The 110,172-nt window shown below is 69.9% G+C and carries 113 protein-coding genes and 3 tRNA genes (2 of these 116 running past the window's edge); 45 read left to right on the plus strand and 71 right to left on the minus strand.

The window, feature by feature from the left end; all coding sequences use genetic code 11:
- The 4 genes from AB0B61_RS06285 to AB0B61_RS06300 form a co-directional block, all read right to left on the minus strand.
- A protein-coding gene (locus AB0B61_RS06285) for a DUF2461 domain-containing protein (protein WP_358428794.1) crosses the window boundary here: on the minus strand, positions 1 to 20 show its 5' end (the start). Its footprint begins 631 nt before the window's first position; only the first 20 of its 651 coding nucleotides appear in the window; the start codon lies at positions 18 to 20; the stop codon falls past the left edge of the window.
- 47 nt (positions 21 to 67) lie between these two features.
- Positions 68 to 796 (minus strand): polysaccharide deacetylase family protein, encoded by a 729-nt coding sequence (locus tag AB0B61_RS06290; protein ID WP_358428797.1) that lies wholly within the window; start codon positions 794 to 796, stop codon positions 68 to 70.
- Between the two features lie 90 nt (positions 797 to 886).
- The gene (locus AB0B61_RS06295) at positions 887 to 1,192 is read right to left on the minus strand and encodes a hypothetical protein (RefSeq protein WP_358428800.1); all 306 of its coding nucleotides are present in this window, start codon (positions 1,190 to 1,192) and stop codon (positions 887 to 889) included.
- 120 nt (positions 1,193 to 1,312) lie between these two features.
- Complete coding sequence (locus tag AB0B61_RS06300) at positions 1,313 to 1,888, minus strand: XRE family transcriptional regulator (RefSeq protein ID WP_358428803.1); 576 nt, start codon at positions 1,886 to 1,888, stop codon at positions 1,313 to 1,315.
- Positions 1,889 to 1,977: 89 nt separating this feature from the next.
- On the opposite strand from AB0B61_RS06300, the gene AB0B61_RS06305 reads away from it, so the two are divergent.
- Entirely contained in the window at positions 1,978 to 2,811 is an 834-nt protein-coding gene (locus AB0B61_RS06305; protein ID WP_358428806.1) for an EamA family transporter, read from the plus strand.
- A 180-nt stretch (positions 2,812 to 2,991) separates the two neighbouring features.
- On the plus strand, positions 2,992 to 3,936 hold the full coding sequence (locus AB0B61_RS06310; protein ID WP_358428808.1) for a sensor histidine kinase: 945 nt from the start codon (positions 2,992 to 2,994) through the stop codon (positions 3,934 to 3,936).
- Positions 3,937 to 3,964: 28 nt separating this feature from the next.
- Here AB0B61_RS06310 and AB0B61_RS06315 read toward each other — a convergent pair whose 3' ends face one another.
- Positions 3,965 to 4,549 (minus strand): sigma-70 family RNA polymerase sigma factor, encoded by a 585-nt coding sequence (locus tag AB0B61_RS06315; RefSeq protein WP_225291958.1) that lies wholly within the window; start codon positions 4,547 to 4,549, stop codon positions 3,965 to 3,967.
- 243 nt (positions 4,550 to 4,792) lie between these two features.
- On the opposite strand from AB0B61_RS06315, the gene AB0B61_RS06320 reads away from it, so the two are divergent.
- On the plus strand, positions 4,793 to 5,869 hold the full coding sequence (locus tag AB0B61_RS06320; protein ID WP_358428811.1) for a PLP-dependent cysteine synthase family protein: 1,077 nt from the start codon (positions 4,793 to 4,795) through the stop codon (positions 5,867 to 5,869).
- A gap of 15 nt (positions 5,870 to 5,884) precedes the next feature.
- On the opposite strand, the gene AB0B61_RS06325 is transcribed toward AB0B61_RS06320, so the two are convergent.
- On the minus strand, positions 5,885 to 6,853 hold the full coding sequence (locus AB0B61_RS06325) for an iron-siderophore ABC transporter substrate-binding protein (RefSeq protein ID WP_358428814.1): 969 nt from the start codon (positions 6,851 to 6,853) through the stop codon (positions 5,885 to 5,887).
- 279 nt (positions 6,854 to 7,132) lie between these two features.
- On the opposite strand from AB0B61_RS06325, the gene AB0B61_RS06330 reads away from it, so the two are divergent.
- The 3 genes from AB0B61_RS06330 (at position 7,133) to AB0B61_RS06340 (ending at position 10,063) form a co-directional block, all read left to right on the plus strand.
- Entirely contained in the window at positions 7,133 to 8,167 is a 1,035-nt protein-coding gene (locus AB0B61_RS06330; protein WP_358428817.1) for an iron ABC transporter permease, read from the plus strand.
- Positions 8,168 to 8,240: 73 nt separating this feature from the next.
- Positions 8,241 to 9,284 carry an iron chelate uptake ABC transporter family permease subunit gene (locus AB0B61_RS06335; protein ID WP_358429329.1) on the plus strand — a complete coding sequence of 348 codons (1,044 nt, stop codon included), beginning with the start codon at positions 8,241 to 8,243 and terminating at the stop codon, positions 9,282 to 9,284.
- Positions 9,281 to 10,063: an ABC transporter ATP-binding protein gene (locus AB0B61_RS06340; RefSeq protein WP_358428820.1), complete on the plus strand. Its 783-nt coding sequence runs from the start codon at positions 9,281 to 9,283 to the stop codon at positions 10,061 to 10,063. The genes AB0B61_RS06335 and AB0B61_RS06340 overlap by 4 nt, the downstream gene beginning before the upstream one ends.
- 46 nt (positions 10,064 to 10,109) lie before the next feature.
- On the opposite strand, the gene ftsY is transcribed toward AB0B61_RS06340, so the two are convergent.
- The 12 genes from ftsY to AB0B61_RS06400 all read right to left on the minus strand — a co-directional run bounded on the left by ftsY (position 10,110) and on the right by AB0B61_RS06400 (position 23,867).
- The gene (ftsY, locus tag AB0B61_RS06345; RefSeq protein WP_358428823.1) at positions 10,110 to 11,297 is read right to left on the minus strand and encodes a signal recognition particle-docking protein FtsY; all 1,188 of its coding nucleotides are present in this window, start codon (positions 11,295 to 11,297) and stop codon (positions 10,110 to 10,112) included.
- A gap of 121 nt (positions 11,298 to 11,418) precedes the next feature.
- Positions 11,419 to 15,102 (minus strand): chromosome segregation protein SMC, encoded by a 3,684-nt coding sequence (gene smc / locus AB0B61_RS06350; protein WP_358429331.1) that lies wholly within the window; start codon positions 15,100 to 15,102, stop codon positions 11,419 to 11,421.
- Positions 15,103 to 15,285: 183 nt separating this feature from the next.
- Positions 15,286 to 15,480 (minus strand): hypothetical protein, encoded by a 195-nt coding sequence (locus AB0B61_RS06355; RefSeq protein WP_090938435.1) that lies wholly within the window; start codon positions 15,478 to 15,480, stop codon positions 15,286 to 15,288.
- 191 nt (positions 15,481 to 15,671) lie between these two features.
- Complete coding sequence (locus AB0B61_RS06360) at positions 15,672 to 15,941, minus strand: acylphosphatase (RefSeq protein WP_358428826.1); 270 nt, start codon at positions 15,939 to 15,941, stop codon at positions 15,672 to 15,674.
- 84 nt (positions 15,942 to 16,025) lie between these two features.
- Positions 16,026 to 16,871, minus strand: a complete 846-nt coding sequence (gene mutM, locus AB0B61_RS06365; protein WP_358428829.1) for a bifunctional DNA-formamidopyrimidine glycosylase/DNA-(apurinic or apyrimidinic site) lyase — start codon at positions 16,869 to 16,871, stop codon at positions 16,026 to 16,028.
- Positions 16,872 to 17,591, minus strand: coding sequence for a ribonuclease III (rnc, locus tag AB0B61_RS06370; RefSeq protein ID WP_358429333.1), 720 nt, complete (start codon positions 17,589 to 17,591; stop codon positions 16,872 to 16,874). It lies immediately after the preceding gene.
- 239 nt (positions 17,592 to 17,830) lie between these two features.
- Complete coding sequence (rpmF, locus tag AB0B61_RS06375; protein ID WP_033409409.1) at positions 17,831 to 18,010, minus strand: 50S ribosomal protein L32; 180 nt, start codon at positions 18,008 to 18,010, stop codon at positions 17,831 to 17,833.
- 1 nt (position 18,011) lies between these two features.
- On the minus strand, positions 18,012 to 18,563 hold the full coding sequence (locus tag AB0B61_RS06380; protein ID WP_358428832.1) for a YceD family protein: 552 nt from the start codon (positions 18,561 to 18,563) through the stop codon (positions 18,012 to 18,014).
- A gap of 69 nt (positions 18,564 to 18,632) precedes the next feature.
- Positions 18,633 to 19,109: a pantetheine-phosphate adenylyltransferase gene (gene coaD / locus AB0B61_RS06385; protein WP_219530151.1), complete on the minus strand. Its 477-nt coding sequence runs from the start codon at positions 19,107 to 19,109 to the stop codon at positions 18,633 to 18,635.
- Between the two features lie 15 nt (positions 19,110 to 19,124).
- Positions 19,125 to 19,691, minus strand: a complete 567-nt coding sequence (gene rsmD, locus AB0B61_RS06390; RefSeq protein WP_358428835.1) for a 16S rRNA (guanine(966)-N(2))-methyltransferase RsmD — start codon at positions 19,689 to 19,691, stop codon at positions 19,125 to 19,127.
- A gap of 419 nt (positions 19,692 to 20,110) precedes the next feature.
- Positions 20,111 to 22,288 carry an ATP-dependent DNA helicase RecG gene (gene recG / locus AB0B61_RS06395; RefSeq protein WP_358428838.1) on the minus strand — a complete coding sequence of 726 codons (2,178 nt, stop codon included), beginning with the start codon at positions 22,286 to 22,288 and terminating at the stop codon, positions 20,111 to 20,113.
- A gap of 34 nt (positions 22,289 to 22,322) precedes the next feature.
- The gene (locus AB0B61_RS06400; RefSeq protein ID WP_358428841.1) at positions 22,323 to 23,867 is read right to left on the minus strand and encodes a DAK2 domain-containing protein; all 1,545 of its coding nucleotides are present in this window, start codon (positions 23,865 to 23,867) and stop codon (positions 22,323 to 22,325) included.
- 201 nt (positions 23,868 to 24,068) lie between these two features.
- On the opposite strand from AB0B61_RS06400, the gene rpmB reads away from it, so the two are divergent.
- The gene (rpmB, locus tag AB0B61_RS06405; RefSeq protein WP_049556934.1) at positions 24,069 to 24,254 is read left to right on the plus strand and encodes a 50S ribosomal protein L28; all 186 of its coding nucleotides are present in this window, start codon (positions 24,069 to 24,071) and stop codon (positions 24,252 to 24,254) included.
- A 93-nt stretch (positions 24,255 to 24,347) separates the two neighbouring features.
- Here rpmB and thiD read toward each other — a convergent pair whose 3' ends face one another.
- The 3 genes from thiD to AB0B61_RS06420 form a co-directional block, all read right to left on the minus strand.
- On the minus strand, positions 24,348 to 25,142 hold the full coding sequence (gene thiD / locus AB0B61_RS06410) for a bifunctional hydroxymethylpyrimidine kinase/phosphomethylpyrimidine kinase (protein ID WP_358428844.1): 795 nt from the start codon (positions 25,140 to 25,142) through the stop codon (positions 24,348 to 24,350).
- A gap of 35 nt (positions 25,143 to 25,177) precedes the next feature.
- On the minus strand, positions 25,178 to 27,106 hold the full coding sequence (locus AB0B61_RS06415; protein ID WP_358428847.1) for a hypothetical protein: 1,929 nt from the start codon (positions 27,104 to 27,106) through the stop codon (positions 25,178 to 25,180).
- Between the two features lie 127 nt (positions 27,107 to 27,233).
- Complete coding sequence (locus AB0B61_RS06420; RefSeq protein WP_358428850.1) at positions 27,234 to 28,280, minus strand: thiamine-phosphate kinase; 1,047 nt, start codon at positions 28,278 to 28,280, stop codon at positions 27,234 to 27,236.
- Between the two features lie 47 nt (positions 28,281 to 28,327).
- On the opposite strand from AB0B61_RS06420, the gene AB0B61_RS06425 reads away from it, so the two are divergent.
- Positions 28,328 to 28,561, plus strand: a complete 234-nt coding sequence (locus AB0B61_RS06425) for an Lrp/AsnC ligand binding domain-containing protein (RefSeq protein ID WP_225291979.1) — start codon at positions 28,328 to 28,330, stop codon at positions 28,559 to 28,561.
- Positions 28,562 to 28,575: 14 nt separating this feature from the next.
- Positions 28,576 to 29,016, plus strand: coding sequence for a DUF3515 domain-containing protein (locus AB0B61_RS06430; protein WP_358428853.1), 441 nt, complete (start codon positions 28,576 to 28,578; stop codon positions 29,014 to 29,016).
- 24 nt (positions 29,017 to 29,040) lie between these two features.
- On the opposite strand, the gene AB0B61_RS06435 is transcribed toward AB0B61_RS06430, so the two are convergent.
- From AB0B61_RS06435 to AB0B61_RS06445, 3 genes are all read right to left on the minus strand, one after another.
- Positions 29,041 to 30,135, minus strand: a complete 1,095-nt coding sequence (locus AB0B61_RS06435; protein ID WP_358428856.1) for a D-alanine--D-alanine ligase family protein — start codon at positions 30,133 to 30,135, stop codon at positions 29,041 to 29,043.
- A 103-nt stretch (positions 30,136 to 30,238) separates the two neighbouring features.
- The gene (locus tag AB0B61_RS06440; protein ID WP_358428859.1) at positions 30,239 to 31,249 is read right to left on the minus strand and encodes an NAD(P)H-dependent glycerol-3-phosphate dehydrogenase; all 1,011 of its coding nucleotides are present in this window, start codon (positions 31,247 to 31,249) and stop codon (positions 30,239 to 30,241) included.
- 4 nt (positions 31,250 to 31,253) lie between these two features.
- The gene (locus AB0B61_RS06445) at positions 31,254 to 31,964 is read right to left on the minus strand and encodes a lysophospholipid acyltransferase family protein (protein ID WP_358428862.1); all 711 of its coding nucleotides are present in this window, start codon (positions 31,962 to 31,964) and stop codon (positions 31,254 to 31,256) included.
- A gap of 74 nt (positions 31,965 to 32,038) precedes the next feature.
- Between AB0B61_RS06445 and cofC the strand changes: the two genes are divergently transcribed.
- Both cofC and AB0B61_RS06455 read left to right on the plus strand, forming a co-directional pair.
- The gene (cofC, locus tag AB0B61_RS06450; protein ID WP_358428865.1) at positions 32,039 to 32,674 is read left to right on the plus strand and encodes a 2-phospho-L-lactate guanylyltransferase; all 636 of its coding nucleotides are present in this window, start codon (positions 32,039 to 32,041) and stop codon (positions 32,672 to 32,674) included.
- A gap of 75 nt (positions 32,675 to 32,749) precedes the next feature.
- A complete protein-coding gene (locus AB0B61_RS06455) occupies positions 32,750 to 32,950 on the plus strand; it encodes a hypothetical protein (protein WP_357643721.1) in 201 nt (66 codons plus the stop codon).
- Between the two features lie 75 nt (positions 32,951 to 33,025).
- On the opposite strand, the gene AB0B61_RS06460 is transcribed toward AB0B61_RS06455, so the two are convergent.
- The 4 genes from AB0B61_RS06460 to leuC form a co-directional block, all read right to left on the minus strand.
- Positions 33,026 to 33,325, minus strand: coding sequence for an HU family DNA-binding protein (locus tag AB0B61_RS06460; RefSeq protein WP_357643719.1), 300 nt, complete (start codon positions 33,323 to 33,325; stop codon positions 33,026 to 33,028).
- A 98-nt stretch (positions 33,326 to 33,423) separates the two neighbouring features.
- Entirely contained in the window at positions 33,424 to 33,663 is a 240-nt protein-coding gene (locus AB0B61_RS06465; RefSeq protein ID WP_358428868.1) for a hypothetical protein, read from the minus strand.
- Positions 33,642 to 34,229 (minus strand): 3-isopropylmalate dehydratase small subunit, encoded by a 588-nt coding sequence (leuD, locus tag AB0B61_RS06470; RefSeq protein WP_358428871.1) that lies wholly within the window; start codon positions 34,227 to 34,229, stop codon positions 33,642 to 33,644. The genes AB0B61_RS06465 and leuD overlap by 22 nt, the downstream gene beginning before the upstream one ends.
- A gap of 12 nt (positions 34,230 to 34,241) precedes the next feature.
- Positions 34,242 to 35,630, minus strand: a complete 1,389-nt coding sequence (gene leuC, locus AB0B61_RS06475) for a 3-isopropylmalate dehydratase large subunit (protein ID WP_225291989.1) — start codon at positions 35,628 to 35,630, stop codon at positions 34,242 to 34,244.
- Between the two features lie 97 nt (positions 35,631 to 35,727).
- Here leuC and AB0B61_RS06480 point away from each other — a divergent pair, with 97 nt between their 5' ends.
- Entirely contained in the window at positions 35,728 to 36,444 is a 717-nt protein-coding gene (locus AB0B61_RS06480; protein WP_225291990.1) for an IclR family transcriptional regulator, read from the plus strand.
- 58 nt (positions 36,445 to 36,502) lie between these two features.
- Positions 36,503 to 38,221, plus strand: a complete 1,719-nt coding sequence (locus tag AB0B61_RS06485) for a hypothetical protein (RefSeq protein ID WP_358428874.1) — start codon at positions 36,503 to 36,505, stop codon at positions 38,219 to 38,221.
- A gap of 116 nt (positions 38,222 to 38,337) precedes the next feature.
- Here AB0B61_RS06485 and AB0B61_RS06490 read toward each other — a convergent pair.
- From AB0B61_RS06490 to AB0B61_RS06505, 4 genes are all read right to left on the minus strand, one after another.
- Positions 38,338 to 38,410, minus strand: a tRNA-Glu gene (locus tag AB0B61_RS06490).
- Positions 38,411 to 38,428: 18 nt separating this feature from the next.
- Positions 38,429 to 38,504: transfer RNA gene (locus AB0B61_RS06495), tRNA-Glu, on the minus strand.
- Between the two features lie 79 nt (positions 38,505 to 38,583).
- Entirely contained in the window at positions 38,584 to 39,162 is a 579-nt protein-coding gene (locus AB0B61_RS06500; protein ID WP_358428877.1) for a hypothetical protein, read from the minus strand.
- Positions 39,163 to 39,202: 40 nt separating this feature from the next.
- Positions 39,203 to 39,274, minus strand: a tRNA-Gln gene (locus AB0B61_RS06505).
- A 164-nt stretch (positions 39,275 to 39,438) separates the two neighbouring features.
- On the opposite strand from AB0B61_RS06505, the gene AB0B61_RS06510 reads away from it, so the two are divergent.
- A complete protein-coding gene (locus AB0B61_RS06510; protein WP_358428880.1) occupies positions 39,439 to 41,406 on the plus strand; it encodes a M3 family metallopeptidase in 1,968 nt (655 codons plus the stop codon).
- Between the two features lie 134 nt (positions 41,407 to 41,540).
- Here the strand turns inward: AB0B61_RS06510 and gltX are convergent, their stop codons facing one another.
- Together gltX and AB0B61_RS06520 are read right to left on the minus strand one after the other, a co-directional pair.
- On the minus strand, positions 41,541 to 42,914 hold the full coding sequence (gene gltX / locus AB0B61_RS06515) for a glutamate--tRNA ligase (protein ID WP_358428883.1): 1,374 nt from the start codon (positions 42,912 to 42,914) through the stop codon (positions 41,541 to 41,543).
- On the minus strand, positions 42,907 to 43,683 hold the full coding sequence (locus AB0B61_RS06520; protein WP_358428886.1) for a fumarylacetoacetate hydrolase family protein: 777 nt from the start codon (positions 43,681 to 43,683) through the stop codon (positions 42,907 to 42,909). The genes gltX and AB0B61_RS06520 overlap by 8 nt, the downstream gene beginning before the upstream one ends.
- Positions 43,684 to 43,881: 198 nt before the next feature.
- On the opposite strand from AB0B61_RS06520, the gene AB0B61_RS06525 reads away from it, so the two are divergent.
- The 6 genes from AB0B61_RS06525 to AB0B61_RS06550 are packed head-to-tail and all read left to right on the plus strand — an operon-like array spanning position 43,882 to position 46,708.
- The gene (locus AB0B61_RS06525) at positions 43,882 to 44,349 is read left to right on the plus strand and encodes an Asp23/Gls24 family envelope stress response protein (protein WP_358429335.1); all 468 of its coding nucleotides are present in this window, start codon (positions 43,882 to 43,884) and stop codon (positions 44,347 to 44,349) included.
- A complete protein-coding gene (locus AB0B61_RS06530; protein ID WP_358428889.1) occupies positions 44,346 to 44,729 on the plus strand; it encodes a hypothetical protein in 384 nt (127 codons plus the stop codon). Before AB0B61_RS06525 ends, AB0B61_RS06530 begins: the two co-directional genes overlap by 4 nt.
- Positions 44,726 to 44,911, plus strand: a complete 186-nt coding sequence (locus AB0B61_RS06535) for a hypothetical protein (protein WP_358428892.1) — start codon at positions 44,726 to 44,728, stop codon at positions 44,909 to 44,911. The genes AB0B61_RS06530 and AB0B61_RS06535 overlap by 4 nt, the downstream gene beginning before the upstream one ends.
- Entirely contained in the window at positions 44,908 to 45,456 is a 549-nt protein-coding gene (locus AB0B61_RS06540) for an Asp23/Gls24 family envelope stress response protein (protein ID WP_358428895.1), read from the plus strand. Before AB0B61_RS06535 ends, AB0B61_RS06540 begins: the two co-directional genes overlap by 4 nt.
- The gene (locus AB0B61_RS06545; protein WP_358428898.1) at positions 45,453 to 46,130 is read left to right on the plus strand and encodes a DUF6286 domain-containing protein; all 678 of its coding nucleotides are present in this window, start codon (positions 45,453 to 45,455) and stop codon (positions 46,128 to 46,130) included. The genes AB0B61_RS06540 and AB0B61_RS06545 overlap by 4 nt, the downstream gene beginning before the upstream one ends.
- Positions 46,127 to 46,708, plus strand: coding sequence for an alkaline shock response membrane anchor protein AmaP (locus AB0B61_RS06550; protein ID WP_358428901.1), 582 nt, complete (start codon positions 46,127 to 46,129; stop codon positions 46,706 to 46,708). The genes AB0B61_RS06545 and AB0B61_RS06550 overlap by 4 nt, the downstream gene beginning before the upstream one ends.
- Positions 46,709 to 46,714: 6 nt before the next feature.
- On the opposite strand, the gene AB0B61_RS06555 is transcribed toward AB0B61_RS06550, so the two are convergent.
- A complete protein-coding gene (locus tag AB0B61_RS06555) occupies positions 46,715 to 47,314 on the minus strand; it encodes an HD domain-containing protein (protein WP_358428904.1) in 600 nt (199 codons plus the stop codon).
- 139 nt (positions 47,315 to 47,453) lie between these two features.
- Between AB0B61_RS06555 and AB0B61_RS06560 the strand changes: the two genes are divergently transcribed.
- Entirely contained in the window at positions 47,454 to 49,085 is a 1,632-nt protein-coding gene (locus AB0B61_RS06560) for a heparinase II/III family protein (protein ID WP_358428907.1), read from the plus strand.
- Between the two features lie 10 nt (positions 49,086 to 49,095).
- Here the strand turns inward: AB0B61_RS06560 and cimA are convergent, their stop codons facing one another.
- The 3 genes from cimA to AB0B61_RS06575 form a co-directional block, all read right to left on the minus strand.
- A complete protein-coding gene (cimA, locus tag AB0B61_RS06565; RefSeq protein WP_358428909.1) occupies positions 49,096 to 50,673 on the minus strand; it encodes a citramalate synthase in 1,578 nt (525 codons plus the stop codon).
- A gap of 179 nt (positions 50,674 to 50,852) precedes the next feature.
- Positions 50,853 to 51,503 (minus strand): thioredoxin domain-containing protein, encoded by a 651-nt coding sequence (locus AB0B61_RS06570; RefSeq protein WP_358428912.1) that lies wholly within the window; start codon positions 51,501 to 51,503, stop codon positions 50,853 to 50,855.
- A 62-nt stretch (positions 51,504 to 51,565) separates the two neighbouring features.
- Complete coding sequence (locus AB0B61_RS06575; protein ID WP_358428913.1) at positions 51,566 to 52,213, minus strand: TetR/AcrR family transcriptional regulator; 648 nt, start codon at positions 52,211 to 52,213, stop codon at positions 51,566 to 51,568.
- A gap of 210 nt (positions 52,214 to 52,423) precedes the next feature.
- Here AB0B61_RS06575 and AB0B61_RS06580 point away from each other — a divergent pair, with 210 nt between their 5' ends.
- Positions 52,424 to 53,068, plus strand: a complete 645-nt coding sequence (locus AB0B61_RS06580; RefSeq protein WP_358428915.1) for an O-methyltransferase — start codon at positions 52,424 to 52,426, stop codon at positions 53,066 to 53,068.
- 121 nt (positions 53,069 to 53,189) lie between these two features.
- On the opposite strand, the gene AB0B61_RS06585 is transcribed toward AB0B61_RS06580, so the two are convergent.
- From AB0B61_RS06585 to AB0B61_RS06600, 4 genes are read right to left on the minus strand one after another with little or no spacing between them, the layout of a single operon-like run.
- Complete coding sequence (locus AB0B61_RS06585) at positions 53,190 to 53,795, minus strand: response regulator transcription factor (protein ID WP_358428917.1); 606 nt, start codon at positions 53,793 to 53,795, stop codon at positions 53,190 to 53,192.
- Positions 53,792 to 54,946, minus strand: coding sequence for a histidine kinase (locus AB0B61_RS06590; protein ID WP_358428919.1), 1,155 nt, complete (start codon positions 54,944 to 54,946; stop codon positions 53,792 to 53,794). The genes AB0B61_RS06585 and AB0B61_RS06590 overlap by 4 nt, the downstream gene beginning before the upstream one ends.
- On the minus strand, positions 54,943 to 56,151 hold the full coding sequence (locus AB0B61_RS06595; protein WP_358428921.1) for a hypothetical protein: 1,209 nt from the start codon (positions 56,149 to 56,151) through the stop codon (positions 54,943 to 54,945). The genes AB0B61_RS06590 and AB0B61_RS06595 overlap by 4 nt, the downstream gene beginning before the upstream one ends.
- Before the next feature lie 28 nt (positions 56,152 to 56,179).
- The gene (locus AB0B61_RS06600) at positions 56,180 to 56,671 is read right to left on the minus strand and encodes an SRPBCC domain-containing protein (RefSeq protein WP_358428923.1); all 492 of its coding nucleotides are present in this window, start codon (positions 56,669 to 56,671) and stop codon (positions 56,180 to 56,182) included.
- 231 nt (positions 56,672 to 56,902) lie between these two features.
- Between AB0B61_RS06600 and soxR the strand changes: the two genes are divergently transcribed.
- The 3 genes from soxR (at position 56,903) to AB0B61_RS06615 (ending at position 58,320) form a co-directional block, all read left to right on the plus strand.
- Positions 56,903 to 57,352: a redox-sensitive transcriptional activator SoxR gene (gene soxR, locus AB0B61_RS06605; RefSeq protein ID WP_357950325.1), complete on the plus strand. Its 450-nt coding sequence runs from the start codon at positions 56,903 to 56,905 to the stop codon at positions 57,350 to 57,352.
- 85 nt (positions 57,353 to 57,437) lie between these two features.
- Positions 57,438 to 57,950, plus strand: a complete 513-nt coding sequence (locus AB0B61_RS06610) for an SDR family NAD(P)-dependent oxidoreductase (protein ID WP_358428925.1) — start codon at positions 57,438 to 57,440, stop codon at positions 57,948 to 57,950.
- Positions 57,951 to 57,984: 34 nt separating this feature from the next.
- The gene (locus AB0B61_RS06615) at positions 57,985 to 58,320 is read left to right on the plus strand and encodes a hypothetical protein (protein WP_358429360.1); all 336 of its coding nucleotides are present in this window, start codon (positions 57,985 to 57,987) and stop codon (positions 58,318 to 58,320) included.
- Here the strand turns inward: AB0B61_RS06615 and AB0B61_RS06620 are convergent.
- Positions 58,301 to 58,666, minus strand: coding sequence for a VOC family protein (locus AB0B61_RS06620; protein ID WP_358428927.1), 366 nt, complete (start codon positions 58,664 to 58,666; stop codon positions 58,301 to 58,303). The genes AB0B61_RS06615 and AB0B61_RS06620 overlap by 20 nt on opposite strands.
- Positions 58,667 to 58,808: 142 nt before the next feature.
- Between AB0B61_RS06620 and AB0B61_RS06625 the strand changes: the two genes are divergently transcribed.
- On the plus strand, positions 58,809 to 59,276 hold the full coding sequence (locus AB0B61_RS06625; RefSeq protein WP_358428929.1) for a cupin domain-containing protein: 468 nt from the start codon (positions 58,809 to 58,811) through the stop codon (positions 59,274 to 59,276).
- 269 nt (positions 59,277 to 59,545) lie between these two features.
- On the opposite strand, the gene AB0B61_RS06630 is transcribed toward AB0B61_RS06625, so the two are convergent.
- Entirely contained in the window at positions 59,546 to 60,247 is a 702-nt protein-coding gene (locus AB0B61_RS06630; RefSeq protein ID WP_358428931.1) for a 2-phosphosulfolactate phosphatase, read from the minus strand.
- A 252-nt stretch (positions 60,248 to 60,499) separates the two neighbouring features.
- Between AB0B61_RS06630 and AB0B61_RS06635 the strand changes: the two genes are divergently transcribed.
- The gene (locus tag AB0B61_RS06635; protein WP_358428933.1) at positions 60,500 to 60,733 is read left to right on the plus strand and encodes a hypothetical protein; all 234 of its coding nucleotides are present in this window, start codon (positions 60,500 to 60,502) and stop codon (positions 60,731 to 60,733) included.
- 1 nt (position 60,734) lies between these two features.
- Here the strand turns inward: AB0B61_RS06635 and AB0B61_RS06640 are convergent, their stop codons facing one another.
- The 3 genes from AB0B61_RS06640 to AB0B61_RS06650 form a co-directional block, all read right to left on the minus strand.
- Positions 60,735 to 60,881, minus strand: coding sequence for a ferredoxin (locus AB0B61_RS06640; RefSeq protein ID WP_358428935.1), 147 nt, complete (start codon positions 60,879 to 60,881; stop codon positions 60,735 to 60,737).
- 6 nt (positions 60,882 to 60,887) lie between these two features.
- Positions 60,888 to 61,835, minus strand: a complete 948-nt coding sequence (locus AB0B61_RS06645) for a cytochrome P450 (RefSeq protein ID WP_358428937.1) — start codon at positions 61,833 to 61,835, stop codon at positions 60,888 to 60,890.
- Positions 61,836 to 61,997: 162 nt separating this feature from the next.
- Positions 61,998 to 62,966, minus strand: coding sequence for a 2-dehydropantoate 2-reductase N-terminal domain-containing protein (locus tag AB0B61_RS06650; protein ID WP_358428939.1), 969 nt, complete (start codon positions 62,964 to 62,966; stop codon positions 61,998 to 62,000).
- A gap of 91 nt (positions 62,967 to 63,057) precedes the next feature.
- On the opposite strand from AB0B61_RS06650, the gene AB0B61_RS06655 reads away from it, so the two are divergent.
- The gene (locus AB0B61_RS06655) at positions 63,058 to 63,627 is read left to right on the plus strand and encodes a TetR/AcrR family transcriptional regulator (RefSeq protein WP_358428941.1); all 570 of its coding nucleotides are present in this window, start codon (positions 63,058 to 63,060) and stop codon (positions 63,625 to 63,627) included.
- A 474-nt stretch (positions 63,628 to 64,101) separates the two neighbouring features.
- On the opposite strand, the gene AB0B61_RS06660 is transcribed toward AB0B61_RS06655, so the two are convergent.
- The 3 genes from AB0B61_RS06660 to AB0B61_RS06670 form a co-directional block, all read right to left on the minus strand.
- Positions 64,102 to 65,199: a branched-chain amino acid aminotransferase gene (locus tag AB0B61_RS06660; RefSeq protein ID WP_358428943.1), complete on the minus strand. Its 1,098-nt coding sequence runs from the start codon at positions 65,197 to 65,199 to the stop codon at positions 64,102 to 64,104.
- A 215-nt stretch (positions 65,200 to 65,414) separates the two neighbouring features.
- Positions 65,415 to 66,461, minus strand: a complete 1,047-nt coding sequence (locus tag AB0B61_RS06665) for a 3-isopropylmalate dehydrogenase (protein ID WP_358428945.1) — start codon at positions 66,459 to 66,461, stop codon at positions 65,415 to 65,417.
- Positions 66,462 to 66,525: 64 nt separating this feature from the next.
- Positions 66,526 to 67,701, minus strand: coding sequence for an ROK family transcriptional regulator (locus AB0B61_RS06670; RefSeq protein ID WP_358428947.1), 1,176 nt, complete (start codon positions 67,699 to 67,701; stop codon positions 66,526 to 66,528).
- A 99-nt stretch (positions 67,702 to 67,800) separates the two neighbouring features.
- On the opposite strand from AB0B61_RS06670, the gene AB0B61_RS06675 reads away from it, so the two are divergent.
- The 5 genes from AB0B61_RS06675 to AB0B61_RS06695 are packed head-to-tail and all read left to right on the plus strand — an operon-like array spanning position 67,801 to position 72,506.
- Positions 67,801 to 68,895, plus strand: a complete 1,095-nt coding sequence (locus AB0B61_RS06675; protein WP_358428948.1) for a sugar ABC transporter substrate-binding protein — start codon at positions 67,801 to 67,803, stop codon at positions 68,893 to 68,895.
- Positions 68,895 to 69,614, plus strand: coding sequence for an ATP-binding cassette domain-containing protein (locus tag AB0B61_RS06680; RefSeq protein ID WP_225292028.1), 720 nt, complete (start codon positions 68,895 to 68,897; stop codon positions 69,612 to 69,614). The genes AB0B61_RS06675 and AB0B61_RS06680 overlap by 1 nt, the downstream gene beginning before the upstream one ends.
- Positions 69,611 to 70,795, plus strand: coding sequence for a sugar ABC transporter permease (locus tag AB0B61_RS06685; protein WP_358428950.1), 1,185 nt, complete (start codon positions 69,611 to 69,613; stop codon positions 70,793 to 70,795). Before AB0B61_RS06680 ends, AB0B61_RS06685 begins: the two co-directional genes overlap by 4 nt.
- Positions 70,792 to 71,667: an ROK family protein gene (locus AB0B61_RS06690; protein ID WP_358428952.1), complete on the plus strand. Its 876-nt coding sequence runs from the start codon at positions 70,792 to 70,794 to the stop codon at positions 71,665 to 71,667. The genes AB0B61_RS06685 and AB0B61_RS06690 overlap by 4 nt, the downstream gene beginning before the upstream one ends.
- 29 nt (positions 71,668 to 71,696) lie before the next feature.
- Positions 71,697 to 72,506 carry a class I SAM-dependent methyltransferase gene (locus tag AB0B61_RS06695; protein WP_358428954.1) on the plus strand — a complete coding sequence of 270 codons (810 nt, stop codon included), beginning with the start codon at positions 71,697 to 71,699 and terminating at the stop codon, positions 72,504 to 72,506.
- 500 nt (positions 72,507 to 73,006) lie between these two features.
- Here the strand turns inward: AB0B61_RS06695 and serA are convergent, their stop codons facing one another.
- Complete coding sequence (gene serA / locus AB0B61_RS06700) at positions 73,007 to 74,596, minus strand: phosphoglycerate dehydrogenase (RefSeq protein ID WP_358428956.1); 1,590 nt, start codon at positions 74,594 to 74,596, stop codon at positions 73,007 to 73,009.
- 239 nt (positions 74,597 to 74,835) lie between these two features.
- On the opposite strand from serA, the gene AB0B61_RS06705 reads away from it, so the two are divergent.
- Entirely contained in the window at positions 74,836 to 75,690 is an 855-nt protein-coding gene (locus tag AB0B61_RS06705; protein WP_358428958.1) for a hypothetical protein, read from the plus strand.
- A 118-nt stretch (positions 75,691 to 75,808) separates the two neighbouring features.
- Here AB0B61_RS06705 and AB0B61_RS06710 read toward each other — a convergent pair whose 3' ends face one another.
- From AB0B61_RS06710 to AB0B61_RS06720, 3 genes are read right to left on the minus strand one after another with little or no spacing between them, the layout of a single operon-like run.
- Positions 75,809 to 78,367, minus strand: a complete 2,559-nt coding sequence (locus tag AB0B61_RS06710) for an FtsX-like permease family protein (protein ID WP_358428960.1) — start codon at positions 78,365 to 78,367, stop codon at positions 75,809 to 75,811.
- Positions 78,364 to 79,044 (minus strand): ABC transporter ATP-binding protein, encoded by a 681-nt coding sequence (locus AB0B61_RS06715; protein ID WP_358428962.1) that lies wholly within the window; start codon positions 79,042 to 79,044, stop codon positions 78,364 to 78,366. Before AB0B61_RS06715 ends, AB0B61_RS06710 begins: the two co-directional genes overlap by 4 nt.
- Positions 79,041 to 79,553 (minus strand): PadR family transcriptional regulator, encoded by a 513-nt coding sequence (locus tag AB0B61_RS06720; RefSeq protein WP_358428964.1) that lies wholly within the window; start codon positions 79,551 to 79,553, stop codon positions 79,041 to 79,043. Before AB0B61_RS06720 ends, AB0B61_RS06715 begins: the two co-directional genes overlap by 4 nt.
- 88 nt (positions 79,554 to 79,641) lie before the next feature.
- Between AB0B61_RS06720 and AB0B61_RS06725 the strand changes: the two genes are divergently transcribed.
- The 3 genes from AB0B61_RS06725 (at position 79,642) to AB0B61_RS06735 (ending at position 82,953) form a co-directional block, all read left to right on the plus strand.
- Positions 79,642 to 80,190 (plus strand): DUF1707 and FHA domain-containing protein, encoded by a 549-nt coding sequence (locus AB0B61_RS06725; RefSeq protein ID WP_358428966.1) that lies wholly within the window; start codon positions 79,642 to 79,644, stop codon positions 80,188 to 80,190.
- Positions 80,191 to 80,333: 143 nt separating this feature from the next.
- Entirely contained in the window at positions 80,334 to 81,878 is a 1,545-nt protein-coding gene (gene dacB, locus AB0B61_RS06730; RefSeq protein ID WP_358428968.1) for a D-alanyl-D-alanine carboxypeptidase/D-alanyl-D-alanine-endopeptidase, read from the plus strand.
- A 295-nt stretch (positions 81,879 to 82,173) separates the two neighbouring features.
- Positions 82,174 to 82,953 (plus strand): CAP domain-containing protein, encoded by a 780-nt coding sequence (locus AB0B61_RS06735; protein WP_358428970.1) that lies wholly within the window; start codon positions 82,174 to 82,176, stop codon positions 82,951 to 82,953.
- Between the two features lie 426 nt (positions 82,954 to 83,379).
- Here AB0B61_RS06735 and AB0B61_RS06740 read toward each other — a convergent pair whose 3' ends face one another.
- Genes AB0B61_RS06740 through AB0B61_RS06755 form a run of 4 tightly spaced genes read right to left on the minus strand, consistent with a single transcriptional unit; the run spans position 83,380 to position 86,703 of the window.
- A complete protein-coding gene (locus AB0B61_RS06740; protein WP_358428972.1) occupies positions 83,380 to 84,159 on the minus strand; it encodes an ABC transporter permease subunit in 780 nt (259 codons plus the stop codon).
- The gene (locus AB0B61_RS06745; protein WP_358428974.1) at positions 84,159 to 84,914 is read right to left on the minus strand and encodes an ABC transporter permease subunit; all 756 of its coding nucleotides are present in this window, start codon (positions 84,912 to 84,914) and stop codon (positions 84,159 to 84,161) included. Before AB0B61_RS06745 ends, AB0B61_RS06740 begins: the two co-directional genes overlap by 1 nt.
- A complete protein-coding gene (locus tag AB0B61_RS06750; RefSeq protein ID WP_357950235.1) occupies positions 84,911 to 85,663 on the minus strand; it encodes an ABC transporter ATP-binding protein in 753 nt (250 codons plus the stop codon). Before AB0B61_RS06750 ends, AB0B61_RS06745 begins: the two co-directional genes overlap by 4 nt.
- Positions 85,660 to 86,703, minus strand: a complete 1,044-nt coding sequence (locus tag AB0B61_RS06755) for an ABC transporter substrate-binding protein (protein WP_358428976.1) — start codon at positions 86,701 to 86,703, stop codon at positions 85,660 to 85,662. The genes AB0B61_RS06750 and AB0B61_RS06755 overlap by 4 nt, the downstream gene beginning before the upstream one ends.
- Positions 86,704 to 86,921: 218 nt before the next feature.
- On the opposite strand from AB0B61_RS06755, the gene AB0B61_RS06760 reads away from it, so the two are divergent.
- Positions 86,922 to 88,103, plus strand: a complete 1,182-nt coding sequence (locus AB0B61_RS06760; RefSeq protein WP_358428978.1) for an amidohydrolase family protein — start codon at positions 86,922 to 86,924, stop codon at positions 88,101 to 88,103.
- Between the two features lie 27 nt (positions 88,104 to 88,130).
- Here the strand turns inward: AB0B61_RS06760 and AB0B61_RS06765 are convergent, their stop codons facing one another.
- Positions 88,131 to 89,264, minus strand: a complete 1,134-nt coding sequence (locus tag AB0B61_RS06765; protein WP_358428980.1) for a helix-turn-helix domain-containing protein — start codon at positions 89,262 to 89,264, stop codon at positions 88,131 to 88,133.
- Positions 89,265 to 89,352: 88 nt separating this feature from the next.
- Here AB0B61_RS06765 and AB0B61_RS06770 point away from each other — a divergent pair, with 88 nt between their 5' ends.
- Both AB0B61_RS06770 and AB0B61_RS06775 read left to right on the plus strand, forming a co-directional pair.
- Positions 89,353 to 90,291 (plus strand): adenosine deaminase, encoded by a 939-nt coding sequence (locus AB0B61_RS06770; protein ID WP_358428982.1) that lies wholly within the window; start codon positions 89,353 to 89,355, stop codon positions 90,289 to 90,291.
- Positions 90,292 to 90,407: 116 nt separating this feature from the next.
- The gene (locus AB0B61_RS06775) at positions 90,408 to 90,998 is read left to right on the plus strand and encodes a class I SAM-dependent methyltransferase (protein ID WP_358428984.1); all 591 of its coding nucleotides are present in this window, start codon (positions 90,408 to 90,410) and stop codon (positions 90,996 to 90,998) included.
- Positions 90,999 to 91,003: 5 nt separating this feature from the next.
- Here AB0B61_RS06775 and AB0B61_RS06780 read toward each other — a convergent pair whose 3' ends face one another.
- Positions 91,004 to 91,609: a peroxiredoxin-like family protein gene (locus AB0B61_RS06780; RefSeq protein ID WP_358428986.1), complete on the minus strand. Its 606-nt coding sequence runs from the start codon at positions 91,607 to 91,609 to the stop codon at positions 91,004 to 91,006.
- Between the two features lie 68 nt (positions 91,610 to 91,677).
- Between AB0B61_RS06780 and AB0B61_RS06785 the strand changes: the two genes are divergently transcribed.
- Positions 91,678 to 92,301: a TetR/AcrR family transcriptional regulator C-terminal domain-containing protein gene (locus AB0B61_RS06785; protein ID WP_358428987.1), complete on the plus strand. Its 624-nt coding sequence runs from the start codon at positions 91,678 to 91,680 to the stop codon at positions 92,299 to 92,301.
- Positions 92,302 to 92,321: 20 nt separating this feature from the next.
- On the opposite strand, the gene AB0B61_RS06790 is transcribed toward AB0B61_RS06785, so the two are convergent.
- The 8 genes from AB0B61_RS06790 to AB0B61_RS06825 form a co-directional block, all read right to left on the minus strand.
- Entirely contained in the window at positions 92,322 to 93,509 is a 1,188-nt protein-coding gene (locus AB0B61_RS06790; protein ID WP_358428989.1) for a low temperature requirement protein A, read from the minus strand.
- A gap of 107 nt (positions 93,510 to 93,616) precedes the next feature.
- Positions 93,617 to 93,829, minus strand: a complete 213-nt coding sequence (locus AB0B61_RS06795; protein WP_357643600.1) for a hypothetical protein — start codon at positions 93,827 to 93,829, stop codon at positions 93,617 to 93,619.
- A 181-nt stretch (positions 93,830 to 94,010) separates the two neighbouring features.
- The gene (locus tag AB0B61_RS06800) at positions 94,011 to 94,247 is read right to left on the minus strand and encodes a hypothetical protein (RefSeq protein WP_358428991.1); all 237 of its coding nucleotides are present in this window, start codon (positions 94,245 to 94,247) and stop codon (positions 94,011 to 94,013) included.
- 666 nt (positions 94,248 to 94,913) lie between these two features.
- Positions 94,914 to 95,897 (minus strand): ketol-acid reductoisomerase, encoded by a 984-nt coding sequence (gene ilvC, locus AB0B61_RS06805; protein WP_357950756.1) that lies wholly within the window; start codon positions 95,895 to 95,897, stop codon positions 94,914 to 94,916.
- Between the two features lie 22 nt (positions 95,898 to 95,919).
- A complete protein-coding gene (ilvN, locus tag AB0B61_RS06810) occupies positions 95,920 to 96,444 on the minus strand; it encodes an acetolactate synthase small subunit (RefSeq protein ID WP_358428993.1) in 525 nt (174 codons plus the stop codon).
- A complete protein-coding gene (locus AB0B61_RS06815; RefSeq protein WP_358428995.1) occupies positions 96,441 to 98,177 on the minus strand; it encodes an acetolactate synthase large subunit in 1,737 nt (578 codons plus the stop codon). Before AB0B61_RS06815 ends, ilvN begins: the two co-directional genes overlap by 4 nt.
- Positions 98,178 to 98,379: 202 nt before the next feature.
- Positions 98,380 to 101,013, minus strand: coding sequence for a GGDEF domain-containing protein (locus AB0B61_RS06820; protein ID WP_358428997.1), 2,634 nt, complete (start codon positions 101,011 to 101,013; stop codon positions 98,380 to 98,382).
- Positions 101,014 to 101,250: 237 nt separating this feature from the next.
- On the minus strand, positions 101,251 to 102,159 hold the full coding sequence (locus tag AB0B61_RS06825; RefSeq protein ID WP_358428999.1) for a 2-hydroxyacid dehydrogenase: 909 nt from the start codon (positions 102,157 to 102,159) through the stop codon (positions 101,251 to 101,253).
- Between the two features lie 38 nt (positions 102,160 to 102,197).
- Here AB0B61_RS06825 and AB0B61_RS06830 point away from each other — a divergent pair, with 38 nt between their 5' ends.
- The gene (locus AB0B61_RS06830; protein WP_358429337.1) at positions 102,198 to 103,250 is read left to right on the plus strand and encodes a PQQ-dependent sugar dehydrogenase; all 1,053 of its coding nucleotides are present in this window, start codon (positions 102,198 to 102,200) and stop codon (positions 103,248 to 103,250) included.
- Between the two features lie 123 nt (positions 103,251 to 103,373).
- Here AB0B61_RS06830 and AB0B61_RS06835 read toward each other — a convergent pair whose 3' ends face one another.
- The 3 genes from AB0B61_RS06835 to AB0B61_RS06845 all read right to left on the minus strand — a co-directional run bounded on the left by AB0B61_RS06835 (position 103,374) and on the right by AB0B61_RS06845 (position 107,719).
- Positions 103,374 to 105,167, minus strand: coding sequence for a VanW family protein (locus tag AB0B61_RS06835; RefSeq protein ID WP_358429001.1), 1,794 nt, complete (start codon positions 105,165 to 105,167; stop codon positions 103,374 to 103,376).
- A 318-nt stretch (positions 105,168 to 105,485) separates the two neighbouring features.
- The gene (locus tag AB0B61_RS06840) at positions 105,486 to 106,148 is read right to left on the minus strand and encodes a response regulator (protein ID WP_358178501.1); all 663 of its coding nucleotides are present in this window, start codon (positions 106,146 to 106,148) and stop codon (positions 105,486 to 105,488) included.
- Positions 106,145 to 107,719 carry a sensor histidine kinase gene (locus AB0B61_RS06845; RefSeq protein ID WP_358429003.1) on the minus strand — a complete coding sequence of 525 codons (1,575 nt, stop codon included), beginning with the start codon at positions 107,717 to 107,719 and terminating at the stop codon, positions 106,145 to 106,147. Before AB0B61_RS06845 ends, AB0B61_RS06840 begins: the two co-directional genes overlap by 4 nt.
- Positions 107,720 to 107,876: 157 nt before the next feature.
- Here AB0B61_RS06845 and AB0B61_RS06850 point away from each other — a divergent pair, with 157 nt between their 5' ends.
- The 3 genes in view from AB0B61_RS06850 to AB0B61_RS06860 are tightly spaced (each overlapping or abutting the next) and all read left to right on the plus strand, a layout consistent with a single transcriptional unit that may run on beyond the window.
- Positions 107,877 to 108,851 carry a tripartite tricarboxylate transporter substrate binding protein gene (locus AB0B61_RS06850; protein ID WP_358429005.1) on the plus strand — a complete coding sequence of 325 codons (975 nt, stop codon included), beginning with the start codon at positions 107,877 to 107,879 and terminating at the stop codon, positions 108,849 to 108,851.
- Positions 108,851 to 109,363, plus strand: a complete 513-nt coding sequence (locus AB0B61_RS06855) for a tripartite tricarboxylate transporter TctB family protein (protein WP_358429007.1) — start codon at positions 108,851 to 108,853, stop codon at positions 109,361 to 109,363. Before AB0B61_RS06850 ends, AB0B61_RS06855 begins: the two co-directional genes overlap by 1 nt.
- Positions 109,364 to 110,172 carry the 5' portion of a tripartite tricarboxylate transporter permease gene (locus tag AB0B61_RS06860; protein ID WP_358429009.1) on the plus strand. Its footprint extends 718 nt past the window's final position, so the window shows 809 of its 1,527 coding nt (coding positions 1-809); the start codon lies at positions 109,364 to 109,366; its stop codon lies beyond the right edge, outside the window.

The following is a 110,172-nucleotide window of genomic DNA, read 5'->3' on the forward strand; positions in this document are numbered from 1 at the left end:
GGGAAACCGGTGAAACCCATGGGTCAAGAGTGCCACGGCCGGCCGACGGTTTGACGCGCCGCACGGCTCATCGGGCGTTGTACATCCGGGCCGTGTACATCCGGCCCGGCGCCGGCGTCCTGCCGTACAGCTCCGAGATGGTCACCGGCGTGCAGCCCTTCTTCGCCAGCAGGTCGAGCAGGGCGGGGACCGCCTGGATGGTGCTGCGGTGGATGTCGTGCATCAGCACGATCGACCCCACCGCCGCCCTGCCCGCGCGCCTGGCCACCAGGGCGGGCACCCGGTCCTGCCAGTCCAGGGTGTCGACGCTCCACAGGATCTGCGCCAGCCCCAGTCGCCGCGCCTCGGCGGCCACCCGGCGGCTCGTCGCCCCGTACGGCGGGCGCATCACCCGCATCCGGACCCCGCTCACCCGCTCCACCACGTCGTTCGTGTGCTTCAGCTGGAAGCGCAGCCCTTGGTCCGTCAATCCGGTGAGCGGCGGATGGTTCCACGTGTGGTTGCCGAGTTCGTGCCCCTCGGCCACGATGCGGCGTACGAGCTGGGCGCCCCCGTGCGCGGCGACCATCTGCCCGACGACGAAGAACGTGGCCCTGACCTTCCGGGCGCTCAGCAGGTCCAGCAGCCTGCCGGTGTAGTCGCCGGGCCCGTCGTCGAAGGTGAGCGCGACGCACTTCAGGCGCCTGCAGTTGATCCTGCGGGCCGTGGGCCAGCCGGGCTGCATGGCCTCGAGCCGCCTGGCCAGCTTTTTCGGGTCGAGGGGCGCCTGTGGGCGGGTCAGCTGGGGTTGGATCATCGGCCGGGGCCCGCATCCCGCCACCGCGACCAGCAATGCCAGAGATACCGCCCAGCCCCGCATGGCGCCCTCCGAGAGCGTCTGCGGGGTTTACGGATATTCCTGTACCGGGTTACCCCGCAACTCCTTGGCCAGGTCCTCCCACCAGAGTGGGATATCGGCCTGCAGTTCGGTGTATCGACGCGCCACTCGTATGGCACATCCAACCGGATCCGTACCCAAATGCCGACGTTTCACGGGCCCTTCCTGCCAGCGGTAAAACCCGTCCCTGTAGTGCACGACCAGGCCGATCCATACCGAGACGGTGGCGTCGTCGCCCACCTCGTAGGCGCTGGTGACACCGAGACCGTGCAGCTCCGCGTAGAGCTTCTCCGTCGCCGTGCGCCCTTCGGTCACGCGCCACCCCCAGCTGACGTTTCGTCGCACACACCGGGATGTACCCACCATCCGGCATCAGCCGTCAAGGACATGCTGTAATCATGAAACTCCAGAAGGTGATCAGGAGGCTGTTCGACGTTATTGGTCAGGCGCCTCTCTGGGCTCGGCGACCACCATCACCAGCCGGAGCTCCTCGGATCCCTGGTTGGCGTAGCGATGGGGCCTGTCGGCGGTGAAGAGCACGGCGGAGTCGGCCTTGACCACGTAGCTCCTGCCGTACACCGTGAGCGTCAGTTCGCCCGCCAGCACCGTCAGCATCTCGCGGGTGCCCGGCGGGTGGGCGTCGCCGTCGTGGTGCCGGCCGGGCGCCAGCCGCCAGTCCCACAGCTCCAGGATCATCGGGGTATCAGCCCCGACCAGCAGCTTCGCCTGCACCTCGCCCTGGTCGAAGGTGACCACGTCGGCCTTCTCGACGATCCGCACCACCGGCACGTCGGAGACCTCCACCAGCCTGGCCACGGTCACGCCCAGCGCGGAGGCGATCCGGGTGAGCGTGGAGACGCTGGGGTTCGTCCGGGCCTGCTCGACCTGGACCAGCATGCCTCTGCTCACTCCCGACCTGGCGGCCAGCGCGTCGAGCGTGAGCCCGCGGTGCGCGCGCTGGGCGCGCACATTGTTGGCGATGGCCTGTGTGATCGTCTCCGGATCCTCCATGCAGTGCAGTGTAGTGAAGGCGATTTGCAGTGTGTTGTACTCTAATGTGTTGTACTAGCAGTGCATTCTGATGAACTGGACGGTGGAGCATGCTCGCGGTGATCCTCGCGACGGCCTGCGCGGTGGTCTACGGCACGGCCGACTTCTTCGGCGGCCTGGCCACCCGCCGATCGCAGGTGTTCCCGGTCGTGGCGCTGTCGCAGCTCGCCGGCCTGGCCCTGATCCTCGTGCTGCTGCCCCTGCTCCCCGGCGTGTTCAGCGATGGGGCGCTGCTCTGGGGGCTGGGCGCGGGCGTGGCGGGCGCCGCCGGCCTGATGCTCTTCTACCGGGCACTCGCCACCGGCGTCATGTCGGTGGTGGCGCCCACGACCGCGGTCACGTCGGCCGGGCTCCCCGTCGTGTACGGCCTGGCGACCGGCGAGCGCCCCGAGCCCGTGGCGCTGGTCGGGGTGGTGCTGGCCCTCGGCTCCGTACTCCTGGTCAGCCAGGACCGCTCCGCCGACAAGAGCGGCTCGATCGGCTCGGTGCTCATCGCCCTGGCCGCGGGCGCCGCGTTCGGCGGCTTCTTCATCCTGCTCGCCCTGGCTCCCGACGACGGCGGTCTGTGGCCCCTGGTGGGGGCCAGACTGTCCTCGGTGGCGCTGGTGGTGGTCCTCGCGGTGGCGACGCGGCGCTCGCTGAGGCCGGCCGGTGGGTCGCTGCACATCATCGTCGCGGCGGGCGTGCTCGACATGCTGGCCAACGTCCTGTACCTGGAGGCCAAGCAGCAGGGCCTGCTGAGCCTGGTGGCGGTGCTGGTGTCCCTCTATCCGGCGAGCACGCTGCTGCTGGCCCGGCGGGTGCTGGGCGAGCGGCTGCACGCGATCCAGGTGGCGGGCGTGGCGTGCGCGCTCGGCGCGGTGGCGCTCATCGCGGTCGCCTGACACGGCGCTTCGCATAGGGCCTCCGCGGTCGCTTCGCAGGGGGCTCCCGCGGTCGCCTGACGCGGCTCGCGGGAAGTCTCCGCGCGACAGTTGCGGTCGCTTGGCGCGTCGATTCGGCCGTCCGGCGCGGCGCTATCCTCAGCCGTTGCGCAGATTGCAAGCGCTTGCTACGTTTCGGCCGTGCGCCCTGATCGGGCTCGTCCAGACCACGAGTCGTTCAAGCACGTTGCGGTGTCGTACGACTCGAATGACGCCTTCCTGCGGCTGATCGTGCCTCGCGTGCGCGCGGCGCTCGCCCACGACAGGCGGGTCATCGTGGCGACCTCGGCGGACAAGCTCCGGCTGCTCGAGGAGGCGCTGGGGGACGAAGCCCGGCAGATCGACCGCAGGGACTCCCGCACCTGGTACCTCCACCCGCCCAGGACGCTGGCCGCCTACCACGAGTACACCCGGGGGCGGCGCGCACTCGTCGTCGGCGAGATCCCCTGGCCCGCGCGCGGCGAGCGCGAGACCCGCGAGTGGATCCGGTACGAGTCGGTGCTGAACGCCGCCCTGGAGGACAGCGGAGCCGTCGCGCTGTGCCTCTACAACCCGCGAACCGTCCCGGCGGCGGTGCTGGAGCATCAGCCGGTGATCCATCCCCTACTGCTGGATGCCACCGGGGAGGTGGCCAGCACAGGCTTCGTCCGGCCGCACGAGCTGGTGCTGAACGGCGACCTGGAGCCGCTGCCCGCACCGAGCGGACGGGTGGCGACGGTCAGGTTCACCGCGCGGGAGATCAAGGGGCTCAGGCACACGGTCCGCGACTACGCCAGCGCCGCGGGGATGGACGTGAACCTCATCGGCTCCCTGGTCCTCAGCGTCTCCGAGATCGCCGCGAACAGCGTCGAGCACGGCGCCGGCCACGGCATGATCAAGATGTGGGTGAGCGGAAGGGAGATGGTCTGCGAGATCGCCGACCCAGGCGGCGCGCTCGACGACCCTTTACCGGGCTATATACCACCCGAGCCCGAATCCTCGAGAGGATACGGGCTCTGGATCAGCCGACAGCTCTGCGACTTCGTCGACCTGCGCGCCGAGAACGGAACACTCCGCGTACGGCTCCATATGGGGTTGGACGGCTAGGCGCGGCTCTGGGTGTGGGGTTGGGTGACTATGCGGCGCTCTGGGCCGGCACGCGTAGGGCGCCCTCTTCGCGGGCGTAGCCCTCCAGCATGCCGCGCAGCTGGCGGCGGCCCCGGTGCAGCCGGGACATGACCGTGCCGATCGGCGTGCCCATGCGCTCGGCGATCTCCTTGTAGGCGAACCCCTCGACGTCGGCCAGGTAGACGGCGACGCGGAAGTCCTCCGGCAGGGAGCGCAGCGCGTTCATCACGACGTTGTCGGGCAGCCGTTCGATCGCCTCGGTCTCGGCCGACTTCAGGCCGGTCGAGCTGTGCGACTCGGCGGCGTGCAGCTGCCAGTCCTCGATCTCCTCGGCGGCGGCCAGCTTGGGCGAGCGCTGCTTCTTGCGGTAGTCGTTGATGAAGTTGTTGGTGAGGATCCGGTGCAGCCAGGCCTTGAGGTTGGTGCCCTCACGGAACTGGTGGTACGAGGTATATGCCTTGGCCACGGTCTCCTGGACCAGGTCCTCTGCGTCGGCGGAGTTGCGGGTCAGGCGCATGGCGGAGGCGAACAGCTGCGACGTCACGGGTACGACGTCGCGCTCGAACCAGTCTTGTCGCTGTTCATCGGTCATGGTGATCAAATCATTCCCCCTTGCGCTATCCCCCATCTCGGCCAAGCCGCTGGCCTCGGTACCAGTTTCGCAATCGGCACGTAAGGGCCGCGTTAACGGTTCCGCCAGGTCAGAGAGGTTAAAGGTCCACCTGCTCGCGGCGTGCGTCATCACGTCCACGGCGGGACCAGTCTCATTAGCATAACACTATACCCCCAATTTCGCACTTAATGTGGCTAGAGTCACATGGGATAGCGTATAGACATGGATTTCGTGGATCGGCATGACATAGAGGCGCGACTGTGGGTGACGGAGGCGATTCGTAAGGTAGAAGCCGACGCCAACCGGAGCTGTGATACGCACCTCCATGTCTTTCCGCTTCCCCCGCGCTGGGGGGTAAACCTCTACTTGAAAGACGAATCAGTACACCCCACTGGTTCACTCAAACATCGACTTGCTCGATCTCTCTTCCTGTACGGCCTGGCCAACGGCTGGATCGGGCCCGCCACGACGGTCGTGGAGGCGTCGAGCGGCTCGACGGCGGTGAGCGAGGCATATTTCGCCCGGCTCCTCGGCCTGGCCTTCATCGCGGTGATGCCCGCGTCCACGTCACCGGAGAAGATCGCGCTGATCGAGTTCTACGGCGGCAAGTGTCACCTGGTCGACGATCCCGGCACCATCTATGACGAGTCTCACCGCCTGGCGGCCGAGACGAACGGCCACTTCATGGACCAGTTCACCTACGCCGAGCGGGCCACGGACTGGCGCGGCAACAACAACATCGCCGAGTCGATCTACGCGCAGATGTCCATGGAGCCCCACCCGGAGCCCACCTGGATCGTGGTGGGCGCGGGCACGGGCGGCACCTCCTCGACGATCGGCCGCTACATCCGTTACCGCCGCCACCCCACGCGCCTCGCGGTGGCCGACCCGGAGGGCTCCGCCTTCTATCCGAGCTGGGTGTCGGGCGACACGTCCGTCACCGCCCGGGGCTCCCGCATCGAGGGTATCGGCCGGCCGAGGGTGGAGCCCTCGTTCCAGCCGATGGTCATCGACCGCATGATCACCGTTCCGGACGCCCGGTCGATCGCCGCGATGCACTGGGTCCACGAGGTGACGGGCCGCGACGTGGGCGGCTCCACCGGCACGAACGTGGCCGCCTGCGTGGACCTGATCCGCGAGATGCGCCGTACCGGCGCCCAGGGCAGCATCGTCACCCTGATCTGCGACGGGGGCGAGCGCTATCGGGGCACCTACTGCGACCAGGACTGGCTCGCCGCCCAGGGCCTGGACCTGGCACCCCACCTGGCGGACCTGCGTACGTTCCTGTCGGCGAGCTGACCTGATGGTGGCCGGTCAGGACGTGGTCGTCCTGGCCGGATCCACGGCGAAGAGCTTCGCCACGTCATCGAGGATGGCATGGGCACCCTGGATGCCGACCGCGCTCATCCAGGTCAGATCGCTGACCTCATGCTTCTCACCCTTGAGCTTCCCCCACAGCGGGTTGCCCACGAACTTCTCCTTGGGCCCATCAGACGACGGGTCCGGATATGTCGCGACGAAGAGGTGGTCTGCGTCCAGGTCCCCGATGCGCTCCTGGCTCACGTCCACCACGATCGCGTCCTGCTTGGTGGGCTGGCCCTCCGGGCGGGGGAAGCCGATGTCCTTCATCACGACCCCCGAGTAGGAGTTCTCGACGTACAGCCGTGTCGTCGGCTCCCCGGCGAACCTGACGATGGAGATGGTCGGCAGCTTCCCGTCCTTCTCCTTGATCGCGGTGCCGATCTTCGCGGCCCGCTCCTCGTACGCCTTGATCGTCGTGTCGGCGAGCTGCTCCTGACCCAGGGCCTGCCCCATGAGCCGGATGTTGTCCTTCCAGATGGCGCCGGTGGTCACGCTGAAGACGGTCGGGGCGATCTTGGACAGCTTGTCGTAGAGAGCCTCGTGGCGGACCTTGGCCGAGACGATCAGGTCGGGCTTGAGCGCCATGATCTTCTCCAGACTGGGCTGCTCCAGGGTGCCGACCGGAATGGCCTCCTTGCCGTACTCGGCGGCGACGGAGCCCAGGTAGTCAGGTAGCTTCGTGTCGATGGACCGGTAGGTGGTGTAGCCGACCACCGGCGTCCGCAGCGTCAGCACCGCGTCCACGAAGCTCTGATCCAGGGCCACCACACGCTTGGGCCGCGCCGGGATCTTGGTCTCGCCCATCGCGTGCCTGACGGTACGGAACGGCTCCGCCGCCTTCTGCGCGGCCGGGGCCGAAGAACCACAGGCGGTGAGCACCGCCACGAGTACGGCCCCCACCAGAGCGCGCAACGGTCTCATCTGATCCCTTTCCCAGCAAATATTAGGCAACCCTAATTAAGGTTAGCCCTGCCTAACCTGACATACTTCACCAAGGTCAGGCAAATGTGCGAGGAAGACGACGGCATCGGGCGACCGAGCCCGCCGCACGGAGTGCGGCAAATTAGCAGGCGAGGGAGCGCCGTCGTCTGGAGGAGGAGCGCCGGGAGCGAAGCGACCAGAGGGACGGGGGAAGACGGCGGCGTGAGGCGACCGAGCCCGCCGAACGGAGTGAGGCAAATTAGCAGGGAGGAAACCAGAGTGACCGTTACGGCTGTGGCGCCGCGCCCGCACGGCGTTCAGCAGCGGCGGCTCACCGTTCTCCTGGTCCTGCTCGGGGCCGTCGTGGTCGGCGTGGTGCTGAGCATCACGATCGGCGCCAAGTCCGTGCCTCCGGCCGACGCCTGGCACGCGCTCACCGCCCCGACCGGCACCGAGAACGACATCGTCATCCGCTCGCTGCGCCTCCCCAGGACCGTGCTCGGCGTACTGGCCGGGTTAGCGCTGGGCGTCGCGGGCGCGCTCATGCAGGGCCACACCCGCAACCCGCTCGCCGACCCGGGGCTGCTCGGCGTGACGCAGGGGGCGGCGTTCGCGATGGTCGCCTCGATCATCCTGCTGGGCGCCTCCAGCCTGCTCGCCTACATCTGGTTCGGCCTGGCCGGCGCGCTGATCGCCAGCGTCGGCGTGTTCGCGCTCGGCATGGTCGGCGGGCGCGGCGGCCCGACGCCGGTCACGCTCGCCTTGGCGGGCACCGCCGTGAGCGCCTTCCTGTACGCGCTGACCTCGGCCATCGTGCTCCTGGACGAGCAGGCGATGGACGTGTTCAGGTTCTGGCAGGCCGGCTCCATCGCCGCCCGGGGCTCGGAGGTGATCTGGCAGGTGCTGCCGTTCATCCTGGTCGGCCTGGTGCTGGCGATGGTCAACGCCCCCGGGCTGAACGCGCTGGCCCTCGGCGAGGACGTCGCCCGCGGCCTCGGCCAGAACATCGCCCTCACCCGCACTGTCGGCGTCGCCGCCGTCACCCTGCTCACCGGCGCCTCGGTGGCCGCCTGCGGGTCGCTGGCGTTCGTCGGGCTGATCGTGCCGCACCTGGTCCGCCCGCTGTCCGGCACCGATCATAGGTGGCTGCTGCCGTACTCCGGACTGGTGGGCGCCGCGCTGCTGCTGCTCGCCGACGTGATCGGCCGCGTCGTCGCCCCGCCGGGCGAGCTGGAGGTCGGCGTGGTGCTCGCGCTGCTCGGCGCCCCCTTCTTCGTCATCCTGGTCCGCCGCAGGAAGCCGGTGCGACTGTGACGACGACTCTCCCGCCCAGGAAGACCGGTGCGGCTGTGACGATGATTCCCCTCAGCAGGCCGGTGTGGCCGTGATGACGACGATCCCGCTGCGGGTGGCGGGCCTGTCCTGGCGGGTACGGCCGCGCGGCGTCGCCGTGACGCTCGGCGGTCTGGCGCTCCTCGGCCTGCTCATGGCCCTGAACATGCGCATCGGCGACATCCCGATGAGCCTGTCCCAGGTGCTGGGCGGCACGTTCGACGTCAACAGCGCCGAGCACTTCGTGATCATGGAGCTCCGCCTGCCGCGCGCCCTGACCGGCGCCCTGGTGGGTGCGGCGCTGGCGCTGTCCGGCGCGATCATCCAGTCCATCGCGCGCAACCCGCTGGCCAGCCCCGAGATCCTCGGCGTCACCACCGGCGCCTCCGTCACGGTCGTGGCGGGGGTGGTGGCCAGCGGCAGCGCGTACGGCGGGGTCAGCGGGCTGCTCTCGACCCTCGGCATCCCCCTGCTGGCCCTGCTCGGCGGCCTGACGGGAGCCGTGATCGTGTACGCGCTGGCCTGGCGGCGCGGGCTCGACGGCTACCGGCTGGTCCTGGTCGGCATCGGCGTGGCCGCGGTGTTCACCAACGTCAAGTACTGGCTGCTGACCGTCGGCGACGTGAACGACACCGGCAGAGCCATGGTCTGGATCAGCGGCTCACTCAACGGCCGGGGCTGGGAGCACGTGCTGCCCGTGGCGCTCGCGCTGGCCGTACTCGTGCCGCTGACCCTGCTCGGCACCCGCTCACTCGACGCGCTGCGCTTCGGCGACGACACGGTCACCGCGCTCGGCCTGCGGATGAACCCGGCGCGCGCGCTGATGATCCTCGCCGCGGTGCTCCTCGCCGCCGTCGCCACGGCCTCGGCGGGCCCGATCGCGTTCGTCGCGCTGGCCGCGCCGCAGGTCGCGCTCCGGCTGACCCGCTACGGCCAGCCGCCGTTGTTGTCGTCGGCGGTGGTCGGCGCCGTGCTGACCGCCGCGGCCGACCTGATCGCGCGTACCGTCTTCTCCCCGATCGAACTGCCCGTCGGCGTCGTGACCGCGGTCCTCGGCGCCCCGTACCTGATCCACTTGATCTGGAAGGCGCGCAAATGAGGCTCCAGGCCGTCGACGTCAAGCTCGGGTACGGCGACCGCACCATCGTCGATGGGCTCGACCTCGGCATCGAGGCGGGCACGGTCACCACGATCATCGGCCCCAACGGCTGCGGCAAATCCACGCTGCTGCGCGCGCTCGGCCGGCTGCTCCGGCCGCAGGGCGGCGAGGTACTGCTCGACGGCAAGCGCATCGACCGGACCCCCACCCGCGAGGTGGCCAAGATCCTCGGCGTACTGCCGCAGGCGCCCACCGCGCCGGAAGGGCTGACGGTCGCCGACCTGGTCGCCAGGGGCAGGCACCCGCACCAGACCTGGTACCGGCAGTGGTCGTCGGACGACGAGTCGGCCGTGGACGAGGCGCTGGCCATGACCGGCCTGGCGGACCTCGCCGAACGCCCCCTGGACGAGCTCTCGGGCGGGCAGCGTCAGCGCGCCTGGATCTCCATGGCGCTGGCCCAGGGCACCGACCTGCTGCTGCTCGACGAGCCGACCACGTTCCTGGACCTGGCGCACCAGGTGGAGGTCCTGGAGCTGGTACGACACCTGCACGGGGCGGCGGGCCGGACCATCGTCATGGTCCTGCACGACCTCAACCTGGCGGCCCGCTACACCGACCGGCTGGTGGCCATGCGGGGTGGCCGAGTGGTGGCCGCGGGCGACCCGCACGAGGTACTGACGGAGGACCTGCTGCGGGAGGTGTTCGAACTGGACGCCAAGATCATCGCCGACCCGGTGGCGGGCACGCCACTCGTCATCCCCATCGGCACACACCGCTGACGGCCCGGCGACGGTTCAGCCGAGCGCGCCCAGCCCCATTTCCGATCTACTTGGAATTCTCATCGCCGAGAATGGCGTCCACGAACACCTCGGGATCAAAGGGCGCCAGGTCGTCGGGACCCTCGCCGAGCCCCGCCAGCTTGACCGGAACCCCCAGCTCTCGCTGGACCGAGATGACGATGCCGCCCTTGGCCGTGCCGTCGAGCTTGGTCAGCGCGATGCCGGTGATGTTGACGACCTCGGCGAACACCTGAGCCTGCCGCATCCCGTTCTGGCCGGTGGTGGCGTCGAGGACGAGGAGCACCTCGTCGACGGTGGCCTTCTTCTCGATGACCCGCTTGACCTTGCCCAGCTCGTCCATGAGGCCGGTCTTGGTGTGCAGGCGGCCGGCGGTGTCGACGATGACGACGTCGACCTTCTCCTCGATGCCCTTGGCCGTGGCGTCGAAGGCGACAGAGGCGGGATCGCCGCCCTCGGGCCCGCGTACGACGTCGGCGCCGACCCGGTCGCCCCACGTCTGGAGCTGGTCGGCGGCGGCGGCCCGGAAGGTGTCCGCCGCGCCGAGCACGACCTTCTTGCCGTCGCCGATCAGCGCGCGAGCCAGTTTGCCCGTGGTGGTGGTCTTGCCGGTGCCGTTGACGCCGACGACGAGCACGACGGCGGGCCGCTCGCCGTGCTTCTGGACGTGCAGCGTACGGTCCAGCTCGGGGTTGATCTGGGCGAGCAACTGCTCACGGAGCAGCTTGCGCACCTCCTCGGGGGTGCGGCTGCCGAGCACCTTGACCTTCGTGCGCAGCTCCTCGACCATGGCGCGCGTCGGCGCCACGCCGACGTCGGCGGTGATCAGGCTCTCCTCGATCTCGTCCCAGACCTCGTCGTCGAGGCGGTCGCGGGACAGCAGCTCCAGCAGACCGCGCCCGAGCGTGCTCTGCGAGCGGGCCAGCCGCGAGCGCAGCCGCACCATCCGGCCGGCGGACGGCGGCGGCACCTCGATCTCGGGCGTGACGACGGTGGGTTGCGCGGGCGGCGGGAGCGTGGTGGTCGCCCCTCCCCCCTCACCCTCCTCCGTGCCGGGCGCCGGCCGCTGCTCGGGGAGCGTGGGCGCCTGGGGCGTCTTGGGCGGTTCGACCGGCGGTGCGCCCTTGCCACCGGGCCTGAAGAGCAGGAAAAGACCGCCGGCCGCCAACAGGGCGACGACGACCACGATCACGATGACGCCGAGGTAACCATCCACAACAGGTCAGTTTTCCAGATGGACCGGCATGCTGCTCACCCGCGCCACGCGGACCGGACCGATCAGGACCAGACGATCAACACCGGACCATCAGGACCGAACGCCCGGGACCGGGACGATGTCAGGCGGACTCGCGCTCCCGGAGCCGCTGGCTGACCACCTGGGTGACGCCGTCGCCGCGCATCGACACGCCGTAGAGGGCGTCGGCGATCTCCATCGTCCGCTTGTTGTGGGTGATGACGATCAGCTGGGAGCTCTGCCGCAGCTCCTCGAAGAGCCGTAGCAGGCGCTGCGTGTTGGTGTCGTCGAGGGCCGCCTCCACCTCGTCCATCACGTAGAACGGGGAGGGCCGCGCCTTGAAGATGGAGATCAGGAACGCCACCGCGGTCAGCGACCGCTCCCCGCCCGACAGCAGCGACAGCCGCTTGACCTTCTTGCCGGGCGGCCGGGCCTCGACCTCGATGCCGGTGGTCAGCATGTCGCCGGGCTCGGTCAGCACCAGGCGGCCGTCGCCCCCGGGGAACACCCTGGTGAAGATCTGCTCGAACTCCCGCGCCACGTCCTCGTAGGCGGAGGAGAACATCTGCTCCACCCGGTCGTCGACCTCCTTGACCACCAGCAGCAGGTCGCGCCGGGTCTTCTTGAGGTCTTCGAGCTGCGAGTTGAGGAAGGCGTGCCGCTCCTCCAGCGCCGCGAACTCCTCCAGGGCGAGCGGGTTGACCTTGCCGAGCTGGTTCATCTGCTTCTCGGCGATCTTGGCCCGCTTCTCCTGCTCCTCGCGTACGTAGGGGACGGGCGGGTCGCCGGGGACCGGGGCCTCCGGGCCGTACTCGGAGATCAGGGACTCGGGCTCGACGCCGAACTCCTCCAGGGCGCGCTGCTGGAGCTGTTCGAGGCGGAGCCGCTGCTCGGTGCGGGCGACCGCGCTGCCGTGGACCCGGTTGACCAGCTTGTCGAGCTCCTGGCCCAGCTCGCGTACGTGCAGGCGGACCTGCTTGAGCTCGGCGTCGATCGCGACGCGGGCCAGGTCGGCCTCGTCGCGTTCGCGGGCGGCGAGCTGGATGGACGTCCCCAGGACCTTGAGCACCTGCTTGGCGCCATTGCTCACGGCCTCGGCCACCGCGGCCTGCCGCCGGCGCCTGGCCCGCTGGGCGGCTGCCTCGGCGCGTTCGTGGCGTTCGCGCTGGGCCGCCCTGATCAGGCCGTCGGCCCGGCCCTCGATGCCCTTGACCCGCTCCTCCGCGGTGCGGACCTGCAGGCGGGTCTCCATCTCGCGCTGCCTGGCGACCTGGCAGGTGCCGGCCAGCTCGTCGCGCAGGTCGGTGGTCGGCTCGGTCTCCAGCTCCTGCGCGTATTCGGCCTCGGCCAGCCGGATCTCCAGCTCGGCCAGCTCCTCCAGCCCTTCGGCGCGGGACTCCTCAGCCGTCGTGACGCTCTTGGCGAGGCGCTGGGCCTCGGCGCGCGCGGCGTCGGCGGCGGCTTCGAGCTGGGCCAGCCGCTTGGCCGCCGCGGCGTTGCGCTGGTCGGCCTCCCGCTGCCTGGCTCTGACCTGGTCGAGCGCGCCCTGGGCGGCGTTGACCCCGGCCTGTGCGGTGCCCGCGGCGGTCTGCGCCTCGTTGACCTGGCTCTGGGCCGACTCCAGGGCCAGCTGCGCGGCCTGCTCGGCTTCCGCGGCCTCCTCTTGGGCGGCGGCGGTCTCCTCGGCCCTGCCCTCGGCCTCCTCCAGGTCCGCGACGGCGTCGTCGAGCGCCGCGCGTACCTGCAGCACGGAGGTGCCGCCCTCGGAGCCGCCGCTGGCCAGATGGGCGCCGACGAGGTCGCCGCCTCTGGTCACGGCCCGCAGCCCGGGATGGCGGTCCACGATCGCGCGGGCGGCGTCGAGGTCGTCCACGACGACGACGTCGGCCAGCACGTGGTCGAGGGCGGCCCTGAGGTGTCCGGGCACCGTCACCAGCGCGGCGACCCAACGACTCCCCTCGGGCGCGGCCGGGCGCGCCTGATCAGCGGCCCGGCCGCCGGAGCCCGCCACCAGGAGGGTCGCCTGGCCCGCCTCCTTGACGCGGAGCAGTTCGAGGGCGCCGATCGCGGTGTCCACCGTCTTGACGGCGATGGCGTCGGCGATCGGTCCGAGCACGGCCGCGACCGCCGGCTCGGCGCCCGGGGTGACCTGCATCGACGCCGCCAGCGGACCGAGCACGCCGGCCAGGTCGGTTTCAAGGAGGGCCGCGCCGCCGTCGCCCTTGGCCAGGCCGAGCTCCAGGGCCTCGCAGCGGGCCCGGAGGGCGGCCACGGAGCGCTGGGCCTCCTGGTCGGTGGCGCGGGCCGTGGCGATGCCCGATCTGGCGGACTGAAGAGCCGCTCGCGGCGCGTCGAGCGCGGACTTGGCCTGCTCGACCGCGGCGCGCGCCTCGTCGGCCGCCGCCTTGGCCTCGTCGACCAGCGACTGCGCGGTGACCAGCTCCGCGGCCAGCGCCGGGTCGACGGCGGGCTCCTCCAGCCGCCGCGCCTCCAGGTCCTCACGGGCCTGGCGCTCACGTCCGGCGGCCTCGGTCACGGCGCGGGTGAGGCGGCCGATCTCGTCTTCGGCGGCACGGGCCCTGCTGCGTACGGAATCGACCTGGCCGCGCAGTTTGGCCAGGCCCTCGCGCCGGTCGGCGGCGGCCCGTGAGGCCATCGCGAGCCGCTGCTCCTCGGCGCTCAGCTCGGCCTCGGACTCGGCGCGTCGCTGGACCGCCTCTTCCAGCAGGTCCTGGGCGCGCTCCAGCTCCGCGCGGAGGATCAGCTCGTGCTCGCGTACCTCGGCCGCCTCGCGTTCGAGCTCCTCCGGGTCGCGCCCGCGCCGCTCGATGGCGGCCGCGTCGAGCGCGTGCCGGTGCCGTTCGGCGGCCAGTTGTTCGAGGCCGGTGATGCGTTCGCGCAGGGAGGAGAGCCGGAAGTAGGTCTCCTGGGCGGCGCTCAGCCGGGGCTGGGCCTCGGCCTCGGCGCTCTCCAGAGCGGCCTCCCGCTGCTGGCCCTCGGCCAGCTCGGACTCCACCCTGGTGCGCCGGCCCAGGATCGCCGCCTCGTCGGCGGCCTCGCGCTCCAGCGTCTCGCGCAGGACGCACACGTCGTCGGCCAGCAGGCGCAGCCGCGCGTCGCGCAGGTCCGCCTGGATGACGGCGGCCTTGCGGGCGATCTCCGCCTGGCGGCCGAGCGGCTTGAGCTGGCGGCGCAGCTCGGTGGCGAGGTCCTGGACGCGGGTGAGGTTGGCCTGCATGGCGTCGAGCTTGCGAAGCGCCTTCTCCTTGCGCTTGCGGTGCTTGAGGACGCCCGCGGCCTCTTCGATGAACGCGCGCCGGTCTTCGGGGCCCGCGTGGAGCACGGCGTCGAGTTGGCCCTGGCCGACGATGACGTGCATCTCACGGCCGATGCCCGAGTCGGACAGCAGCTCCTGGATGTCGAGCAGGCGGCAGGTGTCGCCGTTGATGGCGTATTCGCTCTGGCCCGACCTGAACATCAGGCGGCTGATCGTGACCTCGGTGTAGTCGATCGACAGCGCGCCGTCGGAGTTGTCGATGGTCAGCGTCACCTCGGCCCGGCCGAGGGGCGGCCGGGAGGAGGTGCCGGCGAAGATGACGTCCTCCATCTTGCCGCCGCGCAGCGACTTGGCGCTGTGCTCGCCCATGACCCAGGCCAGGGCGTCGACGACATTGGACTTGCCGGAACCGTTGGGGCCCACCACGCAGGTGATGCCGGGCTCGAAGCGCAGGGCGGTCGCGGAGGCGAACGACTTGAAGCCGCGCAGGGTGAGGGTCTTCAGGTGCAAGACCACGCCCCCTTCTCCCAGAACCGACTTCGAAAAGCCTACTGGTCTTCACTGCCCCATGAGGGCTAGTGCAGTCGAGGCCGCGCCGGGCTGGTAAAGGAGGCACAAAACTCTAGGGAATAAGCAAATAACAAGGGACGCCTCTTCGAGACGTCCCTGGGGTGTCGTGCGCTCCGGACACTCTTAGGTGAGTGCCGGCTCGCGCTCTTGCATACGGCTGAGCGCCTCGTCGCGGGTTTGCGCCGCAAGAGCGTCATTCGTGGCCTGGAGTCGGATGAGTTCTGCCTCCAAATCCCGGATCCGCTGTTGCAGACGGCGCATCTCCGAGACCATTCGAGGGTCAGGACCGCCGACGTGGCCGAGTAGAGCCTTCGCCATGGTAAAGGGTCCTCCACGCTGAGTGACCAGACTGGTTCGCGCACTTCTTATTCCGCGGGAGGGGTGCGCGTGGTACCTAACAAGAGTCGCACCGGCAGTGTGGGCGGTCAAGTCGAACAAACCGCAGAGACCTACCCCCGGGCACTCCCGACATACAACTATACCCTATTTGAGCTGTTTAACGAAACCCCTCACCTCTCCGCAAACCCTCCCAAACTACCTCGGGCTTCGCTCCATCGTTCCACCACTCCATCGACTCTGCCCGGCGTGTCGCAACCTCTGAGCAGCTCCAGCAGCTTGACGCAGGACTCTTGTGTGCCTTCCGCCACTATCTCCACCCGGCCGTCGGCCGCGTTCCGCGCCCAGCCCGTGAGTCCGAGCTCCAGAGCCCGTGCGCGCGTCCACCACCGGAAGCCCACACCCTGCACTCGCCCCCGCACCCACACTGTCAACCGCACCATGGGATCCCCCTTTTTCCTTTACGCAAGCCGAACACCGATCACCCCAAGGGCCTCCGGTCCAAGACGATCACGCGGAGGGCTCGCTCAGCGAGGCTTGCGCTGGCAGGTCGGGCAGCTGTAGGACGAGCGGTTCATGAACGGGTCGCGCCTGATCGGGGTGCCGCAGCGGGAGCAGGGCTGGTCGCGCCGGCCGTAGACCTCCAGGGAGCGCTCGAAGTAGCCGCTCTCCCCGTTGACGTTGACGTACAGGCTGTCGAAGGACGTCCCGCCCTGGAGGAGGGCGGCGCCCATGACCTGGCGGACCGCGGCCAGGAGCTCGGCGATCTTGGGGCGGGTGAGGGTCTGGGTGGGCCGGGCCCAGTGGAGTTTCGCCAGCCAGAGCGCCTCGTCGGCGTAGATGTTGCCGACCCCGCTGATCAAGGACTGGTCGAGCAGGGCCCGTTTGATCTCGGTCTTCTTCTTGCGCAGGTTCGTGGCGAAGGCGGCCTCGTCGAACGCCTTCTCGAACGGGTCGGGGGCTATGTGCGCGATCGGCGCGGGGATGCCCCCGACCAGGGGAGTGAGCATGACGTGGCCGAAGGTTCGCTGGTCCACGAAGCGGAGGTCGGAGCCGCCGTCGGCGAAGCTGAGGCGTACGCGTAGATGCTTCTCCAGCGGCGAGTCGGGCGGCACGATGAGCAGCTGGCCGCTCATGCCCAGGTGAGCCAGGAGCGCCTCGTCGTCGCCCGAGAGCGGCAGCCACAGGTATTTGCCACGGCGCTCCGCGGAGAGCACCGTACGGCCTCTCAGGCGCGCGCAGAACTCCTCGACGCCCGGCACGTGCCGCCTGGTGGCGCGGGGATGGAGCACCTCGGCTGAGGCGATCTCCCGGCCGGTGACCCATTCGGCGAGGCCGCGGCGGACGACCTCGACCTCCGGCAGCTCTGGCACCTAGCCCGCCGGCTGGCTCTCGCGCTGCTCGCGGCGGGCCCTGATGCGGGTCCACGCCGCCTCGGCCGCCTGCTGCTCGGCTTCCTTCTTGCTGCGTCCGGTGCCCGAGCCGTAGGACTCGCCGCCCACCCGCACTTCGGCGGTGAACGACTTGGCGTGGTCGGGGCCGCTCTCCTCGACGTGGTATTCGGGCACGCCGAGCGCCTCTGAGGCGGTGAGCTCCTGCAGCGAGGTCTTCCAGTCGAGACCGGCGCCCAGCGAGGCCGAGCGGACGATCAGCGGGTCGAACAGCAGATGCACGACCCGGAACGCCTCGTCGAGGCCCTTGTCGACGTAGACGGCGCCGATCAGCGCCTCCAGCGTGTCGGCCAGGATCGAGGACTTGTCGCGGCCGCCGGTGCCCTCTTCGCCCCTGCCGAGCCGCAGGAACCGGCCCAGGCCGAGCGTGCGGGCCACATCGGCCAGGGCACGCATGTTGACCACCGCGGCCCGCAGCTTGGCCAGCTGGCCTTCGGGCAGGTCGGGGTGGTTGCGGTAGAGGGTGTCGGTCACGACGAGGCCGAGCACCGAGTCGCCGAGGAACTCCAGGCGCTCGTTGGTGGGCAGGCCACCGTTCTCGTACGCGTAGGAGCGGTGGGTCAGCGCCCGCTCCAGGATGTCGGAACCGAGGCCGACCAGCAGCACCCGCTCCAGCTCTTCTCGGGCGACCTCGACGGCCACCGGCTTAGGACCTGCGCCCACGTGATTCCTCCTCGGACATCTTCACATGGCGCGACGGCTGCGGAAGATGCCCGAAAACGTGGTGGGCGTCGGGGGGACCAAACCCCGGCGTCCACCACGGCCGCGGGCGAACCGCCACCGCACGCGTCAGACGGTAACGCCGACCGGGGCACAATGGCACCCGGTCGGCAGTGCGTCAACCCTTCGAGCGGTCATGGTCCGCTCACCAGGAGGTGCGATCAGGCGGACGGCTCGATCACCTGGCGGCGGTTGTAGGTGCCGCAGGTGGGGCACGCGATGTGCGGCTGCTTCGGCGAACGGCACTGCGGGCAGCTCACCAGGGCGACAGCAGTCGTCTTCCACTGGGAGCGACGGGCGCGGGTGTTGCTCCGCGACATCTTTCGCTTCGGGACGGCCACGTCACTTCTCCTGATCGTTATCGTTCTCGGTAACCAGACCTTGCAACGACGCCCAGCGAGCGTCGATCTTCTCGTGCCGGTGATCGTCGCCGGCCTCGGCCAGCTTGACCCCGCATTCCGTGCAGAGACCCGCGCAGTCTTCACCGCAGACGGGGCTCAGCGGCAGTGCGAGCACCGCCGCGTCGCGGAACGTCGGCTCGAGGTCGAGCAGCTCACCGTCGAGCAGTGAATCCTCCTCCGAGGCGTCCTCGTCGGAGTAGAAGAACAGCTCCTGCAGGTCGACCTCGATCTCCGAGGTGACCGGGTCGAGACACCGCGCGCACTCCCCGGCGAGCGGGGCGCGCGCCACGCCCGAGACGAGCACGCCTTCCATCACTGCTTCGAGCCGGAGATCCAGCTCGACATCGGCGTCCTTGGGGACACCGATCATGTCGACGCCGAGATTCACCGGTGCCGGGAGGGACAGGGTCATCCGCTTCATCGAGCCCGGTCGCCTACCCAGGTCGTGAGTGGAGATCACCCAAGGGGAGCGGGGGTCGAGGTGCTGAGTCATCTGCTCTCGCTAGGCATGGCGAAATGTCGCCGTCGTACAAGGCCGAAACAAAAGGATAGCAGGTCGGTGTCAGCTCCTGAGCCGCTCGATGAGGAGCTCGTGCACCAGGTCAGGCACCAGTCCGGACACGTCACCACCGTATCGGGCGATCTCCTTGACCCGGCTGGAGGACAGGAAGGAGTACTCGGGGTTGGTCGGCATGAACAGCGTCTCGACCCCGGACAACCGATAGTTCAGCTGTGCCATCTGCAGCTCGTAGTCGAAGTCGCTGACCACCCTGATCCCCTTGACGATGGCGGGGATGTCGTTCTGCTTGCAGAAGTCTACGAGCAGGCCATGGAATTTCTGCACCTTGACGTTCGCGTACTCCTTGGTCACGGTGTGCAGGACCTCGATCCGCTCGTCGACCGTGAACAGGCCGCTCTTCTCGAGGTTGATGAGCACTGCCACGGTCACCTCGTCGTACAGCCGGGCAGCCCGGCCGATGATGTCGAGGTGGCCGTTGGTGATGGGGTCGAACGACCCCGGGCAGACAACGCGGCGCAAAACGCCTCCCCAGGTCTACGGGTTCCCGGCGGCGCGACCGTACCAAACGGATGCTTCGCCGTAGCGACGGACCCTCTCCTCTGCGTAGCCTTCGGGCCACACCAGGGCTTTTCCCCTGCTTTCCCGCTCGAACGCCACCAAAGCCCCATCGGTCAGCCAGCCGTTGTCACGCAGCGACTCCAGTACGCGCGTGACCTCGTCGTCGGTGACGGCATAGGGCGGATCCGCGAAAACTATGTCGTATCCCCCATCCTCGGGCTTCGCCAGGAACCGCTCGACCTTGTCGGCCACCACCCGCGCCCCGTCGAGCGCCAGCGTCTCGACGTTCGCCTTGATCGTGCGGACGGCCCTCGGGTCGGACTCGACGAGCACGGCGTGGGCCGCCCCCCGGGACAGCGCCTCCAGCCCGACGGCCCCCGAGCCCGCGTACAGATCGATCACCCGGGCGCCCGCCAGCCCGTGCAGCGAGTCGAGGGTCAAGAAGATCCCTTCTCGCGCCCTGTCACTGGTCGGTCTCGTCCCGCGCCCCGGCGGCACGGCCAGCCGCCTGCCACCCGCGCTCCCCGCGATGATCCGAGTCATGAGGGCCATTGTCCCGCATGTCGGCGCAGGTCAAGAGTGGACAAGTGTCAGCCTCGAGTAAGCAAGGGTGATTCCCATCGCGGTGAGCGTCTCGCATGATGGGTCCTGCGGCCTTCAAGGTGACCCAGTTGGAGGCCGACCGGCGTGATCGTGAGCCCTTCCGCACGCCGGTTCCCTCGGCACCTGACCCGAGGGTGGGCCCAGCCGGGGACGGCATTCGGGGGGAGGCCGTCCCCGCGGCTGGGAACCATATCAAGATCAAGGGCTTTTTCTTTTTTACGGCACGGCCGGGTTGGCCGCCACCCGCCATACGTGGCTGAGGGCCTCCAGGAAAACGGCCGCTGAACCCGCACAGGGCCGGGCGCCGTTACGTGCGATCCTTACTCAGATTCCGTGGCCTACCTGCGGCGCCGTACGCGTCAGGTCTTTTCCAGATAATCCGCTTTTTCGTCCGCCAGCAGGCGGTCTATCTCCGCGCGCAAAGCGTCGTGGGACTTCAGGTCCGGGTCGGCGGTCAGCAGGGCCGCGGCCTCGTCTCTGGCCGCCTCTATGACGTCCTCGTCGCGGAGGAGCTGGAGCAGCTTCAAGGACGAGCGCTTGCCCGACTGAGCCGCGCCCAGGACGTCGCCTTCGCGGCGTTGTTCGAGGTCCACGCGGGACAGCTCGAAGCCGTCGAGGGTCGCCGCCACGGCCGACAGACGGGCTCGGGCGGGGGTGCCCTCGGGGAAGTCCGAGATCAGCAGGCAGAGGCCGGGCAGTCCGCCCCGGCCGACCCGGCCGCGCAGCTGGTGGAGCTGGGAGACGCCGAAGCGGTCGGCGTCCATGATGATCATGACGGACGAGTTGGGCACGTCGACGCCGACCTCGATGACCGTGGTGGCGACGAGGACGTCGAGCTCGCCACGGGTGAACGCGCGCATGATCGCGTCCTTCTCCTCCGGCGGGAGCTTGCCGTGCAGGACGCCCAGCCGCAGGTCGCGGAAGGGGCCGCCGGACAGCAGCTCGGCCACGTCGAGGACGGCCAGCGGCGGGCGCCGCTCCTCGTCGGACGGCGGCGCCTGCAGATCCCCCTCGTCGCCCTCCAGGTCGCCGATGCGCGGGCAGACGATGTAGGCCTGCCTGCCGAGGGCCACCTCCTCGCGGACCCGCTCCCAGGTGCGCTCCAGGAAGTGCGGCTTCTCGGCGGCGGGCACGACATGGGTGGTGATCGGCGCGCGGCCCGAGGGGAGCTGCGACAGCGTCGAGACCTCCAGGTCGCCGAACACCGTCATGGCGACCGTACGCGGGATCGGGGTGGCGGTCATGACCAGCACGTGCGGACGGCCGCCGCCGGCCTTCTCGCGCAGCGCGTCACGCTGCTCCACGCCGAACCGGTGCTGCTCGTCGACCACGACCAGCCCCAGGTCGGCGAACTGGACGTGCTCCTGGAGCAGGGCGTGCGTGCCCACGACGATGCCCGCGGTGCCGGAGGCGGCGTCGAGCAGCGCGGACCTGCGCCCGGCGGCGTTCATGGAGCCGGTGAGCAGGGTGACGGCCGTGCCGCCGAACATGCCGCCCTGCGCGAGGTCGCCCAGCATGCCGCTGATCGAGCGGTGATGCTGCTGGGCCAGCACCTCGGTGGGCGCCAGCAGCACGGCCTGGCCGCCCGCGTCGACCACCTGCAGCATCGCGCGCAGGGCCACCACGGTCTTGCCCGCGCCCACCTCGCCCTGCAGCAGCCGGTGCATGGGGTGCTCGAGCGCCAGGTCCGCCGCGATCTCCTCGCCGACCAGCGCCTGCCCCTCGGTGAGCGAGAACGGCAGCCGCCCGTCGAAGTCGGCCAGCAGGCCGTCGGCGCGCCGGGGCCGGGGCCTGGCGGGCCACGCGGTCGCCGCCTGCCTGCGCTGCAGCAGCACAGCCTGCAGGACGAACGCCTCGTCGAACTTCAGCCGCTCACGCGCCCGCCGCATGTCGCCGAAGTCCTTCGGCCGGTGGATGGACACCAGCGCCTCGGCCAGCCCCTCCAGCCCGCGCCGGTCCCGCAGCTCGGCGGGCAGCGGATCGTCGAGAGGCCCGAGCGTGTCGAGCACCACGCCGATCGCCCGCCTGATCGCCCACGGCGTGAGGTCCTTGCCCGCCGGGTAGATCGGGACGGGCGCCGCCGCGAAGTCCTCGGCGCTCGCCTCCCCCTCGTCGAACAGCTCGAACTCCGGGTGCGACAGCTGCCACCGCGGCGTGGCCCTGGACCCGAACATGCCCACCTTCCCGGCGAACATCCCCCGCCGCCCCGGCTTGAGCCGCGACTCGGCCACGTGGGAGCCCTTGCCGAAGAACGACAGGTAGATCTTGTTGCGCCCGCCGTCGACGACCTCGACCTCCAGCCAGGTGCCGCCGCGGTTGCGCATGGGCTTGCGCATCAGCCTCGTGACCTCGCCGACCACGGTGACGTGCTCGTCGACCTCCAGCGCGTCGAGCGAGGTCAGCTCCCCGCGCTCGGCGTAGCGGCGCGGATAATGGCGCAGCAGGTCGCCGACCGTCTCCAGGCCGAGCACGCTGTGCAGCAGCTTGGCGGTCTTGGGGTCGAGCGCTTTCGTCAGGGGCTCGTCGAAACGGCTCACGGGACTATGTTCTACCGCCTGCGGCCGACAGGAATCATTCGACACCGATGAGCAGTGGATAACCGCCCTGCTCTCCGTCGTAGACGACCAGGTCCACGTCGGGCCTGATGACCCTGAGGTGGGCCTCGACATGCCCGGCCAGGCCCACCGGCGCGTCGGCCCCCGTGACCAGGGTGACCAGTTCGCCGCCGCCCGCCACCATCCGGTCCACGACGAGCGTGGCCACCTCCGCCAGCTTGCCGCCGATCACCGACACGTCGCCGTCGATCAGCCCGAGCACGTCGCCGGGACGGCACACGCCCGCGCTCGTCACCGCCTCGCGGTCGGCCACCACCAGGTGCCCGTGGCGCGTGTGCCCGGCCGCGTCGGTCATGGCCACCACGTCGTCGTCGAAGCGGCGCAGCGGATCGTGTACGGCCAGCGCGGCCAGACCCTGCACGGTGGCCCTGGTGGGCAGCACACTGACCACCACGCCGTCCTCACGGGCGATCTCGGCCGCCGCGGTCGCCACCGCCCCGGCGCCCTCGTCGTTCGGCAGCACCGCCACCTCGCCGCCCGCCTCCCGGATGGCGGCCAGCATCGCGGGCAGCGTGGGCCGCGTGCCGGGGGCGCGGCGTACCACCACCGCGCCGCACTCCTCGAACAGCGCCGCGATCCCGTCGCCCGCCGCCACCGCGACCACGCCCCGGCCCGCGCTGGCCCGGTGCGTACGCTCGGCCAGGTAGGTGATCCTGATCCGGTGCGGCCGGCCCGCCCGCAGCGCCGCCTCGACCGCGGGGCCCGCCTCGCCGACGTGGACGTGGACGTTCCACAGGCCCTCGCCGCCGACCACGACGAGCGAGTCGCCCATCGCGTCGAGCTCCTCGCGCAGCTTGGCCACCGCGGCGTCGTCGGCGTCGAGCAGGTACATCACCTCGTAGCCGGCCCCCACCTCGGTCATCGGCGAGATCCGCGAGGTCGGCGCGGGCACGTCGTAGCGGTCGCTGTTCGAGCCGGTGATCACCCGTTCGAGCGACTCCAGGATGATCGCCAGCCCGGCGCCGCCGGCGTCCACGACACCACTGCGCGCCAGCACGTCCAGCTGCTCGGGCGTACGCCGCAGCGCCGCCCGCGCCGCACCGGCCGCCCGCCGCGCGACCGCCGCGAGATCGCCCTTCACTTCCTGTACGGCCCGCGCCGCCGCCTCCAGCACGCTCAGCACGGTGCCCTCGACCGGCCTGGCCACGGCCTCCCTGGCCAAGGTGGCGGCCCGCAGCAGCCCGGCGCGTAAGTCGGCGCCGTCCTTGAGCACCTCCGCGAGCCCGCGCAGCGCCTGGCTGACGATGACCCCCGAGTTGCCCCTGGCGCCGATCAGCGCGCCGTAGGAGAGCGTCTGCCACATCACCGCGGCGTCCACGTCGTCGGGCAGCGCCTCGACGGCCTCGGCCGCGGAGAGCACGGTCAGGTGCAGGTTGGTGCCGGTGTCGCCGTCCGCGACCGGGAACACGTTGAGCGCGTCGATCTCCGCCCTGGCGCCACCCAGCGCGTCGGCGGCGAGGCGAGCCCAGCGGCGTACCGCGGGCGGGTCGAGAACCTCCATCTGCGCGCTCCGACCTCCCCGCATGCGCTACCGTTAATGCAGGAGGATATCTCCGCATCTGAGCCCGTCTAGTGCTCGCGGTTCGCGCCCAGTGGCGCGGATCGGATATCCTCGTCTGGCTGGCCGGTTGTCCCGGCATGCCCTTCGCCCGGAAAGCATCACGCGGACAGGGCTACATCGACTGTTTTAAGGAGCGATACCGTGGCTTCCGTCTGCGATGTCTGCCGCAAGGGGCCGACCTTCGGCAACAACGTGTCCCACTCGCACCGCCGCACCCGCCGTCGTTGGAACCCCAACATCCAGACGGTCCGCGCGGTCATCGGCGGCACGCCGAAGAAGCTCAACGTGTGCACCTCGTGCATCAAGGCCGGCAAGGTCACCCGCTAGCCGGTCCCGACTTTCGCCAAAGCCCGCCTGCTCGACACCGAGCGGCGGGCTTTCGCCGTGTCTGAGGTAGCTCGACGTCAGGGATGGCTCGGGTCAGCGCCAGCGCCAGGCGTGGTCGACCGGGCCGATGCCGTCGCCGAGCGGGAAGCCCTTGGCGATGGCGCCCGTCACGTACTCCTTCGCCTTGCCCACCGCCGTGGGCACGTCGTCCCCCAGCGCGAGGTGGGAGGCGATGGCCGAGGCGAGCGTACAGCCCGTGCCGTGCGTGTGCCGGTTGTCCAGGCGCGGCGCCGAGAAGCGATATTCGCTCGTCCCGTCCGTGAGCAGGTCGACCGGCTCGCCGGGCAGGTGGCCGCCCTTGATCAGGGCCCAGGTGGGGCCCAGTTCCAGGATGGCGTCGGCCGCGCGGCGCAGGCCGTCCTCGTCCTCGACCTTGACCGAGGTGAGCTGCTCGACCTCCCACAGGTTGGGCGTGACGACGGTGGCGACCGGCAGCAGCCGCGTCTTGACCGTCTCGACGGCCTCGGGCGCCAGCAGCGGGTCGCCGTGCTTCGACACGCCGACCGGATCGACCACCACCGGCGCGGAGTACGAGCCGAGCGCCGCCGCCACCACCTCGACCAGTCCCGGCGAGGCCAGCATGCCGGTCTTGACCGACCGCGCACCGATGTCGCCGAGCACCGAGTCGAGCTGCGCCCGTACGGCCTCGGGCGGCAGCTCCCAGTAGCCCTGGACGCCGAGCGAGTTCTGCGCGGTGACCGCCGCGATGACGCTCATGCCGTGGACGCCCAAGGCGAGCATGGTCTTGAGGTCGGCCTGAATGCCCGCCCCGCCGCCGGAATCGGATCCGGCGACGGTCAGCACGCATGGAGGGGTCGTAACCGTCATATCCCCATCCAACCATCCCCCGCCGGGGTGGCCGGCTAGCTGACGGCGCAGTCGCCGCCCACCAGGCCGCAGTTCGCCGGCGCGGCGCCCCGGCCCGTCGCCGAGATCGTCAGCTGGGCGGTGCCGCCCGTGGCGAGCGAGTCGGTCAGGTCGATGATCAGCTGATCCCCGTCCTGCGTCCACCCGGCGCCCTTCACATCCAGCACCCGGCCGCGGATCGGCAGGGACACCGTGAGCGATGGCAGCGCCTCCAGGGAGGAGTTGACGACGTCCAGGTGCGCGGTGTAGCCGACCAGCCCCTGGTTGACCACGTCGAAGTTCAGGCTCACCGACTGACCGCCCGCGGCCTGGGCCGGGTCGGTGGGTACGGGGGCCGTCGTGACAGTGCCGCTCGGGGTGTCGGGGTCGTTGATCGTCGTGGCCTCGTCGGTCGGCTCCTCCGTGAGGCTCTCCGTCGGGCTCGGCTCGACCGGCTCCCTCGTGGGCCTGACCGGTTCCTTCGTCTTCGTCTTGGTCGGCGTCGGTGTCGGGGAGGCGCTACGGCGCGGCGTGCGCACGTTGACCGTGGCCGACGGCTTCGGGGTGTCGGCGGCCTTGGTCTTCTCCTCGGTCGGCTCGTCGGAGGGCTCCTCCGTGGGCTCCTCCTCCGCCGGGGACTGGCTGGGCTTCGCGCCCGGCTGGTTGGTCACCTGTACGGCGGCGCAGGTGGCGCCGGCGCACTTGGCCGGGTCGTTCGAGGAGCTCATCATCTTGACGCCGGCGACGGTACCGCCGAGGACGACCGCCACGGCGGCGACGGAGAGCAGCGCCACCTTGCCCCGCCCGCCGCTGGGAGGCGCGGCGAGCACGTCGGGGTCGGCGGGCGGCTTCTTGCGGCCACGGCGGCGGCGCGGCTCCGGCTCGTCGATCGGCTCGTCCGACGACCAGCCCGAGCCGAGGAAGCCGTTGTCGGCGCTGTCCGCCCAGGCGGGCGTGGGGGCGTCGACCATGGTCGGCGCGCCGTACACCTTGATGTCGCCCGGTGCGGGCGGCTCGTTCGGCGGCGGCCCGAACGCCTCGTTGGAACCGAAGACCTGGGTGGCGCCGAAGGGCTCGTTGAAGTCACGCGTCTCGTTCGAGCCGGGCTCGTCGGCGGGTCCCGGTGGCCGGCCGGGGGTGTCCCACTCCGGACGCGTGAAGGCGCCGGTCGTCTCGAACGGCCCCTCAGGGCGGTCGGACCGGCCGCCGTCCGCCGGCGGCTGCGGCTGGTTGAACCCGCCTTCGGGGGGCATGATGAACGCCCCCGTGGTCTCGGAAGGCCCCTCTGGGAACGCCCCAGAGCCCTCAGGACGCCCCTGGGACCGCGTGGCTGACCCATCGGGACGCATGAAGGGGAGGACCGAAGCCCCTTCGGGCCGGGTGAAGCCGTCCGCAGGCCCTGCCGGGTGAACGAAGCCGCCCGAAGGCCCTTCGGGACCGGTGAAGCCGCCTGAGGGCCCTTCCGGATGGGTGAAGCCGTGTGCGGGCCCGTCGGGGCCATTGAAGCCGCCTGCGGGTCCCTCCGGACGGGTGAAGCCGCCCGTGGGTCCTTCTGGGCGGCTGAACATGCTCGGGGGCTCGGAGGACGACTCCGGGGGCCGGCCGGCGGCCTTCGACCGCGGCGGCGGCGCGAACGCGCCAGTCGTCTCGAACGGATCAGGCCGTACGCCGGGAGCGGGGCCGGCCGGGGCCGGTCCGCCTTCCCGTTTCGGCATCGGCGCCCACTGGCCCGTCACCTCGACCTGGTCGGGCGGCGAGGGCCAGCCGGGTGGCTCGGCTCCTTGCTCGTCCGGGCCCCAGAAGGCGCTCTTGGCGGTCGGGTCCGGGACGGCGGCCCACCTCGCGGCGGGGTCGGTGGTGAACCTGGGGTCCTCCTGTGAATCGTCGGAGCCCTCGTTCCCCCATTCATCCTCGTCGTCGGATCCACCTGTGCCGTGGCGGCCCATATGGCTGCCCTTTCTGCAGGTTACAGTGGCCGCCAATCTTCATAACACCTTTACTACGGCTTTGTCCCAGTAATCCCGGTAGTCACACCCCAAATCCGCCAAACCTTACACAAATCGCGCCGGGTTGTCACGCAAAGTGATCCCATCCAGCGTGACCAATTTCACGGCCTCGGACGTGAACTCCCTGACCTGCCACGACGTGCCCCACGATTCGCCACGGAGACGGCAGCGCCACTCCGGCGGGGAACACCGCCGCGAGCGCGTGGTCCTCACCGCCCGACAGCACCCAGTCCAGCGGATCGGCCCCCAGCAGCTCGGCCGCCGCCGCCACCGGCTCCCCCACGACGAACGCGGCCGGGTCCAGCTCGACGCGTACGCCGCTGGCCACCGCGATGTGCCCGAGGTCCTGGAGCAGCCCGTCGCTCACGTCGAGCATCGCGCTCGCCCCCAGCTCCGCCGCCTCGGGCCCCGAGGAGTAGGGCGGACACGGCCGCCGATGCGCGGCCACAGCCTCCCAGAGCGCCTCTCGCCGCGGAGAGAAGGACATCCCCTCCACCCGGCTCGGCCCCGGAGACCTCGCCTCCGCACGACTCTGCTCCGATGGATGGCTAGGTGGCCACCCGGATTCGAGCAGTGCCAGCCCCGCGGCGGCGTACCCGAGACGTCCGGCCACCGCCACCACCTGACCGGGGCGCGCGCCCGACCGGGTCACCGGTGCCCGGCCGCCCAGATCGCCGAGCGCGGTCACCCCGATGACGACCAGGTCGCCGCGCGCGATGTCGCCGCCCACGACGCTCGCCCCGACGACCGCGCACTCGTCGCGGAACCCGTCGGCGAGCGCGTCGAGCCACTCCACCGGCAGGTCCGCGGGCATCCCCAGGCCGACCACGATGGACGTCGGCACGGCCCCCATCGCGGCCACGTCGGCAAGGTTCTGAGCTGCGGCTTTACGCCCCACGTCGTAGCCGCTGGACCAATCGCGGCGAAAGTGCCTACCCTCGAGTAGCAGGTCCGTAGACACCACGACGCGCCCGTCGGGCGCCCTTACCATTGCGGCGTCGTCGCCCGGCCCGAGCAGAACCGTCGCACCTTGCGGCAATCGTCCGGAAATACGAGACACCGCTCCGAATTCGCCGAGATCTCCGACTGTGATGACGCACCTCCTGACGCACACAGGGTACGGTGGCCCTTCGGCGTGATCGAATCGCCCGGGAGGACGTAATGGTGCAGGCCTACATCCTTATTCAGACCGAGGTCGGCAAGGCCGCGAGCGTGGCCCGCGAGATTTCCGGCATTCCCGGAGTCACGCAGGCGGAGGACGTCACCGGCCCCTACGACGTGATCGTGCGCGCGGAGGCCAACAACGTCGACGAGCTGGGCAAGCTGGTGGTCGCCCAGATTCAGGCCGTGGAGGGCATCACACGTACGCTGACGTGCCCGATCGTCCATATTTGAGGTAAATCTAGTTCATGCGCCGCACCACTGTCCTGCTCGCCCTGCTGATGCTCGCCGGGTGCGGCGGTGCCGTTCGCGTGGAGCCGCCCACGCCCCAGGGCGAGGCGGCGGCGGCCTGCGAGAGCCTGGCCGGGCGGCTGCCCAAGACGCTCGACGGCGCCCCGCGCGGTGAGTCCACGCCCACCTCCCCGTACGTCACGGTCTGGGGAGAGGCGGAGATCGCGCTCCGCTGCGGTGTGCCGCGCCCGGCGCGGATGTCCCCGACCGACACGTTGCAGGAGATCGACGGCGTGGGCTGGTTCGCCGACCCCGACAAGCCGACCCTGTACACCGCGATCGAGGACCCCGCCTATGTCGAGGTCACGATCGCGGGCACCCACGTCGCCCCCTCGGTTCTCGCGGACCTCTCGGGGCCGATCAGCCAGGCGTCGGCCTCCCAGAAGCCGACCCAGTAGTCAGCCCAGTAGTCAGCCCAGTAGTCAGCGCAGCCCGGGTGAACGGTGCAGGGCGAGCTGGATGAGCCGGTCGACCAGCGCCGGGTACGACAGCCCCGAGGCGGCCCACAGCTGCGGCGCCACCGACAACGAGGTGAACCCGGGCATGGTGTTGATCTCGTTGAAGACCAGCTTCCCCTCGGGCGTGTAGAAGAAGTCGACCCGCGACAGCCCCTCGCAGTCGAGCGCCTCGAACGCGCGCACGGCCATCTCCCGCAACTCCTCGGCCACCGCCTCAGGGAGGTCGGCGGGCACGGTGAGCGACATCTGGTCGGGGTAGTACTTGGCCTCGAAGTCGAAGAACTCCTGACCGCCCTGGACCTTGACCTCGCCCGGCGTCGAGGCGATCGCCGGCTCGTCGCCGAGTGACTCGAGCACCGCGCACTCGATCTCGCGCCCTTCGATGGCGGCCTCGATGAGCACCTTGGGATCGTGCTCGCGGGCGACCTCGACGGCGCGCTCCAGCGAGGCCCGGTCGTGCGCCTTGGAGATGCCCTGCGACGACCCGGCCCTGGCGGGCTTGACGAACACCGGCCAGCCGAGCTCCTCGGCCTCCTTCAGCACCCGCTCCCGGTAGAGCCGCCAGTCGCGCTCGCGTACCACCACATGGCGACCGATCGGCAGTCCCGCGGCGGCCATGACCGTCTTCATGTGGGCCTTGTCCATGCCCACCGCGCTGGCCAGCACGCCGGAGCCCACATAGCGCACGCCGGCCATCTCCAGCAGGCCCTGGATCGTGCCGTCCTCGGCGAACGGGCCGTGCATGACGGGGAAGACCACGTCGACGCTGCCCAGCTCGACGGGGATGCTGCCCGGGTCGTAGGCCACCAGTGAGGCGCTGCCGGAGGGCAACGCCAGGGCCGCGCCCGTGGTGTCGACGGCGGGCAGCTCGCCGGCCTCGATGGCGAACCGCTGGTCCGACGCGGCCAGCACCCACCTGCCGTCCTGGGCGATCCCGATGGGGATCACCTCGTACTTGCTCCTGTCGATCGCCTCCAGGACACTGCCGGCTCCCATCAGGGACACGGCGTGCTCGGAATTGCGACCTCCGAAAACGACGGCGACGCGTGGCTTGCTCATGAGGTCCGAATCTACCGGCGCGTACGCTGGACAGCGAGTCAAGCGCGCGGATGACGTCGTCATACGCGCGCTGGACAACGAGACAAGCGAGCGGGTGACGTCGTCATACGCCGTAGCGCTCGGGCTTGGGCGAGCGGGACATGAGCAGCATTCCGGCCTCGCTGGGCGACATGCCGTCGTGCACCACGCCGACGACGACCTCCGTGATCGGCATCTCCACGTCGTGCTTCCTGGCCAGCTCCAGGACCGACTCGCACGACTTGACGCCCTCGGCGGTCTGCCGGGTGGCGGCGATGACCTCGGCGAGCGTCATGCCGCGGCCCAGGTTCTCGCCGAACGTGCGGTTGCGCGACAGCGGCGAGGTGCAGGTCGCCACCAGGTCGCCCATCCCGGCCAGTCCGGCGAACGTGTGCGGGTCGGCCCCGAGTGCCGCGCCCAGCCGGGAGATCTCGGCCAGTCCCCTGGTCATCAGCATGGCGCCGACGTTGTCGCCCATCCCCATGCCCGAGGCCACGCCGACGGCCAGCGCGATCACGTTCTTGACCGCGCCGCCGAGCTCGACGCCGACCACGTCGGTGTTGGTGTAGGGCCGGAACCACGGCGGCAGATGGCAGACCGCCTGCAGGCGCGCCGCGACCCCCTCGTCCACGCAGGCCACGACCGTGGCGGCGGGCTGGCGCTGGGCGATCTCCTTGGCCAGGTTGGGGCCCGAGACGACGGCGACCCGATCCTCGTGCACCCCCGCCACCTCGCGGATGACCTCGCTCATCCGCTTGGTCGTGCCGAGCTCGATGCCCTTCATCAGGCTGACCAGGACCGCCTCGCGCGGGATGTGCTCACGCCAGGCGGCCAGGTTGGGCCGCAGGGACTGCGACGGCACGGCGAGCACCACGAAGTCGGCCCCGTCGAGCGCTACAGCGGGGTCCGTCGTCGCGCGCAACGACGGGGGCAGCGCCACGCCGGGCAGGTAGTCGAGGTTCGCGTGGCTGCGCTCGATGCCCGCGACCAGCTCCGGCCGGCGGCCCCACAGCACGGTCTGGTTGCCCGCCTCGGCCAGGATCATCGCGAACGTGGTGCCCCACGATCCGGTGCCGAACACCGCGACCTTGGTCATGCCGTCACCGCCCGGCCGGGTCGTAGGGGGCCGCGGGGGCCTTCTGCCCGCGCAGCGCGGCGAGCTGCTCGGTGATCGCCATCACGATGTCGTGGGTGGCCGCGCGCAGCACGTCGGCGTGCGGCTCCTGGCCGGTGTACGCCGACAGGTCGACCGGCGGCCCCACCATCACGCGGAAGGTCTTGCGCGGGAACAGCCTGGGCCGCTTCTCCCCATAGGGCAGCAGCTCGTGCGCGCCCCAGTGGGCCACCGGGATCACCGGCGCGCCGCTCTCCAGCGCCAGCCTGGCGGCGCCGGTCTTGCCGACCATCGGCCACAGGTCGGGATCGCGGGTGCAGGTGCCCTCGGGATAGAAGAGGATCGCGGCGCCGTCCTTCAGCCGCGCCGCCGACTCGTGCAGCGACTTGGCCGCCTCGTTGCTGCCCCGCTCGACGGGGATGGCCCGCAGGGAGCGAACGGCGTTGCCCAGGAACGGCACCTTGAACAGGGTGGCCTTGGCCAGGATGACCGGCCACCGCCCGTTGTTGTAGAGGAAGTGGGCCAGCAGCACGGGGTCGGTCCAGGAGAGGTGATTCGTCGCGATGATGATGCCGCCGGTGCGGGGAACGCGCTCTCCCCTGCGCCAGTCCTTCTTGATCAGGAGCCATGACAGTGGTTTCACGATCACTACGGCCAGGGTCTCCCAGAAACGCGATGGGCGCGTGGGGCGGCTCATGATCTCCTCCTACGGTCTGCGCCCCAAGTCTCCCGGTTGGCCGCATGGGATGTCGAGGCGCGATGCTTAACCCTATGAGCATCCGCTGGTCACTGGTCATTCCGGTGAAGACGCTGGTCGCGGCCAAGACTCGGCTGGCGGCCGCCACGGGTCCGCACCGCACCCGGCTGGCCGTCGCCGTCGCCTGCGACACCGTCGCGGCGGCGCTCTCCTGCCCGCTGGTGGCCCGGGTAATCGTGGTGACCGCCGACCCGGCCGCCGCCGGGCCACTGACCGCGCTGGGGGCCGAGGTGGTGCACGACCCCGACCGTGGCCTGAACACCGCCCTGCGCACGGGCGCGGCGCACGCCGTACGCGTCGCGCCCGGCGACGGGATCGGCGCCCTGCAGGCCGACCTGCCCGCCCTGCGCCCGGCGGAGCTGACCACCGCGCTGGGCCGCGCCGCGGAGTTCGACCAGTCCTTCGTGCCCGACGCGCTCGACGTCGGCACCACCTTCTACGGGGTACGGCCGGGACGCCCGTTCACGCCGCGCTTCGGCGGGGAGTCGCGGGCCAAGCACCTGGCGGGCGGCGCCAAGGAGCTGTGCACGGAGGACATCGACTCGGTCAGGCGCGACGTGGACACCCCCGACGACCTGCGGGCCGCCATCGCCCTGGGACTGGGACGGCACACCGCGGCGGTAGTCGCCGAACTGTGGCCGCCCTCGTGACGCGCCGGGCTCCGGCCGCCTTCGTGACGCGCCGGGGTCTCGCTGGGCGCGGACCCACCGTTTACGCTGGGCCGCATGCAGGCGACGGTACGCAGTTTCGATCCGGTGACGCGTTCCGGCTCGGTCTTCCTCGACGACGGGACCGTGCTGGAGTTCGGCACGCCCGCCTTCGACGCGGGGCCGCTGCGGCTCCTGCGTTCGGGGCAGCGGGTCCGCCTCGCGATGACGGGTGACGAGATCACCTACATAACGCTGTCGACCTTTCCACTCCCCTGATTCCCCGGGAATCCAGGAATCAAAGGAAACGCCCGGCCCCCGACAGGGGACCGGGCGCCCGGCCGGCTCTCGCGATTACTTCTTCTTCGAGAGCTTCTTGCCGCCGACGTTCACGAGTTCCTTGAAGTCCGAACCCGGACGGAACTTGGGTCCCCAGCTCTCCGCGACCGCGATTTCGGCACCCGTAGACGGGTTACGGGCGCTCCTGGCCCCCTTGTGCACCATCTCGAACGCGCCGAAGCCGGTGATCGAGACCTTGTCTCCGCTGGCGACCGCCTTCTGGATGGCGTCGATGATCGCGTTCACGGCCTCCGTGGCCGTCCTCCTGTCGCCCACCCGGTCTGCGATGGCGTCGACGAGTTCCCGCTTGTTCATAAAGGTCTGCTCCCCCAGTTACGGCTCGGGGTTCCAGCTCATGAGTTCTCGGTAGAAACCCCTTACGCGCTCGAAAGTAGGCGGGATCGCGGGGGAACTCAATCACCGAGCGTGTTTTCGGGTGCGCGTGGCGTGTCGAAATCGCTGTCGAGTGCGGCGAGAAACGCTTCGAGACGGGCCGCCGCCCTTTCCGGATCCCGCTTGGCCAGATCGCAGATCGCGACGTAACGGCGGCCCAGCCGTTCCTTCTCGGCGGCGGGCAGCATGCGGACGCGGCGGTGCGCTTCGCGCAGCCGCCGCGCCAGTTCGTCGTCTTCTAGACGGTCGTCGGCAGCCATGGCTGCCGACCATTCTCGTACGTCGCCACATCGTCGGCATGACGCAGGGTCAGTCCGATGTCGTCGAGGCCCTCCATGAGGCGCCAGCGGGTGTAGTCGTCGATCTCGAAACCGACGCTCTCCCCGGCCCAGCGGACCTGGCGCTCCGCCAGGTCGACGGTCACCTCCAGCCCCGGGTCGGCCTCGACGGCCGCCTGCAGCGCCTCGACCTTGTCGCCCGGCAGGACGACCGGGAGCAGGCCCATCTTGGTGGAGTTGTTGCGGAAGATGTCGCCGAAGCGGGCGGCGATCACGGCGCGGAAGCCGTACTGCTGCAAGGCCCACACGGCGTGCTCGCGCGAGGAGCCGGTGCCGAAGTCGGGACCTGAGACGAGGATCGAGGCGCCCTCGTAGGCCGGGTCGTTGAGCACGAACGTCGGGTCCTCGCGCCAGGCGGCGAACAGGCCCCTCTCGAACCCGGTCCGGCTGACCTGCTTGAGCCAGACGGCCGGGATGATCTGGTCGGTGTCGACGTTGCTGCGGCGCAGCGGCACCGCCGTACCGGTGTGAGTGGTGAAAGCGTCCATCGGAAGGCTCTCCTAAGCGAGGTCGGCGGGGGCGGTCAGGCGGCCGGTGACCGCGGTCGCGGCGGCGACCTGCGGCGACACCAGATGGGTGCGGCCACCCTTGCCCTGGCGGCCCTCGAAGTTGCGGTTGGAGGTGGAGGCGCTGCGCTCGCCCGGCTGGAGCGTGTCGGGGTTCATGCCGAGGCACATCGAGCAGCCCGCCTCGCGCCATTCGGCGCCGGCGGCCTTGAACACCTCGTGCAGGCCCTCCTGCTCGGCCTGGAGCTTGACCAGCATCGACCCGGGCACGATCAGCGTGCGGGTGGTGACCTGGCGGCCGCGCAGGATCTCGGCGGCGGCGCGCAGGTCCTCGATGCGGCCGTTGGTGCACGAGCCGACGAAGACCGTGTCGACCTGGATCTCGCGCAGCGGCGTGCCGGCCGTGAGGCCCATGTACTCCAGCGCCCGCTCGGCCGAGGAGCGCGCGATCGGGTCGGCGAAGTCCTCGGGGCTGGGCACCGACGCGTCCAGCGGCAGGCCCTGGCCCGGGTTCGTGCCCCAGGTGACGTACGGCGTGAGCGTCGAGGCGTCGATCTCGACCACCTTGTCGAACACGGCGTCGTCGTCGGTGCGCAGCGACTTCCAGTATTCGACGGCCTGGTCCCACGCCTCGCCGGTCGGCGCGTGCTGACGGCCCTTGAGGTAGTCGAAGGTGGTCTCGTCGGGCGCGATCAGGCCCGCGCGGGCACCGGCCTCGATCGACATGTTGCAGACCGTCATGCGGCCCTCCATGGAGAGCTTGCGTACGGCCTCACCACGGTATTCGACGATGTAGCCCTGGCCGCCGCCGGTGCCGATCTTGGCGATGATGGCCAGGATCAGGTCCTTGGCCGTGACGCCGACGGGCAGTTCGCCCGAGACCTCGATGGCCATCGTCTTGGGCCGGTAGGCCGGCAGCGTCTGGGTGGCCAGCACGTGCTCGACCTCGGAGGTGCCGATGCCGAACGCGATGCCGCCGAACGCGCCGTGCGTGGAGGTGTGGGAGTCACCGCAGACGATCGTCATGCCCGGCTGGGTCAGGCCGAACTGCGGGCCGATGATGTGGACCACGCCCTGACCCGCGTCACCCATAGGATGCAGCCGGATGCCGAACTCGGCGGCGTTCTTGCGCAGCGTCTCGACCTGCGTCTTGGACACCGGGTCGGCGATCGGGCCGAGCACGGTCGGCACGTTGTGGTCTTCGGTGGCGATGGTGAGCTCAGGCCTGCGCACGGTCCGCCCGGCGAGACGGAGACCGTCGAACGCCTGCGGGCTGGTCACCTCGTGGATGAGGTGCAGGTCGATGTAGAGGAGGTCGGGTTCGCCGTCGGCGCGGCGCACGACATGCTGCTCCCAGACCTTCTCCGCCAATGTGCGGGCCATGATCTCCTCCTGGTTGATGCGATGCTCCCCATCGCGCTCCCTCGCGGGAGTGTCCTCCGACTTGCCTTCTCATATGTCGAGACGTCAGTATCGGTGTATGGACAACTCTAGCGGAGTCGGCGTACTGGACAAGGCCGTTCTGGTACTCAATGCCCTCGAAGCGGGACCTGCCTCGCTGGCACAGCTGGTCCAGGCCACCGGCCTGGCCCGACCCACGGCCCACCGGCTCGCCGTCGCACTCGAGCACCACCGCATCGTGACCCGTGACACGCAGGGCAGGTTCGTGCTCGGCCCACGGCTTTCCGAGTTGTCCACGGCGGCGGGTGAGGATCGGTTGCTCGCGGTGGCCGCGCCCGTACTGATGCAGTTGCGCGACCTCACCGGCGAGAGCGCGCAGCTCTACCGGCGCCAGGGTGACGAGCGGGTCTGCGTGGCCGCGGCCGAACGCTCCAGCGGGTTGCGCGACACCGTGCCCGTGGGGTCGGCGTTGCCGATGACGGCGGGTTCCGCCGCCCAGATATTGCTGGCGTGGGAGGAGCCCGACCGCCTGCACCGGGGGTTGCGCGGCGCCAAGTTCACCGCCGCCACGCTGGCGTCGGTGCGGCGCAGGGGCTGGGCGCACAGTGTCGGCGAGCGCGAGCAGGGGGTGGCCAGTGTTTCCGCGCCGATAAGGGGCAGCGGCGGCAAGGTCATCGCGGCCGTCTCGGTTTCCGGGCCCATCGAACGACTGACGAGAGCGCCCGGCCGACTGCACGCGGTGCCCGTCATGGCGGCGGCGGAACGCATCACGGAAGCCATGCGCCGCACGTCATGATCAGCAAAAGCGCCTATTTGGGGAGCCGAGTGCCTCGCGGGCGCACTAGCCTGAGTGCGTGACAGATCGCATCGAGGTAGCCGCCACTGAGCTGCGACCCCTGCTCGAAGAGTTCATCATCTGGGCGCAGGCCAACGCGCCCGAGAGCGACCCCGAGCTCGTGGGACCAGCGGCGCTGTGGCACCGCCTCGCCTTCTCCCAGGATCTCGGCACGTGGAAGCGTGCCGACCTGCGCAACCTGCTGCTCGACCGCATGCCCAAGGTCGTGGAGGATCCCGACGCCGCCGCCGACGGGATGCTCCCGGCCGTGGACGCGTACCTGACGTTCCTCTCGCAGACCGGACGGCTCACCGAGGGTTCTGACTCCCTCTCCGACCTGCAGGCCGAGCTCGACGACGTCGAGGACGACTTCGTCGAGCTGATGGAGGACCTCCTCGACGACGACGCCGAAGGCGACGACGACGACGAGGAGGAGATCGGCGACCTGGGCGACTTCGAGCCGTTCGCCGACGCGCTGGCCGACCTCGACACGATCAGGCTGCGCCCCGACTCCGAGCTGGCCACGGCCGCCCGCCAGGTGCCGCTGGTCGCCCAGGCGCGCGACCTGGCCCTGTGGGTGGGTTCCGGGCGCCGGGTGGGGGAGGACACCCTGCTGTCCGACGATGAGGTGGCCGAGGCGCTGGCCGCCGTCGGACTGCCCAGGCCGGAGACCGAGGGCTCGCTCGCCGAGGCCGTCCCGCAGCTGTGGAACGTCTGGAACCTCGCCGTCGACCTGGAGTTCCTTGAGCCGGGTGACGCCAACACCGTGGGCGTCCAGGACGACACGTCCGAGTGGCCGTTCGACGACGACGAGGACGTGCTCGACGCCTGGATGCTCGGCCTGCACTCGGTCGACTACGGCGACCCGGAGCTGGCCGACGAGGACCTCACCATGGCCCTGGCGGGCCTCACGCGGGGCGTGCTGGTCAGGCTGCTCCTCGGGGGCGGCTCCCGCGACCTGGCGGAGCTCGGCCAGGAGCTGTCGGAGGCGGCCGCGGAGCTCGACGAGCTGGGCGCCGACGCCTGGGAGGCGGCGGGCGACCCGCTCGCCGGGGCGATCGCCTGGCTGACCGGCTACGGCATGGTCGAGGTCACCGGCCAGACGGTCAGCCTCACGCCGCTCGGCACCGAGGGCGTCGTCCACCTGGTCGACGACTCCGACATCGAGGTCGACGCGCGGCCGGCCATCGAGTCGATGAGCGCCCACGAGCTGCTCGCGCTGAGCGCCGAGCTGCCGGAGGAGGAGGCCGACGCCGAGTTCGCCGACTGGATGCGGCTGCGCGAGCCCGGCAAGGCGGCTGAGGAGCTGCTGGAGGCCGCCGCCCAGGACGAGTCGGACGCGCTCATCCGGGTGCAGGCGGCCAGCGTGGTCGGCACGCTCGGCGAGGCGGCGATCCCGGCCTGGCAGGAGGCGCTGAAGCAGTCCTCGCTGCGCCCCTACGCGGCCACGCACCTGAGCCAGCTCGAGGTGGAGGGCGCGCCGGAGCCGACGCAGGACGACACCCACTGGCTGATTCTCGACATGTGGACGATCTCGGCCGGGCTCGGCCGGTCGGAGTTCATCGGGAGCCTGCGGGACATCGGGCCGGAGCTGCTCAACAACCTGCTCGAGGTGATCTGGAAGATCCCGCACGCGCACGTGGAGGAGCTGCTCGACCTGATCTCCCAGGTCCACCCCGACAAGCAGGTCGCCAAGGCGGCGCGGCGGGCGCTGTTCAAGGCCCGCTCCAACTCCTAGGCATCTTTCGTACGAATGGCGCCGCTCCAGCTACTGGGGCGGCGCCATCGTCGTCTTTGGGTGGACAAATGAAAAAGCCCCCGGCGCGAGACGCGACCGAGAGCGGTGATGAAATGTAGTCCCGACCGGATTCGAACCGGCGCTACCGCCTTGAGAGGGCGGCGTCCTGGGCCACTAGACGACGGGACCTTCGTGAGCTTGTGGCAGTGGTAGTCCCGACCGGATTCGAACCGGCGCTACCGCCTTGAGAGGGCGGCGTCCTGGGCCACTAGACGACGGGACCCTGTCCACAAGCGATGTGCCAGGTTCCCCCGGCAACGCAGGTAACTCTACCGCACCCTCGGAGCACCACCAAACCACTATCAGGCCAGCAGATCGGGCCTATGACGGCGGACCCAGTCGCCCATCGGGCCGCGTTCCCAGAGTGGATCGACGGCGCCGAGCGGGATGCCGAGCCACTGGAGGCCGGTCTCCGGATCGACGGGCACCGCGGCGAGCTGGGCCCGCATCCACGGAGGCATCCGCGGCGGCACATCACGCTCCCCCCAGCCCACCAGCCCGACGGACCTCAGGGCGCCCGCCCGCACGTGAACGCCCCCGAGGCGGCCGATCGGACGAGGGCCGGCCATCCGGCTCTCCACGACGTCGATCCGCTCCATCCGGGCCCACGCCAGCCGGAGGCGGAAGCCGTGGGCGTCCGCCAGCTCCACGCCCTGCGGCGAGAAGCGCACGACGGTGCCCGCCACCATCCGGCGGTGCTTGATCGCCAACACCCCGATGAGCGCGCCGACGCCGAGGGCGCCGATCAGCACTCCGGCGGCCGTGCTGCCCGTCGCGATGGCACCGAGCAGCAGGCAGACGGGAAAGAAGAGCACGAGAGGCATCAGGAGGGGCGCCAGGAAGGCGAGGAACGACCCCGGCCGCATCCGAAATTCATCCATAAGCAAAAAACGGACGCCTCTATGAGACATCCGTTAAGCGCTGGGGTACCAGGACTCGAACCTAGACTAACTGAACCAGAATCAGTCGTGCTGCCAATTACACCATACCCCACCGGCCCGAACCCCGTGGGGTGCGTTAAGGCGACGTCCGAAAGAATAGCCCAGCTTGGGCGCCAAGACCAAAACGATTGCCGAACCGCCTTCCTCCGGGGCGCGGAAGAGGGCCGGGCGTGCCAAGCTGAGGGGGACAAAGCACCACGTGGAGGAGCCCAAGCGTTGGCAGAGAACCCCTTCTTCGCCCCCAGCAGCCTGCCCTACCAGCTGCCGCCCTTCGAGGAGATCCGCGAGGAGCACTACCTCCCCGCGTTCGAGCGCGGGATGGCGGAAGGGCTGGCCGAGGTCGAGGCGATCGCGGACAGCGGCGAGCCGCCCACCTTCGACAACACGATCGCCGCGCTGGAGCGTTCCGGGCGCATCCTGGAGCGCGTGTCCGCGGCCTTCTTCAGCATCGTCTCCTCCAACTCCACGGAGGGCGTCCTGGAGCTGGAGAAGCAGATCTCGCCCGCGCTGGCCAAGCACAGCGACGCGATCCGGCTCAACCGCGCGCTCTGGGCCCGCGTCAAGCGGGTGACCACGGACGACCCCGAGGAGTCGTGGCTGCTGGAGAAATACCGCGAGGACTTCGTCAGAGCCGGTGCCGACCTGACGGAGGCCGAGCAGGGCGAGCTGCGGCGGCTGAACGAAGAGCTGTCCCGGCTGTCCACCGAGTTCGCCCAGAACCTGCTGAAGGCGCTGAGCGAGTCCGCGCTGGTCGTCGATGACGCCAAGGATCTCGACGGCTTCGACGAGGCCACGATCCAGTCGCTGGCCAAGGACGGGCGCTACGTCCTGCCGCTGCTCAACTACACCAACCAGCCGGGGCTGGCCCAGCTCACCGACCGCGACGTACGCCGCAGGCTCTACACGCTGAGCGTGGAGCGGGCGCCGCGCAACTTCGAGCTGGCGATCAAGATGGCGACGCTGCGCGCCGAGCGGGCCGCGCTGCTGGGCTTCCCCAACCACGCCGCCCACACGGTCGCCGACCAGACGGCCAAGACCGTGGAGGCGGTCGAGGCCATGCTGGGGCAGCTCGTCGGGCCGGCCGTACGCAATGCGAAGAAGGAAGCGGAGGCGCTCGCCGAGCAGGCCGGGTTCGCGGTCGAGCCGTGGGACTGGTCCTACTACTCGGAGAAGGTGCGCCAGGCCCGCTACGACTTCGACGCCGGGGCCATGCGGCCCTACTTCGAGCTGTGGCGCGTCTACCGCGACGGCGTGTTCTACGCGGCCACCCGGCTCTACGGCGTCACCTTCACCGAGCGGCCCGACCTGAAGGGCTACCACGAGGACGTACACGTCTACGAGGTGTTCAACGAGGACGGCGGCCGGCTCGGCCTGTTCCTGCTCGACCCGTACGCCCGGCCCAACAAGCGGGGCGGCGCGTGGATGAACAACCTGGTCGACCAGTCGGGCCTGTTCGGCGAGCTGCCGGTCGTGATGAACAACCTCAACATCACCAAGCCGGGCGCCGGGCCGACGCTGCTGACCTACGACGAGGTGAGCACGGCCTTCCACGAGTTCGGGCACGCGCTGCACGGGTTGTTCTCCGAGGTGCGTTTCCCCCGCGTGTCGGGCACCAGCGTGCCGCGCGACTTCGTCGAGTACCCGTCCCAGGTCAACGAGATGTGGGCGACCTGGCCGGAGATCCTGGCCAACTACGCCAAGCACCACGAGACGGGCGAGCCGATGCCCGCCGAGCTGGTGGAGAAGATGAAGGCCGCGGAGAAGTTCAACCAGGGCTTCATGACGGTCGAATATCTGGCCGCGACGCTCCTCGACTGGGCCTGGCACAAGCTGGCCGCGGGCGAGGCGGTGGCCGACGCCGAGGCGTTCGAGTCCGCGGCGCTGGAGGCGGCCGGGATCGCCCTGCCGACGGTCCGGCCACGTTACCGGACCAACTACTTCGCGCACATCTTCGCGGGGGGCTACAGCGCCGGCTACTACTCCTACATCTGGAGCGAGGTGCTGGACGCCGAGAGCGTCCTGTGGTTCAAGGAGAACGGCGGGCTGGAGCGGGCGAACGGCGACCACTTCCGCCGCGAGCTGCTGTCCAGGGGCGGCAGCATCGACCCGCTGACCGCCTTCCGCAACTTCCGCGGCCGGGAGCCCAGCATCCAGCCGCTGCTGGAGCGCCGCGGCCTCCTCTGACGCCCGCCGCGCCGGTCCGCTGCCCCCTGTCCGGCGTGCTCGTCCGGCTCAGGGGTGCGGCGGCGCCGTACCCCTGAGTGCCCGCTGGATCGTCGCGGTCAGCCCTGTCGTGGCGGTCAGCCCTGTCGTCGCGGTCAGCCCTGGAGGCGGGTCAGGGCGGCGCGGATCCGCTCCTCGGTGCGTTCGCGGCCGAGGACCTCGATCGACTCGAACAACGGCAGACCCACCGTCCGGCCCGTGACGGCGACGCGCACGGGCGCCTGGGCCTTGCCCAGCTTGAGGCCGTGGGCGGCGCCGACCTGCTCCAGCGCCTCCTTGAGCGACTCGGGGTCCCAGTTGACGCCCTGGAGCCGCTCCAGATAGCCGCTGAGGATCTCCACCGGGGAGTTCTTCATCGCCTTGTCCCAGGAGGCCTCGTCGAAGACGGGCTCGTCGAGGAAGAGGAAGTCGACGTTCTGCCTGATCTCCGACAGCACGGTGATGCGGGTCTGCGCCAGCGTGGCGACCTTGCTGAACATCTCCCGGTCCCAGTCGGCCTCGAGATAGGGCGAGCAGCGCTCCTCGAACGTCTCGACGGGCAGGGCGCGGATGTACTCGCCGTTGAAGGCCCGCAGCTTCTTCTCGTCGAAGAACGCGCTGGCGGAGTTGACGCTCTCCAGCTTGAACAGCGGCATCATCTCCACCCACGGCATGATCTCGCGGTCGTCGCCGGGGCCCCAGCCGAGCAGCATGAGGTAGTTGACCATGGCCTCGGCCAGGTAGCCCTCGGCGCGGTAGTCCTCCAGCGCCACCTTGTCGCGGCGCTTGGACAGCTTCTTGCGCTGCTCGTTGACGATCACCGGCAGGTGCGCCCAGACCGGCGGGTTGGCGCCGAGCGCGGGCCACAGGAGCTCCTGCTTGGCCGCGTTGCCCAGGTGCTCCTCGCCGCGCACCACGTGGGTGATGCCCTGGGTGATGTCGTCGACCGCGTTGGCCAGCACGTAGAGCGGCGAGCCGTCGGTGCGGGCGATGACGAAGTCCTCCTGGGCGTCGTTGGGGAACTCCACCCGGCCCCTGATGACGTCCTCGACGACCGTGACGCCCTCGTCGGAGGTGCGGAAGCGGACGGCGCCCTCGGTCAGGCCCCGGTCACGGCAGAATCCGTCATAGCCCTTGTGCTCGGAGCCGGTGCGGGCGACGAGCGTCTCGCGGGTGCAGTCGCAGAAGTACGCCTTGCCGTCGGCGAGCAGCTTGGCCACGGCCTCGCGGTGCTGCGGCTCGTAGGCCGACTGGAAATAGGGGCCCTCGAACACCGGGTTGGTGCCGTTGATGCCGATCCAGTCGAGCGCCGAGATGATGCCCTCGGTCCACTCGGGCCGGTTACGCGTCGCGTCGGTGTCCTCGACGCGCAGCACGAAGCGGCCGCCGGACTGCTCGGCCAGCGCCCAGTTGAACAGTGCCGTGCGGGCGCCGCCGACGTGGAACATACCGGTCGGCGACGGGGCGAAACGCACCCGTAGATCAGTCACGGGAGACCACCTTGTTCGTCAGAGTGCCGATGCCTTCGATGCCGACGCTGACCTCGTCACCGACCTCGACCGGGCCGACGCCCGCCGGGGTGCCGGTAAGGATCACGTCGCCGGGGATCAGCGTCATGACCGCGCTGACGTAGGCGACCAGCGCGGGGATGTCGTGGATGAGCTGGTTGGTACGGCCGCTCTGGCGCACCTCTCCGTTGACCGTGGTCGTGAGCGCCAGGTCGGAGGGGTCGAGGTCCGTCTGGATCCACGGCCCGAGCGGGCAGAAGGTGTCGAAGCCCTTGGCCCTGGTGAACTGGACGTCCTTCTTCTGCAGGTCGCGGGCGGTGACGTCGTTGGCGCACGTGTAGCCGAAGATGACGTCCTTGGCGCGCTCGACCGGCACCTCACGGCAGAGCCGGCCGATCACCAGGGCCAGCTCGCCCTCGTAGTCGACGCGGTGGGACAGCGACGTCGGGTACGCGATCGGCTCGCCGTGGCCGATCACGGAGGTGGACGGCTTGATGAAGATGAGCGGCTCGTCCGGGATCTCGTTACCCAGCTCACGGGCGTGCTCGGCGTAGTTTCTGCCGATGGCCACCACCTTGCTGGGCAGCATCGGGGCCAGCAGCCGCACTTGGGACAGCGGGTGGCGGTCGCCGGTGAACTGGACGTCCCCGAACGGGTGCCCGGAGATCGCGGACACGAACTCCTCACCGGGGCCACCCTCGACCACGCCGAACGACACGCCTTCGCCTGTGGAGAACCTCGCTATACGCACCTGACAAGGCTATCGCCGCCGCCACCCCCTCCGCCCGCCTCATGAATCGGTCACAAACGTACCTAAAGTCCGTTTTGTCGCGCATTTTCGGTTGCCTGGAGGTTACGAGGGCTTTGTGACACATCGAGTGTCGGGAGGTGACGAATCGTGGCTGACACGGTAGTCAATCAGCAGGGCACCGTACCGAGGGCCAGGACGATGGAAGGCGGCCCGTCCGGCTCGCTGGTGACCGACAAGGGCACCACGACCATCGAGGACGTGGTCGTCGCGAAGATCGCCGGCATCGCGGCGAGCGAGGTGTCCGGCGTGTACGACATGGGCGGCGGCACCGCCAGGGCACTCAGCACCATGCGCGGCATGGTCGGCGGCGACAAGAGCCTCTCCCAGGGCGTCTCGGTTGAGGTGGGCCAGCGGCAGGCGGCCGTGGACCTCGACCTGGTCGCCGAGTACGGCATCGCGATCCCGGAGTTGGCCGGGGCCGTGCGCAGGAACGTCATCAACGCGATCGAGCGCATGTGCGGGCTCGAGGTCACCGAGGTGAACATCAGGGTCGACGACGTACACCTGCCCATGCGGGACACCCCCGCCGGGGAGAGCGGCGGCATGGGCGCCGCGGAGGGAGAGCGGTCCGGCGGCAAGACGGAGCAGGGGCCCAGGGTCCAATGACCGACGCCCAGACGAGCGGCGCTCAGACGAGCGACGCCCCGCCGAGCGACGCCCCGATGAGCGAGGCCCAGTTGATCGCCGAGCGGGTTCGCGCCTGCGCCGGGGTGGCCGGGCTGTCGGGCGGCCTCTTCGGGACGGTGGCGACCTACCTGCCCGGCGAGCGCCTCATGGGCGTCTCCGTGGACGACCGCGAGGTGACCGTCGACATCGTGGCGCGCCTCGGCCGCCCGCTTCCCGAGACGGCGGAAGAGGTACGGCGGGCGGTGGCCGACCTGGCCGGCGACCGCCCGGTGAACATCCGGATCGACGACGTGGCGCCCGAAGACGCGGCGCCCGCGGACAAGACGCCCGAAGACGCGGCGAAGGAGACCTCACGATGAACATCTCATGGTTGCCCGTGATCGGCATGGCCGTAGGCATGGTGCTGGGCATCGTCGGCGCCCTCGGCGGGCTCGGTGCCTTCCTCCTCGTGCTCGTCCTGGGCGCGATCGGTCTTCTGGTGGGCCGCATCATGGAGGGCGGCGAGGTGAACCTGTCGAACCTCACCGTGAGGCGGAGATGACCACGGACACGCCCGCGTCCCAGGCGTCCGCCGTGCTGGTGCCGGGGCAGCGTCCTGCCCCGGCGGTACCGCCCGAGCGGCGTGGCCGTACCGAGGTCACGGACCGCGTGGCGGCCAAGATCGCCCGCCATGCCGCCCGCGAGGTGGCTGGGGTGCGCGAGGTGATCGAGCGCGGCGGGATACGCGGGACACGCCCGGTGAGTGCCACGGTGCGGGGTGACACCGTGGAGATCGGGCTGACCGTGTCCGTGGCCTATCCGATGCCGCTGCGCGCGGTGGCGGCCGCGATCAGGAGCCACGTGGCGAGCAGGATCGCCGCGCTGACGGGACTTCAGGTGTCCCACGTGGACATCACGATGACCGAACTCACGGCCGCCCCACCGGCGCCGACGTGGGGGTCCTCGCGAGAGGCACCACAAGAGGCCTCACGGGATACACCGCAGGAGACCGCGCGGGAGACGACCTCGCGGGAAGCACCACAGGAGACCGCGCGGCAGGCAGCACCGAAGCCGCCACCGCGGACACCGCCGGAGGTTTCGCCATGAGTACCGGAGCCCACGGGGCGGATGAACCGGTGACGACGCCCCTGGGCGGCCAGACGATGGAGGCGCCGCTGGGCGGTGCGACCGTCCGGGTGACGGACCGGCCCCCGAGCGGCGCCGAGCGGGCGGCGGATCGGGCGGCGATGCGGGCCTTCAGGCCGCGGCGGACCGTGCCCGCCGTCGTGGTGGCCGCGCTGCTCACGATCCTGGGCGTGGTGGTGGCCGCGCAGACGATCTCGGCGCTCGCCGGTCGGCCGCTGCGCTGGCTTCCCCTGGACCGGATGCTGATCTGGGCGGCGACCACTCCGTGGAGCAACTCGCCGTTCCTGCTCGGCGCCGCGCTCGTCGCGCTGATCGGGCTGGCGCTGCTGGTGACCGCGCTGGTGCCCGGCCGGCCGCGATTGGTGCCGGTACGTACCGGAGACGCGGATCTGATCATCGGCATGCGGCGCAGGAGCTTCGCCAGGGCGCTGGCGCATGCCGCCGAAGGGGTTCCGGGCGTGCACGCGGCCCGCGCCTCGGTCCGCGGCCACACGGCCGCCATCACCGCGACCACCTCCGGGTGGGACCGGGAGCGGTTCGGCGCGGACGTACACGCCGCGGTGCTGTCCAGGCTCGTGGCGCTGAGCCCCGTCGAGCCGTACCACGTGAAGGTCAACGTGAGGGAGCGCAAGTGAACCGCAGAACGAGCCGCGGCAACCGCTGGGGTTTGGCCCTGACCGGAATCGTGCTGCTCCTCCTCGGCGCCTACGCGCTGGCCCGCGGCCTGGGGGCGTTCGGACGGGTCCGCGCGCTGACGCCGATCATGAACTTCTTCGTGCGGTCGTTCCTCGCGGCCTGGAGCCCGTGGATCTGGTGGGCCATCGCGCTGGTGGCCGTGATCGTGGCGCTGCTCGGCCTGCGCTGGCTGTTCGTCCAGGGGCGCCGCGACAGCCGCGACTCGCTGCGGCTGGAGACCGGCCCCGGAGGCGTCACCGACCTCACCGCGAAGGGCATGGCCTCCGCTGTCGCGGCGGACATCGAGACCAGCCCCGCCGTGCTGAGCGCCGGGGCCGACCTGGGGTGCTCCGGTGCCCGGCCGCTGGTACGGCTGCGCCTCGTGGCGGACGAGCAGGCACCGATGAGCGAGCTCAGGGATCACCTGTCGGGCGTGGCGATCCCGCACATGCGCGGCGCGCTGGAGGCGGATCGCGTACCGGCGGTGGCCAGGGTGACCCTGGAACCCGCCCCGACCGCGCACCGCGTCGTCCACTGAGACGCGCTAGTCGTTGTCCAGGGGGTTGCGGGCGATGCGGTCGGTGATGCCCGCCCGGACGAACCCGCCCGCGAGACTGGACGGCTTGCGGGTGCCCTGATCGGTCACGCAGGCCGCGAACTCCTTGGCGATCTCCAGCCGCGGATGGCGGGCCAGCACCTCCCGCCGCAGCTCGGCGGGGATCTCATCGGTACGCCGGCCCGAGATGTCCATGCCGGTCGAGAGCTCCAGCAGGTGCCCCTCGGGGTCCTCCGCCAGCGGCACCTCGTCCCACATGTGGCGGATGATCACCTCGGCGGCCCGCGTCCTGCGCTCGACCGGCCACCCGGCCCCCGCCGCGAAGGCCCAGGCCACATGCCCGCCCGCCTCCTCGAACGGCACCGTGTGGCTGTCGAACTCCGCGGTCAGCCCGATGTCGTGCAGCATCGACGACACGTACAGGAGCTCAACGTCGAAGGCGATCTCGTGCAGCCCCGCGTAGGCCGCCGCCCACAGGTAGGCGCGCACGGAGTGGTTGAGCAACGAGGGCGAGTGGTACCTGGTCGCCACCTCCAAGGCGCCCCGGCAGACGGGGGCGTCCGGGATCACGATGTCGTCGTATCTCATGCCCTCAGCATGTCGTGAAATGTCCGGTCCGGAAACCGAGCCGCATCGAGCCGCTAACGATCCGGCACCCAACTTGACCAGTTGATCGTGATTCGGTCAGCATGTTCCGCCCCCATCTTTTTGCCCGGAAGGAACCGGCGTGCGCCGCCTTGCGATCCCCCTCGCTCTCATGCTCGTTTCCACCGGGCTGGTGAGCACCGCGCACGCCGACACGTCGGTGAAGCGCACCTCGCAGTGCCAGGGTGACTGGCTGCCCGGTACGCCCACCGCGGACGAGGTCATGCGGGGTGAGCTGCCCCTGGTCGAGCAGCCTCCGGTGAAGATCGGCAAGAAGATCAACTGGAGCATGAGCCCGTACCACAACCGTTCGTGGGAGTTCGTCTTCCAGTCGCTGCGGTGGATGGGCACGCTCGTCGTGGCGTACGAGAACAGCGGCGAGGAGCGTTACCTCGACCGGGCCGTGGAGATCACCAAGGACTGGGCCGCGAGCAACAGGCGGGGCGCCCGCGGCACCCCGTCGTACGCCTGGAAGGACCACCCCGTCTCGCTGCGCTCCCAGGCGCTGGTCTGCCTGAGCATGCACGTCAAGGACGCCTGGCTCAAGCAGACGCTGGCCGAGCACGGCAAGCTCCTGACCGACTCGCGGCTCTACAAGAAGGGCCACAACCACGGGATCGACCAGGACATCGCGCTCATGGGCATCGCCTGCCGCTACGACCGCAAGGACTGGCTGAGCCTGGCCGTCAAGCGGCTGACCGGCACGGTCAAGCTCGACGTCGACTCCCAGGGCGCGCTCATGGAGCAGGCGCCGCGCTACGCCGTCTACGTGCACAGCAGGCTCATGGTCGCGATGACCAACATGAAGGACTGCGGCCGCAAGGTGCCCGGCGAGATCACCAAGCGGGCCGACGCGCTCAAGACGTTCGTGGCCCACTCCACCCAGCCCAACGGCTTCATGGTGCCGATCGGGGACGGCAGCGCCGAGGTCGAGCCCAAGATCGAGACCGGCACGCCCAAGGAGAAGGTCAAGGTCTACAAGGCCGGTTACGTGTACGGCCGGTCCGACTGGGGCAAGCCCGAATCCGCCTTCTACTCGATCAGGTTCGGCCCCGGCCTGAAGTTCCACGGCCACGAGGACCACCTGAGCGTGACCTACTACGCCCAGGGCCGCGACATCCTGGTCGACGGCGGCTTCAACTCCTACGAGAAGAGCTCCTACCGCTACTGGACGCTCTCCCCCGAGGCCCACAACGTGCCGTCCGTGGTGGGCGGGCGCTTCCGGCCGCGCACGGCCAGCAAGCTCATCAAGTCCTCGTACGGCAAGGACCGGCAGGCCTTCCGGCTGACCGACAAGGCCTATGGCACCTCCCGTACCCGATCGGTGCTGGTGAACCACGGCCAGGACGTGATGGCGGTGCTCGACACCGCGTCCGGCGGCAAGAAGGTCAAGAACCTGTGGCGGTTCGCCCCGTCGCTCAAGGTGATCTCCAACGGCGGCGGCCGGGTCGTGCTCGGTGACGGGAAGTACCGGGTCACGATGGTCCAGCTGGCGGGGTGCGAGCCAGTTGGCGGGCAGCAGGTGCAGCGGGGCGGGAAGCTGGGCTGGGTGTCGCCGACGTACCTGTCCAAGGTGCCGACGAACGTCGTCGTCTCCCCCGCCGCCAAGTCGCTGCTGACCGTCATCGTGCCCGACACCGACGCGCCGAAGGTGTCCTGCTCGGGAGGGAAGCTCAAGGTCCAGGGCCTGACCTTCCCCGCCAAGCTGCTCTAGCCGGTCCGGCTCAGCTCGCTTCGTGGCCGGCGCGGAGCAGGCCGTACGTCACCGCCTGCTCCAGCGCCTGCCAGGAGGCCTCGATGATGTTCTCCGCGACGCCGACCGTGGACCACTCGGCCGTGTCGTCGCTGGAGGTGATGAGCACGCGGGTTATGGCGTCGGTGCCGTGGGTGCCCTCGAGAATGCGCACCTTGTAGTCGATGAGCTCCAGCCTGGCCAGCTCGGGGTAGAGCTTCTCCAGCCCCAGGCGTACCGCCCGGTCGAGCGCGTTCACCGGGCCGTTGCCCTCGCCGGTGGCGACGATGCGCTCACCCTTGGCGTGCAGCTTGACCGTGGCCTCGCTGACCAGCTCGCCGCCCTTGGTGCGCTCGACGATCACCCGCCACGACTCGACCTCGAAGTGGCGCTTGCGCCGGCCATGGACGGTGTCGCGCAGCAGCAGCTCGAAGGAGGCGTCGGCGGCCTCGAACGTGAAGCCCCTGGACTCCAGGTCCTTCACCCGCTCGACCAGCGACTTGGTGGCCTCGGCGGTGAGTTCGTAGCCCAGCTCGCGGCCCTTGAGCTCGACCGAGGCGCGGCCGGCCATGTCGGAGACCAGCATGCGCATGTCGTTGCCGACCTGGGCGGGGTCGATGTGCTGGTAGAGGTTCGGGTCGACCTTGATGGCGCTGGCGTGCAGCCCGGCCTTGTGCGCGAACGCCGACATGCCGACGTAGGGCGCGTGGGAGTTGGGCGTGACGTTGGTGACCTCGGTGATCGCGTGCGCGATGCGCGTCATGTCGGCGAGCGACTCCTGCGGCACCAGGTCGAAGCCCCGCTTGAGCTGGAGGTTCGCGACCACGGTGAACAGGTTGGCGTTGCCGGACCGCTCGCCGTAACCGTTGGCGCAGCCCTGCACGTGCGTGGCGCCGGCCTTGACGGCGGCCAGCGTGTTGGCGACCGCGCAGCCGGTGTCGTCGTGGCAGTGGATGCCGACGCGGGCGCTGGTCTGGACGGCGGCGTGGACGATGTCGGCCAGCTCGTCGGGGAGCATGCCGCCGTTGGTGTCGCACAGGGCGATGACGGCGGCGCCCGCCTCGGCCGCGGTACGCAGGACCTCGAGCGCGTAGGCTGGGTTGGACTTGTAGCCGTCGAAGAAGTGCTCGGCGTCGAGGAAGACTCGCTGTCCCCCCGCACGAAGGTGGGAGACCGTGTCGCGGATCATCGCGAGGTTCTCCTGGAGAGTCGTGCGGAGGGCCAGCTCCACGTGCCGGTCGTGGCTCTTGGCGACAAGGGTCACGACCGGCGCGCCGGATTCGCGCAAGGCGGCCACCAACGGGTCGTCGGCTGCCTTCACACCTGCTCGGCGGGTCGCACCGAACGCGGCGAGCTGCGCGTGCTTCAGGTCGAGCTCTGTTTGAGCGCGCCTGAAGAACTCTGTGTCCTTGGGGTTGGCGCCGGGCCAGCCCCCTTCGATGAAGCCGACACCCAGGCCGTCCAGGTGCCGCGCGACGGCGAGCTTGTCGGCGACGGTGAGGGTGAGACCCTCCTGCTGGGCGCCATCACGCAGCGTCGTGTCATAGACGTGAAAGCGGTCGTCGGCCATGGTGTCGTCTCCCTGGAAAACAAAAAGACCCCTCACGGACGTGAGAGGTCTGCGCGCTGGCGGTGTCCCTTTGTCAGCCAGCGCGCCTGCTGATAATGAGCAGACCGTAGAACATGGTGCTTGTGAGTCTGCCACATCCATCCACTGGTTGGCACATCGATCTCAAGCCTTGGGACACGTCAGACGGTGACGCCTGTTCCACCGGTGATGGCCCGCTCCAGGGTGGCCGGGTCGAAGGCCTCGTTGCCCAGCACCTCGCCGTCGAGGAGCAGGGTCGGCGTCCCGTCGATCCCCGCCTTCGCGCTCTCCTGAAGGTGGGCGTCGGCGTACGACTGCGAGATCACGCACTGGTCGACGTCCGCGCCGGCCTTCCTGGCCGCCTTGGCCAGCTCCTGTACGTCGAAGCCCGAGGCCAGCCCGTGCGGCGAGGGCTGCATGGCGTACAGCTCCTCCCTGAACGCCAGCCAGCTCTCCTCGGGCACGCAGCGGGCAGCGGCGGCGGCGCGTACGGAGTTGGACCGCATGGGCTCGTCCTCGAAGACCGTCACCGGATGGAAGACGACCTTGACCTTGCCCTCCCTGGCCAGCCGCTCGATCGTCGCGTTGACCCTGGTGTGCAGCTCCTTGCAGACGGGACAGTCGAAATCCTCGTAGAGGTCCAGGACAGGGGCGTCACCGCCCCTGTCCGCGAGCACCATGGAACCGTCGGGTTGCCGGGTGAGCCGCACTCCCTGCGCCGCCGTCGTGCCGGGCTCGGAGAACGCCACGACAGTCAGCAGCACGACGAGCGCCACGCCCACGGCCACCACAGCCGTCACCCTTTTGTTCATTTTGCCCGCCCTTAGCTCATTGATCGCCGAGACCTTACCCGAAGAGCAAGGGCGGGCGTCTGTCAGCCTCCAGCCGAGCCGTTGCCGTTCCCGTTGTGGTTGCCGTTTCCGTTGTGGTGGCCGTTGCCGTTCCCGTTGCCGTACGCCCGCATGAACGTCCGGACCCCGGCGGCGATGGAGGCGTCGAGCTCGTCGTCTCGCATCGACGCGTCGCCGATGGTCCAGCCGACCTGGGCGTCATACGTGATCAACGCCAGGAAGTCGCGCGCCGCCTGATCGGGGTCGGCCAGGGAGAGCTTCCCGGCCAGCGCCAGCCTGGCGAACCTGGCGGCCAGGGACCCCGCGAGCTGGCCCTGACCACGCTGCCGCCACTGCCTGGCGATGTCGGGACGCCGAGATCCCTCTGCCTGGACGAGTGTGCGCAAGGCGCGCGCCCGCTCGTCCATGAGACAGTCACGCATGAGAGCACCGGCGAACGCCGTCAGCTCCGCCATGAGGTTCGCCGGTCGATCGGGAAAAGTCTCGATCATGGCGAATTGCTGGGCATTGACCCGATCGAAGTTCTCGTCGATCAGGGACTCGAACAAGCGCTGCTTGTCGCCCAGATGGTTGTAGATGGTCTGTTTGGATACCGCCGCTTCAGCGGCGATGGTTTCGATGCTCGCACCCGAGTAACCGTCGCGGACGAACACCCTCATTGCAGCGGTCATGATCGCTTCTCGTTTGGCGATACGCCCGCGCGGAGCAGCCTTCCCGGTCGCCCCTAGGCCCCTCGCCGAGGTCGCCGTTTCACCCACCCCGTAAGAGTACCCGTTTGACATATCGGACGTTTTATGTCTTTAGACATTGGGGATTATGACTTTCCCCATTGTGCCCGGCTAGTGGCCGGAGCTGGTCCCATGCCCATTAAGAATGGAATCATGAAAGCCGAATTTCTCGACCCAGCCGTGGCCCAATACATCCTCGACCGCTCCACCCCGCCCGACTCCCTGCTGGAGGAGCTCGCCGCCGAGACGATCGCGGCGACAGGCGACAGTGCGGGCATGCAGATCACGCCCGACCAGGGCACGTTCCTCACGATGATCACCCAGCTCACCCGGCCGGAGGTGGCGGTCGAGGTGGGGACGTTCACCGGCTACTCGTCGCTGTGCATCGCCAGGGGCCTGTCCGGCGGCACGCTGCACTGCTTCGACGTCAGCGACGAGTGGACGTCCATCGCCCGCCGCTACTGGGACAAGGCCGGCGTGACCGACCGCGTCACCCTGACCCTGGGCCCGGCGCGGGAGACGCTCGCCGCCTTCCAGGGGCCCGTCGACCTGGCCTTTCTCGACGCCGACAAGCCCAATTACCCGGCGTACTACGAGCTGCTGATCGACCGGCTGCGTCCGGGCGGCCTGCTCATGGTGGACAACACGCTGTGGAGCGGCCGGGTGGCCGACCCGGCCGAGACGGATGAGCGGACCGTGCAGATGCGTGAGTTCAACGACCTCGTGCGGGAGGACCCCCGGGTCACCGTGGTCGTCCTGCCGATCGCCGACGGGCTCACCATGGTGCGCCGGCACTAGAGCCCGTCAGACACGCTCCAGCCGCCCGCGGCTCGCGGACGGGCGCCACCCCGGCTCGGCCCCAGGGCCCGGGCGGTGGTGGTGAGGCCGGTGGGGTCTGGGCGTGGCCGGTTCTGGCACGCTAGAGCCAGCCGGCGTCGCGGGATATGCGGATGGCGTCGATACGGTTACGCCCGCCCACCTTGCTGATCGCGTTCGACAGGTAGTTGCGCACCGTAGCCTGCGACAGCGAGAGCTGGGTGGCGATCTGGGCGGTGCGGATGCCACTCGCCGCCGCGCGCAGCACCTCGGTCTCGCGGGCCGTCAGCGGGCTGCTGCCCGTCTCGAGCGCTGCCGCGACGAGCTCGGGGTCGATCACCCGCTCGCCTCTCGCGATGCGTCTGATGCCGTCCGTGAGGGTCTGCGCCGGGGCGTCCTTGACGATGAAGCCGCGCACGTGCACCTTCAGCGCGCGCAGCAGGTTGCCCGGCTGGCTGAGCCCGGTCAGCACGAGGGTTCGGCAGCCGGGAAGCCGTTCGGACAGTTGCTCGGCCGCCGACAGCCCGTCCAGGCCCGGCATGTCGATGTCCAGTACCGCGACGTCGGGGCGCACCCGCAGCGCGGCGTCCAGCACCTCGTCCCCGCGCTCGATCTCGGCGACGACTTCCATGTCGTCCTCCAGCGACAGCAGGGCCACCAGCGCGGATCTGATCAGGTGCATATCCTCGGCGATCAGTACGCGGATCATGCGACCTCCTCGGGGACCTCGACCCACAGCCGGAACCGGCCGTCATGGACACCGCCCTCGGACGAGCCGGAGGCGGCTTTGGCCCGCTCGGCCACTCCGGCGAGCCCGGAGCCCTGCTGTGAGCTGTAGCCGGCGGTGTTATGGACGCCGTCGTTGACGATTTCCAGCCGTATTCTCCCGGACTGCCGGGAAAGTGTAATGGTGCAGGAGCCGGCCTCGCTGTGGCGCAGCAGGTTTGTGGTGCCCTCTCTGATGGCCCAGGCCAGGGCGCCCTGCACGGGTGCGGGGAGCGACGGCAGGTCGGCCACGTCGAGGCGGGTGTCCACCCCCGCGGCGCCGAGCAGGGCCGCAGCTCCGTCGATCTCCGTGCGCAACGACACGGCGTGCTCATCCCTGGTGATCGCGCGTACGTCGTGCAGTGCGTCGCGGGCCACACCGGTCAGGCTCTCGATCTCGGCACGGGCGGCGCCGGCGTCCTTGACCAGCAACCGCAGGGCCAGCTCGCCCTTGAGCGAGATCGCCGACAGGCTCTGGCCGAGCAGGTCGTGCAGGTCGCGCGAGACCCGGATCCGCTCCTCGCCGACAGCCGTCGCGGCCAGCTCGGTACGGGCGGCCTCCAACTCGTTCATCAGCCGGACCAGCCGGGCACCGCCGACCAGAGCCGCGGCGAACAGGCTGGGAACGACCACGGCATACAGGGCCAGCAGGACGACCTGCCAGGCGCTGAAGCCGGGTGTCTGCAAGGTCGCGATCACCTGGACGACCACCCAGGCCCCCAACTGCCCGGCGGCCACCGCTATCCGCACCCGGCCACGCAGGAGCATCACCGTCGAGGCCAGGGTGAGGGTGCTGATGCTGATCCAGCTCAAGCCCAGAAGCCAGATCGGGGCATAGGGGAGTAGCAAGATCGCCGCGAAGCTCCAGCGCCATCCCGCGGGCCGTTCTCCCCGAGCGGCAGCAAGGCTGTGCCGCAGCTGAAGCGCGAAGGCCACGGCGGCGAGCAGGATCGCGGGCAGCGGATTGGTGGGAGTCGAGCCGTCCGTACCGAGGCTGGTGTAGACCGGCGTCTGGGCGGCCAGCGGCACGTGCAGGGCGATCAGGGGCCAGCGCGGGTGCCGCAGCACCCATGGCGGCAGTACCGAGGCCGTCATGCCCGCACCTCGATCGTCTCGGTGGCGTCGTCGGCACGCACTTCCAGCAGCACCTGGCCGTCCAGGACAGTGGCCGTGATCGTGCAGGCGCGAGCGGCTTCCGCACGCAGCAGGCGGGTGACCGTCGCGCGCAGCGCACTTCGCGGCTGCGGAGCGATGGTTTCCGGAATGCCGCGAGGCAGGTCCAGGCGGGTGCGGATGCCCGCTGCGGTCAGCAGACTGGCGGCGGTCTCCAGCTCGGCGCGCAGCGATGGCCGCCGATAGCCGCGTACCCGCTGCCTGGCCTCGGCCAGCGTGCGCCGGGACTCCTCCGCGAGCCCGGTCAGCTCCTGCGCGGCGGCTGCCTTCTCGCCCTTCGCGACCTTGCGCGCCGCCCGGTCGCCGCGCGCCGCGATCGACTCCAGCGCGCTGCCGAGGCCGTGGCGCAGGTCGTCGTCGATCCTGCGCCGTTCCTGCATGACGGCTCGCTGGGCCAGCGCCTCCCTGGCGGCCTGCAACCGGGTCAACGCCGCGGCCAGCCATACCAGCAGCAACAGCGCCGCACTGCCGGCCAGCACCGAGAACGTCAGCCACGGCGCGGCCGCCCACGACAGCCCGAGCGCGTGGGCCACCGGCGCCGCCGCGAACACCACCGCCACGTATCCCAGGTATGACCACGGCGCGGGGAGTACCAGCAGGAACGACACCACCAGGGCCGTGTACGCCCGCGGCCACATGTTCCCGGCCAGCGGGGTGGCCCCCAGGACGACCGCGGCCATCGCCGCCAGCGACCAGCCGCCGGCAGATGGCCGCCGCGCGTGTGCGGCGTACCAGACGTGGCGCAGGTGCAGCGGAAGGTAGACCACGGTCGCCGCGATGCTCCACAGCCCGGTGCCCACGCCGTTGCCCACATAGCTGAACGCCAGCCCGACTTGCACCAGCGGCAGCAGGGCGCTGCAAGCGACCGCGCCGGCCGGCGCCAGCCGGACGACGCGGTCGGACCGCCACAGCTCCGCCAATCCGCCCGCCGCCCGTCCTCGCATCCTGGACGACCAGAGTAGAGGCCGCGGCAGGATGCCGGATCGGGCCGCCACAGCCGCCCCGCCGCCCAGTCCGGCGTGGATCAGGGTCTCGGACGCGCGGGCGTGCGAAGGACCCAGGTCCGCGCCCGCCCGTCGCTGGACGCGAGGGCCGAAAGTGGCGGTGTAGTGGCCGTTCAAGGACACGATGTCGCGCACCACGAGCCCGGCGAGATCATTCTCCCGCGCCGATGACCCGGCCGAGGTTGTCCAGCTCGTTGCCGCGGCCGGCCGTCAGGCGCTGGGTCCACTCCTCGTCATGCATCGCGTCCATGGTCATGACGACGTGGACGCCTTTGTCCGAGGGCCGGATCTCGACCACGGTGAGGAAGTCGTACGGCTCCACGCCGGGGATGAAGTCGGCCGGCGAGGTGTAGGAGAGCCGCGCGGGCTCGTCCACCTCGACGAAGGTCTTGCGCGACTCGGTGCTCAGCGGCAGCCCGGCGCCCTCCATGAACGCGACCTGCTCGGGCGCGGTCGCGGTCATCGTGTAGACCAGCTCGCCGCCGGGCCGCAGGTCCAGCTTCCCGACCTCCACCGTGAATCCGTCGGGCGACCACCAGGACTCGATACCGGCAGCGGTGGTCCACAGGCGCCACACGTGCTCGGACGCGGTCGCATAGGTGCGCTCGATCCGGACGGTCCTGGCCACGGGTGAGACGGTCATTGATGCTCCCTCTGAAGTGCGGTTACGCGAACCGATCCTCCATGTGCGAGCCCGAAGCAGACAGATGCAAATATCACGAGACGGGTGATGAGTTTTGAGCCCGCCCTACCTTTGGGCCGGCCGGTGGTTCTCATGACGAGATCGCCCAGACGCACCTCGGTGTCGGCGACCTTGTCGTTCGATGACAGGCTCGTACTTAAACCAATGTTTAAGTCAGGCTAGGCTCGGGGCATGCCCGAAGCGATCGCCAAGGAACTGACCATCGGTGAGCTGTCCGAGCGCAGCGGCGTACCCGCGTCCGCGCTGCGCTTCTACGAGCGGCAGGGGCTCATCGACAGCCGCCGGACGACCGGCAACCAGCGTCGCTATCACCGCACCACGCTGCGGCGGGTGGCCTTCATCCGCGCCTCCCAGAGCGTCGGCATACCGCTGTCGGTGATCGGGAGCGTGCTGGCGTTCCTGCCGGAGGGCGTCCCGCCGACGCGGGAGTTCTGGGTCAGGGCGTCGGAGTGCTGGAGCGAGGAGATCAACGCCCGGATCGAGCGGATGGAACGGATGCGGGACCGGTTCACCGAGTGCATCGGGTGCGGGTGCCTGTCGTTCGAGCAGTGCGTGCTGGTCAATCCGGGCGACACGCTCGCCCAGCAGGGCCCGGGCCCACGCCGCCTGCTGGAGCCCTGATCAAGCAGGTTTCACGAGCGGGGCCGGCCGCGTGAGCGTTGGGAACGGTGGGCCCGGCGAGACCCTGCGCGCCCCAGAGGAGCAGGTGAGCACTGAAACGGCATTACCGCCCACCAGGGGGATGCTGGAGGGGAGGCGGTCAGTCGTCGTCTGCGGAGGCGAGCAGAACTGGCACGACGTCAGCCTCGGCGGCTCCTTCTACGGGATGCGGGCCGTACTCCCCGTCATGCGGCGCCGCTCCTACGGGCGCATTCTCTCCATCTCATCCATGTCCTGGCGCGGCAACTTCGGCCAGGCCAACCACGTGGCCGCGAAAGCCGCTGTCGTCGGCCTGACGCGCGCCCTCGCATTGGAGACGGCCCGACAGGGCATCACCGTCAACGCCATTGCGCCAGGCCTGATCGAGACCCCGATGCTCGCCTCGATGAACGACAAGGGCCGGGAGAAACTCACCAACAAGATCCCCATGCGCCACACCGGCGACCCCACCGATATCGCCGAGGCGGCGGCGTTCCTGTGTTCACCGGGTGCCCGCTACATCACCGGCGTGGTCCTCGACGTCGACGGAGGCATCGGCATCGGGTCATCCATCCGCTGAGACGTGCAATGTCCGGTACCGGACCGGGCCGACCATGGTGCTGGGCCACGACGACGACCTCGCCGCCGACGCCACCCGCACCTCCAACCGGCTGCACGGCCTGCTCACCTCGATCCACCCCGCCCTCGAGCGCGTCCATCGTGCGGCTTATGCCGGTTATCGAGAAGCGATGCGCGAGTACGTGGATGTGAACGTGACGCTCGGCGCGAGCAACGCCGCGCAAATGGTCGCGGGCAGCCCGATGCAGATCAGGATGCAGACCACGATGATGCGGCTGGTCAACCGCCTGCCGTGGAAGGATCTGGCGATGCGGCCGATCATGAAGCCGCTCAACGAGGCCGCCAACGCGCTCACGCTCGCGGCGTACTGAGGGTATGGGCGGAGGCCTGCGCGAGCGACAGGCTGTTGCCGTCCGGGTCGAGGATGTCCACGTGGCGTACGCCGTTGCCGTAGGTCTCCACGGGCTCGTGCTCGATGCCGTACGCGGTCAGCCGGGCCAGGATGTCGTCGAGGTCGGTCACGCCAAGCGTGATCATGGTGCCGCCCACCCGTGCGGCCCGCATGTGCCGGTCGTCGATGACCACCCATGCGTTCTCACCAACCTGCCACAGGAGCTCCTCGCCGATGATCTCGTCCGCCGGCCGCCCGAAGAACACCTCGAACCACTTCTGCGAAGTCGCCAGGTCACGTACGCACACAACGCTGTACAAGTCCACCGGAGCTGCGCCTTCCCGTCGTCGTTTCAGTCGTTGTTTCGAGAGTGAGACCACTCCCCCGCCCGAAACTCATCGGCGGCTCCGGTTTCCGCAGCGAGCCTCCTTGAAGGCCACTCTGGTGCCGTCAGCCGATAATGCTGAAATGATCGATAAGCAGATGCCGGAGCCGCGCCCCATTCTGCGCCGCCCCGAAGACGGCGAACTGATCGACGTGGCCGGAGTGGCGCACTTCTTCCGGCTGACGGGTGAGCACACGGGCGGCCGCTTCGCGTTCGAGGAGTTCACCCTGGCGGGAGGCATGATGGGGGCCCGCCCGCACGTACATCAAGAGCACGACGAGTATTTCTACGTCCTGCGGGGCGACCTGACCCTGCACCACGGCGACGGGGAGGTGACGGTCGGCCCCGGACACCTGCTCGCCGCGCCGCGCGGCACCCCGCACGGCTTCCGCAACGCCGGCACCGAGCCGGTCCACGCCTTGTGCCTTTACACGCCGGCCGGGTACGAGGGCTACTTCCGCGAGGTGCATGCGGCCGTGGCGGCCGGCGCGGAGGTGACCGACGAGCTCTTGGCGGAGTTCCGGGCCCGCCACCACACGACCTCGTTCTAGCCGCTGCTGGGTACTGCCGTGACGATCGACATCAGTGTGAAGCCCAACCGACATTTGACGGTGCAAAAAACCGACAGACTGCAGACAGCCAACCGACATTTGACAGGGAGAAAAACCGACAGACTACGAGCAGCACCCGCTACCGGCCGGTCAGATGGACGCGTCTCGGCATCGCGCAGCCGTCGCCGCGACAACTCGGGGCAGCCGCCTGCCGCCGCCCCGAACCACCGCCACATAGGGCACTGGCTCTCGCGCGCTGAAGGCAGCGATCACACCAGATCCACGTCAGCCAGCGAAGGCATCGGGTGTGGACGCAGGACCATGAGCGAGCCTTCCAAGGCCGCCACCATGGCAAAGGGGAACCGGTCGAGCTCAAGACAGAGTGCGACGTCATCGTCATGAACTCCTTGACGCACCCCCTCTGCCAGTTCGGCGGCGGCGCGCGACGCGGCAGCGCGGCGGAGGAAGTCAGCAGCGTCCGTCCCAGCCTCGATGGCCCTCCGAGCGATGTACTGAGCACACGCCAGATCTTCATCGGCCTGCCCATCCTCGCCTGTGACCACGAACGTGACACCGTCACTCCCGCGCGTCCGCAAGAGCCGAGCCGTTGCCTCCGCCACCACGAAGCCGGCGCACAGCACCAGCGACGCTTCCTTGACCGCAAGGGCGCCGACCGTCCCTGCCGTGGTTTTCTGCACTACAGTCCGTCCGCCAAGGTCAATAGACCGCAGCAGACCCGGCGAGTTGACGACGTCGAACCCGGGCGCGGGCGGACCGTCTTTGAGCGCCACCCAATCCGGGTGGCGAGCCTTGAGTGCCAGGGCTTCGTCCAGCGACTCAGCAAGAACGATCTTTTCCGCCCCCTGGGCAAAGGCCCAGGCGGCCACGGTGAAAGCACGCATGACGTCGACCACGACCGCCACGGACGGGGCTTCGACCAGATCAGTGATGCCAAGGAAACGAGTGTCCATTCCGGTCATGATTGCGTATGCCCGACCTGAAGCACTCAGACAGTAATACGCATCACATCGACGGTCTCGGAATGCAACGCCTCTCGCTGCCTACGTCGCGTAAGTTGACCGTCCGAACCGCTCGGCGAGCACGCCTGGCGCGAGTCCGGGCTCGGCGCGCCCACCGACATCGACGCCCTGTCGGTGTACTCCCTGGTGTGCGGAGGCCGATACGGGTAAATGCGAACCCACCTCGATACCCCAGGTGGTCCAGTGACCCGTGCGGACACCCAGACCCGCCTGCTGGCCGGCCAACCAACCTCCAGCGATGGAGCCTTGACCATCTCCAGCCTGTGCCGCGAAGCCGGCGTCGGCCGCGACTTCCACTACCGATCCCCACAGCAGTTCAAAGACACCGTCGTTGCAGCGTTCGCCCGCCGCGAGGCACCGCAACCCGAGTTGGTGACGTTGCGGGCGCCAACCAGATCGCTGCGAAATACGGATTGACTCACTCCTCCAGGGAGAGGGCCTGGCTAGGGCACACGTGCACCGCTTCGCGGGCCTTCTCGACCAGCTCGCCCTCCGGTTTCTCGTTCAGCACGATGATTGTGGCGTCGTCCTCGCTCTGGTCGAACAGCTCGGGCTCAGTGAGCACGCACTGTTAACCGAGCGCCAGCGCTCCTTCGCCGGCGCGGATCAGCTGCCCGCCGACCTCGATGTCCTCGACGCACAACCGGGCCGTCGCGACGTCGATGATCGTGAAGTACCGCAGCATCTCCTCGACCGCGTTGAGCGTGTTGCCCGGGTCGGCCTTGATCATCGCGAGCTGCTCCGGGTTGCGCAGGAACGCCATGGTCGACAGCGAGATCATGTTCGCTGTCGTCTCGTGGCCGGCCACGAGCAGCAGGACGCCCATGCCGGCCAGTGCCGTCCGCCGGTAGGTGCCGTCCGCGCGCAGCTTGACGATCTGCCGCCCGAGCAGGTCGTCCGGCGGGTTCTTTTCCTTTTCCGCGACGAGGTCGGCCATGTAGCCCTGGATGGCCCCCATGGCCGCCCACCGCTCCTCGGGCGGCGTCGACTGCTTGACCACCTTCACCGTGTGCTCCTGGAAGAACTCATGGTCGGCGTAGGGCACACCCAGCATCTCGCAGATCACCAGTGACGGGACCGGCAGCGACAGCGCCTCCACCAGGTCGCCTGGGTTCGGCCCGGCCAGCAGCGCGTCGATCTGCCCGTCGACGATCTCCTGGATCCGCGGCCGCAGCGCCTCCAACCGGCGCACCGTGAACTCGCCGAGTACGGCCTTGCGCGCCGGCCCATGCTCGGGCGCGTCCATCGCGATCAGGAGGCGCTCCTCGTCCGGCCGCCGGGACGCCGCCTCGCCCTTGACCAGTTGCGGGAAGTCCGGATGCTGCCGGTCGGCGCTGAACCGCCGGTCGTTCAACACGGTTCGCACGTCTTCGTGGCGGCTGACCACCCAGGCCCACCCGCCGTCGGGCAGACGAACCCGCGAGACCGGCTCTTCTTCGCGGATCTCTTCGTACGCCGGCGGCGGCGCGAACGGGCACGTACGGGCCATGGGGAACTCGTGCTTCTCGGCGGTGGTCATGACTTTTTTCCTTCCACGACGTCACGGACAGGCGATAGAGGTCGGACCGCGAAAAGCCGTGTGTGAACGGCAGTTGGTCGACCGGTGCGACCGGGTTTGGCTCCGGGATGCGGCGGACCAAGGAGCCGCAATGGACCACCGGGACCGACAACTTCGGTGAATTCAGGCTCGACCTGTCCCCGCACGGGCGAAGTTCGGTTCCGCCGCTTCCAGTCGCGGTACCGGGACGCCCAACCGTCGTGCTTCGGCCAGGGTGTCCCGGCAGACCTCACGCGGCTCCTCGGCGTCGGGGTCGGAGTGCGCCGCAAAATTCACCCGCACCGGCGCGACATGAGCGGTCAGCCAGGCGAGCGCGGGGGCCGTCAGCCAGGTGGGCGCCCGGAACAGCAGCACACCGCCCCGGTGACGTCGCAGGTCAATGCCGCGCGCCTTGAGGAGCGGCAGCAGTTCGCGGCCAGTCAGCAGCGCCTCGCGGAAGTCGCTCGTCGACCCGGCCAGCTTGGACAGGGAACCCAGCCGCAGGCCCTGCGAGAGCAGGCCGGCATCCGACACGAAATGGACCCACAGCCAGCCGCGGAAGTCAGGCTGCTCCTTGAGCCGGAGCCCGGCCTGGCGAAACGCCTGGCGCACGGCCCGCTCCCGGTCGTTCGGGGGCTGGCCGAGGGTGCCGAAGACGACCGACGGCAGCAGCAGCCCCCCACGGAGCACGCCGTCCGCGCCGAAACCGCCACCGGCCTGGGGAAAGCCCCAGGCGACCTGCTCGACGGGAAGTGCGCCGATCGCGGCCGGCGGCTCGGTCCAGACGTTGCCGAAAACCAGCACGGTGGCTTTGCCTACGCGCGATGTCAGGAAGGCGGCTGCCTCCGCGAGGCGGTGGTGCGGCACGCTGAGCACGATCAGGTCGAAGTCGTGGTCCGGCTCCAGCGCCTCGCGGTAGCGCACCGGCCACTTCTCGACGACGCGCTGCCCCCACACCCGGCGCCGCGTATCGAACAGGTCGAGGTCGATCGCTTCCCCGTACGTCGCCGCGCGGCCCGGCCGGACGTAGAACTCGATCTCATGCCCGGCCCGTTCCAGGGCCCAGCCATAGATGGTGGCGATCACGCCTCGGCCGAACATCAGGATCTTCACGCTGCACCTCGTGGGGTACGATCGATTTGGAGGCTATCTCCACTTTCGAAAATATGGAGATCATCTCCATTTGTCAACCATGAGGTAGCGCATGACCGCTGACAAGCCGCTGCGGGCCGACGCCCGACGCAACCGCGATGTCCTGATCGCCAAGGCGCGAGAGGTCTTCGACTCCGGCGGCTTCTTCGACCTGCGCTTCGATGACTTCGCCCGCCTGGCCGGGGTGGGCACCGGCACGCTGTACCGCCACTTCCCCACCCGGGAGGCACTGGCCGAGGCGGTCTACCACGGGGAAGTCGCCGCGCTGTGCGCCCGCGCCCGCCAGCTACAGGCCACGCTGCCCGCGGCGGAGGCTTTGGCGACCTTCCTACGCGGCATGGTCGACCACATCGATGCCCACGAGGGCCTGGCCCGGACGCTGGCCACGCTATGGGCCGATCGCTCGGGTGCCCTCGCCGAGGGCAGCCGGGCGCTGGAGCACGCTGTCACCGACCTGGTAGCCGCCGCCGTGCGGGACGGCGGCGTTCGCGACGACGTGGACGCCGGTGCCGTGATGATGGCGCTGCACGGCATCGGTGCGGCCCATGACCGCCCCAACTGGCGGGCCGAGGCCGACGATCTCATCACCCTCGTACTGGACGGACTACGCCGCCCGCAATGACAAGATGCGACACCAGGTCGCATGCCTCGAGCTCTGAGGGCGCCTCGGTCATGTCGACTTCATCACAACCGAGACCGCCTCAATGTGACCACCCTGCCTGCGACATCACCGTTGTTCCCACGCCTCGCTCCCGACACGTAGCGAGGTCACTGCACCGCACGTCGCTACTGCCTTCTCTGACAGCCTCTTAGCTGTACAAACGCGAGGATCAAGCCTCCAGCGAGCGGAGCGACCTCCGGAGAAGCCCCCTGATGCGGCGCGCCATGGGCCTCCGGCCAGGCATCTCGCGCATTCCAATCGGCCAACCCGGCGAAGCGCTGGGAAGGCTGTCCGAGCGGAGCGAGGTCCTCCAGGGGGCGGGCGGTAGCCCGCCTGGGAGAACGTCCGGAGGGTAGCGGAGGCCCGTTGTAGAAGGGTGGGCATCAGACGGCCAACCACACGGGTGGGTGGCGAAAGATGCCCGGTGGAGGCGCGTTAGCTGATCTTGTGGACCCAGCTGTGGGTGTCGGGGCGGGAGCCGTACTGGATGCCCACCAGTTCCTCGCGGATGCGCATCGTCACTTCCCCAGGAGTGCCCTCTCCCACGGTCCACGCGCGGTCCGTGCCCTTGACCGAGCCCACCGGCGTCACCACTGCCGCCGTCCCGCAGGCGAACACCTCCGTGAGCTCGCCCGACTCGCAGCCCGCCTGCCACTCCTCCGTCGAGATGAGGCGTTCCGACGCCTCCAGGCCCAGGTCGGCGGCCAGGGACAGGATGGAGTCGCGGGTGATGCCGGGCAGCAGGGTGCCGGTCAGCGCGGGGGTGACCAGCTTGTCGCCGAAGACGAAGAACAGGTTCATCCCGCCCATCTCCTCCACGTACCGGTGCTCGTGCGCGTCCAGCCACACCACCTGGTCGCAGCCCTGCTCGACGGCCTGCCGCTGGGCGACGAAGGCGGCCGCGTAGTTGCCGCCGCACTTGGCGAAGCCGGTGCCGCCGGGGGCGGCGCGGGTGTACTCGGTGGAGAGCCAGACGGAGACGGGCTTGACGCCGCCGCTGAAGTAGGAGGCCGCCGGGGAGGCGATGACCATGTACCGGTAGGTGCGGGACGGGTAGTTGACGCCGAGGCCGACCTGGGTCGCGATGATGAACGGGCGCAGGTAGAGGCTGTGGCCCTCGGTCGTGGGGACCCAGTCCTTGTCGGTCTGGACGAGGAGTTCGAGCGACTCGACGAACACCTCTTCCGGAAGCGACGGCATCGCCATGCGCTCGGCCGAGGTGTTGAAGCGGGCGGCGTTGGCGTACGGGCGGAAGGTCGCGATCGAGCCGTTGGCCTGGCGGTAGGCCTTGAGTCCCTCGAACAGCTCCTGCGCGTAGTGGAACACCGAGGTGGCCGGGTCGAGCGACAACGGCCCGTACGGCTCAAGCCGGGCGTCGTGCCAGCCCTCGCCCTCGGTGTAGTCGATCGAGACCATGTGGTCGGTGAAGGTCTGCCCGAACCCGGGGTTCGTCAGTACCTGCTCCCGCTCGGCCGCAGTGCGAGCGTGGTCGGATAGCTGCACGTCGAAGCTGAGCTTCTGAGCGATGGTCATGACGGAGGTCCTTCTCTCTGCGGTGCTAGACAGACTCTGCGGTTCTGGACAGACTCTACGGTTCCGGACAGTCACTGCTATGGGCGGTCTGTACTTCCTAGTGTCTCGCCATTTGGGATTGCAAGTGGCCGATGGGGTGCTTTGGCCGTTTAGACGCGAAAAAGCGCCTGGCGGTCCTTGTGTGGACCGCCAGGCGCTTGGGGAGCTGGGCGGCCCTAGCTCGATACTCGCGCGGTGATGTCGTCACCGATCTCGTGTGTGGTGCGGCCGGCCCAGCCGGCCAGGCGCTCGACGATGTCGTCGGCGACGGCCTGCTCGACCCTGGCCGCCTCGGCGGACAGACCAAGGTGCTCCAGGAGCATGGCGACCGACAGGATCGTGGCGGTCGGGTCGGCCTTGCCCTGTCCGGCGATGTCGGGGGCGCTGCCGTGCACCGGCTCGAACATGCTGGGCGCGCTGCGCTCCGGATTGATGTTGCCGCTGGCCGCCAGGCCGATGCCGCCCGCGATCGCCGCGCCGAGGTCGGTGATGATGTCGCCGAAGAGGTTGTCGGTGACGATGACGTCGAACCGCTCGGGCTGGCTCACGAAGAACATCGAGGCCGCGTCGATGTGGCAGTAGTCGGTGGTGACCTCGGGGTATTCCTCCCCCACGCGGTTGACCGTGCGCTGCCAGAGGTCGCCGGCGTAGGTCAGGACGTTGGTCTTGTGGACGAGCGTCAGCTTCTTGCGCGGGCGGGACTTGGCCTTCTCGAACGCGTAGCGGACGACCCGCTCCACGCCGTAGGCGGTGTTGAGCGACTCCTGGGTGGCGATCTCGTACGGCGTGCCACGGCGCATCACGCCGCCGGTGCCCGCGTAGAGGCCCTCGGTGCCCTCGCGGACGACGACCATGTCGATGTTCTCGGTGGGCGTGTCGGCCAGCCGGGTCTCGACGCCGGGGAACAGCTTGACCGGGCGCAGGTTGACGTAGTGGTCGAAGACGAAGCGGAGGCGGAGCAGCAGGTCGCGCTCCAGGATGCCCGGCGGCACGCTGGGATCGCCCACCGCGCCGAGCAGGATCGCGTCATAGCCGCGCAGCTCTTCGAGCACGGCGTCGGGCAGCGTCTCACCGGTACGGTGATAGCGGGCGGCACCCAGGTCGTAGTGGGTGGCCTCGATCTTGGTCCCGACGGCCTCCAGGACCTTCAGCCCTTCGGCGACGACCTCGGCGCCGATGCCGTCTCCGGGGATGACGGCCAGGCGAATATTCCGCGACTCCATGTGCGTACCTTACCCGCTTGTCTCGACTGACGAGCACGACATCTCACGTCTTGGACAAGACCTTTCAACCCTGTCTGGCGTCGAAGATCAAGTCCCAGGCCCTGGCTCGGGCATGGGCGACCGCGCCCAGCAGTACTCCACTGTCCCCCAAAGCGCTGGCGACCACCACCGGCCGCAGGGGGCCCAGCTCGGCGATCCGATCCTCGATCGCCGCGCCCAGCAGCTCCAGGTTGCGCCCCACCCCGCCGCTCAGGACGATGACCTCCGGATCCAGGACCGCCGCCACCGCCACCAGGAGACCGCCGATGCGGCGCCCCTCGGCCTCCACCACCGAGCGGGCCGCCGGGTCACCGGCCGCCGCCACCGCGAAGACGTCCTTGGCCGTCTCGAGGTCCAGCCCGGCCGCCCTGGCCGCGCGAACCACGCCGGGAGCCGAGGTCACCGTCTCCGTGGCACCGTGGGCCAGGGCGTCGTCCGTAAAGGGTGGGACGTAAGGGGGCGAGTCCGTGGGGACGTAGGAGACCTCTCCCGCCGCTCCCCTGGCTCCGACGTAGAGTTCGCCGTTGATGACGATGCCCATCCCGACGCCCGTACCGATGGAGACCAGGGCGAAGTTGGCCTTGCCGCGCCCCTCCCCGTACGTGTGCTCGCCGACCGCCGCCAGGTTGATGTCGTTCTCGATGACCAGCTCCACGTCGAGCGCCGACCGGAGGCGACCCGCCAGGTCGGGCGGGCCCGGCAGGTTGGGCGCGAAGTCCAGGCGGCCCTGGGCCGGGTCGTAGACGCCGGGCGAGCCGACCACCGCGCAGGCGATCGCCGACCAGTCGAGCTCGGCCTCCCTGGCCGCCGCGCGGCAGAGGTCGCCCACCAGGACCGCGAGCTCGGCCGAGTCGCGGGCGGTGTTGCGCCCGTCGGTCCGGCCCGCGAACGTGCCGCGCAGGTCGGCCACGGCGACGCGGATCCAGTCGCGGCCGATGTCGATGCCCGCCACGTGAGTGGAGGCCGCGTTCATGTCGTAGAGCGAGGTCACCGGGCCCGGCCGGCCCGACACCTCGCCGACCAGGTGCACCAGCCCGTCTTCCTCCAGCCCGGCGAGCGCCGCCGAGACCGTCGGCTTCGACAGCCCGGTGATCTTGGCCAGATCGGCCCGTGACGCCGGGCCGTTCGCGTGGAGCTGGTCGAGCAGCCGACGCTCGTTCAGCACCCGCAGCAGCCGCGGATTACCCAGCCCACCCCGCATCTTCAGCCCTCCTCGCGCCAAACTCTAGCCAACGGCCCTGGTAGTAAACTAGCTTTCTTACCAAACAGCGGGGCGGGCCCACCGAGAGGACGATGTGCGATGGACCGAGCATGGCGACTGATCCCGGCCGCGGCGCTCTTGCTGACTGCCGCCGCCTGCGGAAACTCCACCAGTACGGGCGGCAGCACGGCGAGCGCGAGCGCCGGAGCCACGGCCAAGACGATCGCCCTCTTCCTGCCCGAGTCCAAGACCACGCGGTATGAGGCGTTCGACCGCCCGCTGTTCGAGGCGAAGGTGAAGTCGCTCTGCGCCGACTGCAAGATCCTCTACAGCAACGCCGAGCAGGACGCGGCCAAGCAGCAGCAACAGGTCGAGGCGGCCCTCACCCAGGGCGCGAACGTCCTGGTGCTGGACGCCGTCGACGCCAACGCGGTGGCGCCGCTGGTCAACCAGGCCAAGCAGAAGAAGATCCCGGTGATCGCCTACGACCGGCTGATCTCCGGCATCGACTACGCGTACTACGTCTCGTTCAACAATGTCCGGGTCGGCGAGATGCAGGGCCAGGCCCTGCTCGACGCGATGAACGCCAAGGGCACGACGGCCAAGGGACAGATCGTGGAGATCCACGGCGCCCCGACCGACCCCAGCTCGGCCGACTACAAGAAGGGCGCCAAGAGCGTCCTGGACGGCAAGGTCAAGGTCGGCAGGGAGTTCGACACGCCCGACTGGAGCCCCGACAAGGCCCAGCAGCAGATGGAGCAGGCGATCACCGCCATCGGCCGGGACAACATCGTCGGCGTGCTGTCGGCCAACGACGGCATGGCGGGCGGCGCGATCGCGGCCATGAAGCGCGCGGGCTACAAGCAGCTGCCGCCGATCACCGGGCAGGACGCCGAACTGGCCGCCGTGCAGCGCATCCTCACCGGCGAGCAGTACATGACCATATATCTGGACATCAGAGCTGAGGCGGAGAAGTCCGCCGAGCTGGCCGTGGCCGTGGCCAAGGGCGAGCAGCCCGCCGCGACCAGCAAGGTCAACAACGGCACCGTGGACATCCCCGCCTTCCTCCTCGACCCCATCGCCGTCACCGCGGACAAGGTCAAGGACACGATCGTGAAGGACAAGTTCTACACGGCCGACCAGATCTGCACCGCCGAGGTCAAGGCGGCCTGCGCGAAGGCGGGCATCCAGTAGTGCTCTCCGCGACAGGCATCTCCAAGCGCTACGGCGCGGTCCAGGCGCTCGACGGCGCCAGCCTGCACCTGCGCCCCGGCGAGGTCACCGCCCTCATGGGCGACAACGGCGCGGGCAAGTCCACGCTGGTCAAGGCCATCTCGGGGGTGGTCGTCCCGGACGAGGGCACGATCACGCTCGACGGCACGCCGGTCAGGATCGCCAACCCGCACGACGCGCAGGCGCTCGGCGTCTCGACCGTCTACCAGGACCTCGCGCTCTGCGAGAACCTGGACGTGGTGGCCAACCTGTTCCTCGGTACGGAACGCCGCCGCTGGTCGCTACTGCGCCACATCGCGATGGAACGCGCCACCCGCGACCTGCTCCAGCAGCTCGACGTGCGCATCAGGGACATCAGGGTGCCCGTCGCCATGCTGTCGGGCGGACAGCGCCAGTCCGTGGCGATCGCCAGGGCGCTGATCGGCGAGCCGCGCCTGGTCATCCTGGACGAGCCCACCGCCGCGCTGGGCGTGGAGCAGACGGCCCAGGTGCTCGCGCTGATCGGGCGGCTGCGCGACCGCGGGCTCGCGGTCCTGGTCATCTCGCACAACCTGGCCGACGTCCGGGAGGTGAGCGACCGCGTGGTGGTGCTGCGTCTGGGGCGCAACGCCGGCGACTTCGGTACGGCTGACACCACGCAGGAGGAGATCGTGGCCGCGATCACGGGGGCAGGGCGATGACCGACACGCTGGCGCGCAAGCCGTACACGCCGAAGGTCGCCGTCGAGCGGCTGAGACAGGGCGACGTCGGCGCGTGGCCGGTCGTCGGCGGGCTGGTGGCGATCGCGATCGTCTTCAGCGCGCTCAACGACCGCTTCCTCGCGCCGGAGAACCTGACGAACCTGGCCCTGCAGATGGCCGCGACCGGCACGATCTCGCTGGGCATCATCATGGTGCTGCTGCTCGGCGAGATCGACCTGTCGGCCGGCTCGGTCAGCGGCCTGTGCGCGACGATCATGACCATCATGCACGTCAAGCAGGGCTGGAACCCGCTGGCGGCCATCCTGATCGCCTTGGCCGCGGGGGCGGGGATCGGGCTGATCCACGGGCTGATGTTCACCAAGCTGCGGATGCCGTCGTTCGTGGTCACGCTGGCCGGGCTGATGGGCTGGCTCGGGCTGCTGCTGTTCCTGCTGCGGCAGGGCGGCACGATCAACCTGCCGTTCACCGGGTTCATCTCGAAGCTGAGCGATACCTGGCTGCCGTCCTGGCTGTCGTGGCTGCTGGTGGCGGCCCTGGTGCTCGTCTCGGGCGGCGCCGCGCTGCTCACCCGGCGCCTCAGACTGGCCGCCGGCCTGCCCGTCACTCCGCTGTGGTGGCTGCTGGTCAGAACGGGCGGCCTGGCCGTCCTGCTCGCGGCGGGCGTGCTCATCATGTCGGCCGACCGGGGCGTGCCGCTGCTGCTCATCATCTTCGGCGCGCTGGTGGTGGTGTTCGATCTCGTGCTCAGGCATACCGCGTTCGGCAGGCATGTGTACGCCGTCGGGGGCAACGCGGAGGCGGCCAGGCGGGCCGGGATCAACGTGACGCGCATCAGGATCCTGGCCTTCATGCTGGCCTCCACGCTGGCGGCGGCCGGGGGCATCCTGGCGGCCAGCCGGTTGTCGGCGGTCAACCAGCAGTCGGGCGGCAGCGACATCCTGCTCATGGCGATCGCCGCGGCGGTCATCGGGGGCACCTCGCTGTTCGGCGGCCGGGGGCGCGCCTACGACGCGCTGCTCGGGGTGCTGGTGATCCAGTCGATCACCAGCGGCATGTACCTGCTCAGCGTCGACTCCTCCGTACGGTTCATGGTGACGGCCGCGGTGCTGGCCCTGGCCGTGGCGATCGACTCGCTGGCCCGGCGGGGAGCCGCCCAGTGAGCCGCGTGCTGGGCATCGATGTGGGCGGCACGAAGGTCGCCGTCGGCGTCTCCAGCTCCGACGGACCGGAGATCGTCGAACGGATCCGGCTCGACACCGGCGCCGGCACCCTGGAACGGGCCCTGGCGGCGGCCCGGGACCTGGACGGCGCGCCGGCCGCCGTGGGCTTCTCGACCTGCGGCGTCATCCGCGACGGCCGGATCTGGCTGGCCCCCAACGTGCCCGGCTGGGAGGGGCTGGAGCTGCCCCGGCTGCTGCGGGAGGAGTACGGCGCGATCCCGGTGGCGATCGACAACGACGTGAAGGCGGCCGCGGCGGCCGAGCTGCGCTGGGGAGCGCTGCGCGGCGTGTCGGCGGGCGTCTACCTGAACCTGGGCACCGGGCTGGCGGCGGCGCTGGTGGTGAACGGCCAGGTGGTGAACGGGGCGCACGGCGCGGCCGGCGAGATCGGCTACCTACAGGCGGTTCCGGGAGAGCCGGCCTTCGCCGACGGGCACGTTCCCTTGGAGGAGCGGGTCTCGGGCGGCGCGCTCGCGGCCCGGGGCACCGCCCTGCTGGGCCGCGAGACCACGGCGGCCGACCTGTTCGCCCTGTCCGCCTCGGCCCCCGGCTCGGCGGTCGCGGAGCTGGTGGACGAGGCGATCGGGCTGCTGGCCATGAACGCGGCGAACCTGTGCGCGACGTTCGACCCGGAGTGCCTGGTGGTCGGCGGCGGCATGATGGGCGCGGCCGACCTGATCATGCCGCGCCTGACGGCCGAGCTGCGCCGGGCCGTACCCTTCCCGCCCGAGGTACGCCCGGCGCGGTTCACCGACGACGCCCCACTGCTCGGCGCGCTGGCCCTCGCCCATGCCGCTTCACAGTCTTCATAAGTTCGTGAAACGGGTGTAGCTTCGACGGCATGGCTCCCGAAAAGGTGCGGCTGGCCGCCGAGAAGGCCACGCTCCTCGCCACCCTGTACGGCAGGGCACTGGACGCCCGCTCACCGCGTCCCCTACTCGACGACCGCCTGGCGGCCGCGACCGTCGAGCGCATCGACCACGACTTCAGCGAGACCGGCATGGACCAGCGCACCGCCGCCTCGGTCGCGCTCCGGGCCCGCTTCCTGGACGGCTGGGCCAGGGAGTTCCTCTCCCGGCACGCCGAGGCGACCGTGCTGCACCTGGGCTGCGGTCTCGACACGCGGGCCCACCGCCTGGACCCGCCGCCGAGCGTCGACTGGTACGACGTGGACTATCCAGACGTCATCGACCTACGGCGGCGGCTGTATCCGGAGGAGCACCGGATGATCGGCACCTCGGTCACCGACCTCGGCTGGCTGGACCAGGTACCCGCGGGCAAGCCGACGCTGGTCATCGCCGAGGGCCTGTTCTACTACCTCGACCCGGCGGAGGGCCGCGCGCTGGTCAGGGCGATCGTCGACCGCTTTCCCGGCGGCCAGTTCGTCTTCGACGCGCTGAGCCCCTTCGGCCTGCGCCTGCAGAAGCTCAACAAGCCGGTCAGGAAGGCCGAGGCCACGATGCACTGGGGCATGGACGGCCCGGCCGACCTGCTGTCGATCAGTCCGAAGCTCCGCCTGGTCACCGCGATGAGCGCCTTCGACCTGCCCGGCTACGGCCGCCTGTCGGCCTCGCACCGGATCTCGGCCGGGCTCGCCAAGATCGTGCCCGGCTTCAGGAGGATGGCCGCCTTCTACCGGCTGGAGTTCTGAGGGCAACCGGCCGGAGCGCTGAGAGCTTCCGGCCGGAGTTGGAGGCTAGCGGCCGGCGTCCTGCGGGGCGCCGCCGTTGTCCCTGCGGTCCAGGGCGGTCTGCAGGGCCTCGGTCGCCTCGTCGGCGGTCTCGTCAGCGGAGTTCCAGGCATACATCTCGTACATGTGTGTCTCATCTCATTTCGCGGGGCGTCGTGTGCTGTCAGTCGGACTCCGGTCACGAATCCGACCGGGCCTGAGCTCGTGGGGTCCGGATCGCGGACCGGACGATGGGGCTTACCGGTCGACGCAACGCCGCACACCACGGCGGGTCGTCGACCTGCCCTAACAGGCCCCGCCGCGGCAGGTAATAAGTACGAGAACCTGGCGCATCTTCCGAAAGAATACCTGGCGGTAGTTTGGCTGTCTCGTTGGACGTCCTACTATCTCGCATCCTGAGACAGAAAAACGGCTGCCGCGGACGCGACAGCCGTTGGTCCTGGAACGCTCTGAAGAAGGGGTCAGTCCTCCAGGTCGACCGAGCGGCCGCTCTCGGCGCCGATCTCGGCGACGATCTGCTCGACCACGTCGGCAGGGATGGCGGAGTCGACCGTCAGCGCGATCAGCGCCTTGCCACCCTTGGCGTCACGGGCCACCTGCATCGAGGCGATGTTGACGCCGTGCTCACCGAGCAGGCGGCCGACGACGCCGACGATGCCGGGCCGGTCGGTGTAGGTGAAGAACGACAGGTGCGCGGTCGGCTCGATCTCCATCTCGTAGCCGTTGACCTCGACGATCTTCGTGATCTGGCGCGGGCCCGACAGCGTGCCCGAGACCGAGACGCGGCGGCCGTCGGCGAGCACGCCGCGCACGGTGACCACGTTGCGCCAGTCGGGGCTGTCGGAGCTGGTCACCAGATTGACGGAGATGCCCCGGTCCTTGGCCAGGAGCGGCGCGTTGACGTAGGTGACCGAGTCCTCGACCACGTCGGCGAAGATGCCCTTGAGCGCGGCCAGCTCGATCACTCGCACGTCCTGCGAGGCGATCTCGCCGCGCACCTCGACGTCGAGCTTCGTGGCGACCTCGCCCGCCAGCGCGGTGAAGACGCGGCCCAGCTTCTCGGCCAGCGGCAGGCCCGGCTTGACGTCCTCGGCGACGGCTCCGCCCTGGACGTTGACCGCGTCGGGCACGAACTCACCGGCGAGGGCGAGCTTGACGCTCCGCGCGACCTGGGTGCCGGCCTTCTCCTGGGCCTCGTGCGTGGAGGCGCCCAGGTGCGGCGTGACGACGACCTGGTCGAGCTCGAACAGCGGGCTGTCGGTGCAGGGCTCCTTGGAGAACACGTCGATGCCCGCCCCGGCGACGCGGCCCTCCTTGATCGCCGAGTAGAGCGCGGCCTCGTCGACGATGCCGCCGCGGGCCACGTTGACGATCCGCACCGACGGCTTGACCTCGTGCAGTTCCTTGTCACCGATCAGCCCGAGCGTCTCCTTGGACTTGGGCAGGTGCACGGTGATGAAGTCGGCCTGCTTGATGACCTCTTCGAGGCTGACCAGCTTGACGCCCATCTGGTCGGCGCGAGCCGGCGGCAGGTAGGGGTCGTAGGCGATCAGCTCGACGCCGAACGGCTGCAGGCGCTGCGCCACGAGCTGGCCGATCTTGCCCAGGCCGAGGATGCCGACGACCTTCTCGTCGAGCTCGACACCGGTGTACTTGGACCGCTTCCACTCGCCGTTCTTCAGCGCGGCGTGCGCCTGGGCCGTGTTGCGGGCGCTGGCCAGGATGAGCGCGACGGTCTGCTCGGCGGCGCTGGTGATGTTGGAGGTCGGGGCGTTGACCACCATCACACCGGCCTTGGTGGCCGCCTCGACGTCGACGTTGTCGAGGCCGACGCCGGCCCGCGCGACCACGCGCAGCTTGGGCGCCGCGGCGATGGCCTCGGCGTCGACCTGCGTGGCGGAGCGGACGATGAGCGCGTCCACGTCGGCGAGCGCGGGCAGCAGCTGCGAGCGGTCGGCGCCGTCGGTGTGGCGGACCTCGAAATCGTTGGCGAGTACGGCGAGGCCTGCCTCGGACAGCTCCTCTGCGACCAGTACGACGGGCTTGCTCATGGAAGTGAATCCTTAGGGGCATGCGGGCGGGCGTTGAGGGACACCTCAGAGGGCCCCTCGGACCCCCCGAGTCTATCCGCGCTTGTGAACGTGTTCACGAGTGACCCAGGATCTGAGACAGCCGCCTCCTTACCCCGGCTCCCGCAAACTCATCCACACTGCTCCCGTCTTTGTCTTGATCGGGGGATTTCTTGGCTATTAGCCTGATAAGCCGTGACCGACTACCTATGGTTCGTCATATGAGCATCGGGAATCCTGCGCTTGCCGACGTGCTCGCCCAGCATGGCAATCCACATCGCCTGCTGGCGGCGCTCGCTGATGGTGGGGTTCTGGTGGCAGTGCGACCAGACCGTTCAGTCGTCCTGGGTACGACCCAGGCCGGCGACAGAGTGCTGCTCGGATACACGGGCGCGGCAACGTACGCCCGGCACCGCGGCAGCCACTCCCTCTCCGCCTGCGATCCGGACACGATCCTCGACATCCAGCGCGTCACGGGTGTGCGGGAGATCGTGATCGACGCGGCGGGGCCCGCAGCGGCGGCCGTGCCCATCGACGACCTCCAGCGCTTCCTCGCCTCGACGCGGTCGGGGCCTCATCCAGTGCTGTCGGGAGCCGTCCCCGCCGCGTACGCGACGGGCGCGATGGCCACGGTGTCACGGGGAGCCGCGCTCGCCCAGGTGGCGCCGCCCTCGCCGGACGCGCCCGCGCTGCCGTGGATACCGGCGCCGCGACCGCACCTGTCGGGCCCCATGCAACAGGTCGACCCCGGCTACCGCCGGTGCACGCACCCGATCCTGCCCGCCCTGCGGCGGGCCATCGGGAACCTGCTCATGGACTACCCGCTCGTGCACCACGTCTGGATCTCCGAGGCGCGCACCGCCTCGGGGGCGCCGGGGATCATGCTGCACGTGAAGGTGCACATGTCGGCCGCCGAGGACGTGGTCCGCGACCTGCACCGCGGGGCCCGCGCCCGGCTGCCGCAGTTCGCGGCGAGCGGGGCGCCCATCCTGATGGCCCGGGTGGCGGACTCGCGCAGCGAACGCCGGATGATCGAGATCGGCGCGCACGTGGTCTGCGCCGACGTGATCGACTAGCCACGGCCCCGGCGGCCCGAAACGGCCTTAACCCGTGCCCCGGCTGACACCGGGCCACGGACGCGCATGACCGCGGCCCGCATCGAGCGGACCGCGGTCACGAGCACGCGGGTACGGCTTACGCCAGGCGGCGGGTCAGCTCCAGCCGCGTCTTGGCGAACGCCCAGGCCACCAGCGCCGCCAGCAGCGGCAGTCCCACCGCGAACGCGACGAGGAACAGCCAGGGGATGGAGACCGTCGTGGGCCCGGGAGTGAACCAACTCGCCCCCTGGACCCCGTTGTGGCGGCTCATCGGCCACGACAGCGCGATTCCGCCCACAACCCCGGCCACGACGCCGACCAGCGCGCCCAGCCCGGCTATGTAACCCGCCTGGCCGGCCACCACCAGCCGCCGGACGCGCGGGGGTGCGCCGACCGCCGACATGGTGTTCAGGTCGTGGCGCATGTCGGCCGCGGCGAGCCCGGTGGCCGCGAATGTGCCGCCGAGCACCAGCACCATGGCCGCGCCCAGCAGGATCCAGAGCACCCTCGCGAGCTCATCGCCCCTGGGGTATTCGAAGTAGACGTCGATCTGGTCTCCGGCCACGGACAATTGCTTCCTCAGACGCTGCTGGTCCACCAACGGCTCCATCGCGTACAGCCGCCGCTCCTTCACCTGGAGCCCAACGGGCCGCAGCACGGCCGGTGGAACGACCCCGCCGCTGACCCGCGGGTCGGCGGCACTCGCCAGCACGGCGGGAACAGGCTTACGGCTGATCTCGCCGTCCGACGCGTAGAACTTCAGGGTGGCCAGGCCATCCTTGATCAGCGCCGGATCGAACACCACGATCTTGCCCGCGGCCAGGGCCGCGGCGGCCTGCGGATCCTGACGTCCCTGGATGAACGCCAGCACCCGCGCGTCGCCGACCGGAAGCTCACCTGCGTAGAAGGAGTCCTCGCACCGCTCATCGCAGCGGCGCTCGACGTCGATCCACGCCCGTCTGCCCTTGGAGTCCATGGGAACCGGGCCTGGAATCAACCGCGTCTTCGGCAGCTCGCGCTCGGCCGCCGCCCGCAACCTGGCCCAGCCGCTGTCGTCCAGCTCATTGGCTTCGATCTTGATGCTGCCCATCGGGGCGTAGGGATGGTAGGCGGCGTCGAAGGCCGCGTCGGAGCTGGCGAGCCCGACGCCGAACGCGACCGCCGCCGTGGTGGCCGCCATGACGGCGGCCGTCGCGGAGGCCGTACGGGACCGGTGGCGTGAAGCGTCGCGGACCGACAGGCGCAGCGGGAGCGGCAGCCGGGCGGCGAACCGGCTCGTCCGGCGCACCAGCCACGGCATCAACGCGACCAGCCCCAGCACAATCAGCCCGAAGGCCGCGACGATCGGCAACTCGTTGCCGCGCGTGCTCAGCCTGACCAGGGCCAGCCAGACGAGGACCAGCCCGGCCACCACCAGCAGCAGACCGAGCACCGGCCGGCCCGCGCGGTCGCGGAGCTCGCCTTCGCGGCCCGCCAGCACCTGGGCAGGGCTCTGCCGCGCGGCCTGCACGGCGGGCACCAGAGCGGCGATCAGCCCACTCACCACGCCCAGCACGGCGACGCCCGCGACACTCGCCCACGGCACTTCGAACGGGCCGAGCGACCCGAACAGCTGCCCGGCCCACGGCACCGCCGCCAAGGCGCCTCCGATGCCGAGGATCGTCCCGGCCAGTGCCGCGGCGCCGCCGAGCACCAGCCCGTCGGCGAGCACGATGGCCCGCAGGTGCGCCCCCGAACCGCCCTGGGCCGCGATCACGGCCAGCTCCCGGCGCCGCCGCCGCAGTCCCACGGCGAACGCGGGTCCGGCCAGCAGCGCCGTCTCCATGACGATGAAGACGACGGCGAGCGCGATCTTGAGCGGCAGGTCTCCGTCAGGGGTACCTTGGCGAACCCCGGCGGGCGGATTCTCGATGACGACTCTCGACTCGACCATCAGCCCGTGGGCGTTCAGCGCCCGCACCCGCGACCAGTCGAACGGAGCGGCGGTGTCGAGGAGCCAGCCGGTGCCGTTGCCGTCGTCCTTGTTCAGCAGGAGCCCGCCCTGAAATCCGACGAACTCCATCAGGCCCGGCCTGTTCGGGTACTCGATCACGCCGACCACGCGCACCCGCTTGTTCGCCCGGGTCACGGCGACCGTGTCGCCGGCCTTGACCCCCAGCTCCAGGAGCGCGGGTGTCACCACGACCTCGTCGGGAGCGGCGGGGAACCTGCCCTCCGTCAGGCGCCGCATCCCCCGCGTCATCGCATCCCGCAGGTCCACCTCACTGGCGGACACCTGCTCGTAGCCGTCCTTGCCCGCGAACAGCACGCTGCCCTTGTCGTACGGGATGATCCGGCCGCCGACCAGCGCAGCCACCTCGGCCTGCTTCCACGGCGCGGCTGCGGCCTCCCCTGCCGGCCCGTTGGTCATGCCCCGGCCGAAGACCTCCTGCTCGATCGGCGCGCGGAAGCGCGTCGTGACGACTCGCGCGTCCGCCCCGCCCAGCTCGGCGGTCAGTCCCTCCCGCATGTCCACGCTGATCGTGGCGTATCCCGTGAGCACGCCGGTGATGAGCAGCACCGGCAGGCCGATCATCACCATGATCAGCGCCGTCCGTCCCTTGAACAGCAGCGCGTCCCTGCGGGAGATCCGCAGCGCGGCGGCGAAGGCGCTCATCGGGCGCTCTCCAGAGGTACGGCCGTCGAGTCGGCGATCTCCCCGTCGCGCAGGAACACCACACGGTCGGCCCACCCGGCGTAGCGGGGCTCGTGGGTGACCAGCAGCACCGCCGCGCCCGCGTCGCAGCGCTCGCGCAGCAGCCGCAGGATCTCGTCGCCGCTCGCCGTGTCGAGCGCCCCCGTGGGCTCGTCGGCCAGCACCAGGCGCCGCTCGCCGGCCAGCGCCCTGGCGATCGCCACGCGCTGCCGCTGCCCGCCGGACAGCTCCCCGGGAAAGCGGTCGGCGACATGGTCCACCCCCAGCGAGGCCAGTACGGCCAGCGCCTCCTCGCGGGCCTGCCGGGAGCGGACGCCGTCGAGCTCCCTCGGCAGCATCACGTTCTCGGCGGCCGTGAGTGACGGGATCAGGTTCAGGTCCTGGAAGACGTACCCGACGCTGCCGCGCCGCAGCGCCGCCAGGTCCGTAACGCCGGCCAGGTCCTTGCCCTCGATCGTCACGCTGCCCGAGGTCGGCCGGTCGAGGCCGCCCGCTAAGTTGAGCAGGGTCGACTTGCCGGAGCCCGACGGGCCCATGACGGCGACCAGCTCGCCACTGGAGACCTCGAGGCTCACCCCTTTGAGCGCGTGCACCTGGCCGTGCACGCGCGTCACCTCGTCCAGTCTCAGCACAGTCATGCGTTCTTCTCCTTGAGTACGGCCTCGCAGTGGTCCAGCCAGCGCTGTTCCGCCTCGGCCTGAAAGATCAATGAATCGAGGACGAGCCGCTGCGCGAGCCCATCCGTGTTCGCCCGTTTCGCCTTGGTCAGCTCCTGCAGCGCGCGCATGGTGGCGGTGCGCTGGGCCAGGATCACCGCTGGCACGTCGACGTCCCCGGCGGCGACGGCCATGGCGAGTTTGATGACCAGTTCGTCCCGAGGCCGGTCGGTCTGGTCGACGGGGGTGCTGAACCATCGCTCCAGTTCGGCCCGACCGGCCTCGGTGACCGTGTAGACGGCCCTCCCCTGTTCGTCGGCCCCTCCGGGCTCGACAAGGCCGTCACGTTCCATCCGGGCGAGCGTCGTGTAGACCTGGCCGATATTGAGCGGCCAGGTCGCCCCTGTCGACGCCTCGAATTCCACCCGGAGCTGGTAGCCGTAACGCGGCCCCCTGCTCAGCAACGCGAGCAGTCCGTGTCTGATCGACATGGATACTGAGTATGCATACTGAGTATGCTCAACGCAACTGATTCGCATATTCTGGACAGGGAACGCCGTTCAGGCCGATACTCAGGGCATGAGCTCGACGCATCCACCGTTCCGCGCGTCCGACGGGGAACGCGATCGCGCGATCGACGAGCTCCGCGACCGCGCCGTCGAAGGCCGGATCTCCCACGACACCTTCGTCGGCCGGGTGGATCAGGCCCTGCGGGCGCGCAACCGCCACGAGCTCGACGAACTGGTCGCCGATCTGCCCCGCCGCCGGACGTTCCGCCAGCGGATGACCGACGCGGTGTCGAACGTCTCCGACTTCACCACCCGCCTCCAGGCGGCCTGGCGCCGGCCGCGCCTGCCCAGGCTGGCCCTGCCCGACGACCACCGCGTGCGCTACGTGGTCGGCCGCGGGTCGGCCTGCGACCTGGTGCTGTCCGATCTGACGGTCTCGCGGGTGCACGCCGAGCTGCGGCGCGAGGACGACGGCGGATGGATGCTGGTCGACCTGGGCTCGCTCAACGGCACGCGGCTGAACGGCTGGCGGCTGGTGGGACCCGCCAAGATCAAGTCGGGCGACGAGGTCTCTTTCGGCGACTGCGGCTTCATGGTGAGCGCCGGCCAGCTCTCCTGAGTGCTTTCCTGGGTACGGGCCCGCCTTCGTGACGGCGTACCCGCCGTACGACCGACCCCAAAAATACGGATATTTGCGGATTACAGGCTGCGTGCGCTGCCGCATGATCCCAGGCGAGACCCCCAGTCCTCATTGGAGACCCCATGCGGCGTACTTCAGCATCCCTCGTCGCGGGCGCGCTCGTCGCGGCCCTCGCCTGGGCGTCCAGCCCCTCCTCCCCCGCCGTCGCGCTCGAACCCTCGGCGGGCGTCGCGGACCTGGCCCAGGACATCAACCAGATACTCGCCGACTCGCGGCTCACGGTCGGGCGGGCCGGAGTCGTCGTCAAGAGCGTGGCCAACGGCGACGAGCTGTACGCCACGGACGCCGGCAAGCTGATGATCCCGGCCTCCAACACCAAGCTGTTCACCTCCGCCGCCGCCGTCGACACGCTCGGCCTGGACTACCGCTTCCCCACCACCGTGCTGAGCGGCGGGCGCAAGCTCGGCTCCGTGCTGACCGGCGACCTGGTCCTGCGCGGCACCGGCGACCCGACGATGCTGGCCGAGGACTACGACGCGCTGGCCGCCAAGGTCGCCGCCTCGGGCGTCAAGCTGGTCACCGGCAAGCTGGTCGCCGACGACACGTGGTTCGACTCCGTACGGCTCGGCAACGACTGGACCTGGGACGACGAGACGGCCTACTACGCGGCGCAGATCTCCGCGCTGACCGCCTCCCCGGACCGGGACTACGACGCCGGTTCGGTGATCGTCTCCGTGGCGGCCGCCGGCAACGAGGTCAAGGTGTCGACGACGCCCGAGACCGACTACCTGAAGATCGTCAACAAGGCCACCGTGGGCACCACGACCGACGTGCTCATCGAACGGCAGCACTCCACGAACACCGTGGTCATCACCGGCACCGTGGCCGACCCGTACCAGGAGTGGGTGGCCGTGGACGACCCCACCCGCTATGTGGCGTCGCTGTTCCGCGAGTCCCTGGCCAAGCACGGCGTCCGCGTGGCGGGCCCGACCGTCACGGGCGCGGCCCCGTCCAAGGCCACCACGCTGGCCGAGCACCAGTCGATGCCGCTGAGCGAGCTGCTGGTGCCTTTCCTCAAGCTCAGCAACAACATCCACGCCGAGATCCTGACCAAGGCGATGGGCCGCAAGGTCTCCGGCCAGGGCACCTGGGCGGCCGGGCTCAAGGTGAGCAGCGACTTCGCCAAGGCCAACGGCGTGCAGGTGCTCAACATGCGGGACGGCTCCGGTCTCTCACGCCGTGACGGCTTCGCCCCGGGCTCGATCGTCCAGCTGCTGACCGCCGTACGCGCCAAGCCGTGGTTCAAGACCTGGTACGACGCGCTGCCCATCGCGGGCAACGCCGACCGGTTCACCGGTGGCACACTGCGCAGCCGGATGCGCAACACCGCGGCCGCCAACAACGTGCACGCCAAGACCGGCTCGCTGACCGGTGTCACGTCGCTGTCGGGCTACGTGAACAGCGCCGAGGGCGAGCCGCTGGTGTTCTCCATCATGCTCAACCAGTTCCTGTCTAGCTCGCCGAAGGACATCGAGGACAAGATCGCCATCCGGCTCGCCCAGTTCTCGCGGACCGCGCCGGTGGACGCCGTGTCGCGGCTCCGCGCGCCGGATGAGAGCGCGACCGGCGACCTCGAGTGCTCCTGGCTCAAGCCCGCCGCGTGCTGATGCCCGGCGCGTACTGACGCCTTCCGCTCCGGCTGGAAGCTGACGCCTCCCGCACCGGGCTCCCACCCACCCGTTCCGACTTCCACCCCTGGCCGTGCGGCTTTTCGCCGCACGGCCCTATTCTTTTCGCACAAGACGCGCAGGTGGCAGAGAAGGTTTACCGAGGTCGATGGGGCAATCGTTACGATTGGGTCACCTGGTACTCCAGATATAGCAGTGTTTTTCGTGACATAGCCGTTGCGGGCACACCAGAATGCGGGATCGACGCAGTATCTAGCAGCACCGGAGGGACAGGATGCGCAGGCAACTCCAGGCACTCATCTGCCTCGGAAGTCTGGCGGCATTGAGCATCCCCACGCCCGCCGCCCAGGCCGCGACCACGAAGGCGCCGTGCCGGGTCGTGGCCGCCAAGCCGGCCCTGTCCAAGGGCGTGATCGTCGGTTCGGCGAGCCGGATCGGCTGCGACGCCAAGGCCACGCTCAGAGTCCGGATCGTCCGGGACGTGGCCGGTCGTCGTGACCGAACGCTGAAGAGCGGCGCCAAGCTCGTGCTGAACGGCCGGATCACCGTCCGCGCCGGCTGCGCGGCTCCGGGGCGCTACTACGTCGAGGCCATGGACTACCAGAGCAAGCCGAGCCGGTCACGGCCCGTGGCCCTGTCCTGCGAGGCCCGGACGCCGGCGAAGACCGGCGCCGCCTCGGCCACCGAGGACCAGGTCGTCACCCTCACCAACCAGGCGCGGGCCAAGAAGGGCTGCCGCCCGCTCACCCACGATCCCAAGCTCCACGCGGCGGCCGAGCGGCACTCCGCGAACATGGCCGCCCGCGACTACTTCGACCACGACTCCGAGGACGGCCGGACTCCGGGTGACCGCATAGCGACGGCCGGCTTCGCGCCGGTCAGCACCTGGGGCGAGAACATCGCCATGGGCCAGCCGACGGCCGCCTCGGTCGTACGAGCTTGGCTCGACAGCCCCGGACACCGCGCCAACATCATGAACTGCTCCTTCACCCATATCGGCGTCGGCCGGTCCACGAAGGGCCCCTACTGGACCCAGGACTTCGCCGCCCACTAGACCGCAGAACCCCACCCAGCCAGGGAGCGTCGGGCCTCCACCAGGCGCGCCACCGCGCCGGTTCCCACCGCAACGCCACGGCGCTCCCATCCGGCGGGCCCGGTCGCGCCTCCCCCCGCACAGCGGACCGCGACCGGGCCCGCACCCCTTTACGGGGAATGACCATCTGGGGGGATCTCATGCACTGGCACGCGTACACGTGGGTGGGCAACGGCGAGGAGCGGGAAAGGGAGGACGAGCGGCGTCCGGGTTCGCCGGAGTTCGCCGGTTCGCTCCTTCCGCCGACGCGCTGCCTCGCGGGGTGGACGTGCAGTGGGGTGAGTGGCTGACCGGGGGCAGGTTCGCCACGATCAGCGTGATCTGCTGCCCGAACCGGCACCTCACGCACCCCTGCCCTATCCGCCGCCCCTGACTCGCGGGCGCGGGTCAGTCGCGGTTGTCTGAGAAGCGGGCCAGGACCAGGGACTCGACGACGCCCACGACCGCGTACGCCAGGATCGACACGGCGGTGACCACCACGATGTCCGCCCACACCTCGTCATACCGGAACCCGCCGATAGCCCGCAGGATCCCGGCGCCGATCCCCTGCCCGGTCGCCAGCCACTCGGCGATGAGCGCGCCGATGATCGAGGCGGGCACGGAGATCCGCGCGGAGGCGAACACCGAGGGCATCGCCGTCGGCACGGCCACCTTGCGCAGCACGGTCAGCCGCCCGCCCCCGTACGCCATGATCAGGTCGGTGGCCTGCGGCGAGGCGGAGCGCAGCCCGAAGGCGACGTTGACCAGGGTGGGGAAGAACACCACGATGCCGCCGATGACCGCGACGCCGACGAGCTCGCGGCCGAAGACGAGCGTGATCAGCGGCGTCATCACCACGAGCGGCACCGAGCGCAGCAGCATCGCGACCGGCATGAACGTCTGCTCGACGGTCCTGAACAGCACGAACGCCATCGCCACGACCACCGCCGCGACCATCCCGCTGACGAAGCCGATGGCCGCGTCCCTGATCGTGATGCCCAGGGCGGCGAAGACCGCGTCGCGATGGGCCGGGGACGAGCCGAACAGGTACTCCCAGACCTGCGGAGGACGCTTGCCCACCAGTGGACTGATGCCGAACGCCTCCAGGGACAGCCACCAGAGGGCCACCACGATGACCACGGAGGGCAGCAGCGGGCCGACGACGCGCAACACGATGCGGCCGATCATCAGGAGGACCTCGCTCTGCCGTACGACCAGGGTGTCACCACGCGGGCGACCAGCGCGACGATCGCGTAGCCGAGGCCCGCGACCAGGCCGGCCACGAGCGCCAGCCCCCAGGTGCGCGGGACCTGGAACTGCTGCTGGGAGATCATCAGGGAGACGCCGAGGCCCTGGTCGTTGCTGCCGAGGTACTCGCCGATGATCGCGCCGAGCAGTGCGCCGGGGGCCGAGATCTTCAGTCCGGCGAACGTGCTCGGCAGTGCCGCGATGACCTGTACGTGCCGCAGCTTGGCCAGGCGGCCGCCGCCGTACACCGCGATGAGGTCGAGGCTGGTCCGGTCGGCCGAGCGCAGCCCGAGCAGCGCGCCGATGAGCGTGGTGAAGAAGACGGAGACGGCCGCCAGGAACACCACGGCGGCCTCACCGCCGAAGACGACCAGCACGATCGGGCCGATGGCCAGCAGCGGGATGCAGTAGCTGATCACCGCGAGCTGGGTCGCCACCGCCTCCAGGCGCGGGACGAGCAGGACGAGCAGCGCCACGCCGATGGCCAGGCCGTTGCCCCACAGGAAGCCCTGGAGCGCGGCGCTGACGGTGGCGGTCGTGTTGGGGCCGTAGAAGCCCCAGCCGTCGTGGCCCATCCCGGCCAGGACCGCCCACGGCGTCGGGACCGCGCCGCCGTCCGCGAAGACGGTCACGGCGAGCAGCCACCACAGGGCGATCAGGGCGACGACGCCGAGCAGGCCGCGGATCCGCTTCACGAGCCGTGCCCGAACAGCAGGTCGCTGAGGTGGTCGTGGATGGCGTGGAACTCCGGTGTACGCATCATCTCGGGCACCCGGGGGCGCGGCAGGTCGATCGGGACCACCTCTTCGATCCGGCCAGGACGCGGGCTCATGACGGCCACCACGTCCGACAGGAAGATCGCCTCGCCGATGCCGTGGGTGACCATCAGCGTGGTGGCGGGCTTCTCGGTCCAGATGCGCAGGAGCTCCAGGTTGAGCCGCTGGCGGGTCATGTCGTCCAGCGCGCCGAACGGCTCGTCGAGCAGCAGCACGCTGGGCTTGACCACCAGCGCGCGGGCGATCGACACGCGCTGCCGCATGCCGCCCGACAGCTCGGCGGGCCGCGCCTTCTCGAAGCCCTGCAGGCCGACCAGCTTGATCAGATCGTCGATCACGCCGGGCTCCGGCTTGATCCCGGCGACCTCCAGCGGCAGCCGGATGTTGGCCGCGACGCTGCGCCAGGCCAGCAGCGCCGAATCCTGGAAGGCGATGCCGAGGTGGTGGCTCCTGCGGAGCTCCTCGGGGGTTTCGCCGTTCACCCGGATCTCGCCGGTGGTGGGCTTCTCGAGCCCGGCCAGGATGCGCAGCACGGTCGACTTGCCGCAGCCCGAGGGGCCGAGCAGGGACAGGAAGGAGCCCTTCGGCGTCTCCAGGTCGACGTGCTCGACCGCGGTCAGCCCGCTGCCGAACGTCTTGCTCAGCCCCGTGATGCCGATGCCGGTCATGAGAGCTTGAGGCTCGCGTCGGCCTTGTAGATCTCGTCCAGGATCGACAGGTCGAAGAGGTTCTCGGCCTTGACGCTCAGCCCGGCTTTGGCGAGGGAGGCGATGTTCTGCTCGATCAGCTCGGAGGTCATCGTGAACAGGCCGTTGGCCTTGGCGTCGGGGGTGACGACGAGTTCGTTCTGCATCTTGGCCTCCTCGGTCTGCTCGGCGACGTCGAGGTTCTGGTCCTTGCCGTACGTCTTCGCGGCCAGTTCGGCGGCCTTGGCCGGGTCCGCGACGGCGTCCTTCCAGCCCTTGATCTCCGCCGTGAGGAACGCCTTGAGCTTGTCGCGCTCCTTGTCGATCGTCTCCTGCGTCACCGTGAACGTCTCGGCGACCAGCGGCAGCCCGTGGTCGGCGAACAGCATGTGCGCCGCGTCCACGCCCTGCATCTTCAGCCGTACCGGGCCACTGGTGACGAAGCCGACATAGCCATCGAGCTGGCCGGAGGTCAGCATCGACGGGTCGGACTGGAACGGCACCCGCGTCACGCTCGACGGGTCGATGCCGTTGGACTTGAGCAGCGCGTTCCAGACCAGCTCGTTGGAGTCCTGGACGCCGATCTTCTTGCCGGCCAGGTCCTTGGGGTCCTTGATCGGGTTCTTGCCGAGGGAGACGATGGCGAAGGGGTTCTTCTGGAAGGTCGCGCCCACGATCTTGAGCGGCGCGCCCTGGAGCACGGCGGGCGCGGTGATCGTCGGCGTCGACAGGCCGATCCAGCAGCGGCCGGTGGTCAGGCCCGACTCGACCGAGGTGCCGGAGCCGCCGCCCGACAGCAGCTCCACCTGCGAGAATCCGGCGGCCTTGTAGTAGCCCTTGCTGTCGGCGAAGTACTCGCCGGCGAACTCGACGTTCTTCTTCCAGGAGAGCTGGATCTTGACCGCACCGAACCCGCTTCCGCCCGCGCCGGACGTCCCGCTGTCGCCACAGGCGGCCAGGCCGAGCGCCAGTCCGGCCATTCCCGTCGTCCGCAGGAACGCGCGACGGTCGAGGGTAGCCATAATTCTCCTTGGAAGAGCCGTGAACCTGCAGGTCAGGAAGCTATACACTGATTATTACCATCGTGTGACGAAAAATCGGACATCGCATGGGGTGCGGGGCCCGGATGTGGGAAAGCCCAGCACCGGCGCTTCAGACCCTGTAGGTCCCTACGAGAGCGCTCGGCGAGGTCCGTAGATCCCTCCAGCGGCAGAAAGCGTCCGGTAGCGTTTTCGCTGACATGAAACTGGACGGAATCCCCCTTTGGGACGGCACCGAATTCCGCGGCCCGGTCGAGCTGAGCTGGGAACCGGACCGGATCGGCGAGGTGCGGCCCGCCACGCAGCGGTATGACGACCTGTGCGTGCTCCCCGGCCTGGTCGACACGCACGTGCACCTGATCGGCTACGCCGGTGCGGGTCCGATGCCCGACTTCGCCACCTGGCCGCTCGTCACGACCCGCGACGAGCAGGTGCTGCACGGTGTCGCCCACGCCCAGCGGGCCATGCGCCACGGCGTGACGACCCTGCGCGACCTGGCCGGCGATGAGGCGCAGATCGCGCTGCGCCGGGCCTTCGACGCGGGCGTGCTGCCCGGCCCGCGCGTCCAGGTCCACGGCGTGGTCGGCATGACCGCCGGGCACAACGACCTGTTCGTGCCGCCCGCGATCCCGCAGCGCAAGCCCACCGCCGACGGGCCCGACGAGTGCCGCAAGCTGGTACGCACCTGGGCCCGCGCCGGAATGGACGGCATCAAGCTCACCACCAGCGGTGGCGTGCTGTCGATCGGCGACAAGAACGGCTGGCGCAACTACACGCGCGAGGAGATCAGCGCCGTCGTCGACGAGGCGCACGCGCTCGGCATGCTGGTGGCCTCCCACGCCCACTCCGAGGAGGGCATCCGTGTCGCCGTCGAGGAGCGCGTCGACTCGATCGAGCACGGCACGCTGCTGAGCGCGGATCTCGCCGAGGTGCTCGCGGCCCGCCGCACGCCCGTCGCGCCGACCCTGCTGATCAACGAGGCCATCGCCGAAGGCCGGGTCCCGGTCACCGCGGAGTCCATGGCCAAGGCCGCCGAGCTCGTGGCCACGCGCAACGTGCTGCTCGCCGAGGCGGCCCGGCTGGGTGTCCGCTTCGTCCTGGGAACCGATGCCAACGGGCACCACGTCCAGTTCGGCGACCAGCTCGCCGAGGTGGTCCACATGACCGAGATCCTCGGCATGTCCGCCGCGGAGGCGCTGCGCGCGGCCACCTCGGACGCCGCCGACTCGATCGGCCTGCCGGTGGGCCGGATCGAGCCCGGCCTCGGGGCGGACTTCATCGTGCTGCGCGGGCGTCCGTGGGAGCGGATCACGGACCTGGCGGTGGAGAACATCGTCGCCGTGGTCTCACGAGGGCGCCTCGTCGCGGGCGAGCTGCCCTGACCGCTATCCGTCTATCCGTCTATCCGTCTATCCGTCGGACGGCTGCCCTGATCTGAGGGCCAGGTAGAGGTCCGTACGGTCGCGCATCGACGACATCCGCCGCCCGGTCAGCTCCTCGATCCGCTGCATGCGGTAGCGCAACGTGTTGACGTGCACATACAGCTCGTCAGCCGTCCGCTGCCAGGAGCCGCACGTCTCCAGGAAGACGTCGAGCGTGCGCAGCAGCTCCGAGCCGTGCCGCGCGTCGTACTCGATGATCGGCCCGAGCAGGTGCTCCCTGAACGAGCGCCGCACGCTCACGGGCAGCTGGGCCAGCAGGAGTTCGTGGCTGTCCACGTCGGCGACCGACATGACCGACACCGGCCCCTCGCCGTAGCGGGCCGACTCCATGCCCCGCCGCGCGGACTCCAGCGCCTCGCCGAGCTGCGACACGCTGGCGGTCGCGTCGCTGATCCCGGCCGCCACCCGCATCCCCGGCCGGTTGGCCACCAGCACGCGCAGCTCCTCGGTCAGAGCCTGGCGCGACACCTTGCCGTTGACCAGCACGATCCCCTCGTCGGACCGTCCGCCGACGACCAGCTGCCGCCCTCTCCTGGCCAGCGCGTACATGATCGCGGGCACGTCGTCGTCCGACCCGCCCGTCCTGGCCACCACCATGGCCGTGGTCGGCAGCCCCGGATCGGCCCCGAGCAGCCGCAGGTGGGCCGACACCTCACCGGGCGCGATCCGCTGCGTGCCCAGGAGGTCGAGCAGCGTCTGCGCCCGGGCCCGCTCGTCCCGGCGTCGCTCGGCCGCGAACGCCTCCTCGATCACCACCTCGGTGATCGCGCCGAACGACTGGTCGGGCGCGGCCAGGAGCAGCGGCAACCGGCGGCGTTCGCACGCCTTGACCAGCGCTTCCGGCAGCTCCCCCAGCACGACCAGCCCGACGATCAACCCGGCGGCGTCGCTCGTCCACAGCGCGTCGGCGAACGTCTCGCAGTCGGACGGCTGGGTGTACCAGACCCCGCTGGTCAGGACGAGGTCGCCGGGGCGTAGGTAGCGCCGCGGGTCGGGCAGATCCGTCGGATAGGCTCGCCCCACCTCCCTGCCGAGCCCGTCATGTCCGGTCACCGGCACGAGGCTCAGGTCATCGCGCGCCACCAGATCCGCCAGCCTCATAAATCTGATGTTATGCCAGGTCATCGGGCGAGAGTTCGGAGGTTCGCACGATACCGTGGCCGGTGTCTTGTCAGGTTTACTCGATCACATGCGTCCCAAAGCCGAACTCCACCTGCACATCGAAGGCACCCTCGAACCCGAGCTCGTCGTCGAGCTGGCCAGGCGCAACGGGATCGACCTGCCGACCTTCGACGCGGAGGCCATCAGGGCGCGCTACGACTTCGCCGACCTCCAGTCGTTCCTGGACATCTACTACGAGAACATGGCGGTCCTCCGCACCGACCGGGACTTCTACGACCTCGCCACCGCCTACCTGGGGCGGGCCCGGGCGCAGGGCGTACGGCATGCCGAGATCTTCTTCGACCCGCAGGCGCATCTGATCAGGGGCGTGTCGCTGGAGGCGGTGTTCGGCGGGCTGTCGGCCGCCCTCAAGGACAGCGACGTCTCGGCGGCCCTGATCATGTGCTTCCTGCGTGACCGGGGCGCCGAGGAGGCCGAGCAGGTGCTGCGGGCCGCGTTGCCGTACCGGGACCACTTCATCGGCGTCGGGCTGGACTCGGCGGAGGTCGGTCATCCGCCGGCGCTGTTCCGCCGGGTGTTCGACATGGCGGCCGCGGAGGGCCTGCGCCGGGTCGCGCACGCCGGCGAGGAGGGTGGCCCCGACTACGTGTGGGAGGCCCTGGACGTGCTCAAGGTGGAGCGGGTGGACCACGGCATCCGCGCCATGGAGGACCCCTCGCTGGTCGCCCGCCTGCGGGAGGAGCGGATCCCGCTGACGGTGTGCCCGCTGTCGAACGTCCGGCTGCGCACGGTGGCGTCGCTGCGGGACCACATCCTGCCCGCGATGCTGGACGAGGGCCTGATGGTGACGGTCAACTCCGATGATCCGGCGTACTTCGGCGGCTATGTCGAGGACAACTACCGGGCGCTGCGGGATGAGCTGGGCATGACGGACGCGCAGCTGGACCAGATCGCCCGCAACTCCTTCGAGGCGTCGTTCGTCGAGGTGCCGTCAGCCGGTCAATGAGGCGTGGAGGAGCCGGTTGAGTTCGGCCCGCGTGCGATCGGGGGCCCAAACCGCAGGGCGGATGACGGCGCCGGATGGGCTGACTCTAGGTTCGGAAGGAGAAGGAAGGACATCCGGTGAACACATCCTTGGCCGACTACCTCGACAGCCTCTACCAGCTGGGCCGCGACCACGACGCGCCCCTGGCCGACCGGCTGCTGCGGCTGCGCAACATGACCCCGGGCGCGGCGGGCCTCGTCGCGCTGCTGATCCGCGTCCAGGGGAGCCGGCGGGTGCTGGAGATCGGTACGTCCAACGGCTATTCGGCCATCTGGTTCGGCGACGCCGTACGGGACACCGGCGGACATCTGGAGACGGTGGAGATCGACGCCTCACGAGTCGCCCAGGCGCGGGCCAACATCGCGGCGGCCGAAGTGGCCGATCACGTGACCGTGATCCACGCGGATGGCGGGGAGGTGCTGGCGGCCAGCCCGGACGGGTCGGTCGACCTGGTGGTCCTCGACGCGGAACGGCCCGCGTACGTGGGTTACTGGCCGCAGTTGCAGCGGCTGCTCGCCCCTCGGGGTGTCGTCGCGGTGGACAACGCGCTCAGCCATCAGGAGCAGGTGGCGGCCTTTCGTGACCTGGTGACGGCGGACGGGCGGTTCGCCGTACAGCTGCACGAGGTCGGCGACGGGGTGCTCACGGTGGTGCGGCTGCCGTCTTGACCAAGCTATTTCTGGACGGGTTTCGGCGCATGGGACTGAACGGGTTTCGGCGCATGGGACTGAACGGGTTTCGGCGCGTGAGACGCCAGGTCGAGGATCTCGTCGACCGACCACTGGTCGTAGGCGTGCTCGCCGTACTTGGCGGCGAGCACCCGGCCGTCCCGCCCGATCAGGAAGTCGGCGGGCAGGCCCAACCGGCCGCCGTGCGGCTTGGCCGCCGGGCCGCGTTCGCGACCCCGCAGGACCCGCCACGTGGTCACGGCGACCACGCGGAGGATCGTCCCCCACACGCGCGGGTCGAGCAGCGAGCGGGCCGCCGACTCCACACCGAACTCGACGTACAGCAGTTTCTCCGGGTCGGCGATCACCGGGAAGGGCAGATCGGGCGTGTGCTCGATCAGCTCTTCGGCGGGTGAGTGGAAGACCACGACCTCGCGGACGCCCGCCGCCTCGATCTCGTCATGCCTGCGCACGATGGAGCGCAGGTGCAGGTTGCAGACCGGGCACCCGGCGAACCGCCGGAACTGCAGGTGGACCAGCCGCTCCGGGTCAGGGATGGCGACCGCCTCACCGGACACCGCGCTCAGCTCTCGGGCATCGACGACACGCATGTGAACTCCCTATAGGCGTACGGCATACGCTTACGATGATAGGCGTATGCCGTACGCTGTCAACTGACATGCCGCGGCCCCGTTCACTCACTTCCGACCAGCTGGCCACGGCCGCCCTCGCCGTCATCGACCGCGACGGACTGGCCGGGCTGTCGATGCGCGCGGTCGCGCAGGAGATCGGCATGAGCACCATGGGCCTCTACCGCTACGTCGACGACCGCGGCGAGCTCGAACAACTCGTCATCGACCGAGTCCTCGACACCGTCGACACCATGCCGCCCGACAAGGGCCGGCCCTGGTACGAGCGGATCGAGATCATGGTCGAGCGGCTGCGCCACGTGGTGAGCTCCCACCCGTGGCTCGTGCCGCTGATCATCGCCCATCGACACCGGTCGGTGGCCATAATGCGCTGGTCAGAGCCGTTGGCCGCCATCCTCGCCGAGGCCGGGCTGGACGGACGCGAGCGGGTGATCGCGCTGCGCTCGCTGCTCGCGTACGTGGTGGGGGCGATCCAGCTCGAACAGCTCGGACCGCTGGCCGGAGCGGGCACCCAAGTCATCGCGGACCGGGCCGAGCTCCCCTACCTGTCCGAGACCGCCAGGCACGCCCACGACGTCACCACGGACGAGGAGTTCCGGGGCGGGCTCGCCCTCCTGCTGCGCGGCATAGGCGGGAGCACGGACGCGCGCTAAGGCGGGGGCGCGGACGTGCGCTAAGGCGGCGGCGCGGGAAGCGACCGACGTCCTTCGCGCGCGAGTGTCGTCACGAGCAGGAGTACGAGCACCGCGGCGATGGCGGTGAGTCCCGCGGCCACCCCCACGCTGGGCGCGGCGAACACGGTGAGCGCCACGAGCACCACCGCCACGCCGATCGACTCCGGCCGCACGACGGTCCTGCTCACCAAGGGTGCATGCAGCGCCCACAGCAGGACGAGCATGACGACGACCGGAATGGCGACCGAGGCCACCACGGCCCGCGCGCCCGCCGCGATGTGGTGCTCCCCCTCCCCTGCCGACGCCACCGCGACCTCGAGACCCGCACCGAGCGCGGCCAGCGCCGCGAAGATCAGATAGTGCCCGTATCCCCAGACGAAGGACTGTTCCCGTCGCTCCTCAAGCCCGTCGCCGGCCGGCTCGGAGAAGTAGATCCACCACAGCGCGAAAAGGATGACCAGGCCGGTCATCGCGATGACGACGAGTTCGACGCTCAGCCCGTGGGCGACCGCGCCCTGCACCGCGTTCGTCGCCGCGAGTACGCTCTCGCCGAGCAGGATGATGGTGAACAGCCCGTAGCGCTCGGCGATGTGGTGCGGGTGCCAGCTCGTCGAGCCCGTACGCTCCGCGATCGGCGGCACCGCGAGGTCGAGCACTGCGCACGCGATGAACAACCAGACCGGCCCGCCCCCCGGCAGCGCGAGCTTGGACACCCAGAGCACCTGAACGAACGAGATGCCGATCGCGTAGCGCAGCGCCGTCGCCCGTCCCTCGGGGTGCGCGACCGCCGCGCGCAGCCACAGGCTGACGAGCCCGACGCGCATGACGAGGTAGCCGATCGTCACGACGGTGAAGTCGCCCTCGAACGCCGCGGGCACCCCGGCCGCGAGCACCAGCACGCCGGCCATCTGCAGGAGCGTCATGACGCGGTACGGCACGTCATCGGTGTCGTACGCGGAGGCGAACCAGGTGAAGTTCATCCACGCCCACCAGATGGCGAAGAAGACCATGAGGAAGGGCCCGACCGCTTCGAGGCCGTGCCCCTGCTCGGTGGCGTGGGCGAGCCGGCCCACGATCTGCGACGCCGCGGCGACGAAGGTGAGATCGAAGAGCAGCTCGAGCGGACTCGAGACACGATGCGGCTCGGTCAGATCGCGAGCAGACATGCGGGTCCGGAGCGGCGACATGTGCCTACCCTATTGACCTGCGCTCACCTTGCCGACACAACCCTGCTTGCTCGATCCTGGCGGCACACGACTGCCGGTCCCCGGCGAGCAGGGGACCGGCAGCGGGGCTACTTGAGCCAGAGGACCCAGGCTCCGGGTATTTCGGTGCACTTGTACGCGTTGAAGTTCTCACGCACATACTGCTGGCCCGCGTCGACACACTTCTTCTTGGTGGGGAACTGTCCGTAGGACACCCAGTCGGCCGCTTGGGCGGGCAGGCCGAGTCCCAGGACCGCCAGGACGGCGATTCCCGCGCCCGCTACCGCTGTCCGTACACGCATTCTTGACTCCCTTTCACCGCTGGGGCAATGCACAGAGATCATCGCAGCGGCGAACGAGCCGGGTGAGCGGCAAGACATATCAAGTGATCTAGTCAATATCAGCAGCTATCGCCCTTGCGGCCGACCTCTCCCGCATGACACAAAGGAAGGTCCGGCCCCAGAGCATGGACCGGCGGTCGCGTTAGATGGTGGCCCAGAGCGCCCAGAACGGGCTGTCCCACAGGCAGTCCCAGTACTCGCCGTCTCCGGAGTACCTTTTGCCCGCCTTCTCACACTCCGCGAGGGTCCTGTGGGTGCTGATGATGTGGGCCTTCTTTGTCGTGGCCACATCCGCGCTCGCGGACACGCTGGTGCAGAGTGTCGCCGCCATCGTCAGGGCGGTCGCTGAGACCACCACGCTCACGACCTTGTTCCGCATGGAGAACCTGCCTTCGCTCGGTTACGCGAAGAGCGTCGCAGAGAAGGCTTCCGTAACTCTTCTCAAGAACTTCCGGCAAAGCACAGGCCGAGCCACACACTCGTCCGCCTCACTGATGCGCGAAGGCCAAGCGCGCTTTTCTGCTTGGCGTCGACCACGCCCGCCCTCCCGCTTCCGGCCGTGCTCGCTCAGCGCGGACGAGTGACGGAACATGAAAGAGACGTTGCCATTAGGTGGTGACGTTTTCTCAGGCTGGACCGCCACGCCATTCGGTCGGGCGCGCATCCATCCCTGTCGTTACCGCGGTTTCGTCGTTCCGATCATTGGCTGCGTTCCACCTATGGCCGTTGGCCGTCGCGTCCGGGTGGATGCGATGAACCCCTTTGGGGGTACCGGACTCGGTACGTGTCGCCCGACACACGCGAGGGACCTCATCGGCTCGGCCAGGATGAAGGCCCAAGCAGCCGCACCTCGCGACAGCGCGAGGGCGCAGCCCTCGCCTCGGGCAAAGCGCCCGAGCGCAGCGAGGACCACGCCCTTGTGGGGGTGTGGGGGGCGCCGAGCCCCCCACAAAACACAGCCCGAGCCATTGGGCGAAGCCCCCGAAACGAGGACCTCGCCTGTAGCCCCGAAGAAAAACAGCCCGAGCGTAGCGAGGCCCTTTGGTTAGGCCTTGAGCCAGCTCATCATCGGGCGGAGCTTGGCGCCGGTCTTCTCGATCGGGTTCTCGGCCAGCTCCTCGCGGTGCCGCGTGAACTCCTTCTGGCCGCCGTCGAACTCCTCCACCAGCTGCCGGGCGAACGTGCCGTCCTGGATCTCGCCCAGGATGCGGCGCATCTCGGCGCGGGTCTCGTCGGTGATCACGCGCGGGCCACGGGTGTAGCCGCCGTACTCGGCGGTGTCCGACACCGACCAGTACATCTTCGAGATGCCGCCCTCGTACATGAGGTCGACGATCAGCTTCATCTCGTGCAGGCACTCGAAGTAGGCGACCTCAGGCTGGTAACCGGCCTCGATCAGCGTCTCGAACCCGGCCTTGATCAGCTCCGACACACCGCCGCACAGCACGGCCTGCTCACCGAACAGGTCCGTCTCGGTCTCCTCGGTGAACGTCGTGCGCAGCGCCCCGGCCCGAGTGCCGCCGATGCCCTTCGCGTACGACAGAGCCAGGTCCAGCGCCTTGCCCGAGGCGTCCTTCTCGACGGCGACGAGAACGGGCACGCCGCGCCCGGCCTCGAACTGGCGACGGACGAGGTGACCCGGACCCTTGGGGGCGACCATGCACACATCGACGCCCTCGGGCGCCTCGATGAGGCCGTAACGGATGTTCAGGCCATGGCCGAAGAACAGCGCGTCACCCTCGACCAGGTTCGGCGCGACATGCTCGGCGTACAGGTGGCGCTGGATGTGGTCCGGCGCCAGGATCATCGTCAGGTTCGCCTCCTCGACCGCCTCCGAAGGCGTCAGGACACGCAGGCCGTCGTTCTCGGCCTTCTCCCGGCTCTTGGAGCCCTCAGGTAGGCCGACGCGCACGTCGACACCCGAGTCACGCAGGGAGAGCGCGTGGGCGTGGCCCTGGCTGCCGTACCCCAGCACGGCCACGTGACGCCCCTGGATGATCGAGAGGTCGGCCTGGTCGTCGTAGTAAATCTCGGTCACTTGCATAAACCTTTCAGGCGGTACGGTCCAGTGCCCTGAGGGACCGGTCGGTGATGGAACGGGCGCCGCGGCCGATGGCCACCATGCCCGATTGGACGAGCTCCTTGATCCCGAACGGTTCGAGCACCTTGACGAAGGCCTCGAGCTTGTCCGGAGTGCCGGTGACCTCGATGGTCACGGCGTCGGCCGCCACGTCGATGCAGCGGGCGCGGAAGAGCTGGACGAGCTCCAGCACGTGCGAGCGGCTGTCGGCGTCGGCCTTGACCTTGACCAGCATGAGCTCGCGCTGCACGGACTGGCTCGGGTCGAGCTCGACGATCTTGAGGACGTTCACCAGCTTGTTGAGCTGCTTGGTGACCTGCTCCAGCGGCAGCTCCTCGACGCTCACGACGATGGTCATGCGTGAGATGTCGTCGTGCTCGGTCTGCCCGACGGCCAGCGAGTCGATGTTGAAGCCGCGCCTGCTGAACAGCGCGGACACGCGCGCGAGGACGCCCGGCTTGTTCTCGACAAGCACAGAAAGCGTATGCCTGCTCATTCTTCGCTCTCCCACTTCGGCGCCATGTCACGGGCGATCTTGATGCTGTCGTTGCTCGTGCCCGCCGCGACCATCGGCCAGACCATCGCGTCCTGGTGGACCACGAAGTCGACCACGACGGGCACGTCGTTGATCTCCATGGCCTTCTTGATGGTCTCGTCGACGTCTTCCGGCCGCTCGCAGCGCAGACCGACACAACCATAGGCTTCCGCCAGCTTGACGAAGTCAGGGATGCGGCGCGTCGACTGGAGGTTGGTGTTGGAGTAGCGCTCGTCGTAGAAGAGCGTCTGCCATTGGCGGACCATGCCGAGGTTACCGTTGTTGATGACCGCGACCTTGATCGGCACCCCCTCCAGGGCGCAGGTGGCGAGCTCCTGGTTGGTCATCTGGAAGCAGCCGTCGCCGTCGATGGCCCACACCGTGCTGCCCGGCTGCCCCATCTTGGCGCCCATCGCGGCCGGCACGGCGAAACCCATCGTGCCGAGGCCGCCGGAGTTGATGAACGAGCCGGGGTTCTCGTAGTCGATGAACTGCGAGGCCCACATCTGGTGCTGTCCCACGCCCGCCACGTAGTAGGTGTCGGGCCCGGCGATGGCGCTGAGCCGCTCCATGACGTACTGGGGAGCCAGCGACCCGTCCTCGAACTCCTCGTAGCCGAGCGGGTAGGTCTCCTTCATGCCGTTGAGCAGCTTCCACCAGTCGGCGTAGTCGCCCTGCAGCCCGCCGGCCTCGACGGCGGCGATCAGGTCGGTGATGACCTCCTTGCAGTCGCCCACGATCGGCACGTCCGCGTGGCGGTTCTTGGAGATCTCCGCCGGGTCGATGTCGGCGTGGACGACCTTCGCGTGCGGCGCGAACGTCGACAGCTGGCCGGTCACCCGGTCGTCGAAGCGCACGCCCAGGCCGATGAGCAGGTCCGACTTCTGCAGCGCGCCGACGGCCGTGACACTGCCGTGCATGCCCGGCATGCCCATGTGCTGGGGATGGCTGTCGGGGAAGGTTCCGCGCGCCATCAGCGTGGTGACGACCGGGATGTTGGCGAGCTCGGCCAGCCTGAGGAGTTCGGGCGAGGCGCCCGCCTTGTGCACGCCGCCGCCCACGTAGAGCACCGGGCGCCTGGCCTCGGCGATCAGCTTCGCGGCCTCGCGGATCTGCTTGGAGTGCGGCCTGGTCACCGGCCGGTAGCCGGGCAGCTGCATGGTCGGCGGCCAGCTGAAGGTGGTGTCGGCCTGCAGCGCGTCCTTGGAGATGTCGACCAGCACCGGACCGGGACGGCCCGTGGAGGCGATGTGGAAGGCCTCCATGATCGTGCGGGGGATGTCCAGCGGATCGGTGACCAGGAAGTTGTGCTTGGTGATCGGCATGGTGATGCCGGAGATGTCGGCTTCCTGGAAGGCGTCCGTGCCGATGGCCGCGCTGGCCACCTGGCCGGTGATCGCCACGATCGGCACCGAGTCCATGTAGGCGTCCGCGATGGGCGTGACGAGGTTCGTCGCACCCGGTCCGCTGGTCGCCATGCAGACCCCGACCCTGCCCGTGGCCTGAGCGTATCCCTCGGCCGCGTGGCCCGCGCCCTGCTCGTGCCGTACGAGCACGTGCCGGACCTTGGTCGAGTCGTACAGGGGATCGTAGGCGGGCAGGATGGCGCCGCCGGGGATCCCGAACACAGTGTCGACTCCCACGTGCTCCAGCGCCCTGACCAGGGCCTGTGCACCTGTCATCCGTTCGGTCATCGGCTCGTTCCTTGCGTGGCTACACCTTAAGGACATAAAAAATGCCCCATCCACCCGAGGGTGGGAGTGGGGCGGCGCGCAGGCTGTAGTGCTTCGCTATCGGCCTGCGCGCCAGCGAAGTACTACGAGGATCTCACTGCGAAGCATGGCCACACCTTAGCCCCTGTGGAGGCCCTGATGTCAACTTCTTGGGACAGATGTCTCAAACCGTGAGACTGGTCCGCATCAGCGAATCCACTCCGCGAGCCGCCATCGGGCGTGCCACCAGGAAACCCTGGCCCCTTGTGCAGCCCATTTCCCGCAGGAGTTCGAGCTGCTCGGGGCGTTCGATGCCCTCGGCCACCACGATGAGGCCCAGGTCGTGGCCGAGCCGGACGATCGTGCGGGTGAGCAGGGTCAGGGTCTCGTCGCGGCCCAGCCCGGACACGAACGACGGGTCGATCTTGATCATGTCGACCGGGAGCTGCCTGAGGAAGGCCAGCGAGGCGTAGCCGGTGCCGAAGTCGTCGATGGCCAGCCGTACGCCCAGGGCGCGCAGCTCGGACAGCCGCTTGACCGTCTCCTCGGCGTCCTCGACGAGCATCTCCTCGATCACCTCGAGGGTGAGGGCGGAGGCGGGCAGCCCGCTCTCGGCGAGCGCCTCCTCGACCGTCTCGACGAAGCGCGGCGCGGTGATCTGGCGGGCCGACAGGTTGAGCGACAGCCCGATGTCCCAGGAGGAGGCCCGCCAGGCGGCCACCTCGCGGCACGCCTCGTGCAGGATCCACTCGCCCAGCGGCACGATCAGGCCGGTGTCCTCGGCCGGGCCGAGGAACTGGTCCGGTGGGACGAACTCCGAGCCGCGCCACCACCGCACCAGCGCCTCCACCGCGGTCACCCGGGAGGTGGCCAGGTCGACGACCGGCTGGTATTCGATGGCGAACTGGTGCTCGATCAGCGCCCGCTGCAGGTCGGCCGCCAGCTCCAGCCTGCGCACCACGTCGGCGTGCATCTGCGCGGCGAACACCTCCACCCGGCGCCCGCCCAGCTCCTTGGCCCTGGCCATGGCCACGTCGGCGTTGCGGATGAGATCGCCGGAGGGCATGCCCTCCTCGACGAAGGCCACCCCTACGCTCGCGGTCAGCGCCACGTCGCGGTCGGCCACCCGGAACGGCTCCTGCGAGACCGCCCTGACCAACCGCTCGGCCAGATCGACCGCCAGTTGCGCCTCGCCGCCGGTCTCCAGCAGCACCGCGAACTCGTCGCCGCCCCACCGGGCGAGCGTGTCGTCGGGGCGTACGGCCCCGCGCAGCCGGCGCGCGGCCTGCCCGAGCAGGTAGTCGCCGCTGGCATGGCCGACGGAGTCGTTGACCGAGGTGAACCCGTCGAGGTCGAGGAAGATCACCGCCACGTGGCCGGACATCCGGCCGGACAGCACCTCGCGCGTGCGCTCCTCGAAGTAGGAGCGGTTGGGCAGCCCGGTGACGCCGTCGTGGAAGGTCAGGTGGGCGACCTGGTTGCGCAGGGCCTCCTCGTCGCTCACGTCCCGGGTGGTCACCAGCAGCTGGTCCTCGCCGCCCACGTGGCGGGTGGCGACGGACTCGGTGGGCCGCCAGGTGCCGTCGGCCGCGCGCACCCGGCAGGCGATCAGGCAGGCGCCGGACGTGACGCCCTCGTCGTCGAGGCCCATCGCGCTCAGCGCGGCCTGGATGCCGGGGACGTCTTCGGGGTGGATGTAGTCGAAGATCGACCCGCCGACGAGGTCTTCGGGGCGGTAGCCGTACGTCACCTGCATCCCGGCGCCGATCTCGTACATGACGCCGTCGTAGTCGCAGATGAACACCACGTCGCCGGTGCTCTCGGCCAGCTCCCTGAGCTGCCGGTCGCCGAGCGAGACCTTCCTGCGCAGCCGGATGTTGGCCGCGGCGAGCACGAACAACCGGACGACCAGGAGCAGGACCACCGAGGCGATGAGCACGACGACGCCGGTGACCGGTGTCTGCGGCTGGCCGCCCACCAGGTGCACGAGCAGCGTGCAGGTCGCGACGGCGACCAGCGCCATCGGCACCGTCGCGATCAGGTTGCCGATGCCGCTGCCGCTCGCCCGGGCCTGCGGCTCGGCGGGGCGCGGCCCCCAGGGCACGGCGGCCAGGAGCAGGAACGCCACGGGCGCGATCATGATGCTCCACGTCGGCGGCACACCGCCGGTGAGACGCGCGGTCGCGGCCGCCACCCCGGCGACCGAGGTGGTGGCGAGCACGCCGGTGCCCGCGAGTCCGAGCGGCCAGGCCGCGGTCCTGCTGGTGATCACTGAGGGGATCACGGCGCAGGTCACCAGCAGCGCGATCATCGGCGGCAGCATGGCGAAGGTGAACATCGCCGGGTCGGCGGCCTCGGCGTAGACCTGCCGCAGCGCCACCACCCAGGCGATCACGAAGAGCGAGGCGGCGCACAGGTAGGCGCCGGTGACGTGGCGCAGCACCACGGTGGCGGGCAGCCTGCGCCGGGCGGCGATGAGGACGCCGCCCGCGGTGAGCACCACGCCGAGCAGCACGAGCAGGTCCGCGAAACTCACCGCGACGCTGGAGGTGTCGGCGATCGGACGCACTCCGACTCCGGCGGCCCAGACGATGGCGCCGCTGCCCATCCAGCGGGCGCCCATCGCGGTCGAGCGGTGCTCGTCCAGTTTGATCGAGGCGACCAGCAGGGAGACCGCGGCGAACAGCGCCGCGAGGAGTCCGGCGATCGCGCCGGTGAGCAGAGCCGGGCCGCCCGCAAGGAGCGCAGCCGCGAACCCCGCCGCACCGAGCGCCACCGCGGCGGTCAGCGGTGCCCGTGGATCACGCCAGCGGATCACAGTCGTTAGCCCATCCCGTCTCGAACACTGTCCAGTGATCGCCGAAGTCCGGTCGATCACATCGCCAGTGTGTGCGTTTGCGGGTGTGCGGGTGGTGACAACAGCGATGTCGTCACCGATCTGATAACCACACAGACCAATTGCCCCGAAGATTCACTTGACAGCGAGTCAGGAACCCTCAGTTAGAGGCAACCGTACGCACCGAAGGTCACGGACCAGCCACGTTCCGGAATCCTCTCAATATGTGTCGGTGATGACGTTGTTCAGCTGCTCACCGGACAGGTAGCGGAGGAGCTGCGAGCGCATCAGGCGCAGCATGCGCCGCCCGGACGCGGGGGTGCTGCCCGCGATGTGGGGGGTGATCAGCAGGCCGGGCGCGCTCCACAGGGGATGGCCCGCCGGCAGGGGTTCTGGGTCGGTCACGTCCAGGGCCGCGCGCAGCCGGCCGGTCTTCAGTTCGGCGACCAGCGCGTCGGTGTCGACGACGCCGCCGCGCGCCGCGTTGACCAGCACCGCGCCGTCCTTCATCCGGGCCAGGAACCCGGCGTCGACCATGCCGGCGGTCTCTGATGTGGCGGGCACGAGCAGCACCACGACGTCGGCGGCCGGCAGCAGCGCGGGCAGCTCGTCGAGGGGGTGCACGCCGTCACGCGCGCTTCTGGCCACCCGGACGACCTCGACCTCGAAGCCGCCGAGCCGCCGCTCCAGCGCCGCGCCGATGGAGCCGTAGCCCACGATCAGCACGGTGGAGTCGGCCAGCACGTCCGTGTGGTGGTAGGTCCACTCCCCCTGGCGCTGCGCGTCGACGAACCCCGGGAACTCCCGCAGCACCGCGATCATCGCGCCGACCGCCCACTCGGCGGTCCCCGCGTCGTGCACGCCGCGCGCGTTGCACAGCACCGCGCCGTCCGGCATGTGGGGCCGGTACGGCTCCACGCCCGCGCTCACGGTCTGTACGAGGCGCAGCGAGGCCATCGCGGCCAGCAGACCCGGGACGTCCGGAACGGTGATCAGCGGCGGGATCCACACCTCCACCTGGCCGATGCCCTCGGGAACTGGCCCCGTACCGTCATAAACGGCGCATTCCACCCCGGGCAGATCGGTCAAAACCCCGGCAACGGCATCAGACGGGACCCAGATCTTCATGCCGAGAACCTTACGGCCAGGGAGGAAGTATGGAACACATGGGAAAGCTCATGTCTCTGATGCTGCTCGCTGTGTTGACCGCCTGCTCCAGCGCCGGAGGGGCGGTGCCGGACGCGGCCGTCGCCGCCGCGCCGCCGCCCGGTGAGCCGAAGACGGTGGCGCGCGATCTGGCGGTGCCGTGGGGGATCGCCTTCGTCCCCGGCGGCGACGCGCTGGTGACCGAGCGCGACACGGCCCGGCTGCTGCGCGTGACGCGGGCGGGCCAGGTCACCGAGGTGGGCCGCATCGCCGGGGTCACCCCCGACGGCGAGGGCGGGCTGATGGGCGTGGCGGTCAAGGAGGATCAGGTGTTCGTCTACTTCACCGCCGACGACGACAACCGGATCGTCCGCTACCGGTTCACCGGCGACAGCGTGTCCGACCCGAAGGTGATCGTGCGGGGCATCCCCAAGGGCGCCATCCACAACGGCGGCCGGCTGGCGTTCGGGCCCGACGGCTTCCTGTACGCCACCACGGGCGAGACGGGCGACCGGCAGCTCGCCCAGCGGCGCGACTCCCTCGGCGGCAAGATCCTGCGCATGACGGTGGACGGTGCCCCCGCGCCCGGCAACCCGTTCGGCACGCTCGTCTACAGCCTCGGCCACCGCAACGTCCAGGGCCTGGCCTGGGACCCGGCGGGCCGGTTGTACGCCTCGGAGTTCGGCCAGAACGCCTTCGACGAGGTCAACCTCATCAAGCCGGGCGCCAACTACGGCTGGCCCGAGGTGGAGGGCAAGGGCGACGACCCGAGGTTCGTCAACCCGATCATCACCTGGCCCACGTCGGAGGCCTCACCGTCCGGCGCGGCCTACGCGGCCGGCTCGCTCTGGGTGGCCGCGCTGCGCGGGGAGCGCCTGTGGCAGATCCCCCTCGGCCGGGACGGCTCGGCCGGCACGCCGGTCGCGCACTTCACCGGCACGTACGGCCGGCTCCGCGCCCTGGCCACGGCCCCCGACGGCACGCTGTGGCTGTCCACCAGCAACAAGGACGGCCGCGGCGACCCCAGGGACGGCGACGACCGCATCCTGTCCGTGAACCCGAGCCGCTCCTAGCCGCCAGGTCCCCGGCCCCGCCGGGCCGCTTCCATCCCCTCCCCCGAAGGGGTTATCTCTCCTGAAGGACACCAGCCACGTCGGCCGTGTCACGAACCATCCGGCGGATCCGCGGCCACCGCGCTAGTTGCCAGTAGCGCACGTGGTCTGCGCCTGCGGCCGGTACTTCGTGGTCAGCTTCTTGTCCCGCTTGAATTCCTTGCCGTCCTTGATGAACACGCGGGTCACGTCGATCGTGAAGCCCTGCTCGCCGACCGTGGCCATGCACCCGGGGGCGGAGCTGGTCTCGCGACGGAACGGGGTGAAGTCCCGCTTCTCCGACTCGACGGCCTCGATCTTGTCGTACCGCTTGGTGCTCCACAGCTGCACGGAGACCGAGGTCCCGGTCGACACCGTCTTGATCAGTACGCCGAAGTCGGAGTCGTTACGCCACTTGAGGTCCAGGTCCGGGTACAGCAGGGCGGCGTCGCGACCGGCCGGGTAACGGGCGGCGTGGTAGTCCATCGGCGTGTGGGAGACGTCGTCGAACCCGCCGAAGAAGGCCGCGTTGTACATCGTGGTGGCGAACTGCGAGACACCGCCGCCGACGATGGGCACCATCCGGCCGCCGACGATCTGCCCCGCCTGGACGTAGCCGCCCTCAGCGGTGCGCTCGCCCACGGCCTCGTTGAGCGAGAACGTCTCCCCCGGCTTCACCAGGTAGCCGTCGACCTGGGCCGCCATCCGCTGGATGTTCGTCACGCGGGGCAGGCAGCAGTCGAAGGTCGTGGTGAACTCGGCGATGTTCGTCTTGATGCCGAGCCCCGTCACCTCTTCGGTGGTCACCTTCGGCGGGACCACCGACAGGGTCACGGGGATGATCCGGGCGCCGTTGCCGCTGACCACCTTGGCCACGTCGCGGGCCAGCTGCTTGGCGTCGATCCCTCTGCCGCGGTGGGCGGGGACCAGCACCGGCTTGCCGTTGACGATCTGGTAGGTGGCGTCCTGCGGCGCCTGCGCCGCGTCGACGAGCTTGCTCTCCACCGAGGTGAGCGCCGCCGCGGCGTTGAACTGCGGGGTCAGCCCGCCGTCGTCGTCGGAGACGAAAGTCAGGTTGGCGGCGATCGCGGCCGGGAGCAGCTGGGCCTGCTTGGCGCCGAGCTTCAGCGTGAGGGGCGCGGCGACGGCCCGCTTGGCGGCGGCCTCGGCCTGCTTGAGGGCGGTCGGCGTGGTGTCGGGCTTGGCGGGCCTGAGCGTGAGGACGGCGGAGTCGCGGCCGCGCAGGAAGGCGTCGGTGATCACGCGGACGGCGTCGGGCCGGTCGATCACCACGCCGTCACGCGGCTCCGACGAGACCGGCTGCCCGTTCTTGAAGGCCACCCGGCCGTCGCGCGGCTTCTTGTCGTAGGTCTCCGCCAGGCCCTCGACGGTCCTGGCCAGCTGGGAGGAGTCGATGGTCATCTTCGGCTGGAGCTCGGTGGTGCCGGTCAGCCCCTGCCACACCTCGACCGGGCCGGGGAAGCCACTGGGCGCCTGCCCGATCGTGCTCACCACGTCGAGCTCAAGCCCGGCCTCGTCGGCCTGGATGGTCTCCTTGCGCCCGGCGATGTCGACGACGACCGGCTTGTTCAGCTTGGCCGTGAGCTCGGTGCGGAGCTTGTCCGCCGCCTGCGTCACGGTGAGCCCGCCGATGTCCACACCGGCCACGCGCGTGCCCCGCAGTACGGATCCCGACATGAGTACGGCCGGCACCAGGTACGCCAGCACGGCCAGGATCACCACGAGCAGCACCAAAGCGGGCAGGAGGCGACGGCGGCGGGGCGGCTCGGGGTCGATGAAGGCGGGCAGCCGCTCGGCGGCGGAAGCGCCGAACACGGGGGCGGGCGGTTCCTGCCAGCGCCCCTCGTTCACCGGCCACGGCTGGGGCGGAGGCGCCACCGGCGGCAGAGCGCCACTGCCGTTCTGGCCGTTCTGCCCGTTGGAGCCGTTCGCAACGCTCGGAGTCGCCGGCCGGGGTTCCGGCTGATTGGGCGGCCCGAAGATGTCACGGGAAACTCCCGGGGGCAAGCCCTCGACCCGTGGCTTCTTGCTACCGCCTGACATGGGCAGAGGCACTGAAGCGAAAGGGTCGGTCGGCGATTCGATCGGTCCGGCGTTACGCACGCCTCAATCTCCTCCCGCTCCGCAGCCACATCCTCAGGCAACAGTAAGGCACGCGCATTGGGATATGTCACGAGAAATGACTACGGAAGTGTGTCAACCTAGCCACCGGTAGCGATGTTCGGGGCGTCCGGCCGTACCGTACCGGGGCCTGAGTTCGGCGTGCCCGGCGACGCACAGGTATTCGAGGTAACGGCGGGCGCTGACGCGGGACAGGCCCGCGAGCGAGGCGGCCTCGGCCGCCGACAGGTCGCGGCCGCAGGTCCGTAGGGTGTCGGCGACCAGCGCGCACGTCGCCGACGACAGGCCCTTGGGCAGCGGCGCCGCGACGGGCTGCGTGCCGAAGAGCCGGTCGACGTCGTCCTGGCGGGCCTCCGCGCCGATGGCGGTGAGCTGCTTGCGGGTGTCGACGTACTGCTGGAGCCGCTCGGTCAGCGCGGCGGCGGTGAACGGCTTGATCAAATAGTTGACCGCGCCGCCGCGCATCGCCTCCCTGACCGTGGACACGTCGCGGGCGGCGCTGATCATGAGGACGTCCACGTCCTGCAGCGCCTTGAGCACCTCAAGTCCTGACATGTCGGGTAGGTAGATGTCGAGCAGGACGAGGTCCGGCCGGAGCTCGGCGGCCATGGCGAGCGCGGCGGCCCCGGTGTGCGCGGCGGCCACCACCCGGAAGCCGGGCACCCGCGCCACGTAACCGCTGTGGATGCGCGCCACCATGAAGTCGTCGTCCACGACCAGCACCCGGATCTCGCTCATCGCACGCGCTCGCGAACCGGCGCCGGCAGCAGGGCGGTGAACACCGCGCCGTCCGCGTTGCCCACCTTCACCCAGCCGCCTCTGCGCAGGCACGCCTGCCGGGTCAGCGCCAGGCCGAGCCCGCGTGGCCCCGAATGGGCGGCCTTGGTGGTGAACCCCTCCCTGAACACCTCTTCGACCAGGTCCGGAGCGATCCCGGGACCGGAGTCGCCGACCCGGACGTGCAACCCGTCGGCGTCGGTCAGCACCGACACCTCGATCGTGCCCGTGGCCCCGTCGAGCGCGTCGATCGCGTTGGCCACCAGGTTGCCGACCACCAGGACCGCGTCCTGCGGATCGCCGAGCGCGCCCTTCTCCACGGCGGAGTCCTCGGACAGGACGAGCAGGACGCCGCGCTCGGCCGCCTCCGCCGACTTGGCGAGCAGCAGCGCGGCCAGTGTCGGGCACTGGACGCGCTCGCGCAGGTCGGTGATGTACGTGCCGCGGGTGGTGCTGGTGATGAAACCGATCGCGGCCTCGTGCTCGCCCAGTTCGAGCAGGCCGACGACGGTGTGCATACGGTTGGCGAACTCGTGCGCCTGGGCCCTGAGCGCCCCGGTGGCGCTGCTGGTGTCGTCCAGCTCGCGGGCCAGCCGGACGAGCTCGGTGCGGTCCCTGAGGGTGACCACCCAGCCGCGGTGCTGGCCGCGTACGGAGACCGGTGTGCGGTTGAGTACCAGCACCCGCTCGCCGTGCAGCACGATCCGGTCCTCCCCCGGGTCGGCGCCGCCGAGCACGTCGCGCATCCGCTCGGAGACCGGCATCTGGGTGAGGTCCTCGCCCACCTCGCCGAGCAGCTCGCGGGCGGAGTCGTTGACGAGCGTCACCCGGCCCGCGAGGTCGAGCGCGAGCACGCCCTCCTTGACCCCGTGCAGCACGCCCTCGCGCTGCTCCAGCAGCGCGGCGATCTCGCGCGGCTCCAGGCCGAACGTCTGCCGGCGCACCCGCGCGGTGATCAGCGCCGCGGCCGCGAGCCCGGCCAGCAGCACGGCCAGCGCGGTCCACACCAGCGGCGGCAGCGCACCCGCCAGCTGGCCGGTGACCGTGGTCTGGAGCACGCCGACGGAAACCAGGCCGATGACGTCGCCGTACTCGTCGAAGATCGGCGCCTTGCCCCTGACCGTGGTGCCGATCGTGCCGGTTTCGGTGCCGACCCAGCTCTTGCCGGTGTTCAGCACCGTGGCGCCGTCGGTGGACAGCCGCTTGCCGATCAGCGCGGCGTTGGGGTGGGCGTACCGCGTCTGCTCGCGGTTGGCGATGACCACATAATCGGCGCCGGTCGACTGCTGCACGCTCAGCGCGAGCGGCTGCAGCACATTTTGCGGATCCTTGACGTTGAACGCGGCCCGGACCTGAGGCAGGCCCGCCACGGACTGGGCGATCGCCAGTGCTCGCTGCTGGTGCAGCGAGTCCAGTTGCGCGCGCGTGTGCTCGGCCCACACGCCTCCGGTGCCTCCGACCGCTAGCAGCACGATGACCATCTGGAGCACGAACAGCTGGGTTCCGAGGGAGGCGTCACGTACCCGTCTCACCGCACCATGGAAACATGCCGAGGTCACAGGGGGGTTGCGAGGGGGGTTGCGACCAATACGACCTATATGACGGCTATCGTGAAAAGGGTCGACTCCATCGGCAACGGACTTCACCATCCAGTATTCCGTAACGTGAAATCCCCCCTTTGGAGTGATCATGCGTCTCCGCATACTCGCCGCCGTCGCGGCGCTCTCCGTCGCCGCGGTGTCCGGCTGCGGCGCCGGCTCAGGTTCCGACGGCGGAGGCACGGGCGCGCTGCGCATCATGGCTCCCGCCTCACCGGGCGGCGGCTGGGACCAGACCTCCCGTACGGCCGAGCAGGCGCTCAAGTCCGTCGACCCGAAGCGCAAGGTCGAGGTGTTCAACGTGCCCGGCGCGGGCGGCACCATCGGCCTGGCCCAGCTGGCGGGTGAGAAGGGCAACGGCAACCTGCTGATGACCATGGGCCTGGTCATGGTGGGCGCGATCGAGCAGAACAAGTCCAAGGTCACGCTGGCCCAGACGACACCGATCGCCAAGCTGACCGAGGAGTACGAGATCATCGTGGTCCCGGCGGCCTCCCCGTTCAAGTCGGTGGCCGACCTGGTCGCCGCCTGGAAGGCCGACCCGAAGAAGGTGTCCATCTCGGGCGGCTCGGCCGGCGGCACCGACCACATCGCGGCCGGGCTGATGGCCAAGGCCGCGGGCGTGGACCCCAAGCAGGTCAACTACATCGCCCACTCCGGCGGCGGCGAGGCCCTGAACGAGCTGCTCGGCAACAAGGTGAGCGCGGGCATCTCGGGCGTCGGCGAGTTCGCCGAGCACGTGAAGTCCGGCAAGCTGCGCGCGCTGGCCGTGACCTCGGGCCAGCGGCTGCCCGACCTCGACGCGCCCACGCTCAAGGAGGCCGGGCTGAACGTGGAGCTGACCAACTGGCGCGGCTTCGTGGCGCCCGGCGGGCTCGACGAGGCGGCCAAGAAGTCGCTGACCGACCAGGTGACCAAGATGCACGACTCGCAGGCGTGGAAGGACGCGGTGGCCAAGAACGGCTGGATCGACTCCTTCCAGACCGGTCAGCAGTTCGCCGACTACCTCAACGCCGAGCAGACCAAGGTCAAGGCCATCATCGCCGAGCTGGGTGTCGTCTCCTGATGTCCGCTGACAACACTGGCCAGAAGCAGCGCTGGCGGTGGCGGCCCGAGCTGGGGTTGGCCGTCATCGTGCTGGCACTCGGCGTGTTCGTCGTGCTCGGGACGCTCGACGTGTCCGCGGCCGCCTCGCAGCTCGGCATCGGACCGCGGTTCTTCCCGATGCTGGTGGGCTGCTCCATGATCGTCATCGGCCTGTTCTATGTGGCCGACGTGTTCAGGGGCGGCAGCGGCGACCCCGAGGAGAGCGAGGACGTCGACGTGGACGCCCCCGCCGACTGGCGCAGCGTCGGGCTGGTGAGCGGGATCTTCCTGGCGTTCACCGCGGTGCTGAACGTCCTCGGCTGGATCATCGCCGCGAGCCTGCTGTTCTTCGGCCTCTCGGTGGTGCTCGGCGCGGAGCACAAGCTGCGCGCGGCGGGCGTCGGGGTGGTCCTGGGGATCGCCACGTACCTGCTGTTCGTCAAGGGCCTGGGCGTGTCGCTGCCGGGCGGGCTGCTGCGGGGGGTGATCTAGGTGGATTCGTTCCAGCTGCTGCTCGACGGGTTCGCCGGGGCGCTGACGCCGGTCAACCTCATGTACGCGCTCATCGGCGTCACCCTCGGCACCCTCGTCGGCGTACTGCCCGGCATCGGCCCCGCCATGACCGTGGCGCTGCTCCTGCCCATCACCTTCACCGTGCCGCCGACCAGCGCGTTCATCATGTTCGCCGGGATCTACTACGGCGGCATGTACGGCGGCTCGACCACCTCCATCCTGCTCAACACCCCCGGCGAGTCGTCCTCGATGATCACCGCGCTGGAGGGCAACAAGATGGCCCGGCGCGGGCGGGCGGCGCAGGCGCTGGCCACGGCGGCCATCGGCTCGTTCGTGGCGGGAACCATCGCGACCGCGCTGCTGGTCGTGGCGGCCCCCGCGGTGGTGAGCTTCGCCATCTCCTTCGGGCCCGAGGACTACTTCGCGCTGGCGATCCTGGCCTTCACCGCGGTCTCGTCGGTGCTGTCGCGCTCGGTCGTCCGCGGCCTGGCCTCACTCGGGTTCGGCCTGGTGATCGGGCTGATCGGCATCGACCAGCAGACCGGCCAGGCCCGGCTCACGCTCGGCCTGGACCAGCTGCTCGACGGCGTGGACGTGGTGGTCGTGGCGGTCGGGCTGTTCGCGCTGGGCGAGGCCCTGTACGTGGCCTCGCGGCTGCGCCACTCGCTGCCCGAAGTCGTACCGGTCGGCCGGGCCTGGATGGGACGTACCGACTGGCGCCGCTCGTGGCTGCCCTGGCTGCGCGGCACCGCGTTCGGCTTCCCGTTCGGCGCGCTGCCCGGCGGCGG

It is taken from the genome of Nonomuraea sp. NPDC049158, assembly GCF_040648335.1.
GTDB lineage: Bacteria > Actinomycetota > Actinomycetes > Streptosporangiales > Streptosporangiaceae > Nonomuraea.

Excerpts from the sequence above, each read along its gene's own strand:
- AB0B61_RS06290 (WP_358428797.1), bottom strand. The coding sequence starts at position 796 with ATGATCCAACCCCAGCTGACCCGCCCACAGGCGCCCCTCGACCCGAAA.
- AB0B61_RS06300 (WP_358428803.1), bottom strand. The coding sequence starts at position 1,888 with ATGGAGGATCCGGAGACGATCACACAGGCCATCGCCAACAATGTGCGC.
- AB0B61_RS06305 (WP_358428806.1), top strand. The coding sequence starts at position 1,978 with ATGCTCGCGGTGATCCTCGCGACGGCCTGCGCGGTGGTCTACGGCACG.
- AB0B61_RS06315 (WP_225291958.1), bottom strand. The coding sequence starts at position 4,549 with ATGACCGATGAACAGCGACAAGACTGGTTCGAGCGCGACGTCGTACCC.
- AB0B61_RS06320 (WP_358428811.1), top strand. The coding sequence starts at position 4,793 with ATGGATTTCGTGGATCGGCATGACATAGAGGCGCGACTGTGGGTGACG.
- AB0B61_RS06325 (WP_358428814.1), bottom strand. The coding sequence starts at position 6,853 with ATGAGACCGTTGCGCGCTCTGGTGGGGGCCGTACTCGTGGCGGTGCTC.
- AB0B61_RS06335 (WP_358429329.1), top strand. The coding sequence starts at position 8,241 with ATGACGACGATCCCGCTGCGGGTGGCGGGCCTGTCCTGGCGGGTACGG.
- AB0B61_RS06340 (WP_358428820.1), top strand. The coding sequence starts at position 9,281 with ATGAGGCTCCAGGCCGTCGACGTCAAGCTCGGGTACGGCGACCGCACC.
- AB0B61_RS06355 (WP_090938435.1), bottom strand. The coding sequence starts at position 15,480 with ATGGCGAAGGCTCTACTCGGCCACGTCGGCGGTCCTGACCCTCGAATG.
- AB0B61_RS06360 (WP_358428826.1), bottom strand. The coding sequence starts at position 15,941 with ATGGTGCGGTTGACAGTGTGGGTGCGGGGGCGAGTGCAGGGTGTGGGC.
- AB0B61_RS06380 (WP_358428832.1), bottom strand. The coding sequence starts at position 18,563 with ATGACTCAGCACCTCGACCCCCGCTCCCCTTGGGTGATCTCCACTCAC.
- rsmD (WP_358428835.1), bottom strand. The coding sequence starts at position 19,691 with ATGACTCGGATCATCGCGGGGAGCGCGGGTGGCAGGCGGCTGGCCGTG.
- AB0B61_RS06400 (WP_358428841.1), bottom strand. The coding sequence starts at position 23,867 with ATGGAGGTTCTCGACCCGCCCGCGGTACGCCGCTGGGCTCGCCTCGCC.
- thiD (WP_358428844.1), bottom strand. The coding sequence starts at position 25,142 with ATGACGGTTACGACCCCTCCATGCGTGCTGACCGTCGCCGGATCCGAT.
- AB0B61_RS06415 (WP_358428847.1), bottom strand. The coding sequence starts at position 27,106 with ATGGGCCGCCACGGCACAGGTGGATCCGACGACGAGGATGAATGGGGG.
- AB0B61_RS06425 (WP_225291979.1), top strand. The coding sequence starts at position 28,328 with ATGGTGCAGGCCTACATCCTTATTCAGACCGAGGTCGGCAAGGCCGCG.
- AB0B61_RS06430 (WP_358428853.1), top strand. The coding sequence starts at position 28,576 with ATGCGCCGCACCACTGTCCTGCTCGCCCTGCTGATGCTCGCCGGGTGC.
- AB0B61_RS06435 (WP_358428856.1), bottom strand. The coding sequence starts at position 30,135 with ATGAGCAAGCCACGCGTCGCCGTCGTTTTCGGAGGTCGCAATTCCGAG.
- AB0B61_RS06440 (WP_358428859.1), bottom strand. The coding sequence starts at position 31,249 with ATGACCAAGGTCGCGGTGTTCGGCACCGGATCGTGGGGCACCACGTTC.
- AB0B61_RS06445 (WP_358428862.1), bottom strand. The coding sequence starts at position 31,964 with ATGAGCCGCCCCACGCGCCCATCGCGTTTCTGGGAGACCCTGGCCGTA.
- cofC (WP_358428865.1), top strand. The coding sequence starts at position 32,039 with ATGAGCATCCGCTGGTCACTGGTCATTCCGGTGAAGACGCTGGTCGCG.
- AB0B61_RS06455 (WP_357643721.1), top strand. The coding sequence starts at position 32,750 with ATGCAGGCGACGGTACGCAGTTTCGATCCGGTGACGCGTTCCGGCTCG.
- AB0B61_RS06460 (WP_357643719.1), bottom strand. The coding sequence starts at position 33,325 with ATGAACAAGCGGGAACTCGTCGACGCCATCGCAGACCGGGTGGGCGAC.
- AB0B61_RS06465 (WP_358428868.1), bottom strand. The coding sequence starts at position 33,663 with ATGGCTGCCGACGACCGTCTAGAAGACGACGAACTGGCGCGGCGGCTG.
- leuD (WP_358428871.1), bottom strand. The coding sequence starts at position 34,229 with ATGGACGCTTTCACCACTCACACCGGTACGGCGGTGCCGCTGCGCCGC.
- leuC (WP_225291989.1), bottom strand. The coding sequence starts at position 35,630 with ATGGCCCGCACATTGGCGGAGAAGGTCTGGGAGCAGCATGTCGTGCGC.
- AB0B61_RS06480 (WP_225291990.1), top strand. The coding sequence starts at position 35,728 with ATGGACAACTCTAGCGGAGTCGGCGTACTGGACAAGGCCGTTCTGGTA.
- AB0B61_RS06500 (WP_358428877.1), bottom strand. The coding sequence starts at position 39,162 with ATGGATGAATTTCGGATGCGGCCGGGGTCGTTCCTCGCCTTCCTGGCG.
- AB0B61_RS06525 (WP_358429335.1), top strand. The coding sequence starts at position 43,882 with ATGGAAGGCGGCCCGTCCGGCTCGCTGGTGACCGACAAGGGCACCACG.
- AB0B61_RS06530 (WP_358428889.1), top strand. The coding sequence starts at position 44,346 with ATGACCGACGCCCAGACGAGCGGCGCTCAGACGAGCGACGCCCCGCCG.
- AB0B61_RS06535 (WP_358428892.1), top strand. The coding sequence starts at position 44,726 with ATGAACATCTCATGGTTGCCCGTGATCGGCATGGCCGTAGGCATGGTG.
- AB0B61_RS06540 (WP_358428895.1), top strand. The coding sequence starts at position 44,908 with ATGACCACGGACACGCCCGCGTCCCAGGCGTCCGCCGTGCTGGTGCCG.
- AB0B61_RS06545 (WP_358428898.1), top strand. The coding sequence starts at position 45,453 with ATGAGTACCGGAGCCCACGGGGCGGATGAACCGGTGACGACGCCCCTG.
- AB0B61_RS06555 (WP_358428904.1), bottom strand. The coding sequence starts at position 47,314 with ATGAGATACGACGACATCGTGATCCCGGACGCCCCCGTCTGCCGGGGC.
- cimA (WP_358428909.1), bottom strand. The coding sequence starts at position 50,673 with ATGGCCGACGACCGCTTTCACGTCTATGACACGACGCTGCGTGATGGC.
- AB0B61_RS06570 (WP_358428912.1), bottom strand. The coding sequence starts at position 51,503 with ATGAACAAAAGGGTGACGGCTGTGGTGGCCGTGGGCGTGGCGCTCGTC.
- AB0B61_RS06575 (WP_358428913.1), bottom strand. The coding sequence starts at position 52,213 with ATGACCGCTGCAATGAGGGTGTTCGTCCGCGACGGTTACTCGGGTGCG.
- AB0B61_RS06580 (WP_358428915.1), top strand. The coding sequence starts at position 52,424 with ATGAAAGCCGAATTTCTCGACCCAGCCGTGGCCCAATACATCCTCGAC.
- AB0B61_RS06585 (WP_358428917.1), bottom strand. The coding sequence starts at position 53,795 with ATGATCCGCGTACTGATCGCCGAGGATATGCACCTGATCAGATCCGCG.
- AB0B61_RS06590 (WP_358428919.1), bottom strand. The coding sequence starts at position 54,946 with ATGACGGCCTCGGTACTGCCGCCATGGGTGCTGCGGCACCCGCGCTGG.
- AB0B61_RS06600 (WP_358428923.1), bottom strand. The coding sequence starts at position 56,671 with ATGACCGTCTCACCCGTGGCCAGGACCGTCCGGATCGAGCGCACCTAT.
- soxR (WP_357950325.1), top strand. The coding sequence starts at position 56,903 with ATGCCCGAAGCGATCGCCAAGGAACTGACCATCGGTGAGCTGTCCGAG.
- AB0B61_RS06615 (WP_358429360.1), top strand. The coding sequence starts at position 57,985 with ATGGTGCTGGGCCACGACGACGACCTCGCCGCCGACGCCACCCGCACC.
- AB0B61_RS06625 (WP_358428929.1), top strand. The coding sequence starts at position 58,809 with ATGATCGATAAGCAGATGCCGGAGCCGCGCCCCATTCTGCGCCGCCCC.
- AB0B61_RS06630 (WP_358428931.1), bottom strand. The coding sequence starts at position 60,247 with ATGGACACTCGTTTCCTTGGCATCACTGATCTGGTCGAAGCCCCGTCC.
- AB0B61_RS06645 (WP_358428937.1), bottom strand. The coding sequence starts at position 61,835 with ATGACCACCGCCGAGAAGCACGAGTTCCCCATGGCCCGTACGTGCCCG.
- AB0B61_RS06655 (WP_358428941.1), top strand. The coding sequence starts at position 63,058 with ATGACCGCTGACAAGCCGCTGCGGGCCGACGCCCGACGCAACCGCGAT.
- AB0B61_RS06660 (WP_358428943.1), bottom strand. The coding sequence starts at position 65,199 with ATGACCATCGCTCAGAAGCTCAGCTTCGACGTGCAGCTATCCGACCAC.
- AB0B61_RS06665 (WP_358428945.1), bottom strand. The coding sequence starts at position 66,461 with ATGGAGTCGCGGAATATTCGCCTGGCCGTCATCCCCGGAGACGGCATC.
- AB0B61_RS06670 (WP_358428947.1), bottom strand. The coding sequence starts at position 67,701 with ATGCGGGGTGGGCTGGGTAATCCGCGGCTGCTGCGGGTGCTGAACGAG.
- AB0B61_RS06675 (WP_358428948.1), top strand. The coding sequence starts at position 67,801 with ATGGACCGAGCATGGCGACTGATCCCGGCCGCGGCGCTCTTGCTGACT.
- AB0B61_RS06685 (WP_358428950.1), top strand. The coding sequence starts at position 69,611 with ATGACCGACACGCTGGCGCGCAAGCCGTACACGCCGAAGGTCGCCGTC.
- AB0B61_RS06695 (WP_358428954.1), top strand. The coding sequence starts at position 71,697 with ATGGCTCCCGAAAAGGTGCGGCTGGCCGCCGAGAAGGCCACGCTCCTC.
- serA (WP_358428956.1), bottom strand. The coding sequence starts at position 74,596 with ATGAGCAAGCCCGTCGTACTGGTCGCAGAGGAGCTGTCCGAGGCAGGC.
- AB0B61_RS06705 (WP_358428958.1), top strand. The coding sequence starts at position 74,836 with ATGAGCATCGGGAATCCTGCGCTTGCCGACGTGCTCGCCCAGCATGGC.
- AB0B61_RS06710 (WP_358428960.1), bottom strand. The coding sequence starts at position 78,367 with ATGAGCGCCTTCGCCGCCGCGCTGCGGATCTCCCGCAGGGACGCGCTG.
- AB0B61_RS06715 (WP_358428962.1), bottom strand. The coding sequence starts at position 79,044 with ATGACTGTGCTGAGACTGGACGAGGTGACGCGCGTGCACGGCCAGGTG.
- AB0B61_RS06720 (WP_358428964.1), bottom strand. The coding sequence starts at position 79,553 with ATGTCGATCAGACACGGACTGCTCGCGTTGCTGAGCAGGGGGCCGCGT.
- AB0B61_RS06725 (WP_358428966.1), top strand. The coding sequence starts at position 79,642 with ATGAGCTCGACGCATCCACCGTTCCGCGCGTCCGACGGGGAACGCGAT.
- dacB (WP_358428968.1), top strand. The coding sequence starts at position 80,334 with ATGCGGCGTACTTCAGCATCCCTCGTCGCGGGCGCGCTCGTCGCGGCC.
- AB0B61_RS06735 (WP_358428970.1), top strand. The coding sequence starts at position 82,174 with ATGCGCAGGCAACTCCAGGCACTCATCTGCCTCGGAAGTCTGGCGGCA.
- AB0B61_RS06740 (WP_358428972.1), bottom strand. The coding sequence starts at position 84,159 with ATGATCGGCCGCATCGTGTTGCGCGTCGTCGGCCCGCTGCTGCCCTCC.
- AB0B61_RS06750 (WP_357950235.1), bottom strand. The coding sequence starts at position 85,663 with ATGACCGGCATCGGCATCACGGGGCTGAGCAAGACGTTCGGCAGCGGG.
- AB0B61_RS06755 (WP_358428976.1), bottom strand. The coding sequence starts at position 86,703 with ATGGCTACCCTCGACCGTCGCGCGTTCCTGCGGACGACGGGAATGGCC.
- AB0B61_RS06760 (WP_358428978.1), top strand. The coding sequence starts at position 86,922 with ATGAAACTGGACGGAATCCCCCTTTGGGACGGCACCGAATTCCGCGGC.
- AB0B61_RS06765 (WP_358428980.1), bottom strand. The coding sequence starts at position 89,264 with ATGAGGCTGGCGGATCTGGTGGCGCGCGATGACCTGAGCCTCGTGCCG.
- AB0B61_RS06770 (WP_358428982.1), top strand. The coding sequence starts at position 89,353 with ATGCGTCCCAAAGCCGAACTCCACCTGCACATCGAAGGCACCCTCGAA.
- AB0B61_RS06780 (WP_358428986.1), bottom strand. The coding sequence starts at position 91,609 with ATGCGTGTCGTCGATGCCCGAGAGCTGAGCGCGGTGTCCGGTGAGGCG.
- AB0B61_RS06785 (WP_358428987.1), top strand. The coding sequence starts at position 91,678 with ATGCCGCGGCCCCGTTCACTCACTTCCGACCAGCTGGCCACGGCCGCC.
- AB0B61_RS06790 (WP_358428989.1), bottom strand. The coding sequence starts at position 93,509 with ATGTCGCCGCTCCGGACCCGCATGTCTGCTCGCGATCTGACCGAGCCG.
- AB0B61_RS06795 (WP_357643600.1), bottom strand. The coding sequence starts at position 93,829 with ATGCGTGTACGGACAGCGGTAGCGGGCGCGGGAATCGCCGTCCTGGCG.
- AB0B61_RS06800 (WP_358428991.1), bottom strand. The coding sequence starts at position 94,247 with ATGCGGAACAAGGTCGTGAGCGTGGTGGTCTCAGCGACCGCCCTGACG.
- ilvN (WP_358428993.1), bottom strand. The coding sequence starts at position 96,444 with ATGAGCAGGCATACGCTTTCTGTGCTTGTCGAGAACAAGCCGGGCGTC.
- AB0B61_RS06815 (WP_358428995.1), bottom strand. The coding sequence starts at position 98,177 with ATGACCGAACGGATGACAGGTGCACAGGCCCTGGTCAGGGCGCTGGAG.
- AB0B61_RS06825 (WP_358428999.1), bottom strand. The coding sequence starts at position 102,159 with ATGAAGATCTGGGTCCCGTCTGATGCCGTTGCCGGGGTTTTGACCGAT.
- AB0B61_RS06830 (WP_358429337.1), top strand. The coding sequence starts at position 102,198 with ATGGGAAAGCTCATGTCTCTGATGCTGCTCGCTGTGTTGACCGCCTGC.
- AB0B61_RS06840 (WP_358178501.1), bottom strand. The coding sequence starts at position 106,148 with ATGAGCGAGATCCGGGTGCTGGTCGTGGACGACGACTTCATGGTGGCG.
- AB0B61_RS06850 (WP_358429005.1), top strand. The coding sequence starts at position 107,877 with ATGCGTCTCCGCATACTCGCCGCCGTCGCGGCGCTCTCCGTCGCCGCG.
- AB0B61_RS06855 (WP_358429007.1), top strand. The coding sequence starts at position 108,851 with ATGTCCGCTGACAACACTGGCCAGAAGCAGCGCTGGCGGTGGCGGCCC.